The sequence below is a fragment of the Bacillus sp. EU63 genome, from assembly GCF_038592915.1.
GTDB classification, from domain to species: Bacteria; Bacillota; Bacilli; order Bacillales; family Bacillaceae; genus Bacillus; species Bacillus velezensis.
The window spans coordinates 690343-805685 of the sequence record NZ_CP151944.1; the positions used below are offsets into that span (position 1 = coordinate 690343).

Annotated in this window: 106 protein-coding genes and 4 pseudogenes (2 of these 110 only partly in view); 73 read left to right on the top strand and 37 right to left on the bottom strand. The window is 48.4% G+C overall.

The features are described 5' to 3' along the window. The 3 genes from NYE38_RS03555 to NYE38_RS03565 all read right to left on the bottom strand — a co-directional run. A protein-coding gene (locus tag NYE38_RS03555; protein ID WP_339075659.1) for a T7SS effector LXG polymorphic toxin crosses the window boundary here: on the bottom strand, positions 1 to 1865 show its 5' portion. It extends 142 nt beyond the left edge of the window; 1865 of the gene's 2007 nt are visible here — the first part of the coding sequence; its start codon is at positions 1863 to 1865; its stop codon lies beyond the left edge, outside the window. A gap of 91 nt (positions 1866 to 1956) precedes the next feature. Beyond that, a complete protein-coding gene (locus tag NYE38_RS03560; protein WP_017419055.1) occupies positions 1957 to 2256 on the bottom strand; it encodes a contact-dependent growth inhibition system immunity protein in 300 nt (99 codons plus the stop codon). 5 nt (positions 2257 to 2261) lie between these two features. Next, positions 2262 to 4142, bottom strand: a complete 1881-nt coding sequence (locus tag NYE38_RS03565; RefSeq protein WP_340803122.1) for a T7SS effector LXG polymorphic toxin — start codon at positions 4140 to 4142, stop codon at positions 2262 to 2264. 298 nt (positions 4143 to 4440) lie between these two features. On the opposite strand from NYE38_RS03565, the gene NYE38_RS03570 reads away from it, so the two are divergent. The 9 genes and pseudogenes from NYE38_RS03570 to NYE38_RS03610 all read left to right on the top strand — a co-directional run bounded on the left by NYE38_RS03570 (position 4441) and on the right by NYE38_RS03610 (position 9647). Next, the gene (locus NYE38_RS03570) at positions 4441 to 5160 is read left to right on the top strand and encodes a YebC/PmpR family DNA-binding transcriptional regulator (RefSeq protein ID WP_003155709.1); all 720 of its coding nucleotides are present in this window, start codon (positions 4441 to 4443) and stop codon (positions 5158 to 5160) included. 329 nt (positions 5161 to 5489) lie between these two features. Beyond that, positions 5490 to 5588 (top strand): annotated as a pseudogene (locus tag NYE38_RS03575) (hypothetical protein); the annotation flags it as partial. Positions 5589 to 5830: 242 nt separating this feature from the next. Continuing rightward, the gene (ant(6), locus tag NYE38_RS03580; RefSeq protein WP_017419060.1) at positions 5831 to 6700 is read left to right on the top strand and encodes an aminoglycoside 6-adenylyltransferase; all 870 of its coding nucleotides are present in this window, start codon (positions 5831 to 5833) and stop codon (positions 6698 to 6700) included. Positions 6701 to 6833: 133 nt separating this feature from the next. After that, positions 6834 to 7082 carry a spore coat-associated protein CotJA gene (gene cotJA, locus NYE38_RS03585; protein WP_003155704.1) on the top strand — a complete coding sequence of 83 codons (249 nt, stop codon included), beginning with the start codon at positions 6834 to 6836 and terminating at the stop codon, positions 7080 to 7082. Further along, positions 7066 to 7329, top strand: a complete 264-nt coding sequence (gene cotJB, locus NYE38_RS03590) for a spore coat protein CotJB (RefSeq protein WP_007408934.1) — start codon at positions 7066 to 7068, stop codon at positions 7327 to 7329. Before cotJA ends, cotJB begins: the two co-directional genes overlap by 17 nt. A 14-nt stretch (positions 7330 to 7343) precedes the next feature. Continuing rightward, positions 7344 to 7913 carry a spore coat protein CotJC gene (gene cotJC / locus NYE38_RS03595; protein ID WP_003155700.1) on the top strand — a complete coding sequence of 190 codons (570 nt, stop codon included), beginning with the start codon at positions 7344 to 7346 and terminating at the stop codon, positions 7911 to 7913. A gap of 88 nt (positions 7914 to 8001) precedes the next feature. Beyond that, positions 8002 to 8535 carry a GNAT family N-acetyltransferase gene (locus tag NYE38_RS03600; protein WP_110085671.1) on the top strand — a complete coding sequence of 178 codons (534 nt, stop codon included), beginning with the start codon at positions 8002 to 8004 and terminating at the stop codon, positions 8533 to 8535. Between the two features lie 30 nt (positions 8536 to 8565). After that, positions 8566 to 8844, top strand: a complete 279-nt coding sequence (locus tag NYE38_RS03605) for a YesK-like family protein (protein ID WP_017419062.1) — start codon at positions 8566 to 8568, stop codon at positions 8842 to 8844. A gap of 113 nt (positions 8845 to 8957) precedes the next feature. Next, on the top strand, positions 8958 to 9647 hold the full coding sequence (locus tag NYE38_RS03610; RefSeq protein WP_017419063.1) for a DUF421 domain-containing protein: 690 nt from the start codon (positions 8958 to 8960) through the stop codon (positions 9645 to 9647). Between the two features lie 32 nt (positions 9648 to 9679). Here the strand turns inward: NYE38_RS03610 and hmoA are convergent, their stop codons facing one another. Beyond that, positions 9680 to 10006: a heme-degrading oxygenase HmoA gene (hmoA, locus tag NYE38_RS03615; protein WP_003155696.1), complete on the bottom strand. Its 327-nt coding sequence runs from the start codon at positions 10004 to 10006 to the stop codon at positions 9680 to 9682. An 84-nt stretch (positions 10007 to 10090) separates the two neighbouring features. Beyond that, positions 10091 to 10453 carry a VOC family protein gene (locus NYE38_RS03620; RefSeq protein WP_007408938.1) on the bottom strand — a complete coding sequence of 121 codons (363 nt, stop codon included), beginning with the start codon at positions 10451 to 10453 and terminating at the stop codon, positions 10091 to 10093. A gap of 160 nt (positions 10454 to 10613) precedes the next feature. Here NYE38_RS03620 and NYE38_RS03625 point away from each other — a divergent pair, with 160 nt between their 5' ends. From NYE38_RS03625 to NYE38_RS03660, 8 genes and pseudogenes are all read left to right on the top strand, one after another. After that, positions 10614 to 11480 (top strand): STAS domain-containing protein, encoded by an 867-nt coding sequence (locus NYE38_RS03625; protein WP_014417142.1) that lies wholly within the window; start codon positions 10614 to 10616, stop codon positions 11478 to 11480. A gap of 281 nt (positions 11481 to 11761) precedes the next feature. After that, a pseudogene (locus NYE38_RS03630) lies at positions 11762 to 12779 on the top strand (sulfate ABC transporter substrate-binding protein). A gap of 15 nt (positions 12780 to 12794) precedes the next feature. Continuing rightward, complete coding sequence (gene cysT, locus NYE38_RS03635; protein WP_252053084.1) at positions 12795 to 13631, top strand: sulfate ABC transporter permease subunit CysT; 837 nt, start codon at positions 12795 to 12797, stop codon at positions 13629 to 13631. A gap of 10 nt (positions 13632 to 13641) precedes the next feature. Then, entirely contained in the window at positions 13642 to 14505 is an 864-nt protein-coding gene (gene cysW, locus NYE38_RS03640) for a sulfate ABC transporter permease subunit CysW (RefSeq protein WP_100261635.1), read from the top strand. A 13-nt stretch (positions 14506 to 14518) separates the two neighbouring features. Continuing rightward, positions 14519 to 15589, top strand: a complete 1071-nt coding sequence (locus NYE38_RS03645) for a TOBE-like domain-containing protein (RefSeq protein ID WP_021495152.1) — start codon at positions 14519 to 14521, stop codon at positions 15587 to 15589. A 118-nt stretch (positions 15590 to 15707) separates the two neighbouring features. Next, entirely contained in the window at positions 15708 to 15881 is a 174-nt protein-coding gene (locus tag NYE38_RS03650) for a YezD family protein (protein WP_003155693.1), read from the top strand. A 29-nt stretch (positions 15882 to 15910) separates the two neighbouring features. Beyond that, positions 15911 to 16213: a hypothetical protein gene (locus NYE38_RS03655; protein ID WP_017419069.1), complete on the top strand. Its 303-nt coding sequence runs from the start codon at positions 15911 to 15913 to the stop codon at positions 16211 to 16213. A 90-nt stretch (positions 16214 to 16303) separates the two neighbouring features. Further along, positions 16304 to 16948, top strand: a complete 645-nt coding sequence (locus tag NYE38_RS03660; RefSeq protein ID WP_007408941.1) for a Bax inhibitor-1/YccA family protein — start codon at positions 16304 to 16306, stop codon at positions 16946 to 16948. Positions 16949 to 16986: 38 nt separating this feature from the next. Here the strand turns inward: NYE38_RS03660 and NYE38_RS03665 are convergent, their stop codons facing one another. Then, positions 16987 to 17499 carry a MarR family transcriptional regulator gene (locus NYE38_RS03665; RefSeq protein ID WP_017419070.1) on the bottom strand — a complete coding sequence of 171 codons (513 nt, stop codon included), beginning with the start codon at positions 17497 to 17499 and terminating at the stop codon, positions 16987 to 16989. A gap of 150 nt (positions 17500 to 17649) precedes the next feature. Here NYE38_RS03665 and NYE38_RS03670 point away from each other — a divergent pair, with 150 nt between their 5' ends. Next, a complete protein-coding gene (locus NYE38_RS03670; protein ID WP_017419071.1) occupies positions 17650 to 18771 on the top strand; it encodes an FAD-dependent oxidoreductase in 1122 nt (373 codons plus the stop codon). Between the two features lie 36 nt (positions 18772 to 18807). Here NYE38_RS03670 and NYE38_RS03675 read toward each other — a convergent pair whose 3' ends face one another. Then, a complete protein-coding gene (locus NYE38_RS03675; RefSeq protein WP_017419072.1) occupies positions 18808 to 19878 on the bottom strand; it encodes a DUF3900 domain-containing protein in 1071 nt (356 codons plus the stop codon). A gap of 164 nt (positions 19879 to 20042) precedes the next feature. Here NYE38_RS03675 and NYE38_RS03680 point away from each other — a divergent pair, with 164 nt between their 5' ends. The 7 genes from NYE38_RS03680 to NYE38_RS03710 all read left to right on the top strand — a co-directional run bounded on the left by NYE38_RS03680 (position 20043) and on the right by NYE38_RS03710 (position 30614). Beyond that, positions 20043 to 23225: a bifunctional cytochrome P450/NADPH--P450 reductase gene (locus tag NYE38_RS03680; protein ID WP_340803121.1), complete on the top strand. Its 3183-nt coding sequence runs from the start codon at positions 20043 to 20045 to the stop codon at positions 23223 to 23225. 426 nt (positions 23226 to 23651) lie between these two features. Beyond that, on the top strand, positions 23652 to 25580 hold the full coding sequence (locus NYE38_RS03685) for an LTA synthase family protein (RefSeq protein ID WP_014417149.1): 1929 nt from the start codon (positions 23652 to 23654) through the stop codon (positions 25578 to 25580). Between the two features lie 215 nt (positions 25581 to 25795). Next, positions 25796 to 26560: a glucose-1-phosphate cytidylyltransferase gene (gene rfbF / locus NYE38_RS03690; protein WP_014417150.1), complete on the top strand. Its 765-nt coding sequence runs from the start codon at positions 25796 to 25798 to the stop codon at positions 26558 to 26560. 6 nt (positions 26561 to 26566) lie between these two features. Continuing rightward, positions 26567 to 27535, top strand: coding sequence for a GDP-mannose 4,6-dehydratase (locus NYE38_RS03695; protein ID WP_123117656.1), 969 nt, complete (start codon positions 26567 to 26569; stop codon positions 27533 to 27535). Between the two features lie 24 nt (positions 27536 to 27559). Beyond that, positions 27560 to 28471, top strand: coding sequence for a putative nucleotide-diphospho-sugar transferase (locus NYE38_RS03700; protein ID WP_257988825.1), 912 nt, complete (start codon positions 27560 to 27562; stop codon positions 28469 to 28471). 28 nt (positions 28472 to 28499) lie between these two features. Continuing rightward, positions 28500 to 29660, top strand: a complete 1161-nt coding sequence (locus tag NYE38_RS03705) for a glycosyltransferase family 2 protein (RefSeq protein ID WP_237587060.1) — start codon at positions 28500 to 28502, stop codon at positions 29658 to 29660. A gap of 15 nt (positions 29661 to 29675) precedes the next feature. Next, positions 29676 to 30614 carry a putative nucleotide-diphospho-sugar transferase gene (locus tag NYE38_RS03710; RefSeq protein WP_014417153.1) on the top strand — a complete coding sequence of 313 codons (939 nt, stop codon included), beginning with the start codon at positions 29676 to 29678 and terminating at the stop codon, positions 30612 to 30614. Positions 30615 to 30642: 28 nt separating this feature from the next. Here the strand turns inward: NYE38_RS03710 and NYE38_RS03715 are convergent, their stop codons facing one another. Both NYE38_RS03715 and NYE38_RS03720 read right to left on the bottom strand, forming a co-directional pair. Then, positions 30643 to 31872 (bottom strand): MFS transporter, encoded by a 1230-nt coding sequence (locus NYE38_RS03715; RefSeq protein ID WP_065180693.1) that lies wholly within the window; start codon positions 31870 to 31872, stop codon positions 30643 to 30645. A 117-nt stretch (positions 31873 to 31989) separates the two neighbouring features. Next, entirely contained in the window at positions 31990 to 33375 is a 1386-nt protein-coding gene (locus NYE38_RS03720) for an amino acid permease (RefSeq protein ID WP_025649927.1), read from the bottom strand. 244 nt (positions 33376 to 33619) lie between these two features. On the opposite strand from NYE38_RS03720, the gene NYE38_RS03725 reads away from it, so the two are divergent. From NYE38_RS03725 to NYE38_RS03735, 3 genes are all read left to right on the top strand, one after another. Next, a complete protein-coding gene (locus tag NYE38_RS03725; protein WP_017419080.1) occupies positions 33620 to 35077 on the top strand; it encodes an aldehyde dehydrogenase family protein in 1458 nt (485 codons plus the stop codon). A 15-nt stretch (positions 35078 to 35092) separates the two neighbouring features. Beyond that, on the top strand, positions 35093 to 35947 hold the full coding sequence (locus NYE38_RS03730; protein WP_061861947.1) for a methyl-accepting chemotaxis protein: 855 nt from the start codon (positions 35093 to 35095) through the stop codon (positions 35945 to 35947). Between the two features lie 130 nt (positions 35948 to 36077). Continuing rightward, positions 36078 to 36977: an SDR family oxidoreductase gene (locus tag NYE38_RS03735; protein ID WP_340803120.1), complete on the top strand. Its 900-nt coding sequence runs from the start codon at positions 36078 to 36080 to the stop codon at positions 36975 to 36977. A 46-nt stretch (positions 36978 to 37023) separates the two neighbouring features. Here the strand turns inward: NYE38_RS03735 and NYE38_RS03740 are convergent, their stop codons facing one another. After that, a complete protein-coding gene (locus NYE38_RS03740; protein ID WP_025649929.1) occupies positions 37024 to 38091 on the bottom strand; it encodes a glycosyltransferase family 2 protein in 1068 nt (355 codons plus the stop codon). Between the two features lie 158 nt (positions 38092 to 38249). Here NYE38_RS03740 and NYE38_RS03745 point away from each other — a divergent pair, with 158 nt between their 5' ends. The 3 genes from NYE38_RS03745 to NYE38_RS03755 all read left to right on the top strand — a co-directional run bounded on the left by NYE38_RS03745 (position 38250) and on the right by NYE38_RS03755 (position 42001). After that, positions 38250 to 40139 (top strand): ABC-F family ATP-binding cassette domain-containing protein, encoded by a 1890-nt coding sequence (locus NYE38_RS03745; protein WP_031379284.1) that lies wholly within the window; start codon positions 38250 to 38252, stop codon positions 40137 to 40139. A 191-nt stretch (positions 40140 to 40330) separates the two neighbouring features. Continuing rightward, positions 40331 to 40753 (top strand): MerR family transcriptional regulator, encoded by a 423-nt coding sequence (locus tag NYE38_RS03750; protein ID WP_003155658.1) that lies wholly within the window; start codon positions 40331 to 40333, stop codon positions 40751 to 40753. A 63-nt stretch (positions 40754 to 40816) separates the two neighbouring features. Beyond that, positions 40817 to 42001 carry an MFS transporter gene (locus tag NYE38_RS03755; RefSeq protein WP_181816442.1) on the top strand — a complete coding sequence of 395 codons (1185 nt, stop codon included), beginning with the start codon at positions 40817 to 40819 and terminating at the stop codon, positions 41999 to 42001. Between the two features lie 43 nt (positions 42002 to 42044). Here NYE38_RS03755 and NYE38_RS03760 read toward each other — a convergent pair whose 3' ends face one another. After that, positions 42045 to 43601 carry an ABC-F family ATP-binding cassette domain-containing protein gene (locus NYE38_RS03760; protein ID WP_003155656.1) on the bottom strand — a complete coding sequence of 519 codons (1557 nt, stop codon included), beginning with the start codon at positions 43599 to 43601 and terminating at the stop codon, positions 42045 to 42047. A 171-nt stretch (positions 43602 to 43772) separates the two neighbouring features. On the opposite strand from NYE38_RS03760, the gene NYE38_RS03765 reads away from it, so the two are divergent. Together NYE38_RS03765 and NYE38_RS03770 are read left to right on the top strand one after the other, a co-directional pair. Continuing rightward, the gene (locus NYE38_RS03765) at positions 43773 to 44903 is read left to right on the top strand and encodes a DEAD/DEAH box helicase (RefSeq protein WP_072177526.1); all 1131 of its coding nucleotides are present in this window, start codon (positions 43773 to 43775) and stop codon (positions 44901 to 44903) included. Between the two features lie 71 nt (positions 44904 to 44974). Further along, positions 44975 to 45420 (top strand): annotated as a pseudogene (locus tag NYE38_RS03770) (N-acetyltransferase family protein). A gap of 55 nt (positions 45421 to 45475) precedes the next feature. Here the strand turns inward: NYE38_RS03770 and NYE38_RS03775 are convergent. After that, positions 45476 to 46300, bottom strand: coding sequence for an NADP-dependent oxidoreductase (locus NYE38_RS03775; RefSeq protein ID WP_065180696.1), 825 nt, complete (start codon positions 46298 to 46300; stop codon positions 45476 to 45478). Positions 46301 to 46427: 127 nt separating this feature from the next. After that, positions 46428 to 46778 (bottom strand): DUF3212 family protein, encoded by a 351-nt coding sequence (locus NYE38_RS03780; RefSeq protein WP_017419088.1) that lies wholly within the window; start codon positions 46776 to 46778, stop codon positions 46428 to 46430. Positions 46779 to 46969: 191 nt separating this feature from the next. Here NYE38_RS03780 and NYE38_RS03785 point away from each other — a divergent pair, with 191 nt between their 5' ends. The 5 genes and pseudogenes from NYE38_RS03785 to NYE38_RS03805 form a co-directional block, all read left to right on the top strand. After that, positions 46970 to 47317 (top strand): general stress protein, encoded by a 348-nt coding sequence (locus tag NYE38_RS03785; RefSeq protein ID WP_003155650.1) that lies wholly within the window; start codon positions 46970 to 46972, stop codon positions 47315 to 47317. A gap of 163 nt (positions 47318 to 47480) precedes the next feature. Beyond that, positions 47481 to 48746 carry a pectate lyase gene (locus tag NYE38_RS03790; RefSeq protein WP_017419089.1) on the top strand — a complete coding sequence of 422 codons (1266 nt, stop codon included), beginning with the start codon at positions 47481 to 47483 and terminating at the stop codon, positions 48744 to 48746. 124 nt (positions 48747 to 48870) lie between these two features. Continuing rightward, a complete protein-coding gene (locus NYE38_RS03795) occupies positions 48871 to 50307 on the top strand; it encodes an anion permease (protein ID WP_007408966.1) in 1437 nt (478 codons plus the stop codon). 105 nt (positions 50308 to 50412) lie between these two features. Further along, on the top strand, positions 50413 to 51111 hold the full coding sequence (locus tag NYE38_RS03800; protein WP_104843168.1) for a hypothetical protein: 699 nt from the start codon (positions 50413 to 50415) through the stop codon (positions 51109 to 51111). Positions 51112 to 51225: 114 nt separating this feature from the next. Further along, positions 51226 to 51606 (top strand): annotated as a pseudogene (locus NYE38_RS03805) (NTTRR-F1 domain); the annotation flags it as partial. Here the strand turns inward: NYE38_RS03805 and NYE38_RS03810 are convergent. Then, complete coding sequence (locus tag NYE38_RS03810; protein WP_342400438.1) at positions 51564 to 57719, bottom strand: DUF4573 domain-containing protein; 6156 nt, start codon at positions 57717 to 57719, stop codon at positions 51564 to 51566. The pseudogene NYE38_RS03805 and the gene NYE38_RS03810 overlap by 43 nt on opposite strands. A gap of 692 nt (positions 57720 to 58411) precedes the next feature. Between NYE38_RS03810 and NYE38_RS03815 the strand changes: the two genes are divergently transcribed. From NYE38_RS03815 to nosA, 6 genes are all read left to right on the top strand, one after another. Then, complete coding sequence (locus NYE38_RS03815; RefSeq protein ID WP_025650266.1) at positions 58412 to 60016, top strand: sensor histidine kinase; 1605 nt, start codon at positions 58412 to 58414, stop codon at positions 60014 to 60016. Continuing rightward, complete coding sequence (locus NYE38_RS03820; protein WP_003155619.1) at positions 60013 to 60693, top strand: response regulator; 681 nt, start codon at positions 60013 to 60015, stop codon at positions 60691 to 60693. Before NYE38_RS03815 ends, NYE38_RS03820 begins: the two co-directional genes overlap by 4 nt. A 12-nt stretch (positions 60694 to 60705) precedes the next feature. Further along, the gene (locus tag NYE38_RS03825) at positions 60706 to 61668 is read left to right on the top strand and encodes a tripartite tricarboxylate transporter substrate-binding protein (protein ID WP_063637084.1); all 963 of its coding nucleotides are present in this window, start codon (positions 60706 to 60708) and stop codon (positions 61666 to 61668) included. Between the two features lie 192 nt (positions 61669 to 61860). Next, entirely contained in the window at positions 61861 to 63159 is a 1299-nt protein-coding gene (locus NYE38_RS03830; RefSeq protein WP_014417175.1) for a citrate:proton symporter, read from the top strand. Between the two features lie 51 nt (positions 63160 to 63210). Further along, entirely contained in the window at positions 63211 to 64005 is a 795-nt protein-coding gene (locus NYE38_RS03835) for an MBL fold metallo-hydrolase (protein WP_014417176.1), read from the top strand. A gap of 123 nt (positions 64006 to 64128) precedes the next feature. Next, a complete protein-coding gene (nosA, locus tag NYE38_RS03840; protein WP_289394619.1) occupies positions 64129 to 65220 on the top strand; it encodes a nitric oxide synthase in 1092 nt (363 codons plus the stop codon). Here nosA and NYE38_RS03845 read toward each other — a convergent pair. Then, entirely contained in the window at positions 65214 to 65486 is a 273-nt protein-coding gene (locus tag NYE38_RS03845; RefSeq protein WP_017419098.1) for an acylphosphatase, read from the bottom strand. The two genes, nosA and NYE38_RS03845, sit on opposite strands and share 7 nt — an antisense overlap. A 67-nt stretch (positions 65487 to 65553) precedes the next feature. Here NYE38_RS03845 and NYE38_RS03850 point away from each other — a divergent pair, with 67 nt between their 5' ends. Continuing rightward, positions 65554 to 66213, top strand: a complete 660-nt coding sequence (locus NYE38_RS03850) for an MOSC domain-containing protein (RefSeq protein WP_017419099.1) — start codon at positions 65554 to 65556, stop codon at positions 66211 to 66213. Positions 66214 to 66253: 40 nt separating this feature from the next. Here the strand turns inward: NYE38_RS03850 and NYE38_RS03855 are convergent, their stop codons facing one another. The 4 genes from NYE38_RS03855 to map all read right to left on the bottom strand — a co-directional run bounded on the left by NYE38_RS03855 (position 66254) and on the right by map (position 67923). Beyond that, positions 66254 to 66388 (bottom strand): YflJ family protein, encoded by a 135-nt coding sequence (locus NYE38_RS03855; RefSeq protein ID WP_003155609.1) that lies wholly within the window; start codon positions 66386 to 66388, stop codon positions 66254 to 66256. A 179-nt stretch (positions 66389 to 66567) separates the two neighbouring features. Further along, entirely contained in the window at positions 66568 to 66723 is a 156-nt protein-coding gene (locus NYE38_RS03860; protein WP_003155608.1) for a hypothetical protein, read from the bottom strand. Between the two features lie 82 nt (positions 66724 to 66805). After that, the gene (locus tag NYE38_RS03865; RefSeq protein WP_003155607.1) at positions 66806 to 67117 is read right to left on the bottom strand and encodes a DUF3243 domain-containing protein; all 312 of its coding nucleotides are present in this window, start codon (positions 67115 to 67117) and stop codon (positions 66806 to 66808) included. A 56-nt stretch (positions 67118 to 67173) separates the two neighbouring features. Then, entirely contained in the window at positions 67174 to 67923 is a 750-nt protein-coding gene (gene map, locus NYE38_RS03870; protein WP_014417181.1) for a type I methionyl aminopeptidase, read from the bottom strand. A gap of 164 nt (positions 67924 to 68087) precedes the next feature. On the opposite strand from map, the gene nagE reads away from it, so the two are divergent. Next, positions 68088 to 69470 carry an N-acetylglucosamine-specific PTS transporter subunit IIBC gene (nagE, locus tag NYE38_RS03875; protein WP_017419100.1) on the top strand — a complete coding sequence of 461 codons (1383 nt, stop codon included), beginning with the start codon at positions 68088 to 68090 and terminating at the stop codon, positions 69468 to 69470. Between the two features lie 125 nt (positions 69471 to 69595). Then, the gene (locus tag NYE38_RS03880) at positions 69596 to 70039 is read left to right on the top strand and encodes a YfmQ family protein (RefSeq protein ID WP_017419101.1); all 444 of its coding nucleotides are present in this window, start codon (positions 69596 to 69598) and stop codon (positions 70037 to 70039) included. Between the two features lie 40 nt (positions 70040 to 70079). Here the strand turns inward: NYE38_RS03880 and NYE38_RS03885 are convergent, their stop codons facing one another. Continuing rightward, positions 70080 to 72017, bottom strand: coding sequence for an LTA synthase family protein (locus NYE38_RS03885; protein ID WP_017419102.1), 1938 nt, complete (start codon positions 72015 to 72017; stop codon positions 70080 to 70082). Positions 72018 to 72262: 245 nt separating this feature from the next. Between NYE38_RS03885 and NYE38_RS03890 the strand changes: the two genes are divergently transcribed. Further along, positions 72263 to 72640, top strand: a complete 378-nt coding sequence (locus tag NYE38_RS03890) for a DUF1992 domain-containing protein (RefSeq protein ID WP_014417184.1) — start codon at positions 72263 to 72265, stop codon at positions 72638 to 72640. Between the two features lie 9 nt (positions 72641 to 72649). Here NYE38_RS03890 and NYE38_RS03895 read toward each other — a convergent pair whose 3' ends face one another. From NYE38_RS03895 to NYE38_RS03905, 3 genes are read right to left on the bottom strand one after another with little or no spacing between them, the layout of a single operon-like run. Then, positions 72650 to 73081 (bottom strand): Hsp20/alpha crystallin family protein, encoded by a 432-nt coding sequence (locus NYE38_RS03895; RefSeq protein WP_017419105.1) that lies wholly within the window; start codon positions 73079 to 73081, stop codon positions 72650 to 72652. 15 nt (positions 73082 to 73096) lie between these two features. Continuing rightward, a complete protein-coding gene (locus NYE38_RS03900; RefSeq protein WP_003155595.1) occupies positions 73097 to 73339 on the bottom strand; it encodes a spore germination protein in 243 nt (80 codons plus the stop codon). A gap of 14 nt (positions 73340 to 73353) precedes the next feature. Continuing rightward, positions 73354 to 73614: a spore germination protein gene (locus tag NYE38_RS03905; protein ID WP_007408496.1), complete on the bottom strand. Its 261-nt coding sequence runs from the start codon at positions 73612 to 73614 to the stop codon at positions 73354 to 73356. A gap of 270 nt (positions 73615 to 73884) precedes the next feature. Between NYE38_RS03905 and treP the strand changes: the two genes are divergently transcribed. The 4 genes from treP (at position 73885) to NYE38_RS03925 (ending at position 78598) form a co-directional block, all read left to right on the top strand. Next, entirely contained in the window at positions 73885 to 75300 is a 1416-nt protein-coding gene (gene treP / locus NYE38_RS03910; RefSeq protein WP_340803119.1) for a PTS system trehalose-specific EIIBC component, read from the top strand. Positions 75301 to 75376: 76 nt separating this feature from the next. Next, positions 75377 to 77062 (top strand): alpha,alpha-phosphotrehalase, encoded by a 1686-nt coding sequence (treC, locus tag NYE38_RS03915; protein ID WP_340803118.1) that lies wholly within the window; start codon positions 75377 to 75379, stop codon positions 77060 to 77062. 21 nt (positions 77063 to 77083) lie between these two features. Continuing rightward, positions 77084 to 77800 (top strand): trehalose operon repressor, encoded by a 717-nt coding sequence (treR, locus tag NYE38_RS03920; protein WP_061861963.1) that lies wholly within the window; start codon positions 77084 to 77086, stop codon positions 77798 to 77800. Positions 77801 to 77932: 132 nt separating this feature from the next. Next, the gene (locus NYE38_RS03925; RefSeq protein WP_061861964.1) at positions 77933 to 78598 is read left to right on the top strand and encodes an NAD(P)H-dependent oxidoreductase; all 666 of its coding nucleotides are present in this window, start codon (positions 77933 to 77935) and stop codon (positions 78596 to 78598) included. A gap of 35 nt (positions 78599 to 78633) precedes the next feature. Here NYE38_RS03925 and NYE38_RS03930 read toward each other — a convergent pair whose 3' ends face one another. From NYE38_RS03930 to NYE38_RS03940, 3 genes are all read right to left on the bottom strand, one after another. Further along, positions 78634 to 79395 (bottom strand): YibE/F family protein, encoded by a 762-nt coding sequence (locus NYE38_RS03930; RefSeq protein ID WP_021493875.1) that lies wholly within the window; start codon positions 79393 to 79395, stop codon positions 78634 to 78636. Further along, positions 79392 to 80531: a YibE/F family protein gene (locus NYE38_RS03935; RefSeq protein WP_159353900.1), complete on the bottom strand. Its 1140-nt coding sequence runs from the start codon at positions 80529 to 80531 to the stop codon at positions 79392 to 79394. The genes NYE38_RS03930 and NYE38_RS03935 overlap by 4 nt, the downstream gene beginning before the upstream one ends. Before the next feature lie 209 nt (positions 80532 to 80740). Further along, positions 80741 to 85033: a multifunctional 2',3'-cyclic-nucleotide 2'-phosphodiesterase/3'-nucleotidase/5'-nucleotidase gene (locus NYE38_RS03940; protein WP_340803117.1), complete on the bottom strand. Its 4293-nt coding sequence runs from the start codon at positions 85031 to 85033 to the stop codon at positions 80741 to 80743. A 220-nt stretch (positions 85034 to 85253) separates the two neighbouring features. Here NYE38_RS03940 and NYE38_RS03945 point away from each other — a divergent pair, with 220 nt between their 5' ends. Further along, positions 85254 to 85769, top strand: coding sequence for a type 1 glutamine amidotransferase domain-containing protein (locus tag NYE38_RS03945; RefSeq protein WP_060562234.1), 516 nt, complete (start codon positions 85254 to 85256; stop codon positions 85767 to 85769). A 20-nt stretch (positions 85770 to 85789) separates the two neighbouring features. Here NYE38_RS03945 and NYE38_RS03950 read toward each other — a convergent pair whose 3' ends face one another. The 5 genes from NYE38_RS03950 to NYE38_RS03970 form a co-directional block, all read right to left on the bottom strand. Continuing rightward, on the bottom strand, positions 85790 to 86821 hold the full coding sequence (locus NYE38_RS03950; RefSeq protein WP_340803116.1) for a LacI family DNA-binding transcriptional regulator: 1032 nt from the start codon (positions 86819 to 86821) through the stop codon (positions 85790 to 85792). 135 nt (positions 86822 to 86956) lie between these two features. Next, a complete protein-coding gene (locus tag NYE38_RS03955; RefSeq protein WP_088056278.1) occupies positions 86957 to 87841 on the bottom strand; it encodes a shikimate dehydrogenase in 885 nt (294 codons plus the stop codon). 65 nt (positions 87842 to 87906) lie between these two features. Beyond that, a complete protein-coding gene (gene aroD, locus NYE38_RS03960; protein WP_340803115.1) occupies positions 87907 to 88668 on the bottom strand; it encodes a type I 3-dehydroquinate dehydratase in 762 nt (253 codons plus the stop codon). 26 nt (positions 88669 to 88694) lie between these two features. Then, positions 88695 to 89888, bottom strand: a complete 1194-nt coding sequence (locus NYE38_RS03965; RefSeq protein WP_007408506.1) for an MFS transporter — start codon at positions 89886 to 89888, stop codon at positions 88695 to 88697. A gap of 331 nt (positions 89889 to 90219) precedes the next feature. Then, positions 90220 to 90435 carry a DUF1128 domain-containing protein gene (locus NYE38_RS03970; RefSeq protein ID WP_003155571.1) on the bottom strand — a complete coding sequence of 72 codons (216 nt, stop codon included), beginning with the start codon at positions 90433 to 90435 and terminating at the stop codon, positions 90220 to 90222. A gap of 155 nt (positions 90436 to 90590) precedes the next feature. On the opposite strand from NYE38_RS03970, the gene NYE38_RS03975 reads away from it, so the two are divergent. Genes NYE38_RS03975 through NYE38_RS03990 form a run of 4 tightly spaced genes read left to right on the top strand, consistent with a single transcriptional unit; the run spans position 90591 to position 92407 of the window. Then, the gene (locus NYE38_RS03975; RefSeq protein ID WP_115941313.1) at positions 90591 to 91064 is read left to right on the top strand and encodes a low molecular weight protein-tyrosine-phosphatase; all 474 of its coding nucleotides are present in this window, start codon (positions 90591 to 90593) and stop codon (positions 91062 to 91064) included. Between the two features lie 13 nt (positions 91065 to 91077). Next, entirely contained in the window at positions 91078 to 91404 is a 327-nt protein-coding gene (locus NYE38_RS03980; RefSeq protein WP_095061139.1) for a hypothetical protein, read from the top strand. A gap of 11 nt (positions 91405 to 91415) precedes the next feature. Next, positions 91416 to 92255 carry a YihY family inner membrane protein gene (locus NYE38_RS03985; RefSeq protein WP_340803114.1) on the top strand — a complete coding sequence of 280 codons (840 nt, stop codon included), beginning with the start codon at positions 91416 to 91418 and terminating at the stop codon, positions 92253 to 92255. 8 nt (positions 92256 to 92263) lie between these two features. Further along, a complete protein-coding gene (locus NYE38_RS03990) occupies positions 92264 to 92407 on the top strand; it encodes a hypothetical protein (protein WP_017419116.1) in 144 nt (47 codons plus the stop codon). Between the two features lie 34 nt (positions 92408 to 92441). Here the strand turns inward: NYE38_RS03990 and NYE38_RS03995 are convergent, their stop codons facing one another. Next, entirely contained in the window at positions 92442 to 93620 is a 1179-nt protein-coding gene (locus NYE38_RS03995) for an MFS transporter (protein WP_029974039.1), read from the bottom strand. A 158-nt stretch (positions 93621 to 93778) separates the two neighbouring features. On the opposite strand from NYE38_RS03995, the gene cax reads away from it, so the two are divergent. Continuing rightward, positions 93779 to 94834, top strand: a complete 1056-nt coding sequence (cax, locus tag NYE38_RS04000; RefSeq protein WP_340803113.1) for a calcium/proton exchanger — start codon at positions 93779 to 93781, stop codon at positions 94832 to 94834. A gap of 70 nt (positions 94835 to 94904) precedes the next feature. Further along, complete coding sequence (locus NYE38_RS04005) at positions 94905 to 95699, top strand: YfkD famly protein (protein WP_159353906.1); 795 nt, start codon at positions 94905 to 94907, stop codon at positions 95697 to 95699. A gap of 28 nt (positions 95700 to 95727) precedes the next feature. Here NYE38_RS04005 and NYE38_RS04010 read toward each other — a convergent pair whose 3' ends face one another. Further along, positions 95728 to 96561 (bottom strand): mechanosensitive ion channel family protein, encoded by an 834-nt coding sequence (locus NYE38_RS04010; RefSeq protein ID WP_095061137.1) that lies wholly within the window; start codon positions 96559 to 96561, stop codon positions 95728 to 95730. A 6-nt stretch (positions 96562 to 96567) separates the two neighbouring features. Beyond that, positions 96568 to 97689: a radical SAM/CxCxxxxC motif protein YfkAB gene (yfkAB, locus tag NYE38_RS04015; RefSeq protein WP_014417201.1), complete on the bottom strand. Its 1122-nt coding sequence runs from the start codon at positions 97687 to 97689 to the stop codon at positions 96568 to 96570. A 146-nt stretch (positions 97690 to 97835) separates the two neighbouring features. Between yfkAB and NYE38_RS04020 the strand changes: the two genes are divergently transcribed. Both NYE38_RS04020 and pdaA read left to right on the top strand, forming a co-directional pair. After that, positions 97836 to 98021: an SE1561 family protein gene (locus NYE38_RS04020; RefSeq protein WP_003155558.1), complete on the top strand. Its 186-nt coding sequence runs from the start codon at positions 97836 to 97838 to the stop codon at positions 98019 to 98021. Positions 98022 to 98121: 100 nt separating this feature from the next. Then, positions 98122 to 98913, top strand: a complete 792-nt coding sequence (pdaA, locus tag NYE38_RS04025) for a delta-lactam-biosynthetic de-N-acetylase (RefSeq protein ID WP_160216778.1) — start codon at positions 98122 to 98124, stop codon at positions 98911 to 98913. A 37-nt stretch (positions 98914 to 98950) separates the two neighbouring features. Here pdaA and NYE38_RS04030 read toward each other — a convergent pair whose 3' ends face one another. The 3 genes from NYE38_RS04030 to corA all read right to left on the bottom strand — a co-directional run bounded on the left by NYE38_RS04030 (position 98951) and on the right by corA (position 101532). Beyond that, the gene (locus NYE38_RS04030; RefSeq protein WP_224988625.1) at positions 98951 to 99811 is read right to left on the bottom strand and encodes an NAD(P)-dependent oxidoreductase; all 861 of its coding nucleotides are present in this window, start codon (positions 99809 to 99811) and stop codon (positions 98951 to 98953) included. Between the two features lie 50 nt (positions 99812 to 99861). Next, on the bottom strand, positions 99862 to 100509 hold the full coding sequence (locus NYE38_RS04035) for a hypothetical protein (RefSeq protein ID WP_285002057.1): 648 nt from the start codon (positions 100507 to 100509) through the stop codon (positions 99862 to 99864). A gap of 63 nt (positions 100510 to 100572) precedes the next feature. After that, positions 100573 to 101532, bottom strand: a complete 960-nt coding sequence (gene corA, locus NYE38_RS04040; RefSeq protein ID WP_174747766.1) for a magnesium/cobalt transporter CorA — start codon at positions 101530 to 101532, stop codon at positions 100573 to 100575. Between the two features lie 106 nt (positions 101533 to 101638). Here corA and NYE38_RS04045 point away from each other — a divergent pair, with 106 nt between their 5' ends. The 12 genes from NYE38_RS04045 to glvA all read left to right on the top strand — a co-directional run. Continuing rightward, positions 101639 to 102502: a DNA-3-methyladenine glycosylase gene (locus tag NYE38_RS04045; RefSeq protein ID WP_029974027.1), complete on the top strand. Its 864-nt coding sequence runs from the start codon at positions 101639 to 101641 to the stop codon at positions 102500 to 102502. Positions 102503 to 102630: 128 nt separating this feature from the next. Next, positions 102631 to 104031, top strand: coding sequence for a 23S rRNA (uracil(1939)-C(5))-methyltransferase RlmD (gene rlmD, locus NYE38_RS04050; protein WP_285002056.1), 1401 nt, complete (start codon positions 102631 to 102633; stop codon positions 104029 to 104031). Between the two features lie 392 nt (positions 104032 to 104423). Continuing rightward, positions 104424 to 104723, top strand: a complete 300-nt coding sequence (locus tag NYE38_RS04055; protein ID WP_021493861.1) for a YfzA family protein — start codon at positions 104424 to 104426, stop codon at positions 104721 to 104723. An 839-nt stretch (positions 104724 to 105562) separates the two neighbouring features. Then, positions 105563 to 106546: a tRNA-dihydrouridine synthase gene (locus NYE38_RS04060; RefSeq protein ID WP_057080401.1), complete on the top strand. Its 984-nt coding sequence runs from the start codon at positions 105563 to 105565 to the stop codon at positions 106544 to 106546. A gap of 157 nt (positions 106547 to 106703) precedes the next feature. Continuing rightward, entirely contained in the window at positions 106704 to 107183 is a 480-nt protein-coding gene (locus tag NYE38_RS04065; RefSeq protein ID WP_070081510.1) for a DUF6884 domain-containing protein, read from the top strand. Positions 107184 to 107458: 275 nt separating this feature from the next. Then, positions 107459 to 108460 (top strand): acetoin:2,6-dichlorophenolindophenol oxidoreductase subunit alpha, encoded by a 1002-nt coding sequence (gene acoA, locus NYE38_RS04070; RefSeq protein ID WP_025854017.1) that lies wholly within the window; start codon positions 107459 to 107461, stop codon positions 108458 to 108460. 1 nt (position 108461) lies between these two features. After that, the gene (gene acoB, locus NYE38_RS04075; protein WP_043866923.1) at positions 108462 to 109490 is read left to right on the top strand and encodes an acetoin:2,6-dichlorophenolindophenol oxidoreductase subunit beta; all 1029 of its coding nucleotides are present in this window, start codon (positions 108462 to 108464) and stop codon (positions 109488 to 109490) included. Positions 109491 to 109504: 14 nt separating this feature from the next. Continuing rightward, positions 109505 to 110698, top strand: coding sequence for a dihydrolipoamide acetyltransferase family protein (locus tag NYE38_RS04080; RefSeq protein WP_094296490.1), 1194 nt, complete (start codon positions 109505 to 109507; stop codon positions 110696 to 110698). A 14-nt stretch (positions 110699 to 110712) separates the two neighbouring features. Continuing rightward, entirely contained in the window at positions 110713 to 112092 is a 1380-nt protein-coding gene (gene lpdA / locus NYE38_RS04085) for a dihydrolipoyl dehydrogenase (RefSeq protein WP_285002055.1), read from the top strand. A 106-nt stretch (positions 112093 to 112198) separates the two neighbouring features. Further along, entirely contained in the window at positions 112199 to 114007 is a 1809-nt protein-coding gene (locus NYE38_RS04090; protein ID WP_159353911.1) for a sigma-54-dependent Fis family transcriptional regulator, read from the top strand. Positions 114008 to 114072: 65 nt separating this feature from the next. After that, complete coding sequence (locus NYE38_RS04095; RefSeq protein WP_003155535.1) at positions 114073 to 114255, top strand: H-type small acid-soluble spore protein; 183 nt, start codon at positions 114073 to 114075, stop codon at positions 114253 to 114255. 170 nt (positions 114256 to 114425) lie between these two features. Next, positions 114426 to 115343, top strand: partial view of a maltose-6'-phosphate glucosidase gene (glvA, locus tag NYE38_RS04100; protein WP_053285216.1) — the 5' portion only. The gene runs 432 nt beyond the window's last position; the window shows 918 of its 1350 coding nt (coding positions 1-918); the start codon lies at positions 114426 to 114428; its stop codon lies beyond the right edge, outside the window.

Here is a 115343-nt window from a genome sequence, read left to right on the forward strand (position 1 = left end):
TCTTTAAGCGCTTGCGACCATGCCTGTTCTAACTTATACCATTTCCCGCCGCTCCTATTAATCTGAGAATTCATCGGCACGATGTTGTCGAATTGGCCTGAGCCTTTGAATTGAGTGGCGATTAGGTGGCCTCCGTCGTCATCTGTCAGACGGTCTGGTTTACCTGCTTTTGACTGTGCATATTGGTTGCGTTTTGCTTCTCCCAGCTGCAAGTCTGCTTTGACACTTGTAATTCTACCATAGTTGTCAGTGGTGTACGTGTAGCCTTCTTTTGTTTTATAGATGACATTCGGCTTCAATACTTTCTTTCTGGTCCATTTCGCAAAATGCTCGCCGTATTTGACCGTTACCGGCGGTACATGCGGTGCCGGTGTCCGCCTGCCGCTTGCGGAGGTTCCGTACGGTTTCGGCAGGATGACCTTGGCGAATTTCTGAAGTCCTTCTTTAAGTGTGACCCCGTTGACAGCATTGTAAGGCACGCCCGCCGGCACTAAGTCGTGACGCGGATGATACGGGAGCATATCAGCCAAGGTGAGATCTCCGATTTGATGTAACTTGTTTTTGACACGTTTTTTTGATACTTCCATGCCTGTGTTTACTTTTTGTTTGATGTGATCAACGGTTTGTTTTGAGACTGTTATCGCTTTTTGAGCTGTGGCGGATTTGATTGCTGCTGTTTTGACTTTGGTTGTCACTTTGGCGGCTGTGCCTGTTTTTGAGACGGCGCCGACGCCTTTTGTGCCGACAACTGATGTCACAACGGTGCCCACTGCATATGACACCCATCTTGCTCTGGAGTAGGTGTCGCCATTCACCATGTCTTTTTGGTACGATTCTTCGATTGCCGCTGAAATGGCTTCATACGTTTTGATCGGGTGAGCCATCGCTCCTGTAATGGCTTCAACCGTTCCGCCCGGATCTGTGACCATATCCCACAGGCCTGTGACCGCGTCTTTTCCGGAATCATAAAGGCCGACGGCAACGCCTTTGAAACCGTCTGTAAGTTCACGCGTGTTTTCAATTTGAGTGAAGTAGCGCTGCTGTTCTTTTGTCAGGTTTTTATAGCCGATCGTTTTGGCCATTGAGTAGAATTCATCAGCATTCGCATAATCGTAGTTTTTCAGTCTTTCTTTCAGTTTTTCAATCTCCCGCTCTTTCGCTTCTTCGTTTTTAATCGTCAAATAAGCATCCGAATGTCTTGCAATCTCGCCTTTCTTCTTATGGATGTCGCTTTCTCGATACGCTTTGGCGTTGTAGTGAAGCGGCGTGGCGCTTTTTCCTTTGCCCGTGGCGTTTTGGAGCTGCTGAAAGTCGGCTTGGAGGAACTGTTCGTTTGCTTCGGTTTCTGCGTATTCTTTCGTTAGATCGTGATCAAGTTTGCCGAGTTTATGTATCGTTTTGCTTCTTTTTTTGTCAGCTGAAGAAAGCTTCTGATCTGTGCTTTCGGTTGAAAACAGATCAAGCGAGATGATGTCTTCGATCTCTCCGAGGATGGAGCGCATGTCCTTTTTCTGCTCTTCCATAATCGCCTTTGATTTACTGAGGGCGTGGGTGAGCTCATGCTCCAGAAATGATTCCTCCACATGCGAATTGGAAAGTCCGGCGTCTTCGACCTTGCCGGGAAGGCTTGTGAGAAATGCGATTTTCATATCGATCAGATCAAGCCAGCTGTCTGTGACGCCGGCGTGGTCCTTGAAAAAAGCTTTGATGTTATTTGCGCCCCGGCCTGAGAAATCATTGTCACCGAGATCAGCCATGCCTTGAAACGCTTTTTTCAGATTAACCATCTGGCCGCGCAGTTTTTTGTATTCACCCGCGCGCTGTTTGGCAGCGGCGAGGAGGCTGTTTGCTTCGAAAACTTTCATGACCATATCCTTTCATTCGGGGGTTTATAGAGGGAAAGATTAAGAAACTTATCAGAGACTGTGCAAACATAGGAATAGGGTTTCCCTGAATCTATAAAGCCTCAATATTCTTTTCGATTTTTTGAATGACTTGTCTGAGCCATAGTATTGGGGATAGTCCGTAACTATTGATATCTACACCATCTGCAGATTCTTCTATAAAATCATTTTTTTCTTCATCTGAGTAATCGCTATTTATAAACGTTTTGAGTGCTACTACATCGTTTTCTTGTTCTTTTTTAGGTATCTCTGCTAAGTATTCTCCAAGAGCTGACTCAGGAGTGTCTATATCTTGATGGAAAATCCCTCCCAAAAATTGAAATACAGGTTCAGAAATATTTGTTTCAATCATTGATCTCACCTCGTGGGATAGCCTGTTAATATAAAGCTACCATCATTTTTCTTTTTCAATATAATTTTAGCATTAGTTAAGTCAGAAATTTCGGCTGAACCTTTGGTAATTCCTCGGCCTAACACTTCTGATCCTTTATAGGAGAGTACCAAAGGTTTCTTTACATCATTATTTAACCATTTTTCTATTTTATCTTTATTATCTGATAAGGTAATATTAGCAACCTTTTCTGCAGTTGCTCTATCCTTAAAAGATGATGATCCGGATATTTTCTTGTTACTCATTTTGCTTTTTTCAAGCCTTTCCATGAGTTCTTGGTCGCTCTTACCAACATGTCTTTCTATAAGGTGTCCGCCTTTTGCTTCGTGAGCAGCTAAGCCACCGCCTGGTGCGAGAGGGGTACTATCACCTTGTTTGACATTACCTACGGCCGTACTGTTAGAAGTTTCAGACTTACTGAGCACACTCTCTTTTTTATCTTCAATAATACTTTTCAACAAAGGCGTATTCTTCACATTGTGAGTATTTTCAATATTCTGTGCTATTCCGGCAAGCGCGGGTTCGTACTTGTTTTTCGAAACGGAATTAATATAGTCATTTCCTTTTTCAATCCCGGTTTTTACATGTTTTGCAGCCGCTTTTTCTCCGGCTTCCAAGACGTTATCCACTTTGGCGGCACCTGTTTTCGCGAGTTTGCTTGAGACTTTCACAGCTGAGCCGGAACCTTTGAGTCCGACAATGCTCCCGATGGCGTAGGTGATGTAATGTGATCTTGAATACGCATCCCCGTTAACCATTTTATCATTCCATGAATCCGCCAGGTTTGTCCATATGATTTTTGCGTAGGAGGGCGTGTTCAATACAGCCGATATGGTTTTAGTGACTTTTTGTTCATCAGAGAGATGGTAAAAATCCCATGCGCCGACAGCCAGATCTTTGACGCCTGTTATGGTGTCTTTCCCGACATCATAAAGGCCGACGCCTACTCCTTTAACGATATCCCAAGCCGTTTCTCCGACTTCTTCGAGCTGTTTTGCTTGTTCAAGCTGCATCACATATTGCACCTGAGCGGGTTCAAGGTTTTCATAGCCGATCTTTTTCGCGATTTCCAAATATTCATCCGGATCGGTGACACCATCGGCCAGCTTTTTCTTCAGATCCTTGATCTCCCGCTCTTTCGCTTCTTCCTTTTTAATCGTCAAATAAGCATCTGAATGTCTTGCAATCTCGCCTTTCTTCTTATGGATGTCGCTTTCACGGTACGCTTTGGCGTTGTAGTGAAGCGGCGTGGCGCCTTTTCCTTTGCCTGTAGCGTTTTGGAGCTGCTGAAAGTCGGCTTGGAGGAACTGTTCGTTTGCTTCGGTTTCTGCGTATTCTTTCGTTAGATCGTGATCAAGTTTGCCGAGTTTATGTATCGTTTTGCTTCTTTTTTTGTCAGCTGAAGAAAGCTTCTGATCTGTGCTTTCGGTTGAAAACAGATCAAGCGAGATGATGTCTTCGATCTCTCCGAGGATGGAGCGCATGTCCTTTTTCTGCTCTTCCATAATCGCCTTTGATTTACTGAGGGCGTGGGTGAGCTCATGCTCCAGAAATGATTCCTCCACATGCGAATTGGAAAGTCCGGCGTCTTCGACCTTGCCGGGAAGGCTTGTGAGAAATGCGATTTTCATATCGATCAGATCAAGCCAGCTGTCTGTGACGCCGGCGTGGTCCTTGAAAAAAGCTTTGATGTTATTTGCGCCCCGGCCTGAGAAATCATTGTCACCAAGGTCAGCCATACCTTGAAACGCTTTTTTCAGATTAACCATCTGGCCGCGCAGTTTTTTGTATTCACCCGCGCGCTGTTTGGCAGCGGCGAGGAGGCTGTTTGCTTCGAAAACTTTCATGACCATATCCTTTCTTTTGTTCGATATCAAAATTTTACCACGTGAGTCGGGATATACAGTGTAGGAAATAGGTAATAAGAATAAAATGAATCTTTTGGCTTGCGACTTCCTTCCTGTATGAAGGGAGGCTTTTTATGTTTTGTACAATAACCTTCAAATTCGGCTTACTGCGCTCCGGTGATTTTAAGCGTGCCTGTTTTTTCTAATGTCTTACACTCGAAACAACCTAACCGCTGAGGTATAATAGAAGCAGAGTATTTATCATACAGATTCAATTCGTGAAAGAGAGTGGAACAAAATGGGCCGTAAGTGGAACAATATTAAAGAAAAGAAAGCATCGAAGGACGCAAATACGAGCCGGATTTACGCGAAGTTCGGCCGTGAGATTTATGTGGCGGCAAAACAGGGCGAGCCAGATCCGGAATCGAACCAGGCGTTAAAAGTGGTGCTTGAGCGCGCGAAGACGTACAGTGTGCCGAAAAATATTATTGAGCGTGCGATTGAAAAGGCGAAAGGCGGCGCGGAGGAGAACTTTGACGAGCTGCGTTACGAAGGTTTCGGGCCGAACGGTTCAATGATCATCGTTGATGCGTTAACGAATAATGTAAACCGCACGGCGCCTGAAGTGCGCGCCGCATTCGGGAAAAACGGCGGAAATATGGGTGTGAGCGGGTCTGTCGCTTACATGTTTGATGCGACCGCCGTTATCGGCGTTGAAGGCAAGACGGCGGATGAAGCGCTGGAATTGCTGATGGAAGCTGATGTGGACGTGCGCGATATTTTAGAAGAGGATGACAGTGTTATCGTGTATGCCGAGCCTGACCAATTCCATGCCGTGCAGGAGGCATTCAAAAATGCCGGCGTTGAAGAGTTCACGGTTGCGGAGCTGACGATGCTTGCGCAAAATGAAGTTGAGCTTCCGGAAGATGCGAAAGCTCAATTTGAAAAGCTGATCGATGTGCTGGAAGATCTCGAAGACGTACAGCAGGTTTATCACAATGTAGATTTAGGCGAATAAAGACAAACAGGCCGGGGCGGCATAAGTTCCGGCCTTTTTATTTTGCTTACGCGGTCGGCCTGTATCGTATGTCTCCGTAAGCAATTATTGATTATTTCGCCAAAACTGGGCGGATGCCCATACGTTTCCTTCCGGATGTCATAAACTGGACTGTAACCTATGTGAAGGAGCGATAAGTCATGAATGAAAGAAGACCGATTTACGGCGGAGGCTTTGGCGGCGGCTATGGAGGCTTCGGAGGCTACCCGGGGTACGGTTTTGGCGGCTATGGAGGCTTCGGAGGATATCCGGGATACGGTTTCGGCGGAGGCTACGGCTACCCGGGATACGGTTTTGGCGGTTACGGCGGTTTTGGCGGCTACGGCGGCTACGGAGGCTTCGGGGGATATCCGGGGTACGGTTTTGGCGGCTATGGCGGAGGCTACGGCGGCTACCCGTTCCATCATCATCATCGGGACAGCCAATATATCTGACCATTCGGGAAAAAGCACTCTTGGAACAGCAGGAGTGCTCTTCTCATGTTCTTGCAGCTGTGTTACGATTGGAGCAAAATCATCAAGTACATAAGGCTTTCTGTAAATCATGAGCAAGCTCACAAACCTTTTCTTTCTGTTGTTTATAAACTGAAAAGCATGATCTGTAAAAATCTCTTTATCGGGAGGTTTTACATGTGAGAAGTGAAGACGAAATGATGAAATTGATTCTTGATATTGCGATGAAGGACGAGAGAATCCGTCTTGTCACTTTAGAGGGATCAAGAACCAATAAAAATGTACCGAGAGACAGATTTCAAGACTATGATATTTCTTATTTTGTGACCGATATGGACTCCTTCACATCTGACGACAGCTGGCTGGATCAGTTTGGCGAAAGAATGATGATGCAAAAACCTGAAGATATGGAACTTTTCCCTCCGGAACTCGGAGACTGGTTCTCCTATCTAATGCTATTTAAAGATCATCATAAAATCGACTTAACTTTGATCCCTCTGAGTCAAACAGAGGATTATTTTACACAGAGTGATGGTTTGGCGGAAATAGTATTAGACAAGGATGACCGAATCAACCATAAGATTATTGCGAGTGATGAACAATATCATATAAAGAAACCGACTCCCCGAGAGTTTGATGATTGCTGTAATGAATTTTGGATGGTTTCAACCTATGTGATTAAAGGATTAATGCGTAAAGAAATACTGTTTGCGCTGGATCATATGAATGACATTTTAAGGCCTAATGTTTTGCGTATGATTGCGTGGAATATCGGGATAGAGAATCAGTTTTCATTAAGTGTAGGGAAGAATTATAAGTATATTCAACATTACATGAATGCGAAAGATTGGGAAATCCTGCTGAATACTTATGTCGGCAATACTTATGAAAGCGTGTGGAAGGCATTGTTTGACTGCCAAGGTCTCTTCAGAGCATATTCAAAGTCAGTGGCTGTTTTATTGAGATATGAATATCCTGAATATGATCAACAAATTACGGAATATACATTGAAACATTATCAGCGCTTTCAATCAGATTTTTCATTATGATTTTTTTACTTCAAATTCCAGATGAGTTACATTGAGTCCGTTTTTAACGGGCTTTTTTATTTTCTTACAGGGCATAAATGCCGATACGGATTCATACCTATTAAGGTCATGTGTTTAGGAAAGGAGGATCGTAATGAAAGAAAATCAGCCGTTTACACCGGTCAAATCCTATAAACCCTTCCACAGCCGGTTTGATCCCTGCCCGCCGATCGGGAGAAAATATTACAGAACGCCGCCGCATCTTTATATGCGGTTTCAGCCGTATCACTTGGAGCAGTTTTCCCCGATGGAGGCATTGAGAAAAGGGACCCTTTGGAAGGATCTTTACGATTTCTATGATAATCCTTATCGGGGGGGAATCGAATATGGCGAAAAAGATTGATGATGAATACTATCGGCTGCTGGAACAAATCCAGGCGGCGGACTTTGTCTTGGTGGAGCTGACGCTTTATCTGGATACACATCCCCATGACCGTCTCGCGCTTCAGCAGTTTCATGAATATTCCCGGTACTCAAGACAGCTGAGAAAGCGGTTTGAGCCTGAGTACGGACCGCTTCTGCAATTCGGCGTGAGTCAGGTCGGCGCTCAATGGGACTGGGGCCGCGGTCCTTGGCCATGGCAAGTATAAGGAGGGATCTGTAAATGTGGGTATATGAAAAAAAGCTGCAGTATCCGGTTAAAGTGAGTACATGCAACCCGATGCTGGCTAAGTTTCTCATTGAACAATACGGCGGGGCGGACGGCGAATTGGCCGCAGCGCTCCGGTACTTAAACCAGCGCTACACGATTCCTGACAAGGTGATCGGCCTGCTGACGGATATCGGCACGGAGGAGTTTGCGCATTTAGAAATGATTGCGACGATGATTTATAAGCTGACAAAAGATGCGACCCCGGAGCAGCTGCGTGATGCAGGGCTCAGTGATCATTACGTCAACCATGACAGCGCGCTGTTTTATCACAATGCGGCCGGAGTTCCGTTCACAGCGTCTTACATACAGGCGAAGGGAGATCCGATCGCTGATTTATATGAGGATATTGCGGCTGAAGAAAAGGCGAGAGCGACGTATCAATGGATTATTGATATTTCCGATGATCCTGACCTGAATGATTCACTCCGTTTTCTGCGTGAGCGTGAAATCGTCCACTCTATGCGTTTCAGGGAAGCGGTTGAGATTTTAAAAGAAGAACGTGATAAGAAGAAAATTTTTTAAACGGCCCTCAAACATGACGGCTGTTTTTTTCCTTTCTGCGTTTGGTCTATAATAAAGGTGTCGAATATTCTGATTACAGGAGGCTTTTATGACACCATTTACGATCACGGAGGAGAAGGCGGGGGCATTCCGGGTCACCCCCGCCCGGAAGGATGATGAAAAAGAGGTCATGGATCTGCTCGTGCAAGCGGCAGAATGGCTTCGCGATAAAGGGTCGAACCAGTGGAGCGGCCTTCTGCAAGGGGAAGATACCCACAATATGCGGGAGGCGATCGCCAAAGGGTATGTTTTTTTATTCAGGCAGAATGAAGAGCTGGCCGGCGTCGTCATGCTGCTTCCCGAAGCAAGCGGGTGGGACAGACGTCTTTGGGGCGATGAAGGACATGAGGAGTCCGTATATCTCCACCGGCTGGCGATTAACAGGCGGTTTGCAGGCGAGAGGCTCGGCCGGACAATCATGACTTGGGCGGAGACGGGTGTGTCTTGTCCGGGAAAAACGAAAATCCGGCTCGATTGCGTGTCCGAAAACAAGGCGCTTCAGTCGTTTTACAGCGGAATGGGGTACGAATCAAAAGGACTCGCGCCGGGTTATCATTTGTTTGAAAAAAAGATGAGCAAATAAAAAGCTCCTCATGACGGAGGTGCAAAAGACATGGGGTTTTTTTATCTGATCTGTCTGGCCGCATTTTGTCTTAACTTTGCCGTATCGGCTGTGCTCCGTAAGAAATGGCCGAAAAAGATGTGGCCTGAGTGCCTTTTGGCGGTGCTGGGCCTGACTGCTTTCGGTACGGTTGTTTACAGCATTTTCGGTGTCGGCGGCTGGGAAGGAATGGGCTTGGGGCTTGCCGCGATGTTTGCGGGTTCCGGAGCGGCCGCCGGTTATGCCGCTGAGGTGTGTTTACGGGTCGTCAGATCGAATCAAAAACAGTAAGCAGAAGTGAAAAAACGCGGCCTCGGCTGCGTTTTTTTGTGTGTTGCCGGCCGCTGTATAGAAAACAGGCGAATGTCCATAATGGTAATGACTTTTAAGAAGAAGGTGCGAATATGGGACATTTACTTACAGTGGCTTGGGAGTTAGTATGCGGTTTGGGTATTTTATTTGTGATTTTAAAATTGCTTGGAAAAACTCAATTCTCGCAAATTACGCCGTTTGATTTTATTTCTGCGCTCATCCTCGGCGAACTGGTCGGAAATGCGGTGTATGATAAAAACGTCAGGATTATTGAAATCATTTTTGCTTCTCTGTTATGGGGAGTTTTAATTTATCTCATCGAACTGATTACGCAGAAAGTAAAAAGCACCAGAAAGCTGTTGGAAGGCGAGCCGAGTATTATCATACATAAAGGAAAACTGAAATATGATGTGCTGAAAAAGAATAAGCTGGACATTAATCAATTGCAAAGCCTTCTCAGACAGGCGAATTGCTTTTCCATACAGGAAGCGGAGTACGCGATTTTAGAAACAAACGGGATGGTCAGCGTCCTGCCGAAATTTCAATATGATACGACGAAAAACGGCGACATGCAAATAAAGCCGAAGCAGGTCTCTTTGCCGGTCACGCTGATTATTGACGGCGAAGTGCTGTATGAAAATCTGAAAGAAGCCGGGCTGGAAGAAAAGCAGCTGAATCAGGAGCTGAAAAAGCTGAACATCAAAAAAACGGAGGACGTGCTGTATGCGGAATGGAAGCCCGATAAACCGCTGTTTGTCCTGCCGTATGAGGAGAAAAAATAAAAAGAGCATTGCCCTGGGGCAAATGCTCTTTATTATTTTTCGTGTACGCCTGTTTTAACGGCTCTGACATGATACATACCGACATCCGTCCCAAGCATATAATCAGGTTTCGGCTTGCCTTGGTTTGCTTTGTGGGCCGCGATGTGGTCTTCGCTTTTTTCCCATTGTTTCCAATGATCTTCTGACTCCCAGCGGATTAACACGACGACTTCTTCATCACCGCGGCGGACTTTTTTTTCCAGGACCGTTACGTCTATCAAACCTTCCTGCTTTTCAATCACGCCTTCTGAACTGAAGCGTTCGATTACTTTGTCGGCATGTCCTTCTTTTACGGTCATTTTTCTGATTTGCACGAACATCTGGCATCTCTCCAATCATTTTCACGCTTTATCCAATATTTTAAATGAAAATGATTCTCAAAGTCAATTGAGATGCCTGGCGGATTACGATTTCAGGAGAAAGACATGACCATCCTCATCTTTAAATTGCACGAAGCTGCCCCATTCCATTTGTTTCGGTTCATCTAAAAAGGTGATGCCGTTCTTTTTCATTTGTTCGTATGCGGCAAAGACATCTTCACACTCAAATACGATAGAAGCCTTCATATGCTCGGCGCCTTTCATCATCGATTTCGGATAAATAACCAAATGAGTGGCGGCTCCTTTGGGCGCTACCTCAAGCCAGAAGGCGCCCGGGCCCATCGGATGCTCGGCGACGGTTTCAAACCCCGCTTTTTCCGTCCAGAATGTTTTCGCTTTTTGCTGATCATCAGTGTATACGGCGACTGTCGCGATTTTTTTGATCATCATACTGACCTCCTGTTTCATTTCTTTTATAGTGTATCCTCCTGCCAAAAAAAGCAATCAAAAGCTTTAATGTGCCGGTTTTTTTAATTTCTCTAGTGCGATCGGCGATTCCGATTTATAATTTAGACAAAAGTACATATTCTTGAAAGAGGAGACGGCAGTGAACAAAGACCAGTTACTTCATGATTATATTATTACACATTCGGCAGAGCTGACGGAAAAATGGCTCAAGCTGAGACGGAAGCTGAGAGGGCGTTTTTATTCTGCGGATCAATTAAGTGAGGAAATGAAACGGCTGCTGATCGAGCAGCATACCTTTACAAACACGGTCATCGCAAGCGCTTTTTTGGAAGATCCGGCCGTTTTTCAGCATAACAAAGAAAAATGGGCCGCACAGGTAGCGAAAAGCAGAGTGGAGCAGGACGCGGAGGTTCATGAGGTCGTTGAGGCGATCGGCAATTCAAGAACCGTCTTTTGGGAGGCGGTCACCCGTTTTATGGATGAGCATCAGGACATCGTAACAAACGAGGATGCCCGCCGCTGGAATCACCTTGTCAACAGCTCGTTCGATCAGCTGATGACGGATTTTACTGAACAGTTTCAGACATTAATGATCGCAAGGCTGTCATCTCAGCAGGAGCTTATTTCCGAATTGAGCTGTCCGGTTATTTTGATCGCGGATACGATCGGCACTCTGCCGCTCATCGGATCGATTGATACGAGACGGGCGCGCGTGATTTTGGAGACGGTGCCGGAAAACTGTGTCGCCAAACGGATCACAAACCTTGTGATCGATCTGTCCGGTGTGCCCATTGTCGATACGATGGTGGCGCAGCAATTGTATATGCTGTCGAAAACGTTATTTCTCCTCGGCATCAGAACCGTGTTTTCCGGCATTCGGCCTGATGTGGCACAGACTTCTATCCAATTAGGGCTTGATTTTTCAGAGTATCAAACTTACGGCTCCCTGGAGCAGGCGCTCGCCAGCATGGGTGTCACATGTGTGATCGAGGAAGCAAAAGCATAGAAAAAAGGTGCTCCGGCCAGAGGCGGAGCGCTTTTTTTGTCAGCGGAAAACAATTTAAATAGTCTAAAAATTAGTTGACAGCTAGGGATAGTTTGAATTATTCTTATACACATCGAACCGGCACAAATAGCTGATCGTACACAAACGAAAGCTGGCCGTTCTGCCCAAATCTGATACCGGTATAATTGCCCATCAGTCAACTGAAGGCATATTATTTCCCTTTTTTGAAAGGGGATAATATGCCTTTTTTTATGCGGAAAAAGAGAGGAGAAATCAGGCACATGAAAAAAACAGCGGCATTTTTAGTATTGATCTTATTGGCAGGGGCGCTGTCAGCCTGTCAATCTGAGTCCGGCAGCGCGTCATCAGACGGAAAGACCGTTCAGATGCTGAATGTATCGTATGATCCGACCCGGGAGCTGTATAAAGAGTATAATCAGGCCTTTTCTTCCTATTGGAAAAAGAAAACGGGTCAAGATGTAACCGTTCAGCAGTCGCACGGAGGTTCGGGGAAGCAGGCCAGATCCGTAATAGACGGACTTGACGCTGATGTCGTAACGCTTGCTTTAGGTTATGACATTGATTCGATAGCAGAAAAAGCGCGACTCATTGATCAAAACTGGCAGTCACGTCTGCCGGATCAATCAACTCCTTACACGTCAACCATCGTATTCTTAGTCAGAAAAGGGAATCCGAAGCACATCAATGATTGGGCTGACTTGGTGAAAAAGGACGTTTCGGTCATTACGCCCAACCCGAAAACATCGGGCGGAGCCAGATGGAACTATTTAGCGGCATGGGCATATGCGGATGAAACGTATCATCATGACGACACGAAAATCAAACAGTTTATGAAAGACCTCTACGGCAATGTGGAAGTGCTTGATTCAGGGGCGCGCGGAGCCACGACCAGTTTTACAGAAAGAGGGATGGGGGATGTGCTGATCGCCTGGGAAAATGAGGCCTATCTCACACTGAAGGAATTCGGCAAGGAGAAATTTGAGATTGTCAATCCTTCAATCAGCATTCTGGCTGAGTGTCGTCGACAAAACGGCGGATAAAAAAGGAACAAAAAAAGCGGCTGAAGCATATTTATCCTATCTCTACAGCAAAAAAGGGCAGGAGATCGCCGCGAAGAATTTTTACCGGCCCCGCGATAAAGAGCTTCTGAAAAAGTATAAAAAACAATTCCCGCAGATTAAAACGGTGACGGTCGAAAAGGAATTCGGCGGCTGGAAAAAAGCGCAGGAAACCCATTTCAATGACGGCGGAACCTTTGACAGCATCTATGAGAAATAGAAAGAGGAAACGAGTATGAGAACGTTACTTTTCAAAAAAACAAAACCGTCCGTGATTCCGGGTTTCGGATTAACGATGGGATTTACATTTTTATATATGGCCGTTTTGGTTATCGTGCCGCTGTCCATGGTGTTTTTTCATACGATGTCAATGGGGCCCGGGGACGTCTGGCATATCATTTCTGAGCCGAGGGCCGCGGCTTCCTATCGGCTGAGCTTCTTGACGGCGGGCTGCGCCGCTTTGATCAATGCGGTTTTCGGCGTTGTCATCGCCTGGGTGCTGACGAGATATGACTTTCCGGGGAAAAGGCTGGCTGACGGCCTGGTTGATCTGCCGTTTGCGCTGCCGACCGCCGTCGTAGGCATTACATTAACGGCAATGTATTCACCGGACGGCTGGATCGGACAGCTGTTTCCTTTCCGTATTTCCTTTACGCCGATCGGCATTGTTATCGCATTGACGTTTATCGGGCTGCCTTTTGTCGTCAGGATGGTTCAGCCCGTCTTAGAAAATCTCCAAAAGGAAACGGAAGAAGCATCTGCTTCACTTGGAGCTTCGAAATGGAAAACTTTCCAAAAGGTCATTCTGCCGGAGCTTTTTCCTTCTATTATATCGGGTTTCGCATTATCTTTTGCCCGCGCCCTCGGGGAGTATGGTTCTGTCGTTTTTATCGCGGGCAATATGCCGTTTAAAACCGAGATTTCCCCGCTGATCATTATGACGAAATTAGAGCAATACGATTATGCCGGGGCAACGGCTGTTGCGGCAGTCATGCTTGTCATCACATTCTTTATTTTATTCGTCATCAATGGATTGCAATGGCTCACCGCGAGAAAATACGCAGGAAGGTAGGGGATATGCCATGCAGATGGAAACAGCGAAAACAGCCGTGCCAAAGCGGGAGATGCGGGAATCACCCGTTGTGAAATGGGTGCTGATCTCAGCGGTCCTGCTCTTTTTGTCCATATTTTTAATCATGCCGCTTGCATTCATATTTATTGAAGCTTTTAAAAAGGGAGCGGAAGCATATATCCTCTTTGTCACGCATCCGGATTCCCTTGCCGCGATGAAATTGACGCTCCTCGTCGTTTTCATCACGGTTCCGCTGAATACGCTGTTCGGCGTCGCCGCGGCGTGGGCTGTGACCAAATATGAATTCAGGGGGAAAAGTCTGTTTATGACACTGATTGATCTGCCGTTTGCCGTGTCTCCGGTAATCGCGGGCTTAATCTTTGTCCTTTTGTTCGGGCTTCACGGCTGGCTTGGTCCATTTTTACTTGATCACCAGATAAAAATCGTATTCGCTGTCCCGGGAATCGTGCTTGCATCCTTGTTTGTGACGCTCCCTTTCATCGCCCGGGAATTAATACCGCTTATGCAAAGCTTAGGAAATGCTGAAGAAGAAGCCTCCGTCACGCTAGGCGCGGGAGGCTGGAGAACGTTTTGGCATGTCACTCTTCCTAATATCAAATGGGGGCTGATCTACGGCGTGATTTTGAGCGCGGCCCGGACAATCGGCGAATTCGGCGCCGTATCAGTCGTTTCCGGTCATATCAGGGGTGTTACCAACACGCTCCCGCTTCATATCGAAATTTTGTACAACGAATATCAGTTTACGGCCGCTTTTGCGGCGGCCTCCGTCATGTCGGTTTTTGCGATTGCGACACTGTTTTTGAAAAACATCATTGAATGGAAAGCCGGTTATCGTTCTGTCAAAGCCGGATGAGGAAGGAGTCATTATGGAGATTACGATCGACAGTATTTCTAAGCATTACGGAAACTATCAGGCATTGCGGGATATCAATCTTCACGTCAATAATGGCGAGCTGGTTGCGCTTCTCGGTCCGTCAGGCTCAGGCAAAACATCATTATTGAGAGTCATTGCCGGTCTTGAGCAGGCGGATGGGGGACGTGTCCTGTTCGGAAAACAAGATGTGACGGATACGCATGTGAAAAGCAGACATGTCGGTTTTGTGTTTCAGCACTATGCGTTATTCAGCAAGATGACGATTTTTGAAAATGTCGCCTACGGATTAAAAGTCCGTCCGCGAAAGCAGCGTCCCGCCAAAAAGGAAATTGCCGAAAGAGTGAGAGAGCTTCTGGCGCTTGTGAAACTGGAACCTTATGAAAAGCGCTATCCCTCGCAGCTGTCAGGCGGACAAAGACAAAGAGCCGCCCTCGCACGCGCCTTGGCCGTAGAACCGAACATTCTGCTGTTGGATGAACCGTTCGGCGCGCTTGACGCCAAAGTAAGAAAAGAGTTAAGACAATGGCTCAGACGGCTTCATGATGAATTCGGCATGACAAGTATTTTCGTCACTCACGACCAGGAAGAAGCGCTTGATGTGGCCGACCGCATCGTTATTATGAATGAAGGTGCGATTGAACAGATCGGAACGCCGCAGGAGGTGTATGATCACCCCGCAAATCCGTTTGTGTACGACTTTCTCGGCAGTGTCAACGTATTTGAAGGAAGAGTGGAGGAAGGAAAGCTGATCACCGGAAACGCGGCAATACCTGTCGGGCATGCTGATCAGGATAAGGGGATCGCTTATGTGAGGCCACACCATTTTACCGTAGAAAAAAAACCGTCCGGTCTGCATTCATTTGAAGCAAGGGCGGCTCATATTCGCGCCATCGGACCGTCCGTCAGATTGGAAGCCGTCCGTACCGACACAGGCCAGCACTTGGAGATTGAGCTCTCAAAAGAGCAATATGACGCCTTGGGGGCGGGCGTCGGTGACACGGTTTATGTCAAAGCGAAGGAAGTGAAAGTTTTCGCAAAGAAAACATATCCAAAAATTGTGTAAATGTTATTGATTTCTGAATGAAAACATAATAGTATAATTATATATTTCTTATCAGAATAGTATGAATTAAAACGCTCATTGTCAAAAGACGAACGGCCAGACATAAAGGGGGAGCATGATGACGTCCAAAGGAAACGTAGATCCGCATGTGATCGAAAAGATTATCAGCGCGCTGGAAACGCTCGATTTCGGGACAGTTCAGATTACGGTTCATAATTCCCAAGTGACACAAATTGATAAGGTGGAGAAATATCGATTTTCCCTGAAGAGCAAAGAAGTAAAACAATCTTAAAAAACAGCCAATGACAGGAGGCGGTACATATGAAGCATTCAACTGTTCCTTTCCGGGAGAGCCGGTATCTGCACCTGCCCGAAGTGCGCTTTCTGCATTGGTGCACGAAGCAATACGGCATTAACAAAGGCGTGCTCAATACAATTGACGGCTGGTTTTATGATGCGGGCGTCATTCCGATTCCCGTCAGGCGTCTTTATGTGCTGGCATTCCTCGATTTCGCGAAAACGCCGGGGAAGAAGGGGAAAATCCGATTCGGGCACGGCGGTTTGACGAAAAAACTGCATGATTTCATGGATATGCAGGAGTGCGCAGCAAAACGTCAGGCCTGACATCCTTAAAATCTTCTTAAAATCATACAAATTTCTCCCATTTTATTTATAATAGACCTATCACGATCATTTTTTGGGAGGACTTTTGACATGCAAACTGCTGCTTATGAGAGCAAACAATCTATTATGCAGCGCATTATAACGGTATTTGTGTTTACACTGTTAGTTGCGACAATCGGCCTGTATACGGGCCAGTTCATTCCGCCGGCATTGATGCTGCCGCTGTCGGTCTTAGAGGTCGTCATGATCATCGCCGCGTTTTGGCTGCGCCGAAAAAAAGCCGTCGGATATGTGTTTGTGTTTTCATTCGCTTTCATTTCCGGAATGACGCTGTTTCCGATTATCAGCCATTATGCGTCCGCAGCGGGGGCCTATGTTGTATTGGAGGCATTCGGTTCTTCGTTTGTGATTTTTGCGGTGCTCGGCACGATTGGCGCTAAGACGAAAAAGGACTTGTCGTTTTTATGGTCCTTCTTGCTTGTCGCTGTTATCGCGCTTCTCGCAGTGGGGATCTTTAATATTTTCAGCCCGCTGAATTCCGCCGCCATGATGGCGTATTCCGTCATCGGAACGATTGTGTTTTCAATGTATATCTTATACGATCTGAACCAGATCAAGCACCGGGACATCACGGCTGACCTGATTCCTTTGATGGCATTGACGCTTTATATCGACTTTATTAACCTGTTTATCAACCTGCTTCGGTTTTTCGGGATTTTAAACAGTGATGATTAACCGCGCGAAAAAGGCGCCCTGCTGAGAGGGGCGCCTTTTTATATTCTGCCGCCGGAAAACAGCAGAAGCTTATCAAATAATACTTCAAGCATTTTTGTCAATTCCGCTTTTTGTTCAGCGGTGAAGCTTTCCATGACTCCTGAAATATTGGAGAAGTGGCCGGGAAGAAACAGCATCAGCTTTTCTTTTCCTTCTTTTGTGAGTTCGATGCTGATTTTTCGTCTGTCGCCGGTATGCCGGCTGCGGTTTACAAAGCCGTCCCGTGCGAGTCCGTCGATCAACCCGGTGATGGTCGCTTTGGTGACATTGGATTTTTTCGCCAGTTCCGTCGGGCTCAGGCTGTGGCCGGGTGCGTCAAACAGAAACATTAAAATTTTGAATTTCCCTTCGGACAATCCGTGACTTGAGAAATAATGCTCCATGACCTGATTCATTTTTTTAGACATATCAAATAACGTCAAAAATGTTTTCAAGGATTCAGCATCCATATCGGCGTAAATCTCAGCGCGTCCGGCAATCTGCGAGTAATCCGGCAAATGTCTCAACTCCATTTTTGTAAGCCTCCGTACCATTTTAGTGATTCAAAGTATAAGCTTGCCGGATTCAAAAGGCAACCTATAAAGATTGACAGTTTTTCAGCCTATATAGTAAGGTGGCTAATAGTTAATGAATGATAAATAAATAGAGAAGGCGGTATCGGGATGAACCATGAAGTGAAAAAGATCATCATAGCGGGCGGAGGGATCGGCGGTCTGTCCGCAGCGATTTCTCTCGGCAGAGCGGGTTTTGAAGTGATCCTTTGCGAGGCGGCGTCCGGCATGCGAAAAAGCGGAGCGGGCATTCTCCAGCCTCAAAATGCGCTGCGGGTGCTGCGGGAAATCGGTGTGTATGATGAATGCTGCCAACACGGCTTTCAAACGGAATGGCTGAAGCAGCATGATGAAAACGGAACGCTGCAGTTTAAAGTGAGTGAGGCGTTTTTAGATGATTCATTGCCGGGGCGGAATAATATATTGCGGCAAACGTTAAACGATATCCTCAAAAAGCATGCTGAAGCGGCGGGGGTCACGATTCTTCTCGGTAAAAAAGTCGTGTCTTACGAAGAAACAGCAGATGACATAACGGTGCATTGTGCAGACGGAACCGCGATGACGGCTGACATCCTCGCCGGCTTTGACGGCATCCGCTCCGCTGTCCGCAATCAAATGCTGCAAAGAGAAGTGAAAACAGAGTATCTCGGCATGGGAGCGCACAGATTTTACATTTCTTTTCCCGAGCCGGTTTTTCATGATTCAACACTGATGTATAAAAAGGGGCAGACGCAGGTCGGAGTCGTGCCGCTCTCTGAAAAAACAGGATACGTATTTATCATCCGGCCGTATGACGCTGACTTCAGGGATGACGAGGACACGCGTTTTGAAAGGGTGAAAGACTTGCTGCACGGATTTCCGGGAGTAAAGTTTGTGACAGAGAATATGTCAAAGGAATATCCCGTTTTGTTTCATAAGATTGAGCAGATGGCGGTCAAAGAACCGTGGCACAGAGGCCGCGTCGTTCTGGGCGGGGATGCCGTCCATGCAGGAGCGCCGACATTGGCCCAGGGAGCGGCGATGGCGATTGAAGATGCGATTGTGCTTAGTGAAGAACTGCAAAAACACGAAAACCATGAAACTGCATGTCAAGCATACTTCGAAAGACGGGCGGAGCGGGCATTACAGGTGCAGAATCTCTCATCTGAAATCGTCCGCCGCGAGATAAAGGGAACGCCCGGCGTCCAAGACATCATCAGTGAATGCTATCGATTGCTCAAAGAGCCTTATTAAATAAAGAAAGTCCAGAACATGGCGTCTGGACTTTTGTCAGTCTTGTTCAGATTTATTCCGTATCCGCTCAATCACCTCATGCAGCCCCTCAGGCTTGTGAAACTCCACCGGCGAACTGCCTTTTTCAAACGAGATCGTCTCCGCCTCAATGAGCGCGACATAGCGCCCGTTCACTTTTGCGAGATGGATGGATTCGCCGAAATCAGCCAGTAATCCTTTAATCTCTGTTTCTCCGACTTTCATTTTCAGCTCGGCTTCCGGCGTGTGTTCAATGATCTGCGCGGATGCCTCGATGACTTGATGGGTGTCGAGGCGCTCCTGAATTTCCCGCTTTTCACTCGCTTCCCAAATTTCAATGTCGTGCTCAAACTGCTGAAGCTCTTCGCTGTTTTCTTCAAAAGTTTCATACACGTGCTCCTGCACCATGTTCATGACTTGGCTTTTCATGATTTCCGGCATCGATTCGCCGTATTCGACAAATTTGAGAAAATCTTCGAAATAACGGGCGTGCGAGGCCTGGTGGATTTTCAGCTCATGCTCTTCCGTCATGCCTTCTTCCGGCATATACGGATATTGAATGCTTTTCATGTTTTTTGTCGTGATGGCCATTTCGACCTTTTTAATGAGAGACGAGGCGTCTGAGATGCGGGCGACCTTCGGCTCGAAATCGCATTTCATCATAAAGACGAATTTGTCTTCAAAATACTTGCGCGGAACGGCCGATGCCACGATAAAAACACCGCCGCGCACGGCGCTCGTGTCAAGGTAAGTGCGGACGAACTGCTCGCTTGCTTCGATAAATGCTTCCTTCGTATCCGCAAGTCTGGCGCGGTTGAAAAGGTTGTAATTCGGATTTGAATCAAGCTCATGGCCCGGCTCCGTGATAAAATGGCCGATTTTTGTGGGGACCTGCTCGGATTGCGGATGCCGTTCGGCTTTCCGTTTGACGATTTTCTTCAATTCCCCGTCAAGAAAATCCTTCAGCTCGCTTTTTTCAAATTCTTCCGTGTCAAGGGTCTGGAAATGTTTGAACTGTTTGTTTGCCTGTTCGTCTTTTCCTTCCACTTGAATGACATAAAACGATAAAAACTTGATTTCAAAATCCATATGTGAACTCACCTTATTTCTGTATTTAACAAGCCTCTCCAGTATAGAAAAAACCGTTATCGATCGTCAATCCGATGATTGATCCGTGACGGCGGATAATCGGCCGGTGAAAAGGGCAATGTAGTTGGAAGGAACGCATCAACGTGTTAGAAAGGGTGTTATTCATGAAGGAAACAGGTCCGATTCCGCAGCCGAAGACATTCGGCCCGCTCGGCAATCTTCCTTTGCTTGATAAAGACAAGCCTACAATGTCGCTTATCAAACTGGCAAACGAGCAGGGGCCTATTTTTCAGCTGCATACGCCGGCGGGCGCCATTATCGTCGTGTCCGGCCATGAACTGGTGAAAGAGGTTTGTGATGAAGAGCGGTTCGATAAAAGCATTGAAGGGGCTTTAGAGAAAGTCCGGGCGTTTTCCGGTGACGGGCTGTTTACAAGCTGGACGCATGAGCCTAACTGGCGAAAGGCGCATAATATTCTGATGCCGACCTTCAGCCAGCGCGCGATGAAAGATTATCATTCGATGATGACTGATATCGCGGTGCAGCTGATTCAAAAATGGGCTAGGCTGAACCCGGATGAGGCCGTTGATGTGCCTGCTGATATGACCCGCCTGACGCTCGATACGATCGGGCTTTGCGGCTTTAACTATCGGTTTAACAGCTATTACAGGGAAACGCCTCATCCGTTTATCAACAGCATGGTGCGCGCCCTTGATGAAGCGATGCACCAAATGCAGCGCCTTGATGTTCAGGATAAGCTTATGATCAGGACGAAACGCCAATTTCATCATGACATTCAGGCGATGTTTTCGTTAGTAGACAGTATTATCGCAGAGCGCCGGTCAGGCGGCCGGGATGAAAAGGATCTGCTGGCCAGAATGCTGAATGTGGAAGACCCGGAAACGGGCGAAAAACTTGATGATGAAAATATCCGGTTTCAAATCATTACGTTTTTAATTGCCGGCCATGAAACGACCAGCGGCCTGCTTTCCTTTGCCATCTACTTTCTGCTGAAACATCCCCGTGTTTTGGAAAAAGCCTATGAAGAAGCCGATCGGGTTTTGACCGATCCCGTTCCTTCATATAAACAAGTGCTGGATCTTACTTTTATCCGAATGATTTTGCAGGAGTCATTGCGCTTATGGCCGACCGCGCCTGCGTTCAGCCTTTATGCGAAAGAGGATACGGTGATCGGCGGGAAATATCCGATCACGCCGAAAGACAGAATTTCCGTCTTAATTCCCCAGCTTCACCGTGATAAAGACGCGTGGGGAGACAATGCGGAGGAATTTTATCCGGAGCGGTTTGAACATCCTGATCAAGTGCCTCATCATGCGTACAAGCCGTTCGGAAACGGTCAGAGGGCGTGTATCGGTATGCAGTTCGCCCTGCATGAAGCAACTCTTGTTCTGGGGATGATTCTGCAGCATTTTACCTTTATCGATCACACCGATTATGAGCTCGATATTAAACAGACGCTAACGATCAAGCCCGGCGACTTTCATATCCGGGTGCGGCCGAGAAACAAAGGAGCCGTTGCGGCAGCCCTCCCGGCGGCTGAAAAAGCGGCGGGAGACGTCGAAAAAGAAAAACGGGAAACAAAAGGCGCATCCATTATCGGGCTTGATAACCGACCGCTTCTGATTCTGTACGGCTCAGATACGGGAACCGCAGAAGGCGTGGCGCGGGAGCTTGCCGATACTGCCGGGATGCACGGCGTCCGGACTGAAACGGCGCCTTTAAATGACCGGATCGGAAAACTGCCGAAAGAAGGAGCTCTCTTGATCATTACGTCCTCTTATAACGGAAAGCCTCCGAGCAACGCGGGACAATTCGTTCAATGGCTTGAAGAAGTCAAACCCGGGGAACTGGAAGGCGTCCGATATGCCGTCTTCGGCTGCGGTGATCATAACTGGGCGGCGACATATCAGGCCGTGCCGAGGCTTATTGATGAGAAGCTTGCCGAAAAAGGGGCGGAACGCTTTTCCTCCCGAGGCGAAGGGGACGTCAGCGGCGATTTTGAAGGAAAGCTTGATGAGTGGAAAAAAAGCATGTGGACGGACGCCATGAAGGCATTCGGTCTCAAGCTGAATGAAAATGCTGAAAAAGAGCGGAGTGCGCTGGGCCTTCAATTTGTCAGCGGGCTTGGCGGGTCTCCTTTGGCACAGACGTATGAAGCGGTTTACGCATCCGTTGCGGAAAACAGGGAACTTCAGGCGCCGGAAAGCGGCCGGAGCACAAGGCATATCGAAATCACTCTGCCGAAAGAGGCTGCCTATCATGAAGGGGATCATCTCGGCGTGCTGCCGGTAAACAGTAAAGAGCAGGTCAGCCGTGTTCTCCGCCGGTTCAATCTGAATGGGAATGATCAAGTGCTGCTGACGGCCAGCGGACAGAGCGCGGCTCATCTCCCGCTCGATCGGCCGGTTAGGCTGCATGATCTTCTGAGCAGCTGTGTCGAATTGCAGGAAGCGGCATCAAGGGCTCAAATCCGGGAAATGGCCGCTTATACGGTCTGCCCGCCGCACAAACGGGAATTGGAAGATTTTCTTGAGGAGGGCGTCTATCAGGAGAAAATCTTAACATTGCGCGTCTCGATGCTCGATCTCCTTGAAAAATATGAAGAGTGTGAACTTCCGTTTGAGCGATTTCTGGAGCTTTTGCGCCCGTTGAAGCCGCGGTATTATTCGATTTCAAGTTCGCCTCGGGAACATCCCGGGCAGGCCTCAATTACCGTCGGCGTCGTTCGCGGTCCCGCCCGGAGCGGTTTGGGTGAGTATCGCGGAGTCGCTTCGAATTATTTAGCGGATCGCGGCCCTGAGGATGGTATCGTGATGTTTGTCCGCACTCCGGAAACACGATTCCGGCTGCCAGAAGATCCGGAAAAACCGATTATTATGGTCGGTCCCGGCACAGGAGTCGCCCCGTTCCGCGGATTTCTGCAGGCCCGGGCGGCGTTAAAAAAAGAAGGAAAAGAGCTGGGGGAGGCTCATTTGTATTTCGGATGCAGAAACGATCATGATTTTATTTACCGTGACGAGCTTGAAGCTTATGAAAAAGACGGAATCGTGACGCTTCATACGGCTTTCTCCCGCAAAGAAGGCGTACCGAAAACGTATGTGCAGCACTTAATGGCGAAAGACGCCGGCGCTTTAATTTCCATCCTCGGCCGGGGAGGGCACCTCTACGTATGCGGCGACGGCAGCAAAATGGCGCCCGATGTAGAGGCAACGCTGCAAAAAGCGTATCAGTCGGTCCACGAAACAGACGAACGGCAAGCGCAAGAATGGCTTTTGGACCTCCAGACAAAAGGCATTTACGCAAAAGATGTTTGGGCCGGGATTTGACCGATTTGATGAAAAGGACTGGATGACTCCAGTCCTTTTTTTACATCAGCCAAAAAAACCTTCAAGTTTTTCAACCCCTTTGCATACAATAACTTCAGCCCGCCTGTTGGGCGGCTGTCTTTGATATTCATTTTTCGTTTTTAGAAGTTTGTGTTATTCTTATATTTGGTATCTCCTATTTTCAGACCGGGTCTGATACGGTACCTTTTAATGCCAGAAAAAAATGTGAAACGAAGAACGGATATCCTGCGTCTAATGGCTGGCGGGATAAGATGTTCAATGGGCATGACACGAATGATAAATATATCGTTTTTAAAAATGGTGTGTTTATGGGGCTGTGTGATGCTTTCGTTTTGCTCGGAAAGCAGGAATTGAAGCAAAAAGTAAGAATACAGATTTAAAGTGTTTAGGAAAGTAGAGGTTGCCATGAAGAAATTATTTTCTTACAGACTTAGTTTTTTTGTACTGGCTATTATTTTGTTTTGGGCCAAAACGTATTTAGCCTATCATGCTGAATTCAACCTTGGGGTGAAGGGTCCGACGCAGCAGTTTCTGCTTGTGATCAATCCGTTCTCAAGCGCCATTTTCTTTTTAGGACTGGCATTGTTTGCGAAAGGCCGCAAATCAGCGATTATCATGGTGATTATTGATTTCATCATGACGTTTATTTTGTATGCAAATATCCTATTCTATCGATTCTTCGATGATTTCTTGACATTCCCGAACTTAAAGCAATCCGGTAATGTCGGAAATATGGGAGACGGCATCTTCAGCATTATGTCCGGCCATGATATTTTATACTTTGTTGATATTATTATTTTAATCGCGCTTCTGGTGTGGAGACGTGAGCTGAAGGAATTCAAGCTGAAAAAACGGTATACGTCATTAATTATCGTGACGGGTATTGTTTTGTTCTTCGTGAACCTGGCGATTGCCGAAGAGGACCGCCCGGAGCTGCTGACAAGAACGTTTGACCGCAATTACATTGTAAAATACTTAGGCCTTTATAATTACACGATTTATGACGGCGTGCAGACGGCGCAGACGGAATCACAGCGGGCATATGCCAGCAGCGATGACCTGACGAGCGTTGAAAACTACACATCCTCGCATTATGCGAAGCCGAACGCCGAGTATTTCGGCAAGGCCAAAGGCAAAAACATTATTAAGATTCACTTGGAAAGTTTCCAAACGTTTTTGATCAACTACAAACTTGACGGAAAAGAAGTCACGCCGTTCCTGAATAAACTCGCCCGCGGCGGAGAGGACATGACGTACTTTGATAACTTTTTCCACCAAACAGGCCAAGGTAAAACATCTGACGCCGAGCTGATGATGGATAACAGCCTGTTCGGACTGCCTGAAGGGTCAGCCTTCGTGACAAAAGGGGAAAACACGTATCAATCGCTTCCTGCCATCCTTAACCAAAGTGAGGGCTATACAAGCGCCGTTTTACACGGTGACTACAAATCATTCTGGAACCGTGACCAGATATACAAACATATCGGCTACGATAAATTCTTTGACGCCAGCACATACGATATGTCTGATGACAACCTTGTCAATTTGGGGCTGAAGGATAAACCATTCTTCAAAGAATCCATTCCGAAGCTTCAATCGCTGAAACAGCCGTTCTATGCGCATTTGCTCACGCTGACGAACCATTATCCGTTTACGCTTGATGAAAAAGACGCAACGATCGAAAAAGCGAAAACGGGCGACGCGACTGTGGATGACTATTTCCAGACGGCGCGTTATCTCGACGAGGCGCTTGAACAGTTCTTTAAAGATCTGAAGTCATCCGGTTTATATGACAACTCGGTGATTATGCTTTACGGAGACCACTACGGAATCTCTGAAAACCATAACCGCGCGATGAAAGAAATTCTCGGCAAAGAAATTACGCCTTATCAAAACGCGCAGAATCAGCGTGTGCCGCTTATGATTCGCATCCCCGGCAAAAAAGGCGGGGTGAACCATACGTACGGCGGTGAAATGGACGTTGTGCCGACGATCCTTCACTTGGAAGGCATCGATTCTAGGAAATATATTAATTTCGGCACCGATCTCTTCTCGAAAGACCATGATGATACGGTGGCGTTCCGTAACGGAGATTACGTCACGCCGAAATATACTTCCATCTCCAATGTCGTATACGATACGAAGACAGGAAAAGAACTGAAAGGCAATCAGGAAACGAAAAACCTGAAAGCCAGAGTCACAGAGCAGCTGAAGCTGTCTGACAGCGTGATGTACAAAGACCTGCTCAGATTCCACAAATTGAGCGACTTTACGCCGGTTGATCCGTCTAAATATCATTACGGCAAAGAAAAGCTGAATCAGGATAATAAATAATAGAAAGAGCCTTACGGAATTTCCGTAAGGCTCTTTTTTTGTGTGTATCTTCACCAATCTGAAAAAAGAGAGAGCTTTTGGTCACAAAGGGCGCCAATCTCTCATATCTTACAGTAGATTTTGAAACCGGTGATAGAGAATCGGACAAATTATCGGGTTGGTTTCTCTTATACGGGCGGTTTCGAATCCAATATTCACAGAGAAGAGGGGTAGAGATGAAAGCAGTCATTCTCTGCGGCGGAAAAGGAACGAGAATGAGCGAAATCACCAATGAACGTCCCAAACCGCTCGCCATGATAGGCGGCAAACCGATTCTATGGCATATTATGAAACTCTATCAATACTATGGCGTGAACGAATTTATCCTGCTTCTTGGTTTCAAAGGAGAGATGATTAAGGAATATTTCTTAGATTATGACTGGAAGAATCACAGCATGACGCTGGACAGCTCTACCGGAGAAGTGCGGATATTGGGAAAATCCGAGCCGTGGAAAATCACTTTTTTAGACACGGGGGAACACACGCAGACAGCGGGGCGGCTTTTACAGGCGAAGGACATCATCGGTGATGAAACCTTTCTTATGACGTACGGGGACGGACTGGCCAACATCAACCTGTTTCATCTGATCAGCTATCATCAATCAAAAGGGGCTGCGGCAACCGTCACCGGTATAGAAAAGACCTCGCAATTCGGAACGCTGACGGTTGAAGACGGTATGGCGAAAAGCTTTTCTGAAAAAACCTCAAGTGAAGGCATCATCAACGGCGGATTTTTCGTGCTCAGCCCGAAGGTATTTGATTATCTGCCGAAAGACAGGGACGTCATGTTTGAAGAAGAACCGCTGAAGGAGCTGGCGAAGGACGGCGAATTGGCGGTATACCGGCATTACGGTTTCTGGACGGCGATCGATACGTATAAAAACCTGCTGGAAATCAACAAGATGTGGGACCGGGGACAACATGTATGGAAGGTATGGTGATCAAGTTTGAGTTTCTGGAAAAATAAAAATGTGTTTGTGACGGGATGTACAGGTCTTTTAGGAAGCTGCCTGGTGAAGGAACTGATCGATCAGGGGGCTAATGTGACGGGACTTGTCCGTGACACTGTGCCCAAGTCGAACCTGTATCAGGGAGAACAAGTGAAGCAAATGAATATCGTGCAGGGCGCGCTTGAAGATCTGGATGTGATTGAGCGGGCGCTGGGCGAATATGAAATTGACACGGTCTTTCATTTAGCCGCTCAGGCGATCGTCGGCGTGGCAAACCGCAATCCGATTTCCACATTTGAAGCCAATATTCTCGGCACATGGAACATCCTTGAAGCGTGCCGCAGGCATCCGCTCATCAAGCGGGTGATCGTCGCGTCCAGTGATAAAGCGTACGGCGACCAGCCGGTACTGCCGTACGATGAAAACATGCCTCTTCAGGGCAAACATCCGTATGACGTATCAAAAAGCTGTGCCGATTTGTTAAGCCACACATATTTTAATACGTACGGACTTCCGGTCTGTATTACGCGCTGCGGCAACTTGTACGGCGGCGGAGATTTGAACTTCAACCGGATTATTCCGCAGACGATTCAGCTCGTGCTGAACGGTGAAGCGCCGGAAATCCGCAGCGACGGCACATTTATCCGTGATTATTTTTACATCGAGGATGCGGTCGAGGCATACCTTTTGCTGGCGGAAAAGATGGAGGAGCTCAATCTTGCGGGAGAAGCGTTCAACTTCAGCAATGAGATTCAGCTGACGGTGCTGGAGCTTGTAGAAAAAATTCTTAAGGCCATGGACAGTGACCTCAAGCCGAAAGTGCTCAACCAGGGAAGCCATGAAATCAAGCACCAATATTTATCGGCGGAAAAGGCGAGGAAGCTTCTGAATTGGACGCCCGCGCATACCATTGATGAAGGATTGGAAAAAACGATCGAATGGTATAAAGCCTTTTTTCAAAAGTAACAGAAACAGAGGTGAGAGAAAGACGTGACAAGCGCATATTGCACAGTTTTATCAAAAGGAAGGCTGTATCAGGCCATCGCTTTGTTCGGCTCATTGAAAGCGGTTCAGGCGGACGCCCCCATTTTTACTTTGTGTATGGATCAAGACACCTATGACGTGCTTCAGGCAATGCGGCCGGATAATGTCACCTTGATTCAGGTGTCCGCACTGGAAAATGAGGAGCTCCTTGAACTGAAGCGGACGAGGGATCAGAGCGAATACTGCTGGACGGTGAAGCCGGTATTTCTCGAATTCGTGCTGGACGGACATCCGGAATTAGAACGTGTCACGTACATTGATGCCGATTTGTTTTTCTTCGCTGATCCGCGCGCGATTTTTGACAATCAGCCGGATTGTTCGGTGCTTCTGTCACGGGGCGATATCGTCATTCCCTCATTTGAAAAACAGGAAATCGACATGCTGCAGCGTCTTTTAGGCCGGTATAATTCCGGTTTTCTCAGCTTCAAAACCGACAGTGCCGGCACAGATTGTCTCAGAGGGTGGAAAGAACGCTGCCTGGAAGAATGCAAAAATGCGCCGGGCGAAGGAAAATTCGGAGATCAAGGCTACTTGGATTACATGTCCGGCCTGTTCCCGAATGTGTGTGACATCACCACGCCCGGCGTGAATATCGGCCATTGGAATTACGGCCGCCACACGTTTTCATGGAAGGACGGGCGTCTTGTGCTCGAAGACGGAAGTCCGCTGATTTTCTATCATTTCAGCGGATACCGGATCGTCACAGCCGGCGACATTCGGCAGATTCATGAGACGGACCGGTCCGACCTGCCGTTTGTCCATCAGCTTTATCAGGACATTCTGAAGCGGGTGATCGGGACGGTCAGCGCCGTCTGCCCGGAGTTCAGCGGCTTTGCATCTGAGGATGATAACAAATAAATGATCATATACAGGAAGTGAACGAAAAGTGAAGGCAAGCGTCATTGTTCCCGCATATAATTCCAAGGAGAGGCTTTATAACAGCCTGCTGTCTTTGAATGAACAGGAATGCACAGAGCCGTTCGAAGTGATTGTGGCTGACAACGGTTCGGAAGACGGAACCTTATCCATGCTTGAATCATTCAGCGCGAATTTTCCGCTGATTTTTGTAAGAATTAAAGAAAACAGAGGGATCGCTTACGGCCGGAATCAGGCGGTCCGCAATGCCAGAGGCGATATTTTGATTTTCCATGACAGCGACATGCTTGCCGAAAAGGATTTGGTGGCGAAGCATATCAAGGCTCATGAGAACCGGGACGATCTTGTCGTATGCGGTATGTTCTGGAAGCGGATTTACAGCTTTTATTATGACCGTTTTGAAAAAGAGCATAAGGAAAAACTAGCCGAACTGTATGAAGAGCTGCCGGGCGATAAAGAGGCGCTCCTTGATGAAAGTGACATCAGAGACGGAAGTTTTCTCGACCAATGCTTTGATTTAGATACCGACTTTATCCGTGTGCTGAAAAGCATTTTGGAAAAATACGGAGATGATTTGAACGGCTACCGTCTGCCGTGGCGTTTTTTCATTACGAACAATTCGTCAGTTAAGAGACAGCACGTGGCAGATCTCGGCCTGTTTGATGAAGGCATTGTCAGATACGGCTTTGAAGATTATGATCTCGGCATCAGGCTTCATCAGTCGGGGATGAGATTTCAGCTGCGGCGCGATATCATGAGCGTCCATCAGGAGCATCCGAGCAACTGCGCTTCCGTTGATGACATCAGGGCGAACATCGCGTACATGTGCGACAAGTACAATGACATTCATTCGCTTGACGTGCACCTCGCGTTTAACGGCCCGTTTGACGCGGAGTTAACCAACAGCATGATGGCAGACATCGAAGTGCTGCTTGATTATGAGAAATATGAAAGCCTGCTGCACATTTTTCTCGAACTGCTGCACGCGGTTAAAGACCGCAACCTCGACCCGGACTGGAAGACGAAAAGCCCGCGGATCACGGCGAACAGCTTCAATCTGCCGGAGGTCGGAAAGCTTTTGGCAAAAGCGGAAAAAAAGCTGGGCGTCACGCACTTTGCAAGGGCGTTCAAAGCGCTGGCTGCTGATTTACTGCATGTGGATCTTAAATAAATTGGATGTGATATGATGAGTAAATATCATTTTTCAACCATTGTTTCCAGAACGCATATCTTTAAACTGATGCCGATGATTCATTCTCTCCATGAGCATTGCCGGGATTTTCATCTGTATGTGCTGTGTGTCGATCAGAAAGCGTATGAACTGCTTCAGCAGGTGCCGTGGGAACATGTCACGGCGGTTCAGCTCCATGAAATGGAGGACCCGGAGCTGCTTGAAGCAAAGGGCGGCCGGACGTTTCATGAATATTGCTGGACGCTGAAGCCGGCATTTCTGTTCCATGTGATGACAGAGTATGATGAAGCTGAATATTTTGCCCACTTGGACACCGATCTCTTTTTCTTCTCAGATGCGGGCGAGCTGTTTGCGGAAAAGCCGGATGCTTCCCTTTTTCTGACGGATCACCGCAATTCAGAACGGTTTGCGTCTTATTACAAGCTGACGGGGCAGTACAACACCGGGTTTGTCGGCGCGCGGAATACCGGGGAAGCGTATCGGGCGGTCTGGCAGTGGAGACAGGATTGCATCTCCTATTGTACGGTGGAGATGAATGAAGAAAAAAAGACATACGGTGACCAAAGGTATGTTGAAAAGTGGCCCGCGCAGTTTGAACACGTTCATGTCACGGAGTCGATCGGCGCGAATGCGGCGCTTTGGAATATTGAGCAATATGACGTCAGCCTGCGTGACGGGGCTGTGTATGTCAATGACACCCCGCTGATATTTTATCATTTTTCAGGCTTTACGCTCGTCACGGAGAACGAATTCAATCTGTGCTGGTACTATCACATTGATGACGAGGCGACAGTCAATATGATTTACGTGCCGTACATCAAAAACGTGAAAAAATGGATTGATGAAATTCAAAAAGCATTTCCCGATTTCAGAGACGGGTTTATTCCGAAATATGCGGTTCCTGACACTCATTTTTATACGGTTGAAACATAAAATCCCTGCCTTTTCGGCAGGGATGTTTTTATGAATGCCATTCTTTTAATGTTTTGTCGCTCGGCAGGACAAAGGCGAGCAGACCTAAAACGGGCAGAAAGGCGACGGCTGTCATGGTCGGCGTCAATCCCGCTGAATCAATAAGAGCTCCGAGCGCAACGGCTCCGATCGCGCCCATTCCGAAGGCGAGCCCGACCGTAAGCCCTGACATCGTTCCGATTTTGCCGGGAACAAGCTCCTGCGCGTAGACAACCGTCACGGAGAAGCTGGACATCAGAACAACGCCGATCAGCGCCAGTACGCCATAGGCGATGACAGGTCCCGCAAACGGAAGGAAAATCGTCAAGGGAGCCGATGCCGTCATGGAAACGATGATGACGTTCCGCTTTCCGAAACGGTCTGCAAGCGGCCCGCCGAGAAACGTTCCGACAGCTCCGAAAAATAAAAAGACGAAGATGTAGCTCTGTGCCTGCTGAATGCTGACATGATAGGCATTCATCGCATAGAACGTATAAAAGTTGCCGATCGCGCTCACATACCAGGAGCGCGCGAAAATTAAGAAGATAATCATGATAAGGGCGAGAATAATCGGTTTTGTAATCACGGTCTGCACAGCGGCGGCCGGTGATTTTTTACTTACGGCGCGCAAATGAATCAGGCGGCCTTTATACCATTTGGCGATATAAATGAGAAACAGCACAGCGATTGCGGCGACAAGCGTAAACCAGACAGAGCCGAATTGACCGAGCGGAACGAGAATCAGCGCGGTAATCAAGGGCGCCATCGCCTGGCCGGTATTCCCTCCGACTTGGTAAATCGATTGCGCCAAGCCGCGCTTTTCGCCGGCGGCCATGTAGGCGACACGCGATCCTTCAGGATGAAAGACGGCGGAGCCAAGGCCGATAAAAAAGACACAGCATAAAATCGTCAGAAAAGACGGGGCGAACGCGAGACCTAAAATGCCGAGCATGCTTGCAGTGAGCCCGAGCGGCAAAGCATACGGCATCGGGCGTTTATCCGTATACCAGCCGATGACGGGCTGCATCACGGAAGACACCATATTCAGCGTAAAGGCGATAATTCCGAGCTGCGTAAATGTAAGATTCATGGAACGTTCCAAAATCGGAAACATCGCCGGAATCACCGCTTGCAGTGAATCGTTCAGCAGATGACAGATCCCGATAATGAACAAAATAGAATACATGGTTGTCTCGGGACGATGGACAGGTTTTTCTTTAAGCGGGGCGGCAATTGCCAAAGTGATTCTCCTCCTTTTTATGTAAACGAAGCATACACCATATTATTCATAAGGTGAATGAATTATCAAGTGCAAAAAAGGCTCTTCTTTCTCAAACAGAAAAAAGAGCCTCCCTTTTTATTTATTTAACAAACTGTGTTTTCTCGAATACATCATATAAACGACGATCCCGGCGGCGATCCAGATGACAAAGGCGAGCCATGTCACGCCCGGCAGGCTGCTTGCGAGATACAGGCATAAGCATGCGCTGATGATCGGCACAAAAGGCACGAAAGGAACACGGAAGGAAGATTTGATCTCCGGATGTTTCTTTCTTAAAACGATGACGGCGATCGCAATGACCGTAAAGGCCGCCAAGGTTCCCATATTGACGAGATGCGCCAAGGTTCCCAGATCAATAAAACCTGCGATCCCGGCGGCAACGATCCCCGTCACCCATGTGTTTTGAAACGGTGTTTTAAAACGCGGGTGAACCTTGGAAAACATGCGGGGCAAAAGGCCGTCTCTGCTCATCGCAAATGTAAGGCGCACCTGAGCGTAAAGCAGAGCGAGCATGACCGTTGTAATCCCGATAATCGCGCCGACGGAAATAATGCCTGCTATCTTGTTCTGGCCGACAAATTGGAGCGCGAACGATACAGGGTCTCCGACATTCAGCTTGGTGTACGAAAGCATTCCCGTCAGGACAAGCGATACCGTAATGTAAAGGACGGTGCAGATGGCAAGCGCGCCGATGATTCCGACCGGCATTGATTTCTGCGGGTTTTTCACTTCTTCCGACGCGTTTGACACGGCATCAAATCCGAGATACGCGAAGAAAACGGTCGCGGCGCTCGTGATGACGCCTTTCATCCCGAACGGCATAAACGGCGACCAGTTTTCCGGTTTCACGTAGCCGAAACCGACGACGATAAACAGCAGAATGATCGCAATTTTCATCAATACAATGACATTGTTAAAGCGGGTGCTTTCTTTCACGCCCCTTGAAACAATCGCGGTAATGACCAAAATAATGATAACGGCCGGCAGGTTGAACACGGCACCCGTTTTGCTGCCGGGTGCGGCGGTCAGCGCCTCCGGAAGATGCAGCCCGAAGCCTGCAAGAAGCGACTGGAAATAAGATGACCAGCCGGTTGCGACGGCGGCGAGCGCGATAACATATTCAAGCATTAAGTCCCATCCGATTAAAAACGCGAGACACTCCCCGAGAGTGACATATGAATACGTATATACGCTGCCTGAAATCGGAATGGATGAAGAAAATTCCGCATAACAAAACGCGGCGAGCGCGCAGGCAAGGCCCGCGAGCACAAACGACAGAATCAAAGCCGGTCCTGCGCCTGTCGCGGCCACAGTCCCGGTAATCACAAAAATCCCCGTGCCGACAACACAGCCGATTCCGAGCAAAACCAAGTCAAAAGCGCTTAACGAGCGGGACAGGCTGGTCTGTTTGCTCTGGGCCTTTAAGTCGGCCAGCGGCTTTTTCCGAAATAGTAAAGACATATGGGTCCTCCTGAAAATTCATAATATTCTTATCATTATATACACTGACGTTTGTATTATATTGTCGAAATTTCTCGCAGTCAATTAAAGAATTTTCCACTTTAAAAGGACAAAGCTAAAAAGCGTCGATGCACGGAAGGAAAGGGAATTTTATTGTGAAATAGTTCAATTTTCTCACCTTAAGACCGATACAAAAGATGACTCATCAACTAATTTCAAGTTTCGGTGAAAGGGAGATGTTTACATGTTTCAATATGAAGAACTAAATAAGCAGTTTATCGGCGGCCGATGGAGGGATGGAAGCAGCCGGAACGTATTGGAAAACAGAAATCCTTATACTCAAAAAGTCATCACCTCATTCCGAAAAGCGACGCCTGATGACGTGGATGCGGCATATTGCGCCGCGGCTCTTGCGAAACAAGAATGGGACAAAGTAAACCCTTTTAAAAAGCGGGCCATTTTGGAAAAAGCCGTTTCTTTCATTGAAGAGCACGAAGAAGCGATTATTTACTTAATCATGGAGGAGCTTGGCGGAACACGGCTGAAGGCTGAGTTTGAAATCGGACTTGTCAAAAATATGATAAAAGAAGCCGCAACATTTCCGGTGCGGATGGAAGGGAAAATTCTCCCGTCCACGATTGACGGAAAAGAAAACAGGCTGTACAGAATACCCGCCGGAGTCGTGGGGGTGATCAGCCCGTTTAATTTCCCGTTTTTCCTTTCGATGAAATCTGTTGCGCCGGCACTCGGCGCGGGGAACGGCGTCGTGCTGAAGCCTCATGAAGAAACGCCGATCTGCGGCGGAACGCTTATCGCGAAAATTTTTGAAGCGGCCGGCGTACCGGACGGGCTGCTGAATGTCATCGTGACGGATATCGGGGAGATCGGCGACAGCTTTGTTGAGCATCCCGTGCCGCGGATAATCTCATTTACAGGTTCAACCGGAGTGGGCAGCTATATCGGACAGCTTGCGGTCAAACACTTTAAAAAACCGCTGTTGGAGCTTGGCGGAAACAGCGCGCTGATCGTGCTTGAGGATGCTGATCTTGAATACGCCGTCAATGCGGCCGTATTCAGCCGGTTTACGCATCAAGGCCAGATCTGTATGTCGGCGAACCGCGTGCTCGTTCACACATCTGTATATGACAAATTTACAGAGCTTTACGAAGCGAAAGTGTCATCGCTGAAAGTCGGCGATCCGATGGACCCTGATACGGTTATCGGTCCTTTAATCAATGAGAGACAGGCGGAAGGTCTGAGACGGTCTGTCGAAAAAGCGATAGAAGAGGGAGCGGTTCCGATGCTGTCCGGCCGATTCAGCGGAACGGTCGCTGAGCCCGTCATTTTAAAAGATGTGAAACCTGAGATGAGCATCGCGAAGGAGGAGCTGTTCGGACCGGCCGTCTGCATCATGCCGTTTGAAACGGAGGATGAAGCGGTAAGCATCGCAAACGCGACACCGTTCGGTTTAAGCGGAGCCGTGCATACGGCAAACGTGGAGCGGGGCGTTGAGTTTGCTAAGCGGATCGAAACCGGCATGATTCACGTCAACGATACGACCATTAATGATGAACCGAATGTCGCGTTCGGCGGCGAGAAACAATCAGGTCTCGGCAGGCTGAACGGAGAATGGAGCCTTGAAGAATTCACCACGCTGAAATGGATTTCGGTTCAGCATGAAAAACGTCAATTCCCATATTAAGAAGGAGTGAAAGAAATGAGTATACAGACGGAGCAGCAAACGCACAGCCTGCTTGACGCTTTTGTCAAAGTTGCGCCTTTTTTAAACAGCCTGATCCAAGATGACATCACCATCGGAATTTATGATACAGAAAAATTAATCGTGAATATTCCGGCTAAAACGTTTTCTCTTAATGTAAAGCCGGGAGATCCGCTGCAAAAAGGGGACATCATTACAGACGCGATCCGCATGAATCAGAAGAAGACAAGCATGGTGCCGAAAGAGCTGTTCGGATTTCCGCTGATCGCCAGAGCGATTCCGCTTCATGATGAAAACGGAAAAGTCATCGGCGGCGTCGGTCTCGGCACGAGCCTTGAAAAATCAGCCAAGCTTCATGATGTCGCTGAAAGCCTGTCCGCCGTCGTGGAACAGACCGCTTCGGCGATCGCGGATATCTCAGAATCCATCAGCGGTTTCTCAGCACAGATGAACGGGATTTCCGCTCAGGCGAAACAAGTCAGTGAAAGCGCGGGAGAAATCGCCGACATTTCCGTCACTGTCAAGGGCATCTCGGATCAAAGCAATCTGCTCGGTTTGAATGCGGCCATTGAAGCCGCGAGAGCAGGAGAATCCGGCAAGGGCTTTTCCGTGGTGGCGGATGAGATCCGCAAGCTTGCCACTCATTCAAAAGACAATGTCGGCCAAATTGACCAAATTACGAAAAAAATCCACAGCCTGCTGAAAGGGCTGGAGGACTCAATTGAATCCATCAACCAGAACACGGACGGCCAAGCGGCGGCGGTTGAACAAATTTCTGCCACGATGCAGGAAATTTCGGGAAGCGCCCAGCATTTAGCGAAAATGGCTGAAAACGTGCTCGGAGAATCATAAAAAAAGGGGAGCTTACGGGCTCCTTTTTTGTTTTCCCTTTATCAAGCGGAAACTGCACTTACACGTTTGATCCGTCATGCTAAAGGGGTACACATACGAATACATCACCAATGATAAAGGAGAGTCTTGTATGTCTGATGCAAATCTGCACAACCCGCTGACGAAATATGATCATGATGAATTTCCAAAACAATATCAAGAACCGCCCGGTTTGCAGAAAGAGATGAAGCCTGTGCCGGACTGCGGTGAAACAAGCTATAAAGGAGCCGGCAAGCTGAAGGGAAGAAAAGCCCTCGTCACCGGCGGCGATTCAGGTATCGGCCGGGCCGCCGCAATTGCTTATGCCCGGGAAGGGGCGGATGTGGCCATTAACTATCTGCCTGAGGAACAGCCGGATGCAGAAGAAGTGAAAGCGTTAATTGAAAAAGAGGGAAGAAAAGCCGTTCTGCTGCCGGGAGATTTAAGCGATGAAACGTTTTGCGGAGAATTGGCGGAAAAAGCGTATCAAGAGCTTGGCGGTCTTGACACGCTCGCTCTTGTCGCCGGCAAACAGCAGGCAGTGGATGATATCAGCGATCTTGCCACAGAACAAATCTATCAAACATTTGAAGTCAACGTATTCTCGCTGTATTGGCTCGTCAAAGCCGCGCTTCCGTATCTGCCGGAATGCGCGTCTATTATTACGACAACGTCCGTAGAAGGGTATAATCCAAGCCCGATGCTGTTGGATTATGCCGCGACGAAACATGCCATTATCGGTTTTACCGTCGGCTTAGGAAAGCAGCTGGCGAATAAAGGAATCAGAGTCAACTCGGTAGCGCCGGGGCCGATCTGGACGCCGCTGCAGATTTCGGGAGGACAGCCCGGTGAAAACATTCCGAAATTCGGCAAGGAAACACCGGCCGTCCCATTAAAGCGTGCCGGACAGCCGGCGGAGCTAGCAGGGATTTATGTCTTTTTGGCCTCAGAAGAATCGAGTTATGTGACATCCCAAATTTACAGTGTAAGCGGAGGAATTCCGACAGCGTAATCAAAAAGGAGCTGCCCTTCATACGGGGCAGCTCTTATTTTCGTTGTTATGTGCCGAGCACGTTTTGATTATACAGGACACTCGGATGTGACGGATGATAGGAGGCGGCTTTGTCGTTATGAATCTTCGCTTTTTCTCTGTCGCCGAGCTGCCAGTGGCAGACGCAGAGCTGCAGATGGGGGTACCAGGTGGAATATTCGAGCTGGGTAAAGCCTGCATCGCTGCTTTTGGCGGATAGGGCGAGCTCATACCAAAACACGCCCTGCCGGTATTGCCGTTTCTCCGCAAAATAGTCGCCGAGCCTGCAGCAGAACTCCGGCCGCGGACAATCGATCAGAAATGATTTTAAGAGAGACGTCATGGCGGCCTCTTCATGGCCGACCGCCCTGTAGCAATCGGATAGATATTGGCACGTTCTGATCTCGTCTTCGATCCAGCACTGTTTTGTGGAAAGAAAATGGTGATAATACGTGATGGCGCGCTGATACTGGCCGTGATCCTTTAATTCATTCGCGAAGTAAAACAAATCGCGCGGTGTCATCGTTTCACTGTTTTCCGCCATTTTCTCATAAATCTTCAAGTTGCGGTCTGAGGGAGGCGAGTGCTTTTTCTCGGATTTCCGGTGTGTGACGGCAATATCGGTTTCTATGATGTTTCCGTATACTTCAAGATACTCATGCACGGCTCCGATCCAGCGGAATCCTTTTTCACGCTTGACGAGTCGGTTGCGGCGGTATCTGAAGCTGACCTCTCCCCGATCATCAAAGCCGACGTGATAATACATGGATACCGCGTCCACCTCTTTTGAAAGCGACGCCTTCAGTTCAATCAGCTTTTCACGGTCCTTTTCCGTCAGCATATCGTCGGCGTCCAGCCACAGAATATAATCCATTTCCGCTTTCGAAAACACAAAATTACGGGCGGCCGCAAAGTGATCGATCCATTCAAAATCATAAATCTTATCCGTATAACGGGCCGCGATTTCTTTCGTCCGGTCGGTCGAGCCCGTATCAGCAATCACAATTTCATCCGCAATGTCTTTGACGGAATCAAGACAGCCCGCAAGCACTTCCTCTTCATTTTTCACGATAACGCACAAACTGACGCTGATCATGTCATCACCTCTTCCCCTCCAGTGTATAAAAGGAGAGGCGGAAACATTCTTCGGACAAAATGATCTCTTCCAAGAAATTTGTCTGTCCTTTTACTAGTTTTATTCCAGCGCCTGATTTAAAATGAACACATGAACTTACGTGAGGATTGATAGGAACCATGAGCATCATAAAAGCGGAAAACCTTTATAAAACATACGGAGATAAGACATTATTCGACCATATCTCCTTTCATATTGAAGAGAATGAAAGAATCGGTTTAATCGGCCCGAACGGAACGGGGAAGTCTACGCTTCTGAAAACCATTGCCGGCCTTGAATCAACGGAGGAAGGCGAGATTACGGCCTCAGGAAACGTGCATATTGAGTTTTTGCATCAGGACCCTGAGCTTCCGGCCGGACAAACCGTACTTGAGCATATTTATTCCGGCGGATCAGCCGTCATGAGAACGATGAGAGAGTACGAAAAAGCGCTTCAGGCGCTGAATGAAGAACCGGAAAATGACCAGCGCCAGAAACAGCTGCTTGATGCGCAGGCCCGAATGGACGCGAATGATGCGTGGGAGGCGAATACGTTAGCCAAAACGGTTTTAACCAAACTTGGCGTCACCGATCTGATGAAGGATGTCAGCGAGCTGTCCGGCGGCCAGAGAAAGCGCGTCGCGATTGCGAAAAACGTCATCCAGCCGGCTGACCTGCTCATTTTGGATGAACCGACAAACCACTTGGACAATGAAACGATTGAATGGCTGGAAGGCTACTTATCGCAATATCCGGGCGCCGTTATGCTTGTCACGCACGACAGATATTTTCTGAACAGGGTGACGAATAGAATTTACGAGCTTGAGAGAGGCAGCCTTTATACGTATAAAGGAAACTATGAAGTATTCTTGGAAAAACGGGCCGAACGGGAAGCGCTGGCGGAGCAGAAAGAAACAAAACGTCAAAACCTCCTGCGCCGCGAATTGGCGTGGCTCAGAAGAGGGGCGAAAGCGCGCTCGACGAAACAAAAAGCGAGAGTGGACAGAGCGGAGGCGCTCAAAGAGCAAAAAGGGCCGGCAGTCTCCGGATCACTCGATTTCGCGATCGGCTCCCACCGTCTCGGAAAACAGGTGATCGAAGCCGATAACGTCTCCGTTACCTATAACGGCCAAGCGCTGATCAGCCAGTTTAATGAGCTTGTCATCCCGGGGGAACGAATCGGCATCATCGGGCCGAACGGAATCGGGAAAACGACACTTTTAAACAGCCTCGCCGGCAGAATTCAGCCTGACAGCGGCAATATCACCATCGGGCAGACGGTCCGGATCGGCTACTACACCCAGGATCACAGCGAAATGAACGGTGATATGAAAGTCATTGAATATATAAAAGAGACGGCTGAAATCGTCAAAACGGCGGAAGGCGATGTCATCACCGCGGAACAAATGCTTGAGCGTTTTCTGTTCCCGCGTCCGATGCAGCAGACGTATATCAGAAAGCTGTCGGGCGGGGAAAAGCGCCGTCTGTACTTGCTGAATGTACTGATGCAGGAACCGAATGTGCTGTTTTTAGATGAGCCGACCAATGATCTGGACACGGAAACATTAAGCGTGCTCGAAGATTATATCGAACAGTTCCCAGGCGTCGTCATCACCGTATCCCATGACCGCTATTTCCTTGACCGCGTCATTGACCGCCTGATCGTATTTGAAGGACAAGGTGTCATTTCCCGTTTCCAAGGTTCGTACAGTGAATACATGGAACACGCAAAAGCGAAGAAGACGGCGGTAAAACAGCCGGCCGAAGAGAAAAAGGCGGAAGAAGAGCCGAAGAAAAAGCGCAAAAAGCTTTCATATAAGGATCAGATCGAATGGGACGGCATCGAAGACAAAATCGCCGGCCTTGAAGAAAAGCATCAGCGTCTGGAGGCGGAAATCGCTGAAGCGGGAAGTGATTTCGGAAAGATTCAAGAACTGATGGCCGAACAGGCAAAAACGGCTGAAGAGCTCGAAGCGGCGATGGAGCGCTGGACCGAATTGTCACTGATGATTGAAGAACTTGAGAATTAAGAAAAGCCGGTACGGCCCCCGAGAAGATGGCGGGTCATACCGGCTTTTTTTATCTTACACAGATGTCTCCCGGCGCTTTAAAGACAAACGTTTTGTCCAAGCAAAGTTTATCAGGCGTAAAAAAGTTTACGTTTACGTTAAGGTTCAAATGGTGTATAATAGAAACAGATACGACAAGAGGGGGATTCACCTTGGAATGGATGAAGATTGATCAAGTTGCCAAGCGAAGCGGATTGACAAAACGAACCATTCGTTTTTACGAGGAGATTGGTTTGATTCCTGCTCCTAAACGGACAGAAGGCGGCGTCCGGCTTTACTCTGAAGATGATATGGAGGAGCTCGAAAAAGTAACCAGCACAAAAGAAGTGCTCGGTTTTTCCCTTCAGGAGCTTCAGCAGTTTATGGAGATGAGCCGTCAGCTGGAATTAAACAAAGAGGGGTACTTGTTGTCACTGGATCCGAAGGAACGGAAAGAAAAGCTGGAAGAGATTCAGCACGCTTTGAACCACCAGCTTGAGATGATTGATGAGAAGATCAGCACATTTCAGCATTTTAAAACGCGCCTTAACGGAATGAAAGAAAAAGCTGACCGCGCCATTCAATCAATCGAATGATTTTGCTGTAAACGCTATGGATATAGCGTTTCTTTTAATGGATGAAACAGGAGGTTTGGTCAAATGGATACATCATCACAACAGAAAACAGGCCTATTCAGCCAGCCGAAAGCCGTTTGGGCGGTTGCGTTTGCCTGTGTGATTTCCTTTATGGGAATCGGTCTTGTCGATCCGATTCTTCCGGCGATCGCCGCACAATTACATGCTTCACCTAGTGAAGTATCTCTGCTATTTACAAGTTATTTGCTCGTTACCGGTTTTATGATGTTTTTCTCCGGCGCGATTTCAAGCCGGATCGGCGCAAAATGGACGCTGCTTCTCGGACTTATTTTTATCATCGTGTTTGCCGCTCTCGGCGGAAGCTCAAGTTCAATTGCTCAGCTTGTCGGCTATCGCGGCGGCTGGGGGCTTGGGAATGCTCTCTTTATTTCAACCGCGCTTGCCGTCATTGTCGGGGTATCTGTCGGCGGCAGCGCCAAAGCCATTATTTTGTATGAGGCCGCGCTCGGACTGGGAATTTCCGTCGGGCCGCTTGCAGGCGGAGAGCTTGGCAGCATTTCATGGCGCGCTCCGTTCTTCGGAGTGTCTGTCCTCATGTTCATAGCGCTTTGCGCGATTTCACTCATGCTGCCGAAGCTGCCGAAACCGGCAAAACGCGTCGGTGTGTTTGATGCGATGAAGGCGCTCAAATATAAAGGCCTTTTGACAATGGCAGTATCTGCATTCTTATACAACTTTGGATTTTTTATTTTGCTTGCTTATTCTCCGTTCGTGCTGGATTTAGATGAACACGGCCTTGGATACGTCTTCTTCGGCTGGGGGTTATTGCTGGCAATTACGTCAGTCTTTACGGCGCCGCTCGTGCACAAAGTGCTGGGAACAGTGGGTTCGCTCGTCGTTCTCTTTATCGCCTTTGCGGTCATTCTCATCATCATGGGGATCTGGACTGACCATCAGAAGTTGATCATTACATGTATCGTTGTCGCCGGTGCTGTTCTCGGTATGGTGAATACGATCATGACAACCGCTGTAATGGGTTCTGCGCCGGTTGAACGTTCAATCGCGTCTTCAGCCTACAGCTCAGTCCGTTTTATCGGCGGTGCGCTCGCTCCGTGGATTGCGGGAATGCTGTCAGAACATTTCACCGCAAGCACTCCATATACAGTAGGCGGGATCGTCGTTTTTGTCGGCATGCTTGTCCTTCTCATGGGACGCAAACATCTCGCCGGAATAAAAGCCGGACATTAAGAAAAAAAGGAACTTCCGCACAGGCGGGAGTTCCTTTTTGTGTTTACAGCACTTTCGTCGTCCAAGATTCACAATTCCATGTTTCCGTCGCGATATCCATGTAGAACTCGGGTTCGTGGGAAATCAGCAGAATGGAGCCTTTGTATTCTTTCAGCGCGCGTTTCAGCTCTTCTTTCGCATCGACATCCAGGTGGTTTGTCGGTTCGTCAAGCACGAGCAGGTTTGTTTCTGAATTGATCAGCTTGCACAGTCTGACCTTCGCTTTTTCTCCTCCGCTGAGAACGGAGACGCGGCTTTCAATGTGTTTGGTCGTCAGGCCGCATTTGGCGAGGGCGGCGCGGATTTCGTACTGGGTAAAGGAAGGAAATTCGCTCCACACTTCTTCGATGCACGTATTGTTATTGGTTTCTTTCACTTCCTGCTCGAAATAGCCCGTGTATTGATGCTCGCCCCGTTCCACCGTGCCTTCCAGCGGCTGGATTTCACCGAGCAGGCTTTTTAACAGCGTCGTTTTCCCGATGCCGTTTGCGCCGTACAGGGCGACTTTCTGTCCGCGCTCCATTCTGAGATTGAGCGGGCGTGACAGCGGAGTATCGTAGCCGATGACTAAGTCCTTCGTTTCAAAAATGAGCTTGCCTGACGTTCTCGCAGGCTTGAAATGGAATTCCGGTTTCGGTTTTTCGGCCGCCAGTTCGATCATATCCATCTTATCAAGCTTTTTCTGGCGGGACATCGCCATATTTCTCGTGCTGACGCGCGCTTTGTTGCGGGCGACGAAATCTTTCAGCTCAGCCACTTCCTGCTGCTGTTTTTTGTAGGCGGCTTCGAGCTGCTGTTTTTTCACTTCGTATACTTCCATGAATTGATGATAATCACCGACATAACGCGTCAGCTCCTGGTTTTCCACATGGTAAATCAAATTGATCACGCTGTTTAAAAACGGAATGTCGTGAGAAATTAAGATGAACGCATTTTCATATTCCTGCAAATAGCGTTTCAGCCATTCAATATGCTGTTCATCAAGGTAGTTCGTCGGTTCGTCCAACAGAAGTATTTCCGGCTTTTCCAAAAGCAGTTTGGCGAGCAGCACTTTCGTCCGCTGTCCGCCGCTTAAGTCAGTGACGTCGCGGTCTAGGCCGACTTCCTGCAGGCCGAGGCCGCGGGCGATTTCTTCAACTTTGCTGTCAATCACGTAGAAATCATTGTTTGTCAGGGCGTCCTGAATGACACCGACATCTTCAAGCAGCTGCTCAAGCTCATCAGGGTCCGCTTCGCCCATTTTGTTGTAAATCTCGTTCATTTCTTCTTCCATCGCAAATAAGTAATGGAACGCATCCTTCAGCACGTCGCGGATCGTTTTTCCTTTTTCAAGCACGGTATGCTGATCGAGATAGCCGACACGCACGTTTTTCGCCCATTCAACCTTACCCTCATCAGGCTCAAGCTTTCCGGTAATAATATTCATAAACGTTGATTTACCTTCGCCGTTTGCTCCGATTAAGCCGACGTGTTCCCCTTTTAAAAGACGGAACGATACATTGTTAAAAAGCGCACGGTCACCGAAGCCGTGGCTTAAATCTTTTACGGATAAAATACTCATCATTACACCTCTATCGTTATCAGACACGCTTTTTTTATCATGTGTCTTTCTCATTTATGATTATAAAGGAGGAGACCGTTTGTTAAAAGGCTTGGAAGGAAAAAGAAAATTGCGTTTGCCGCGTGCATTTGAGATACTATGGAGTAGATTTTAAGAATTGAGGAGAACGACATGACCCAAACATGGCCATTTTTACAGCATACACAACCATTTATCGCCGAAAACTGGGAGGCGTCAGGCTTTCAGGAGCCGACCGTTATTCAGGAAAAAGCCGCTCAGGTGATCATGGAAGGGAAAGACGTCATTGCCGAATCCCCGACGGGAACGGGAAAAACATTGGCGTACACGCTTCCGGTTCTGGAGCGGATCAACCCGGAACAGAAACATCCGCAAGTGATCATTTTAGCGCCGTCCCGCGAGCTTGTGATGCAGATTTTTCAAGTGATTCAGGAGTGGAAAAAAGGCTCCGATCTTCGCGCTTTGTCTTTGATCGGCGGGGCAAACGTGAAAAAGCAGGTGGAGAAGCTCAAAAATAAACCGCATATCATTGCGGGCACACCGGGCAGGGTGCTCGAATTGATTCAGGCGAAAAAGCTGAAAATGCATGAAGTCAAGACGATCGTTCTTGATGAAGCGGATCAGCTCGTGACAAAGGAACACCGCGAAACGATGAAAAAAATCATTAAAACGACGCTGAAAGACCGACAGCTTTTAAGCTTTTCCGCTACGCTGCAGCCGGAAACAGAACAGGTGCTGAATACCATCGCACACGAACCGGCCGTTTTGAAAGTGGAGCGGAATACGGCGGAAAAAGCACGGGTCACGCATCAATATCTCGTCTGCGATCAGCGGGATAAAGTAAAGCTATTGCAAAAGCTGTCACGGCTGAACGGCATGCAGGCGCTCGTGTTCGTCAGAGATATCGGAAATTTAAGCGTCTATGCGGAAAAACTCGCCTATCATCACGTGGATCTCGGCATCCTGCACGGAGAAGCGAAAAAAATGGAGCGGGCAAAGATATTATCAGCGTTTGAACGGGGAGAATTTCCGCTGCTTCTGGCGACTGACATTGCGGCGCGCGGACTTGATATCGATGATCTTCCGTACGTCATTCACGCGGACATACCGAATGAAGACGGATATATCCACAGATCCGGCCGGACGGGCCGGGCCGGTAAAGAAGGAACCGTACTCAGCCTTGTCACGCCGATGGAAGAATCCAAACTGAAAAAAATGGCCAAATCACTCGGAATTGAGCTGAAAGAGGCCGTTTATTCAGGCGGAAAACTATCTGAGAAATAAGAAACGGAGGGCGGGAAGCCCTTCTTTTTTTGTTGTAAAATAATAGAAAAGGTTCAGGCGGGGGCGGGAAGATGGTTTCAATAGACAGATTTCAAATATTGAAGGAACCCGAGCTGAAAATACTTGAACACTGGTTTAAGAACGATAATATCAAACGGAGAATGGATGCGATGCTGCCATTAGACGCGTGGTATGCACGATTGAATAAAGATGAAGACGATACTGTCATTATGGCATATGACGGGGAGTGTCCGGCAGGCATGGACTCTATAGAGTTTGTGGATGAGCGGGCGTATATCGGGTTGATCGTCAATCCTTTATACCAGCTTCAAGGGTACGGAAAACAGATCTTGCAAAAACTGCTGACTGATCCTGGGTTTACCAGCGTGGGGAATGGGCGGCAAGCATCGAAAAAGACAATCAAATCAGTTTAGCCTGCTTTCAAGCAGCGTGATTCACTTTGGAAGATACGGAGCCGGATGAAGACGGCTTTCTTACTTTGATTCTTCGCGGCTGATCCCAAATAAACAGAAAAGGAGGGGACAAAGCCCTCCTTTTTTTTCATCATCATGTTAACTTAGATCACTGACTTTGATGATCTGTTTGCCTTTATTTTCTCCTTTAAACAGGCCGAGGAACGCGTCAGGAATATTGCTGAATCCTTCCGTAATCGTTTCTTCATAATGAAGCTTTCCGTCCTTGAGCCATTCGGCCAATTGTTTCGCGCCTTCAGAAAAGCGGTCAGCATAATCACTGACGATGAATCCCTGCATCAGCGCTTTTTGAATATCATCCGCCGTTTTGTAATTAATGGCTTCATCAAATTGAAGCTCCTCTTTCAAATACGCGATTTTTTCATCAGATCCGGCGATGCCGACAACCCGCGCGCCTTTGATTTTGGCAATCTGTCCGACTGTTGAGCCGACGGCGCCCGCCGCGCCTGAAACGACGACGGTTTCGCCTTTTTTCGGACGGCCGATGTCGAGCAGCCCGAAGTAAGCGGTCAGTCCGGTCATCCCTAAAATGCCGAGATACGCCTGGGCGGGTGCGATATCCGTATCCAACTTGCGGAGGGCGGACTCATTAACGGCTGAATATTCCTGCCACGCGAGATTTCCGATCACAACATCTCCTTTTTTCAGCTGATCGCCGTCTGTCAGAACCTCGGCAATCACTCCGCCTGTTATGGCTTCATCTAAAGCGAAGGGCTCTACATATGATTTTGTATCCTGCATCCGTCCGCGCATGTACGGATCAACGGACACATAACTCGTTTTCACTAGCACTTCGCCGTCTTTCGGTTCGGGCACGGCAATCGTTTCAAAGCGGAAATCGTCATGGGCGGGAACGCCTTTGGGGCGTCTTGCCAATTGAATTTGCTGCTGATTATTCGGCATACTGAATCCTCCTTCAAGATAAGTGGTTGTTCCAAATGTAACACGAACCATTTCCCGATTACAAAATCAAACCGTCAGCGGCCATAAAAAAAGAAGGGCCAGGGCCCTTCTTTCCTTATATGCATATTTAATAGAATAACCGGTACACATCGGTGTTTTTCTCATGTTCCAAATATTCATAGGCATTCGTTTTTGAAGAATGAAGCATGTCAGCGGTAACGACGGGCTGAAGCGCGGTCAGATAAGAACCCAGCCTATTTTCAATTTCTTTCGGCAGAACGGATTCGATATCACCGATATTGATAATGATAGAGAAAACGAAATCGATATTAATATGAAAAGTATCTTCAGCAAAGGCCGTAAGCTCTTTTATTCCATCCGGGCAGCGGGTATGCCGGCGGAATACCTGCTTCACTAAATCACTGACAATCCAAGCGTTAAATCGCTGTTCCGGTGAAAAGTAATGAATAGGAACCACCTCCCTGCTTAATCGGCTCATGAAGATTTTTATTTTTCTGATAAAAGTAGCTTTCCCTACTGTAACATGTCCCGCCAGAAAATATCCACCGACAATCTGCCCGTTTTTTCACGGAACTCTCTTTCTTTTGTTTGACCTTTGGTTGAGCGGGTAAACATCCAATATACAAAAACAAAAGGGAGGACTTATCAATGAAACCGGTAGTAAGAGAATATACAAATGATCAAAAACTGATGCAGGACGTAAAAGAGCTTCAGCAATTGGGTGTCGCAAAAGAAGACGTATATGTGCTTTCTCATGATGACGACAGAACGGACCGCCTGGCAGATAATACTGATGTCAATACCATCGGAGCGAAAGAAACGGGCATTAAACACGCAGTCGGCAATATGTTTAATAAAAAAGGCGACGAGCTCCGCAACAAAATTCACGAAATCGGCTTTTCAGAAGAGGAAGCATCACAATTTGAAAAGCGCTTAGATGAAGGAAAAGTTCTTCTGTTTGTCACGGATAACGAAAAAGTGAAATCATGGGCGTAAGCTGAACAGATCCCAAGGGGTTTTCGGTCCCTTGGGATTTTTTTGCGGTTTCCGCAATAAAACCGAAAGGCACATTCTGTACATTTTCGGTGCTGTTTCTCAACTGATTTGATACAATTCAATTGTAATAAATTGGAATACGGAATCAGGAGGAGCACAATTCATGAAAAAAATGTTACTTATGCTGGCGATTTGTTTATGTATGATCCCTGCGGACGTCTATGCCGCTGATCTGGGACGGCAGACGTTAGGAACAAATGACGGCTGGGGAGCCGCTTCCGGCGGGACAACCGGCGGCGCGAAAGCCTCATCATCGAATGTATACACCGTATCAAACAGACAGCAGCTCGTTTCCGCATTAGGGGGAAGCGCCAACAGCACGCCGAAGATTATTTACATACAAGGCACAATCAATATGAATACGGACGACCGCAATAAAACGCTCGGCTTTAATGATTATAAAGATCCGGCATATGATCTCAATGCCTATCTCAAGGCGTACGACCCGGACAAATGGGGAAAAAAAGCGCCGTCAGGCACCCAGGAAGACGCCAGACAGCGATCGCAAAAAAACCAGAAGGCACGGGTCGTGGTTGACATTCCTTCAAATACGACGATCATCGGCTCGGGTTCAAATGCCAAAGTGACAGGCGGAAGTTTTAATATAAAGAACGGCGTCGACAATGTCATCATCCGCAACATTGAATTTCAAGACGCTTACGACTATTTTCCGCAATGGGACCCGACGGACGGCAGCAGCGGCAACTGGAACTCGGAATATGACAATATCACCATTAACGGCGCGACGCACATCTGGATCGATCATTGCACCTTTAATGACGGATCGAATCCCGACAGCGGTTTTCCCTACTATTACGGGAGAAAATATCAGCACCATGACGGCCAGACGGATATAGCCAACGGGGCGAATTATATTACATTGTCCTATAATAAATATCATGACCATGACAAAGGCTCCGTCATCGGAAACAGCGACAGCAAGACGTCGGATGAAGGAAAACTGAAGGTGACCATTCACCATAACTATTACCAGAACATCGTCCAGCGCGCACCGCGGGTCCGGTACGGGCAGGTTCATATTTATAATAATTTTTACGCAGGCTCGAAAAGCGCCGCATACCCGTTCAGCTATGCGTGGGGCGCGGGCCACGCGTCAAAAATGTATGCCCAGAATAATGTCTTTGAAGTGCCGGGACTGGCTGCTGATAAAGTCATCAGCATCTTCAGCGGCGGAAAAGCGCTTCATGAAGACGGCACTCTTTTAAACGGCGCCTCCATTAACGCGTCAGCCGCCAACGGATTAAGTCAGTCCGTCGGCTGGACACCGTCATTGCACGGTTCCATCGGCTCATCATCAAATGTAAAATCAGATGTTATATCTAAAGCCGGGTCGGGCATATTAAAATAAGAAACAAGAGACACAAAGGAAAATATTCCTTTGTGTTTTTTAATTAACAAAAACGTTTATTAACTTAGTTAAGTAGTAAAATGGGATAGGGGATGGAAGACAACAAAATAGGAGGAGACCTGTAATGGCTTCAGAAAAAGACGCAAAAAAACAGCAGGCAGTAAAAATCATTCCTTTGCTTATTACTGTTGCTGTGGGATTAATCATTTGGTTTATTCCCGCGCCGTCCGGACTTGAACCTAAAGCATGGCATTTGTTCGCTATTTTTGTCGCAACAATTATCGGCTTTATCTCCAAGCCCTTGCCAATGGGCGCAATTGCAATTTTTGCATTGGCAGTCACCGCGTTAACGGGAACGCTATCTATTGAAAATACGTTAAGCGGATTTGGAAACAAGACAATCTGGCTGATTGTCATCGCCTTTTTTATTTCTCGGGGGTTCATCAAAACCGGGCTCGGCGCCAGGATTTCTTACGTATTCGTACAACGGTTCGGGAAGAAAACACTCGGCCTTTCTTATTCACTGCTTTTCAGTGATTTAATTTTATCACCTGCCATTCCGAGCAATACGGCACGGGCGGGCGGCATTATTTTTCCTATTATCAGATCATTATCCGAAACTTTCGGATCAACGCCGGCAGACGGAACAGAGCGGAAAATCGGCGCTTTCTTATTAAAAACCGGTTTTCAAGGAAACTTGATTACGTCTGCGATGTTTTTGACGGCAATGGCGGCGAACCCGCTGATCGCCAAGCTGGCCCACGATGTCGCAGGGGTGGACATCACATGGACAAGCTGGGCAATCGCGGCCATTGTACCGGGATTGGCGAGCTTAATCATTACGCCGCTGGTCATTTATAAGCTGTATCCGCCGGAAATTAAAGAAACACCGGATGCGGCTAAAATCGCAACGGAAAAATTGAAAGAAATGGGTCCGTTTAAAAAATCCGAACTCTCCATGGTCATCGTCTTTTTATTGGTGCTTGCGCTGTGGATTTTCGGAGGAAGCTTAAATATCGACGCAACGACGACGGCCCTGATCGGATTATCCGTTTTGCTTTTGTCACAGGTATTAACATGGGAGGACATCAAAAAGGAACAAGGTGCATGGGATACGCTGACTTGGTTCGCGGCGCTTGTGATGCTGGCGAATTTCCTGAATGAGCTCGGCATGGTGTCTTGGTTCAGCAATATGATGAAATCTTCTGTTTCCGGTTTTTCATGGATTGTGGCATTTATGATTCTGATTGTCGTGTATTATTACACGCATTACTTCTTTGCGAGCGCAACCGCGCATATCAGCGCCATGTATGCGGCATTTCTCGCCGTCATCGTGGCGGCAGGCGCTCCGCCGCTGTTGGCGGCGCTCAGCCTGGCGTTTTTCAGCAACCTTTTCGGTTCTACGACGCATTACGGCTCGGGAGCGGCTCCGGTCTTTTTCGGAGCGGGTTATATATCGCAAAGCAAATGGTGGTCCATCGGCTTTATCCTGTCAATCGTCCATATTGTGACATGGCTTGTGATCGGCGGATTATGGTGGAAAGTATTAGGGTTATGGTAGAAGAAAAAAGGCAGACTCAGGTCTGCCTTTTTTATTTCTGTAGGGAATGGGAAGGGCCTGCACATGATGACTTCAGTGCGAATAGAATATTGCCGGGGTGATAATATGAGCAGCGGCCGTGATCAATACATGATATTGAAACAGAAACCTTACAAATATATGAGCAGACATATGAAACGCCGGTATGAACAATTACCATGTGAACTTGAAAGACCTGAAACAGAGACGGAAAAACAGTTTCCGTCTTCAGATGAAAATCGATCTGCCTTGTGCGTACCCGGGCTGCGAGGTCCCGAAGGCAAAAGAGGACCCGCCGGCTCCCGCGGTCCGCAAGGGGAGGCGGGTCCGCCCGGTCCCCCGGGGCCTGAGGGGCCGCCCGGAGCGGTTCCTGCGGTAGCTTTTCAAAATACAGCAGACCAGATGATGATTCCGTTAGAAGGAACACCGATAAACGTGTTAAGCACAGTGATAGCCGCGCCGACAGATCAATTGGTGAAAACGGATGCCGTCATACAAGTAAATGTGGAATTAGACCCGCTCGCGTCTCATTTCTCATTGGTCTTAGCTGTCGATCTGCAAAGAAATGGCGTATCGATACAAACACAGAGACAAGAGCTGAACCTCTTTTCTTCAGGCGGACAAATCATAGGAATTCCTTTTACGTACATCGACGAAATGAAGGCGGATGAAACAGCCGCGTACCAGCTCTATTTATCCGTCCTTTCTTCGAATCTCGTAACACAAGTCGCAGCGGCAAACCGCTCCCTCATTGCGACGGGATTCCCCATTCAAGGATCGGATTAAGGTGATGAAAAGAAATCACCTTTTTTATTTAGGTTGTCAAAACACAGCCCGTATTAATATGCTGTCTTAATAGGTAAGACGGTCAACAACGGGAAGGAGAGGGAAAAAGATTGAATGAATAATCCGATTATAAACGGGAGCTTTGAAACCGGCACATTAGCGGGCTGGAGTTCGGCAAATACCCAGATTAACAGTTTGTTTGCACATTCAGGGAGATATTCCGCGCAATTTATTGGAGTTCAGCCATATGCTTACCTCAGTCAAATCGTTCCCATTTCAGCCAAGTCAGTGACTCTATTCGTATCACTCGCAACGCTCGGAAATGAGCCAAGTCCCCAAGTCACTCTCCAGATCATCTATGTCAGCGCAGCAGGTGAACAAATCAGTTCCATTCAAGAAAATATCACACCCGGAAATTTGCCGAACGTGCTCTTTCACACATGGTCTGAAATCTATAAAACAAGCAGTGTGCCTTCTGGCGCGGCCTCTGCCGTCATTGTATTAAGTAAAGTTTCTTCCGGCACGGTTTTAATAGACGATGTTTCATTGGCGCAAACCGGGGGTGAACCTGGCGTAACAGGAATTACAGGTCCCACAGGAGTGACGGGTCCCACAGGAGTAACCGGAGCAAGAGGAGCGACCGGAGTAACTGGTGTAACGGGATTAACTGGAGAAACAGGCTCGACCGGGGCAACCGGAGCTACTGGAGTAACCGGCCCAGCAGGAGTAACGGGCTCAACCGGCTCGACTGGAGCAACAGGAGTTACTGGCGCAACCGGAGCAACCGGCTCAACTGGTGTAACTGGTTCAACAGGAGCAATAGGATCCACTGGAGCAACCGGAGAAACCGGCACGACCGGGGATACCGGAGCTACTGGAGCAACCGGCCCAATGGGGATAACAGGAGCGACTGGCGCAACAGGAGTAACCGGTGCAACGGGATCGACAGGAGCGACCGGGCCAACGGGAGAGGCCGGTCCAACCGGCTCAACCGGCTCAACCGGCTCAACCGGAATAACAGGGGCAACAGGATCGACCGGAGCAATTGGTTCAACCGGACCGACAGGCTCAACGGGAGCAACCGGCCCCACCGGAGTAACGGGTCTAACTGGTGTAACGGGATCGACAGGAGCGACTGGTGTAACGGGAGTAACCGGCGCAACTGGTGCGACGGGATTAACTGGAGAAACAGGCGCCACAGGATCGATAGGCCCAACCGGCGCAACAGGCCCAACCGGATCGACTGGCGCGACTGGCTCAACGGGATCAACTGGTGTAACAGGAGCAACGGGATCGACTGGCTCAACCGGCCCAACCGGTGTAGCGGGAGTGACTGGGGCAACGGGGATAACCGGAGAAACTGGCTCGACCGGGGAAACCGGAGCTACTGGAGAAACCGGATCGACTGGCATAACGGGTTCAACCGGCCCAACTGGTGAAACAGGAGCGACGGGAGTAACAGGAGGAACCGGTTCAACTGGTTCAACAGGAGCAACGGGACCAACCGGAGTGACTGGAACAACAGGAGAAACCGGGGAAACGGGCGCCACTGGAATAACAGGATCGACTGGTGCAACCGGAGTGACTGGTGTAACAGGGGCGACAGGAGAAACCGGTCCAACCGGAGCAACAGGTGTAACAGGAGAAACCGGAACCACGGGATCAACCGGAGTAACTGGGACAATGGGAGAAACCGGTGCAACTGGAGTGACTGGAGCAACGGGGATAACAGGAGCAACAGGCGCAACTGGTGTAACCGGGCTAACTGGAATAACAGGCGCGACGGGCCCAACCGGTGTGACTGGCTCAACAGGAGAAACCGGTGCAACTGGAGCGACTGGCGCAACCGGTGCAACCGGCCCAACCGGAGAAACTGGCGCGACTGGCTCAACGGGATCAATTGGAGTAACAGGAGCAACAGGTCCAACAGGGTCAACTGGTTCAACCGGCCCAACTGGGGTCACGGGCTCAACTGGTGTAACAGGAGCAACGGGCTCAACCGGCGCAACAGGTGTGACTGGCCCGATTGGGGTCACGGGAGCGACAGGAGCATCCGGGGCGACGGGGATAACCGGCTCAACCGGAGTAACAGGTCCAACGGGGGAAACAGGCGCGACTGGCTCAACCGGTCCAACAGGCTCAACCGGTCCAACAGGAGTTACTGGCGCAACCGGAGAAACTGGCCCAACAGGAGTGACTGGTGCAACAGGATCAACCGGCCTAACTGGGGTCACGGGCTCAACTGGAGCAACAGGTTCAACCGGAGAAACCGGCTCAACTGGTGTAACTGGTTCAACCGGAGAAACTGGTGCGACGGGAGTAACCGGATCGACTGGCGCAACGGGATCAACTGGAGTAACAGGAGCAACTGGAGTAACAGGTTCAACTGGAGAAACCGGCGCAACGGGAATAACTGGAGAAACCGGCGCAACAGGCTCAACTGGTTCAACGGGAGTGACAGGTTCAACCGGAGAAACTGGCGCGACTGGCTCAACAGGAGCAACCGGCCCAACCGGCACTACCGGTGTAACGGGAGTGACTGGTTCAACGGGAGAAACCGGTGCAACCGGAGTAACGGGTCTAACTGGTGTAACGGGATCGACAGGAGCGACTGGGGTAACGGGAGAAACCGGCTCAACTGGTGCGACGGGATTAACTGGAGAAACAGGCGCCACAGGATCGACAGGCCCAACCGGCTCAACAGGTCCAACGGGTGTAACAGGAGCAACCGGGGCGACGGGGATAACCGGCTCAACCGGATCAACCGGATCGACAGGATCAACAGGAGAAACCGGTGCAACCGGTCCAACGGGATCGACAGGCCCAACTGGCTCAACCGGTGCAACTGGAGAAACTGGCTCAACTGGCTCAACCGGCGCAACCGGAGTAACGGGTCCAACTGGCGCGACTGGCTCAACAGGAGCAACCGGGTCAACTGGAGTAACAGGTACAACAGGCCTAACGGGTGTAACGGGTCCAACAGGAGTAACTGGGACAACGGGGACAACCGGATCGACTGGGGTAACGGGAACAACCGGACCGACAGGATCAACCGGCTCAACCGGCTCAACTGGTGCAACGGGAGTAACAGGAGCAACGGGATCAACCGGTCCAACCGGGCCAACAGGGTCGACAGGTTCAACTGGAGTTACTGGTGCAGCAGGATCAACTGGACCCACGGGAGAGATCGGTCCAACTGGATCGCCAGGCTCAACCGGAGAAACCGGTGCAACGGGAGTGACTGGAGCAACAGGTCCAACAGGGTCAACTGGTTCAACCGGCCCAACAGGTGTAACAGGAGAAACCGGAACCACGGGATCAACCGGAGTAACTGGGACAACGGGAGAAACCGGTTCAACTGGAGTGACTGGAGCAACGGGGATAACAGGAGCAACAGGCTCAACCGGTGCAACAGGAGCGACCGGAATAACGGGATCAACCGGAGCAACAGGCGCAACTGGTGTAACCGGGCTAACTGGGATAACAGGCGCGACGGGCCCAACCGGTGTGACTGGCCCAACCGGTGTGACTGGCCCAACCGGTGTAACAGGCCCAACCGGTCCAACGGGTGTGACTGGAGCAACGGGAGTAACTGGGGCGACCGGAGAAACCGGCCCAACCGGAATCACGGGTCCAACAGGGCCAACAGGAGCAACCGGAGAAACCGGAGCGACCGGTGTAACTGGGTCAACAGGAGCAACCGGAACCACGGGCTCAACTGGTGTAACGGGAGCAACCGGCGCAACCGGAATAACAGGGGCAACGGGTTTAACGGGAGTGACTGGTTCAACCGGAGAAACCGGCCCAACCGGAGCAACAGGTTCAATCGGAGAAACCGGCCCAACCGGAGCAACAGGTTCAATCGGAGAAACCGGTCCAACCGGGGTAACAGGTTCAACGGGAGTAACTGGAGCAACAGGAGTAACCGGGGCAACAGGAGCAACCGGAACCACGGGTTCAACCGGAATAACTGGAGTAACAGGAACAACCGGTTCGACTGGTGTAACCGGAGCAACTGGCCCAACAGGCCCAACTGGTATAACCGGAGCAACGGGAGAAACGGGTCCAATTGGTGTAACGGGATCAACAGGGGTAACAGGTTCAACCGGAGCAACTGGGGCAGCAGGAGAAACCGGTGCAACGGGAGTAACTGGAGCAACCGGTCCAACTGGAGTTACTGGGGCAACCGGTGTAACTGGAGAAACCGGCCCATCAGGGGCAACGGGGGTAACTGGAGAAATCGGCCCAACGGGAGAGACTGGTCCAACCGGAGTAACAGGAGCAACAGGATTGACTGGCATAACGGGTTCAACCGGCCCAACAGGAGTAACAGGAGCAACCGGTTCGACTGGTGTAACTGGTGCAACAGGAGTGACTGGGTCAACAGGAGAAACCGGCTCGACCGGTGTAACAGGGTCAACAGGAATAACCGGAGCAACTGGAGTGACTGGAGCAACGGGGCTGACCGGAGCAACAGGGCTGACTGGAGCAACGGGGTTCACTGGAGCAACAGGGCTGACCGGAGCAACGGGGTTTACCGGAGCAACGGGCTCGACCGGGAATACCGGCGCGACTGGTGTAACCGGTGCCACGGGAGCAACCGGGGTCACTGGAGATCCCGGCACGACTGGAGCAACTGGCGCCACGGGAGCCACGGGAGTAACGGGAGCAACCGGGGTAACCGGAGTAACGGGAGCAACCGGGGTAACCGGAGTTACTGGAGTAACGGGCTTGACCGGAGTAACCGGGATCACCGGAGTAACAGGCGCTACCGGAGTAACAGGCGCTACCGGAGTAACAGGAGCGACAGGAATAACGGGAGCCACCGGGGTAACAGGCGCTACCGGAGTAACAGGCGCCACCGGAGTAACAGGCGCCACCGGAGTAACAGGCGCTACCGGAGTAACAGGGGCTATCGGAGTAACAGGGGCTACCGGAGCGACCGGGGTAACCGGAGCTACCGGAGTAACAGGTGCTACCGGAGTAACGGGAGCCACCGGAGTAACAGGCGCCACCGGAGTAACAGGCGCTACCGGAGTAACAGGAGCGACAGGAATAACGGGAGCCACCGGGGTAACAGGCGCTACCGGAGTAACAGGCGCTACCGGAGTAACAGGCGCCACCGGAGTAACAGGCGCCACCGGAGTAACAGGCGCTACCGGAGTAACAGGGGCTATCGGAGTAACAGGGGCTACCGGAGCGACCGGGGTAACCGGAGCTACCGGAGTAACAGGCGCCACCGGAGTAACAGGCGCCACCGGAGTAACGGGAGTAACGGGAGTAACGGGATCAACTGGAGTAACCGGAGAAACGGGAGCAACCGGAGCTACTGGATCTACCGGAATAACGGGAGCCACCGGAGTAACAGGAGCTACAGGAATAACGGGATCAACCGGGGTAACCGGAGCCACTGGAGTAACGGGCTTGACCGGAGCAACCGGAGCTACTGGATCTACCGGAATAACGGGAGCAACCGGAGTAACAGGAGCAACCGGAGTAACAGGAGCAACCGGAGATACTGGATCTACCGGAATAACAGGAGCCACCGGGGTAACAGGAGCAACCGGAGTAACAGGTGCTACCGGAGTAACAGGTGCTACCGGAGTAACAGGGGCTATCGGAGTAACAGGTGCTACCGGAGTAACAGGCGCCACCGGGATAACGGGAGCCACTGGGATCACCGGAGCTACTGGAGTAACGGGCTTGACCGGAGCAACCGGGATAACGGGAGTAACAGGAGCTACAGGAGCTACAGGATTAACGGGAGCAACCGGGGTAACAGGTGCTACCGGAGTAACGGGAGCAACCGGGATCACCGGAGCTACTGGAGTAACAGGCGCCACCGGGGTAACGGGAGTAACAGGAGCGACAGGAATAACGGGAGCCACCGGAGCAACAGGCGCCACCGGAGTAACAGGTGCTACCGGAGTAACCGGGGATACTGGGATAACGGGAGCCACCGGAGTAACGGGAGCAACCGGGATCACCGGAGTAACGGGAGCAACTGGAGTAACCGGAGTAACAGGCGCCACCGGAGTAACAGGCGCCACCGGAGTAACGGGAGTAACCGGAGTAACGGGAGTAACCGGAGTAACGGGAGTAACCGGAGTAACGGGATCAACTGGAGTAACCGGAGTAACAGGAGCGACAGGAATAACGGGAGCCACCGGAGTAACGGGAGTAACCGGAGTAACGGGATCAACTGGAGTAACCGGAGAAACGGGAGCAACCGGGATCACCGGAGTAACGGGAGTAACCGGAGAAACGGGAGCAACCGGAGCTACTGGATCTACCGGAATAACGGGAGCCACCGGAGTAACAGGAGCTACAGGAATAACGGGAGCCACCGGGATAACGGGAGCCACCGGAGTAACCGGAGTAACCGGGATCACCGGAGTAACAGGAGCAACCGGGGATACTGGAGCGACAGGAGTAACAGGCGCCACCGGAGTAACAGGGGCTACCGGAGTAACCGGGGATACTGGGATAACGGGAGCCACCGGAGTAACGGGAGCAACTGGAGTAACCGGAGTAACAGGCGCCACCGGAGTAACAGGCGCAACTGGGATAACCGGAGCCACTGGGATCACCGGAGCAGGCGCGATCATTCCTTATGCTTCAGGTCTTCCCACTGCCGTGACGACCATTGCCGGCGGATTAATCGGAACGGTGAGCCTTGTCGGGTTCGGCAATTCTGTGACGGGCGTCAATGTCGGAGGGGGAGGCGCAATTGATCTTACCGGGGCTGGAGGAACTCTGCTGAACTTTGCTTTTTCTGCTCCGAGAAGCGGAACCATTACATCAATTGCCGCCTATTTCAGTACAACCGCAGCACTGTCGCTTGTCGGCTCGACTGTTACGATAACCGCACAACTATACAGTTCTACTGTGCCGAACAATACGTTCACGCCGATCCCCGGAGCATCCGTCACTTTAGCTCCTCCCCTCACCGGCGTATTGTCAATCGGCAGCATCAGCAACGGAATCACGACAGGGCTGAACATTGCGGTAACTCCTCAAACCCGGCTGTTAATGGTATTCTCCGCCACTGCGACAGGCCTTTCGCTTATTAATACAGTGGCGGGATATGCAAGCGCGGGAGTTACAATTTCCTGATAGATTACAGACTGACTTCGGTCAGTCTTTTTTATGTGTTATATCAATTGTGTAAAAGTAAATATATACCTATCATCACCTTTTTGGTAAGCCGCAAGAGAAAAAGATCACGAAAATTCTCAAAAATGAGAAATAAAGATTTAAAAAAATGGTATGATTTTAGGAGGAAAGGACGGCTGGTGCTGTGTTGGAAGCGAAGCGGTTTTATGTCTCTCTGCAAATGAAAATCGCCGGATTAATTACGGCTTTATTAATACTTGTTATCGGAACGCTCACGGTTATATTTGCCTTTCAGCAATTAAAGGAAGGGCAGAAGCAGGCTGAACAGCTGGCGGTGCAAACGGCAAAAACCATTTCATACATGCCTCCCGTAAAAGAGGCGTTCCGGCTTGCGGATCAAGAGGCTTTTACAAAGTTAGACGTCATTGAACAAATGAAAGAACAGGCAGGCGCGCACGCCGTCTACATCACTGATCAAAAAGGGCATGTTGCATTTCATTCGGCCCGAAGCAGTATTCCGAAAGAAAATCAAAATCTGCAAAACAAAACCGTCATGTTCGGCGGGTCTCCGGTTTCCGACGGAATGAAGGCCGTCCGGGGAAGCGCCCCGGTTATTTTGGAGGAAAAAAATCATAACGAAGTCGTCGGAACGGTGACAGTCGAGTTTCTACAAGATGAGATAGAAAAAGATATGAAAGCGCATCTGCGGCATTTAGGCTATTTTGCATGTTTGGTGTTTCTTATCGGCATCGGGGGAGCGGCGGCGCTCGCAAAAAGCATCCGTAAAGATACACTCGGCCTTGAACCGCATGAAATTGCAGCGCTGTACAGGGAACGCAATGCGATGCTCCTTGCGATTAAAGAAGGGATTATCGCCGTAAACAAAGAAGGCGCGGTAACCATGATGAATTTATCTGCGGCTGATATGCTGAATCTTCCGGAACCGATGATCGGAAGGCATATAAAAGAAATCATGCCGGGCGCAAAGCTCATGCCGGTGTTGGCAGGGGGAGAAATACCGCCGAACGTGGAGGTGCGTGCCGGAGATAAAGTATTTATCTTAAATGTGAAAGAAATGAAACAGACCGGACAAGTATACGGAGCGGTGATCAGCTTCCGCGAAAAAACGGAGCTCAAGAAACTGATCAACAAGCTGACTGAAATGAAAAAATACTCGGAGGATCTCCGGGCGCAAACGCATGAATTCTCGAATAAGCTTTACGCGATACTCGGTCTGTTAGAGCTGGGAGAATATAATGAAGCCATTGAACTGATAAAAGAAGAGTACGCCATCCAGAATGAACAGCATGAAATCCTCTTTCAAAACATTCATTCACAGCGGGTTCAGGCCATACTATTAGGAAAAATGGGAAAGGCGTCTGAGAAGAAAGTGAAGCTTTCAATAGATGAAAACAGCTTTTTAGAATCGCTGCCGGAGCATGTGGGTTCATCCCAGCTCATTACGATCATCGGAAATCTTATTGATAACGCTTTCGAAGCCGTCGCCGAAAAAGAGAAAAAAGAGGTATCCTTTTTCATGACCGATATCGGCAGGGATATCGTCATCGAAGTGGCGGACTCAGGAGACGGCGTGCCTCAGGAAAAAACAGAAACGATATTTGAAAAGGGCTACTCTTCAAAGGGGACTAGGAGAGGATACGGCTTAGCCAATCTGAAAGAAGCCGTCAGTGAATTGCAGGGATCGATAGAGATTTCGCAGCAAAAGAGCGGCGGTGCTGTATTTACGGTGTTTATACCGAAAGAAAGGCCAAAGGGGGAATCGGTGTGATTAACATCGCGATTGCAGAGGACGACTTTCGAATAGCGCAAATTCACGAAAAATTTATCGAACATCTTGATGGATTCAATGTCATCGGCAAAGCAATCAATGCCAAAGACACCATATCGCTGCTTGAGAAACGGCAGCCTGATCTGCTGCTTTTGGATATTTATATGCCGGATGAGCTGGGAACAGATCTGCTCCCGCTTATCCGCGGCCGTTTTCCTTCCGTTGATATCATCATTATTACGGCTTCTGCCGAAACAAGGCTGCTGCAGGAAGCGCTCAGATCAGGCGTTTCCCATTATGTCATAAAACCGGTGTCGGCACATAAATTTACAGAAGTGCTTTTGAAGTACCGTGAAAAAAGAGAATGGCTGCACTCACAGCCGGAGCTGAGCCAGTCCGTGATCGACATGTTTTTCGGAAGCGGTCAGAAAGAACAAAAACAGCACAATGATCTGCCGACAGGCATTAATTCGATTACGCTTCAAAAAATCAAAAACGCGCTCAGGGCGGCCCAAAAAGGGATGACGGCTGAAGAACTGGGCGAAAAAATGGGCGCCTCCAGAACAACGGCGCGGCGCTATGCCGAGTTTCTCGTTTCTCGGGAAGAAGCGCTCGCTGAATTAGAGTACGGCATTATCGGCAGGCCGGAACGGAAATATTATTTAGCACATGAATAAGGGATGGGAGAAATGAAGCGGTTGGGAGTGCTTCTTGTCATGCTGGCGGCGCTGGTTTCTTTTGACGGACGGCAGATGGAGGGCTTCCGCTCAGCTGAAGGGCCGGTTGAAATTGTCGTCCCGGCAGCGCCTCAAGGGGGCTGGGACGTAACGGCAAAAGCTTTGCAATCGGTAATAGAGCGGAAGCAAATATTAGGCCGGCCCGTAAAGATCATCTATAAACCCGGCGGAGGCGGAGACAGCGGCTGGAAATATGTAAACGAACGAAAAACGGATGTCATCAGTATGAATTCAAGCCTGCTGTTAAGCAATGAAATTTTGGGACAAAGCCGGCTGAAGGCAGCTGATTTTACGCCTTTGGCCATTATCGCAAAAGAGTGGCAGACCGTCGCTCTTCCGAAGGATTCAAAGATAAAAAGCGGAAGTCGGCTGCTCGGCGATATTAAAGCAAATCCGGGCGGCATAAAAATCGGATTTGCGCCCGGCCTCGGAAATGATGACCAGCTCTCCTTTGCGAGAGCGGCGGAAATGGCCGGAATTTCTCCGTTTGATATCCGCTTTTTTCAATACGGGAGCAGCAATGAAGTCATTGAAGCTCTTATCAGCCGCGAGATAGACGCCGCCTCAATGACCATTTCAGAAGCGAGAGACGCCTATCGGAAAGGGAAAATCACATTGGCGGCCGTTACGTCTGACAAAAGGCTCTCCGGCTTCAGCGATGTGCCGACATGGAAAGAGCAGGGGGTGCCGTTTGTCTTTGCGCACTGGAGAGGCATCATGGGGCCGAAAGACATGACCGAAGGCGAGATCGTCTATTGGGATCAGGCTTTGAAACAGATTACCTCATCCGCGGAGTGGAAGCAAATGCTGAAAAAACGGGATTGGGAGAGCTTTTATAAAAACAGCAGCGGCGCAAAACGCTTTTTAGAAGAGCAGACCGAGTTTTATAAAGAGATGATGAGCAGCGAAAAATAAGCCTTCCGCATATTTGCGGAAGGCTTTTGATTTATAAATGAACAAAATGAACGAAAAGGTTATAAAAAATTAAAAATCTTTAAAATCCAAAATATTTACTTCAATATCCAATTCTCATAAGATAGCAAAAAGGCGGATAAAGGGGATCGGGCCTTTAAAATGTAAGCGTACTCATGATAAGGGGGACATACTGTGTTAGCAATCTTAGGCTTTCTTATGATGCTTGTTTTTATGGTGCTGATTATGACAAAACGGCTTTCAGTGTTAACGGCGCTCGTATTAACGCCGATCGTGTTTGCGCTGTTTGCCGGGTTTTCTTTTAACCGGGTCGGCGAGATGATGATCTCCGGTATTGAACAGGTGGCGCCGATCGCAGTCATGATTATGTTTGCGATTCTTTATTTCGGCATTATGATTGATACCGGTTTATTTGATCCGATGGTGTCGCGTATTTTAAAGCTGGTTAAAGGCGATCCGCTCAAAATTGTAGTCGGAACAGCCGTTTTGACCATGCTTGTCGCACTGGACGGAGACGGCTCGACGACGTATATGATTACGACAAGCGCAATGCTGCCTTTGTATATCATGCTCGGAATCCGTCCGATTATTTTAGCGGGAATCGCCGGTGTCGGCATGGGTATCATGAACACGATACCATGGGGCGGCGCGACGCCGCGTGCGGCGAGTGCGCTCGGCGTTGACCCGGCAGAGCTGACGGGGCCGATGCTGCCTGTCATTGCGAGCGGAATGGTGTGTATGATTGTGGTCGCTTATGTACTCGGAAGGATGGAAAGGAAACGGCTCGGGGTGATCGAATTAAAGCAGCCGTCCCATACAAATGAAACGGCTGCGGCTGCGGAAGATGAATGGAAGCGGCCGAAACTGTGGTGGTTCAATTTAATGTTAACGCTTTCTTTAGTGGGATTTTTAGTGTCAGGAAAAGTGAATTTAACCGTGCTGTTCATCATTGCGTTTTGTATCGCGCTGATTGTCAACTATCCGAAGCTTAACGATCAAAGGGAGCGTATTTCAGCCCATTCGAGCAATGTGCTTGCGATCGGTTCGATGATTTTTGCCGCAGGCGTGTTTACCGGAATTCTAACGGGGACGAAGATGGTCGATGAGATGGCCATTTCCCTCGTATCGCTTATTCCGGAACAGATGGGGGGATTTATTCCGGCGATTGTTGCCTTAACGAGCGGTATCTTTACGTTTCTGATGCCTAATGACGCCTATTTTTACGGCGTGCTGCCCATTTTATCCGAGACCGCCGTGGCGTACGGTGTAGATAAGGTGGAAATCGCCCGCGCTTCGATTATCGGCCAGCCGATTCATATGTTAAGCCCGCTCGTGCCGTCGACGCATTTATTAGTCGGGCTTGCCGGGGTCACCATTGATGAACACCAGAAATTTGCGATGAAATGGGCGGTTCTTGCCGTTATCGTCATGACGGCTTTTGCGCTCATCATCGGCGCAATCACGATTTTTTAACATAAAACACCCGGTTCGTCGCACACTAAAGGCATCAGAGGAGGTGCCATGATGAGTGATCCGTTTATGCCGCTTTTTTCAGTGAGAAGCGGCGCCGGTTTTAAAGCGGCGGACGGCGTTTACGGACTGACCGTGCAGATTGCGAATGTTTACTTTATCGAAAATCCCTCAGCTCCGCGGGAAATCATTCTGGTTGACGCGGGAATGCCGCAATCGGCGGAGATGATAACAGAAGAAATGAAACGCCGGTTCAAAGAGGGGTATCAGCTGAAGGCGGTCATTTTGACACACGGCCATTTTGATCATGTCGGTGCGATTGAAGAGCTGCTTGAGCTTTGGAATGTGCCGGTTTACATTCATGAAAAGGAGCTCCCGTACGTCACGGGGAAAGCGGATTATCCGCCTGCCAGGCCCGATGCGAAAAAAGGGCTTGTCGCAAAGCTGTCACCGCTGTTTCCGCGCCATACGATCCGCATTCCGTCCGTTCAGGCACTGCCTTCAGACGGTACCGTTCCGTTTCTTGAAGAATGGAAATGGGTGCATACGCCCGGCCACACACCCGGCCATATTTCATTATTCCGGGATAAAGACCGCGTTCTGCTTGCCGGTGATGCCGTGATCACTGTTGAACAGGAATCGCTTGCGGACGTTGTCATTCAAAAGCAAGAGCTTCACGGGCCGCCCGCCTATTTTACAGCGGATACACAGACGGCGGCCGCATCCGTTCAGAAACTGGCCGAACTGGAGCCGGAAGCGCTTTTGACGGGTCACGGAATTCCTATGACGGGAAAAAACTACCGTGAGGATTTGCTTACACTGGCTGAAAAATTGCATTCCGTTTTGTAAAACACCTGCGAAAATCACAGGTGTTTTTTCTTTGCAGTTTCCAGTATGATACAAAAAAACCATTGTGTTCACTCCTAAAAACGATACAATGGGAAACAGATGTAAATTGAAGGAGAGAGTTTTTTGAAACATACGGAAATACTTTGGGATGAGGCGAAGGATTTTATTGATGTCTGCTATCAGGAACTCGGAATGGAATCGCAAATCAACGCGCGACTACACGCGATAAAAGATGAGATAGAGCGGACGGGAAGTTACGTTCATACGGCGGAAGAGCTTGAACACGGGGCGAAAATGGCGTGGCGCAACAGCAACCGCTGTATCGGGCGTCTGTTCTGGCAATCGCTGAACGTCATTGACCGGCGCGGTGTGAACACGAAAGAAGAGGTGCGCGACGCATTATTTGAACATATTGAAATCGCCACGAACGGCGGAAAAATTAAACCGACGATTACGATTTTCCCTCCTGAGAAGAATGGGGAGAAACAAGTGGAGATCTGGAATCACCAGCTCATCCGCTATGCGGGATATGAGACTGAAAAAGGAAGAGTCGGTGATCCGGCATCATATGAGCTGACGGCTGTCTGCGAAAAACTCGGCTGGCGCGGGAAGCGGACCGATTTTGATATTCTGCCGCTGCTTTTTCGGATGAAAGGGGACGGGCAGCCGGTCTGGTATGACCTGCCTCAGGCGCTCGTGAAAGAAGTGCCGATCACCCATCCGGATATTGAAGAGTTTGCCGATTTAAATCTCAGATGGTACGGGGTTCCGATTATCGCCGATATGAGGCTTGAAATCGGCGGACTGTCGTACAACGCGGCGCCTTTTAACGGATGGTATATGGGAACCGAAATCGGCGCAAGGAACCTTGCTGACGAAAAACGGTATGATATGCTCAAAAAAGCCGCTGCGGTCATGGGGATTTCCGCCGGCCTGAATACCGACCTGTGGAAAGATCAGGTGCTGGTGGAACTGAATAAGGCAGTGCTCTATTCATACAAAAAACACGGTGTCAGCATTGTCGATCACCATACGGCGGCGAATCAATTTAAACGCTTTGAAGAACAGGAACAAGACGCGGGCAGAAAGCTGACGGGCGACTGGACTTGGCTGATTCCGCCGATCTCGCCGGCTTCCACCCACATTTTCCATAAATCATATGACAATACGATTGTGAAGCCGAATTATTATTATCAGGACAAGCCTTATCAGTAACTGATGGAAAAGGTGCGGTACCCTTTCAGACGGTGTGATTCTTCGATGGTTACCCCTGTGACATTTGAGAAGGGGCTGCCTTTTCTGACCGCTTCGGCAAATTGTTTTAACGACTCTTCAGGGCCTTCGGCAAGGATTTCCACCCGGCCGTCACCACGGTTTTTTACCCAGCCGGCTATCTTATGTCTGTCGGCTTCCATCTGGACGAAGTAGCGAAAACCTACGCCCTGAACCCGGCCGTCTGCCATCATATGATATTGAAGCATGGAAAAACCACCTTTTTCTTACTATGATAAAGGAAAGATATGAGATTTCGCAAAGGATGTGAACGAGGTGACGCAAGACTATTCTGTCTTATCTATCAATCTCGGAAAGCCCGCAATTCATGAATTTGCCGGCAGACAAATCAATTCCGGCATCATAAAGCGGCCCGCAGATTCTCCCGTCATGCTGTATAAAACCCATTTTGACGGGGACGGGCAGGCTGATCTGAAGAATCACGGAGGCCCCGATAAAGCGGTGTGCGTGTATCCCGCCGAGCATTATTCATATTGGGAAACAACGCTCGCGAGAAAACTTCCCGCCGCCGCGTTCGGAGAGAATGTAACGGTCAAAGGACTGGCCGAACAAGACGTATGGATCGGAGACGTCTTTCAGCTGGGGGAAGCCGTCGTTCAAGTAAGCCAGCCGCGCCAGCCCTGCGTCAAACTCGCGCTCAAATATGGCATCAAAGATATGGTGCTCCGTGTACAGCAGACGGGATTTACCGGCTTTTATTTCAGGGTGCTTGAAGAAGGATATGTCGATCCGCGTCCCGTCCTCAAGCGTCTGTCGAGAGGCAAAGAAAGCATTTCCGTCTGGTATGCGAATGAAGTGAAATACCGTGATTCCGGCAATCTGTCAGCGATTGAAGAAATACTGCGGGAAGAAGCGCTGTCAGAAAGCTGGAGGGAGTCCTTCCTTAAAAAAAGGGACAGGCTCACTAATGTATAGAAAAAAAGCCGTGCTGCACTGACAGCACGGCTGATTTACGTTATGCTTGTTTCTTTGTTTCCAGCAGATTGGCAAGGAAGTACTTTTTGAAGCTTTGAAGCTTTCTTCCTTCATAGTGGGTAATTCCTTTTTTCTTTAACTCTTCTACATACCAGCCTTTACTGCCATAATGCATGTCAGAAAACTCCTTTCTCCGTTCTCCCGCTGGGGAGAGTTTCTTCAGTTTTTGCCAAACTTTTGGCATTGTAACATCTATAAAAAGACGCTGAAAAGGGATAACGCAAAAACTGAGACTTTCGATTCAGAGATGTAAAGCTTTCTTACATATATATGTAAAGGGCGGTCTTTTCATGCTTAATGGCCGGTTAATTTTAACAGCACCGTTCCGAGTGTCATGATTCCGAAAACGACGCCGAAATAAATCAGCATCCCCTTCTTTTTCTTCACTCCGTAAACGGTGAGAATGATGCTTTCAATAAAGAAAATAAACCCGAAGATAATAAACCACATGTTGAAAAATGGCTCCTTTCACAGACATAAGTCCAGTGTAGCACAACTCTTATAACGGGGCATAAAAAAGCCGGGCACTGTATCAGTGTCCGGCAAGTTTGACGAGAAGCTGGGCCAAATGCTGTTTTTCATTGTCATCCGCAATGTCCCACAGTTCTTGTAAGAGTTTTTCTTCCGCATTGCGGGGCTCCTCGTGTTTGGCGAGATAGTCCCCGAGGATGGCGGCGCTTTTGATGATTTTGCTGTCATCCAGACCCAGTTTTTTTCCGGCGGAAATTTTCTGATGAAGGTACGCCTTAAATTCCTCGAAATCCTCTAAAATCTGCTGTTTCGTTACGCCGTGCATGGCGTGTATTTCGTTTTCGATTTTGATTTTTTCTTTATCTTTTTTCATGCGTCTCCCTCCTTCGGGTTAGTTGTTGTATACCTGTTTGGGCGGGAGATGAAACATTACAATGCAGTTAAAATAATCGGTTTGTCTTTTGTGATCACGATGGTGTGTTCCACTTGGGCGACAAGGCTTTTATCCGGCGTTTTATACGTCCAGCCGTCTCCCGTTTCAACAATCGTTTCCGCTTTCGTGGAAATAAACGGCTCAAGCGCGATCACGGTTCCGTTTTTAAGAAGCGCGTTATCAAACGGATCGTAGTAATTCATGATGTGGTTCGGCGCTTCATGGAGGTTTCTGCCGATTCCGTGGCCCGTCAGCGTTTTAATGACGGTAAATCCGTTGGAGCGGGCTTCATGGTAGACGGCTCTGCCGATCTGATTTTGGCGTTTGCCGGCTTTTGCCTGATCCAATCCTTTCTGAAATGCGGATGCTGCGCAGTTACAAAGCTTTTGCAGACGTTCATCGCCTTCTCCGAGCACAAATGAAATGCCCGTATCGGAATAAAAACCGCCGAACTCCGCCGAAATATCGATATTTACAAGATCCCCGGCTTTTAAGATTTTAGAGGCGCTCGGAATGCCGTGAGCGACTTCGTCATTTACACTGATGCATGTCACGCCCGGGAAATCGTATTCCTTCTCCGGAGCGGAAGCGGCTCCGTGCTCGTCAAGCACCGCCTTTCCGATCAGGTCAAGATCTTTCGTACTCATGCCGGGCTCGGCTTTTTTCTTCATTTCTTCACGCGCCAGCGCGACGATTCTGCCGATTTTTTTAAGCCCTTCTAATTCTTGATCGTTCGTTACAATCATTGTCATTCCCGCTTTCTATTTTTAATCATCTGATTCAAGCTTACCACAACTGGTTTATAAATAGAAAACCAACAAGCCTTATGTGAATAAATGAAGGAAAATTGGTATAGATCACTAGATAACTTATGTGGTATATTTAAGAAAAAAGAAGGGGGATGGGTAAAATGCTTCAATTTTTGCAAAAACTCGGAAAATCATTTATGCTTCCGATTGCCGTTCTGCCCGCCGTTGGTATTATTTTGGCCATCGGCAGAGAGGACTTATTAAATATTCCGTTCATTTACGCGGCGGGGACCGCGGTATTTGATCATCTGCCGCTCATTTTCGCGATCGGAATCGCGATCGGGATTTCCAAAGACAGCAACGGGGCCGCCGCTCTGTCGGGAGCAATTTCTTATATCATGCTGGACGCGGCTGTAAAATCAATCAATTCGACAAATAATATGGCCGTTTTCGGAGGGATTATCGCGGGGTTAATTGCGGGATACACGTATAATCGCTTTAAGGATACAAAGCTGCCCGAATATCTCGGGTTTTTCAGCGGGCGCAGGCTCGTTCCGATTGTAACGGCGCTGATTACCATTATTTTGGCGGGGATCTTCGGATTTGTGTGGCCGCCGATTCAGTCGGTGATTACGTCCTTCGGGGAATGGATGATCGGGCTTGGCGGGATCGGCGCCGGGATTTACGGGATTTTTAACCGGCTTTTGATTCCATTCGGTCTTCATCATGTGCTGAATAATATTTTTTGGTTTCAGTTTGGCGATTTTCACGGAAAAACGGGAGATCTGGCCCGCTTCTTTGCGAAGGATCCGACGGCGGGAACTTATATGACGGGATTCTTTCCGATTATGATGTTCGGGCTTCCGGCCGCATGTCTGGCAATGATTGCCGCGGCTAAGCCAAGTAAGCGCAAAGCGACGGCCGGAATGATGATCGGTCTCGCGCTGACGGCATTTATTACCGGAATTACAGAGCCGATTGAATTTGCATTTATGTTTTTATCACCGCTTTTGTACGGGGTTCATGCTATATTAACCGGGTTCTCTTTATTTATCGTAAATGTTCTCGGAATCAGGTCAGGTTTTTCATTCTCGGCGGGGGCGATCGATTATCTCCTCAGCTACGGCATTGCCGAAAAACCGCTTTTGCTGCTCGTTGTCGGGCTTTGTTATGCGGTGATCTATTTTGTCGTATTCTATATGCTCATCAAAACGTTAAACTTGAAAACGCCGGGACGGGAAGATGATGAGGAAGAGGAAGAAGTGCTTAGTGAAGATACGGCCGGTTCCGTCGAAGAACATGCCATGCTCAAGGGGCTCGGCGGCAGGCAAAACCTCGAAACGATTGATCACTGTGCGACCCGCCTCAGGCTGACCGTGCAGGATACGTCTCTCATTAATGAGGCGGCGCTTAAAAAAGCGGGAGCAAAAGGGGTTATCAAAACGGGGAATAAAACGGCGCAGGTCATTATCGGGCCGAACGTCGAATTTGTCGCGGAAGAGCTGAGAGAAGCCGTCAGCCGTGACGACCAGAAGCAGACTTGAAAAATCCGGATCACCTATGTGATCCGGATTTTTTTGAACATATATCAAGTTTCACATAATGTACAAAAAACAATGTTTTCTTCTATGTTAAGATTCATGTAGAACAAGTATGGAGATGATGTAAGGTGACATGGATTGCAGTTGTTTCAATTGTTGTCATAAGCCTGATTAAGATTTTGCTGACATGCCTTCCTACCGGAGCGGTGGAATGGATTCTCCGCAAGTTTGAAACCCATTCAAAGCTCAGTGACGCGTCCGCTGCCGTTTCCCTCGGCGGAAAACGTCTGGAAGGCGAAGACAAACGCCGGGTGATTGATGATTTTAACGATGCCGTGTTTATCGAACGGCATTATATATACCCAGGGGATGAAGAGCGTTATCTTCATCCGCAAAACGGAGCCGATCCGCTTGTCATTAAGACGAGAAAAGGAAAAAAAGATGTGACGGTGTTTGTATACAGCTACGAAGATCATGTAGATGTCGTCAAACAGCAGAAAAAGAAAGTCGTCGCTTATTCAGTTCTTTCCGACAGCCTGCAAAAGCGCTCTATGGCCGCCGCCGGGAGCTGAACATAAAAAAGCCAGATCATTGATATGATCTGGCTTTTGTTTATTCTTTTTGATCATCTGCTGAGGAATCTTCACGCTTCGTATAATCGAATTGTGAAGGGTCCACTTTCTTAAAGCCTTTCGGCTGATAGAAACGAAGCAGATCGCCGTTGATGATCTTATCAGACATTTCAAGCTCAGTCTTGACGAGAGAGTCTTCTTTTTTGTCGACTTCTGAATCATCTAAAAGTCTTCCGGTTTTCGTATCGTAATACTTGCCGGACACTTTCGTATAGTTTGGTGAGATGAAGTCTCCGTTACGGAACGGAATGACTTCTCTGTGCTCTTTCGATAAGATATCTGAACCTGACATGAGATAATCTTTCGTATCGACGCCGAGCAGGTGAAGAACGGTCGGCGCAACATCGACTTCACCGGCAAATTTATGATTGCGGCCGCCTTTCACGCCGGGAGCGTGGATAAAGAGCGGCACCCGCTGAAGCTGGGCATTGTCGTATTCAGTGATCTCATCTTTGCCGAGCACTTTCGCCATCGCTTTATTATGGTTTTCGGAGATGCCGTAGTGGTCTCCGTACATCACGATAATCGACTTATCGTACAGGCCGTCTTTTTTCAGGTCATTAAAGAACTGTTCGATTGATTCATCCAGATAGTTCGCGGACTGGAAGTAGTTATTGACGACTGAATCGCCAAAGTCTCCCGCCGGGAAGTCCGTGTCTTCTTTATCCATTCCGAACGGGAAGTGGTTGGACAGCGTAATGAACTTCGTATAGAACGGCTGCGGCAGGCTCTTTAAGAGCGGCATGGATTCTTTGAAATACGGTTTATCTTTCATGCCGTAGTTTTTCGTGTTTTCTTCGCTCATGTCATAATAAGCGGAATCGAAAAACTTATCGATGCCTTCCGCTTTGTACATTTCGTTACGGTTCCAGAAAGTCTGCGTATTTCCGTGGAAAGCGGCAGACGTGTACTTTTTGCCTTTTAGGATCGCAGGAACGGACTGCAGCGTGTTTTGCGCTTTATTGACGAAAACCGAACCTTGCGAAAGCGGGTACAGAGAGTTCTCCATCATAAATTCCGCATCAGATGTTTTACCTTGTCCCGTTTGGTGGAAAAAGTTATCAAAGTAGAATGTTTGATTATCGTGCGCCAGTTTGTTTAAAAACGGCGTCACTTCCTTGCCGTTAATTTTATAGTCAATGATAAAGGATTGCAGAGACTCTAATGAGACGTAGATGACGTTTTTTCCTTCGGCTTTTCCGAAGTAGACGTTGTTCGGCACGTCATAGTTGGCCTTCATATAGTTTTCTACATCCGTTACATCGCTTGAATCGGCAAGCGCGCGCTGGCTGTTTGATTTCACATTCTGCACGGCATCGTAAATCGTAAAGTTGTACGTGCCCAAGTATTTCACCAGATAGTTTCGGTCAAATGAGCGTGTCAAAAGCTCAGGACGATCGGATTCCGCGACGGCGAGGTTGATCAGGAACACAAGCACGGCGGAAGCCAAAACGATTCTGAATGATTTCTTCGCCGGTTTTTCAGCCGGTTTTTTCATCTTAAGGGCCAAAATAATCAAAATGACGGTATCCAGGAAGTAGAAGGCGTCTGTCCATCTCATTAACGAGAACGCGCTGTCTCCGAGCTGGCCGCCGTTTGTCTTTGCCTGCATCATGACCGGGATGGTAATGAAATCATTAAAGAATCTATAATAGACGATGTTTGCAAAAAGCAAAAAAGACAATAAAAAATGAATCACAATAATGGCTGTCTGCTGTAATTTTTTCTTGAAAAGAAGCCCAAATCCAAGAAAGAACAAGCTGGAGCTCAGCGGATTCACAAAAAGCAATATTTTCTGGATCGTGTTGTCTATGCCGAGGTTAAAGTTTAAAATATAAGCGACATATGTTTTCACCCACAATAACACGACCGCTATCAAGAAGAAGGCAAGTCCTCTTTCTTTTATAAATGTTTTCATTGTTACACTCCTTTTTTCCGATCACGGTTTACACGGAACGATAGAAAAAACGAACGTAATCAATATACCATGAAACCAGCAAATAGAAAAGGTGGAAAAGGCTCATCGGAAAAAGGGCGAAAAACGCTGTCGCAACGGGGGTTGATCTGTTGAATGACAGCTTTAAAAAACGCAAATGGAACAAACTGGGATTTGTGTTTCCGTATGATCACACCCGGTTCTATTGAAAAAAGAGGTGAACAGTGATGGATATTGCCCATATCGTGGCTGAAGATAAAATCAAGCGCGCCATTAAGGATGGAGAGTTCGCCGGCATCAAAGGAATGGGAAAGCCCCTGCCCAAAGACGATGCCGCACATCTTCCGGAATCGCTCAGAATGGGCTACCGCATATTAAAAAACGCCGGGATCGCCGAGGATGAGGGCGCGCTGAAGAAAGAGCTGATGACGCTCGATTATTTGATCTCCAAGTGCCGCAATGAACAGGAGCGGGATCACCTGCGGAACAAACGGACGGAAAAACAAGTCAGACTCGATAAACTGACGGAGGAGAAAGCCATGTTCTCAAAACCCGCATCTTCTCATTATAAGGAGAAAGTGTACAGACGGCTGGGCCGCCCGTAAGCCGGCTCTTTAGATTTTTTTCTGAAAAGGAATGTGCTCCATAAGGCGCGGGTAGGAAATGTGGAGCAGGCCGTTTACGCACTGCGCCTGTAACAGGCGGGGCTCAGCCGGTTCAGGAAGCTCAATCGTCTCATCGATTTCCCCGTAATACCGGTTTTGGCAGACGCCCATGTTCTTTGGAAAAAGGGGTGTGATGTTTCCTCTTATATGCAGCCGTGTTCTTGACAGCAGCCTCAATGTCAATTCTTCTTCGTAAACGCCGGGCATTTCCACAATGACAAATGTGTGCTGTTCATCCTGATAAATATCATAAGTCAGGGTGTTTTTTTGTAAGGAGAAAAAATCTTCGGGAGATTTCCGTTTCAGGACATTGGTCCAAAAGTCGCTGGGCTTGTGCTCGTTCGTAATCTCAAGCCACTTTCTCATTTTTTCGATATCCACTTCGGCAGAACCTCCCTATATTTGATTTGCGATCGGCATTGACGGGTTGGCGATCTGATCCTGATCGCTCACGTCAGGGTCAAGATGGCCCGAATTCAAACATCCGGCGGCCGGCGAAAAATCCCCTAAAGAAAAGTTCGCTCCGACAAATTTGCTGTTGGCGGTGTGGCTGTTTTGTACGGTCTGACCGATATCGACGTTTCCGTTTTGCGTTGCTCCGTTTACTTTTATATTGACGACGTTAATTTGGTAAGGCATTCATAAAAACCCCTTTAATCTATAATGGGCGGCACCGGCGTAATATTTGCGGTATCTGCGGTTCCGATGGCTGTCTGGTCGTTGACATCAGGATCATTTAACAAGTTCTCCATCATCGATTCTATAGGTGACGTATCGCCGAATGAAGAGTTCAGTCCTTGTGATTTGTTATTTGTGGTGGGACTGTTGTATGCCGCTTCCCCAATCGTAATAGATCCGTTGCCAGAAATACTGTTAATCTTCAAATAGTACAGGTTGATAACAGTGGATGGCATCTCTTCACACCTCTTTAACTTAGTTGTACAGTACTGTATGCTTTTTGTGCTCCTGTTGTGAATTCCGCCCGGACATGTTCCCGATAAAACAAGAAGTCAAGGCCCGGTTCCGGCGGGGCTTTTTTTGTTTCAGGGTCTTCCGCAGTATATTTGTGATGAAAGCGCTATAAAAATAGATTGACGACATGTATATACATCATTACAATAGAGTCATAAACATGTATATACAAGTTTGTGAGGCAAAATGAAAACGGTTACGGAGGGGTTGGCATGGGTGAGTTTAACCGGGCTGCGCGGCAGATCGCTGAAGCTGTCGGCGGAATCGAAAATATTGAGGCGGCGACTCATTGTGTGACGCGTTTGCGGTTTGCGTTAATAGATGAAACCAAAGTAAACCAAAAAATGCTTGATGCAATAGACATTGTCAAAGGATCTTTTGCGGTAAACGGGCAGTTTCAAGTCGTGATCGGGCAGGGGACGGTCAACAAAGTATATGCGGAATTAGTGAAGGAAACGGGGATGGGTGAAGCGTCCAAGGATGACGTGAAGAAGGCGGCAACGCAAAAAATGAATCCTTTACAGCGTGCTGTGAAAACGCTTGCGGACATCTTTATTCCGATCTTGCCGGCGATCGTCACGGCCGGGCTGTTAATGGGTCTGAACAACATTTTAACGGCGGAAGGCATTTTCTACAGCGCCAAATCGATTGTCCAAGTATATCCGCAATGGGCGGATCTCGCCAATATGATTAATCTGATCGCGGGGACGGCTTTCGCTTTTCTGCCGGCTTTAATCGGCTGGTCGGCAGTGAAGCGGTTCGGAGGAAGCCCGCTTTTGGGCATCGTGCTCGGGCTGATGCTGGTGCATCCTGATCTGTTAAACGCATGGGGCTACGGGGCTGCCGAGCAGAGCGGCGATATTCCGGTGTGGAACCTGTTCGGCCTTGAGGTGCAGAAAGTCGGGTATCAAGGTCAGGTGCTCCCGATTCTGCTGGCGTCTTATTTACTTGCCAGGCTTGAGATCTTTTTGACGAAACGGACGCCGGAGGGCATTCAGCTGTTGGTCGTCGCGCCGGTGACGCTTTTGGTCATCGGTTTTCTATCCTTTGTCATCATCGGTCCGATTACCTTTGCGATCGGTAACGCGCTGACGGCGGGATTGATTGCCGTTTTCGGCCAATTCTCCGCCATCGGAGGCCTTCTGTACGGAGGGCTGTATTCGGCGCTTGTGATCACGGGGATGCACCATACGTTTCTCGCGGTCGATCTTCAATTAATCGGCTCAAAGCTCGGCGGCACATTTTTATGGCCGATGCTCGCATTGTCAAATATCGCTCAAGGATCGGCGGCTTTGGCCATGATGCTGATTACAAAAGATAAAAAACAGCGGGGGCTTTCACTGACGGCCGGCATTTCCGCATATTTGGGCATTACTGAACCGGCGATTTTCGGCGTGAATCTGCGTTACAAATTTCCGTTTGTGATCGCCATGATCAGCTCGGGAATCGCGGGGATGTTCATCTCCGTCAAAGGCGTTCTCGCAAGCTCGGTCGGAGTCGGCGGCGTGCCGGGGATCTTCTCCATTATGAGTCAGTACTGGGGTCCGTTTGCGATCGGAATGCTGATCGTGCTGATTCTCCCGTTTGCGGGAACATACGGGTATGCGCGGCTGAAACGGCAAAAATAGAAAACCTGCGGGGCGCCTTTTTATCAGGCTGTCCCTTTTCCCTTTCAATTCAAAACATTACAGGCGGTGAAGAAAAATGAAAACAGACAGCACACCATGGTGGAAAAAGGCAGCGGTATATCAAATTTATCCGAAGAGCTTTAATGATACGACGGGAAACGGGGTCGGTGATCTGAACGGTATTATCGAGAAGCTTGATTATTTGCAGAAGCTTTTGATTGATGTCATTTGGCTTACGCCGATTTACGATTCGCCGCAGAATGACAACGGTTATGACATTCGCGATTATTGCACCATTTATGAAGAATACGGAACGATGGAGGATTTTGAACGCCTTCTCGATGAAGCGCACAAAAGAGGAATCAAGGTCGTCATGGATCTTGTCGTAAACCATACATCAGTCGAGCATCGGTGGTTCAAAGAAGCGGTCTCGTCACCCGACAGTCCGTATCGGGATTTTTACATTTGGAAAGACGGAAAGGAAGACGGCCGGGCGCCGAACAACTGGGAATCAAAATTCGGCGGTTCCGCTTGGGAGCTCGACCCGGCGTCAGGCCAGCACTATCTGCATTTATTTGATGTGTCGCAGGCCGATTTGAACTGGGAAAATGAAGAGATGAGAAAACAGGTTTACGACATGATGCATTTTTGGTTCCGAAAAGGGATCGACGGCTTCCGGCTGGATGTGATCAACCTCATTTCTAAAGACCAATCGTTTCCTGATGCCGAGGATGGGCGTGACGGGCGCCCTTATTATACGGACGGGCCGCGCGTGCACGAATTTCTCCATGAGATGAACCGGGAAGTGTTTTCGAAATATGACAGCATGACGGTCGGTGAAATGTCCTCGACAACGGCTGACCACTGCATCCGGTACACAAACCCTGAGAATAAAGAACTCGATATGACTTTTAACTTTCATCATTTAAAAGTGGATTATCCGAATGGTGAAAAATGGGCGCTCGCTCCGTTTGATTTTCTGAAGCTGAAACGGATTTTAGCGTTTTGGCAGACGGAGATGAAAAAAGGCGGAGGCTGGAACGCATTATTCTGGTGCAACCATGACCAGCCGCGGGCCGTATCCAGATACGGAGACGACGGCGTATACCGGACGAAATCAGCCAAAATGCTGGCGGCGGCCATTCATATGATGCAGGGCACGCCTTACATTTATCAAGGTGAAGAGATCGGCATGGGCAATCCGAAATTCGATGACATCGGCTCATACCGCGATGTCGAATCATTGAATATTTACAAAAAGATGAAGGAAGAAGGCGTGCCCGAAAAAGACATTATCGCCATTTTAAAAGAGAAATCAAGAGACAATGCAAGAACCCCCATTCAGTGGAACAGCGGGCCGCACGGCGGTTTCACGACGGGAACGTCTTGGATTCCGGCGGCGGATGATTATAGGGACATTAACGCGGAAGCGGCTTTGCGGGACCCGGATTCAATTTTCTACCATTATCAGAAGCTCATCAAGCTCAGAAAGGAATATGACATCGTGACTGAAGGAACGTTTGAGCTGCTTGCTGAAGACGATCCGGCGGTTCTGGCGTACGTCAGACACGGCAAGGATGAAAAACTGCTGTGCATCAACAACTTCTACGGGAAAGAAGCTGACTTTACGGTTCCGCTTAAAGACACGGACGGCTGGCGGTTTACGGTGCTGCTGACGAATGATGAACCGAGGGAAGGGCGGCCGGAACGATTGACGCTCCGTCCGTATGAATCGATCGTTTATCATCTGACAAAAGCGTGATACACTAATCTGGGTGGTCAAATGAAAGTGAATAAATACATCACAATCTATAAAGATATGGTGCGGCAGATCGAAAGCGGCCAGCGGAAGGCTGAAGACGTTCTTCCGTCTGAAAATGATTTGTGCGATCAATACGGCACATCACGAGAAACCGTCCGCAAAGCGCTCAATATGCTGGCGCAAAACGGCTACATCCAGAAAATCAAAGGCAAAGGCTCCGTCATATTAGATAGAGAAAAAATGCGTTTTCCCGTCTCAGGCCTGATCAGCTTCAAAGAGCTTTCGAAAACGCTCGGAAAAGAGACGAGAACGGCGGTTCACCGTCTCGGGCTGATCCTGCCTCCCACAGAAGCCGCAAAAGAGCTTGGTGCAGAAGCGGATGAAAAGGTGTGGGAAGTCGTCAGATCAAGACGGATTGACGGAGAACATATTATTTTGGACAAGGATTACTTTGTAAAAAAACATGTGCCTCTATTGACGAAGGCGATTTGCGAAGATTCGATCTATGAGTATCTCGAAGGAGAGCTCGGCTTGTCCATCAGCTACGCGCAAAAGGAAATTGTCGTGGAGCCGGCGGGGGAAGAGGACCGGAAGTATTTGGATCTCGGCGGATTCAGCCATATGGCGGTCGTGAAAAACCGCGTCTTTTTGGAGGATACCAGCCTCTTTCAGTACACGGAAAGCCGGCACAGGCTCGATAAATTCCGTTTCGTCGACTTTGCGAGAAGAGAAAAATAAAAACGGACTGCCGCGGCAGCCCGTTTTTTTGTCAGTATCAAAATGAATACTATCCAACAAAAATGTGCGTACTGGTACTTTCAAAAATAATGGCTACAATAGTACATAACGATTGAAAAGGAGAGATCATGAATGTCAGATAAAAAACAGCAGATCATCGAAGCGTATCAATTCAGACACGCCACAAAGGAATTTGATCCTGAGAAAAAAATTTCAGAAAGCGATTTTGAATTCATTTTAGAAACGGGAAGATTATCCCCAAGCTCACTCGGTTTGGAGCCTTGGAAATTTGTCGTCGTTCAAAATCCGGAGCTTCGTGAAAAACTCCGCGAGTTCACATGGGGCGCGCAAAAGCAGCTGCCGACCGCAAGCCATTTCGTACTTCTGCTTGCCCGGACGGCAAAGGATATCCGTTTTGACGCCGACTATGTCAAAAATCACTTGCGGGAAGTCAAAAAAATGCCGGAAGATATGTATGAAGGCTATATCAGCAAAACGGAAGATTTCCAGAAAAATGATTTCAATCTGCTTGAATCAGATCGCGCACTGTTTGACTGGGCATCCAAACAGACTTACATCGCCCTCGGCAATATGATGACAGCCGCTGCGCAGATCGGAATCGACTCCTGCCCTGTAGAAGGCTTCAACTACAAAGAAATTCACCGGATTCTTGAAGAAGAAGGGCTTCTGGAAAACGGAAGTTTCGACATCTCTGTTATGGCCGCATTCGGCTACCGTGTCAGAGAACCGCGCCCGAAAACAAGATCTGCCTCAAAAGACATTGTAAAGTGGGTATAAGATAAAAAAAGCTGCCGGGCGTGTCCCGGCAGCTTTTAACGTTTATTTGGTTTTGCTAAAAAACAGGCGGTGATCCAGGATGTAACGGGAATGATGATGCCGATCCCGATTCCGGCACAAAGAATGGTGACGGCTTCCGCACTGAATACTTTTGAGTTCACAATTTTTTCAGCTGAGTATGATAAGTCTTTAAACCAGATAATTAAAGCCAAATAGCTGCCGAAAAAAGCAAAGAATAACGTATTCGTATTCGTTCCTAAAATATCTCTCCCGATGCTTAATCCGAATGTGTACAGATCTTTTCTGCTCATGGACGGATTATGACTGTAAATTTCCCGCATGGGTGAAGTAATGGAAATCGCGACATCGGTAATCGCCCCAATCGTGCCCATGATGATCATGGCTGCGGTAACCTTCACAAAATCCACCCCGACAAACAGTGTGAATATGCCGATATCACCCAATTCTTCTTCACCGAATCCCTGAATCGAAGTATGTTTTGTTACAGACATAATAAAAAACAGCAGCAATGCAATCGTCAGCATTGCGGAAATAAAGGCGGTTACGGTTTTGACGTTTCCTCCATTAATATAAAAAAGAGTAATGCTGCAAATCACGGCGGAAGAGAGCAATGTTAAAACAATCGGATTGATATGCGGGTCTGTCATGAAAATGATGGTGAGAAAGAGAACACCGAAATTTAAGAATAACGCAATAAAAGACCTCGCTCCTTTTTTTCCGCCGATGATGACCATTAATAGAAATAAAATCGCCGCGAGAATTACGATGACATTCATGAGCTTGCCTTCTTTCGTTTAATAAAAAAGATAGAAGCATACAGACTGGCGGGTATGGCTAATACGATTCCGATCCCTCCGGCCAATGCTCTGGCTATTTCCAAGGAAATGTTCATAGAAAGAGTGAATCCTATCGGGGAATCATTTTTCAAATATAACAGCATCATCGGAATAGAGCCGCTTATATAAGCAAAAAACAGAATGTTGGTCATCGCCCCCATGATGTCTTTTCCGATCTCCATCCCGGAACGTCTGAGAGCTTGTAATGAGATATCCTTGTTTTCTTCATATAATCCGAAGACAGATGACGTCATGGTAATGGCTACATCCATGACCGCTCCCAGTGATCCGATAAATACCCCGGCCATGAACACCGTGTGATAAGGGCGGGTTAAATACTGCATTTCCTCATATCTGAGACCTTTCTCTCCGGTTGCCAGCATTACCAGATACGTAATCAGCAGGGAAACGAAAGTGCCTGCGAGCGTCGCGGCAATGGCGGCGTATGTTTTCGCGTGAAAACCGCTGACAAGCAGCAATGAGATGACAGTAAAGATGAGAATACAGACACCGCAGATGAAAATTAATCCTATATTAGGATGCTTCCTGTACAAATCTAATGCAAACGACAGTAAAACGGCGTTGAACATCAGGCTGACGATCGAAAAGAAGCCTTGTTTTTTGCCGACGATAAGCAAGGTGAAGATGAAAACCCAAGCGATCAGCAAAAGCTGTTTATCCCGTTTTTTATCTATAATGCTTCCCGATATATCCTTGTTTGATGGTTTCCCTTTATCAATAGAAACGAATACTTCATCGCCAATCGAATATTTCTGATCGTTCGCTCCGGATGATGAATACTGATTGGACAAATGAATGAGCTGTCCTTTCTGACTGCCGTTTTCAAGTCTGGCAGTGATCGTCTGACTGAAAATCTTATCTTTGTTTTTATGCATGTCCTGTACGTCAGACTGGTGTTCCAATGTTGTTTTCGTCACTTTGGCAATCGGGCGCTCATAAAAAGAAGCGTTGTGAGTGACGAAAATGAGCGAGCTGATAAAACAGAGCGCTGTTATCACGTAAAACAGCTTTTTCTTGTAAGACATGCGGTTTCGTTTGTTTCCTGTTATCTTCAAAAAAAGTCCTCCAAACAGGCGGCGCCGTGTGAAAGAGAGGCCCTGCCGTGAAGTGTTAAACGATGCGGATACAGTCTTTCGCGAATAACGTTCATATTTTATCACTCGGCCGTACGGCTGTCGACTCAGAGGGGGACCGAGATAAAAAGCTCCCCTGAAATCAGATCAGGAGAGCTCTTGGGATGAACCGCCCGATAAAAGCGGTCTTTTTATGCTTCGTTCACTTTTTTTGCTTTTCTTCTTTGATACAGATACAGTGCGGTTCCGAGCGCGCTGATGAGTAACCCGGCAAGAAGGATGGAATACATCGTTGTGGCCGTATCAGGAAGCAGGCCGCCCGGCGATACTCCGTCCTGCGCAGGGCCGGATGACGGTTTTTGTCCGCTTGGCTGCTTTCCGGAGCCGTGATCTCCGCTTGTCGGCGGCGCGCTCTTCGTGTTTGCGTTTAATATGGTGTATTCACTGAAATGATTTGTATAGCCCGTGACGAGATCGTGTGAAACCGAACCGTTGTCTGTTTTTGTATAGACGTTCTTTTTCCGGTCTACATGGTAAATGCCCGGCTGTTTCGCCTTTTTCGTATTCTCAATGCGCAGGGTGAGCTTTACCGGCGCTTTGAATGTTTTGATGTCTTTGTTTTTCTGCTTCATTGTAAAGTCGTATACATTTGAAAGCGCCCCGCTTACTTTTCCTTTCGGCGTCACGCCGAATCGTGTATCAGCTGAAGCAGCGTTTGCCATCGGCATTTTCATGCTGAACTTGTCATGCAGGATCGTAAGGGAAGAATCCGATGTTCTGTCCTTTAACAGGCCGATTTGTTTTTTGGTCACGCTGAGATCAATCGGCTTTTTGGCGCCGTCATTTTTATCGTAATACACGATCGGCGTGTTGGCGTTTTTGGCATAGACGGCAAATGCGCTGTCATCTTCAAGCGTCCACGAATCGTTTTTTTGTCTCGTCGGCAGGTACACTTCCTGCGCGCGGCCGTCAACTTTCGGTTCCACCGCTTTTCCCGCTTTTTCAAGCTGCTCAACGAAGACCTCATAGTCGGCAAAGCCAAGGTCTTCTTTATGGGACGCTTCGTTAAAGACGGAATATCCGTCTCCGCCTTCACCGACAAAGTTACTGGTGGCGACTCTGTATGTCTTCTTATCAGAAATCGGCTTTACACTGCCGTCATCCTGTACGGCCGCAGCTTGAAGAACGCGGTGTCCCGGCTTTTTATTCAGTGTAAACGTGTATGTTAAACCGGCAACTTGAGGGAAGGCGCCGCCTTGAGCTTCAATTCCGCTTAACCCTTGTTCCAGGGCTTGTTTGATCTGTTTTCCGGTTAAATCCGCGACGTAAAGCGTGTTGCCGAACGGCATCACATTCAGCACGTCGCCGAGGGTGATGTCTCCTTTATCAATGCCCGCGCGGATGCCGCCCCCGTTTGTGATCGCGATTTGGGCGCCGGCCGCTTCCTTCGCTTTTTGCAGCATGCCGTCCGCGATGAAGTTTCCGAGATTGGTTTCTTTGGAGCGGACATGCTCGCGCCGGCCGTCAAGTGCGACCTTCGTTGAACCGACTTTTTCATTTTTAACTGAGACGAGCTCTTTTTTAAACGGATCAAGCTCTTTTTTCAGATCCGGGTCTTCTTTCGTCTGCTCATTCACCGGCAGCGCTTGAAGAGAGGATTGTTCCGGCAGAACGACGCCGTTTTTGTCAAATGCGACATCGACACGGCCTAAATATTCGCCGTATTCTTTTGCTTGGGCGACGATGGTCGGCTCTTCGTTTTTGACAATTTCCATTTTATCTACAAGCGTATGCGTATGTCCGCCGACGATTAAGTCGATGCCTTTTACCTTTTTGGCAAGATCGAGATCACGCTGATGCCCGATATGGGTCAGGGCGATAATTTTATTGACATGTTCCTTGTTCTGTATTTCTTTTACTGTATCTTGTGCGGATTGGAAGGCATCATGAAAGACAATGCTTTTTCCCGGGCTTGATGTGACGGACGTATCTTCTGTCGTCAAGCCGAACACGGCGACTTTTTCTCCGTTTACATCAAGCAGAATATATGGATAGATGCCTGCTTTTTTCTTTTTCCCTGCCGTAAATGTGTCTGCTTTTTTCATGAATGGTCTGAGTTTTGACTCTTTGGACACATCGACATTTGAGCTGACGAGCGGAAAGTCAGGCGCTTGAAAATTGTATTTCCCGGATGGGTCAGACGCGCTACCGTTACCGCTCAGGAAGCTGGCGAGAGCACCCGGACCTTTATCAAACTCATGATTTCCGAAGGTCATTGCGTCGTAGCCCATGCTGTTCATCAATTTTAAATCAGCCAGCCCCTGCCACTTTGTGAAATAGAGATCGCCTGAGAAAACGTCTCCCGCATCCAGCAAAATACTGCGGTCGGTTTCGCTTCTGATTTCTTTGATTTTCGTCATCCGCCTCGCCGCGTTATCAAGGTGGGCGTGCGTGTCATTTGTATGCATAACGGTGAGTTTCCATGCGTCATCTTTCGGCGGATCTGTGCCCGGTCCATCATCTTTGAATTGGAGCTTGTACTGTCCGTAGCCCGCGTTTTGTGATTCACCGATATAGGCGACGTCATCTGCGCGGTCGGCAAACGGCTTTGCGGCCAAGGAAGATTCAAATGTCAGGTTTGTCCCTTTGACCGGAAGAAAGGACCAGTTATGATCAGCCTGCGGATTAATCGTTTTCTGCTGGATGATGTAATCCATTAAGACCTGCCTGTTCTCATCGGCAGAAGAGTATACGATTTTGTCATTGCTTAAGTGAGGGAATCCTCCGCCGCCTGAAGCGCGGTAATTATTTGTGACGATCAGAAATTTCTGCTTGGCGCTGACGGGCTTTCCTTGATAAGAAAGGTTGACGATCCGGCTTGCATCGGGATGAATGACTGTTCCGTTTTCGTTGTATTTCGCCGGTTTTGTGACATCGACCTGATAGGTGACACCGTCAATGACATCAAAATTGTATGAACGGTAGGCGTCATTTAAAAGCGCTTGGCTGCCGCCTTTTGCCTGATCGATCTGATTAAATTGCCCCGCGGACATTTCGAGCCAGTCTTTCACTTCGCTTCCGTTCAGCTTGACGATCTGAACCGTGTTGTCATACAGGTACAAATCGCCGATGTTTTTGATGGCGAGGTCGCCAGCGGAAATGTTTGTATAGTAGTTTGAGCCGTTCCGCCCGCCGGCTTTAAACGGGGCGCCCGCCGAGAGGATAGGCAGATCTTTGTACTCCGTATCCTTCATCTTATTTTCGGCGTACCATTTTTGCGCATCCGTTACGATTTGAATGGACGGATCATCTTTGACTTGGGCGAAAAAACTGTTGATATCGGCTTTTGTCTGGCCGACGGGTTCTCTGATGTATTTCAAAGTGCCTTCGTGCGCTTTTTTGACGGTATTGACGACGGTTTCGTTTTCCGACGTCACATTGCCGGCAATCGGCTTGATGCTGCCTTTTGCATCTTCCACATGCCACGCGCTGTCTGTTTTTTCAAGCCGGAGGTCGATGACGCCCGCATATTTGCCCCAGCTGCTTGACATAACAACGGGGATGCCGTTAATCGTGCCTTTATCGACGTCGAATTGAGCAGCGCCTTTGTATTCGGCATCAGGGAAAAGCCCGTGCTGATGGCCGGATACGATCGCGTCAATTCCGCTGACTTTCGTTGCCAGGTCAAAAACGGCGTTTTCCGCTCCGGAAGACTGCGCTTTTTTTTCGATACCGCTGTGGGCGAGGGCGATGACGATATCGGCTCCTTCAGCTTTCATTTTCGGAACGGTTTTCTTTGCGGATTCCACAATGTCCTCGACCTGAACGCGGCCTTCGAGATTTTTCTTATCCCACGTCATGATCTGAGGAGGAACAAAGCCGATGTAGCCGACTTTTAGCTGATGCTTGCCGCCGTTTTCATCCGTGACGGTTTTGTCTTTTATGACATAAGGCGTATAACGGTTTTCGCCGCTTACTGTTTTCACATTAGCATTAACGATCGGATAATCAGCGCCTTTGATTGTCCCGTCCAGGAATTCAAGCCCGTAATTAAATTCATGATTGCCGAGTGTTCCTGCGTCATAATGCAGACTGTTCATCACTTCAATGATCGGATGGGTCTTTGCGCCTGAAATGATATCATTTTTCTCATATTTTACGGCGTATTCTCCGAGGGGATTGCCCTGAATCAGATCTCCGTTATCGACAAGCAGCGTATTCGGGTTTTCGCGCCTGTGCTTCTCAATAAGCTGAGCCGTTCGGGCCAGCCCGAATTCCGTTGTCGGTTTGTCGCTGTAGTAATCGTAGTCCATCATGTTAGCGTGAACGTCAGTTGTGGCTAAAATGCTGAGATTCACACTGGAGGATTTGTTTTCTTCTGCTTTAATGGGTGTGATTGGGAGGATTAGACTAAGTATCATAACTAGGGGCAGCAGAATACGGAGTGTCTTATTGACGCTGCATCGTCTTTTCTGTATTCTCACCTGTTCTCCACCTTTCAACAAATTTTGTCATGTAGTACCATTGTAAGAATATTTTGTGAAAGTTTATATAGATTTCATGATGATTCTTGTAAAAAGATAAAAAATGAGGATAATGACCTATGTAAAACAGGCGGGCGGTAAACGCGTTACCTATGTTTGATGTTAGTGTGGCTGGGGTACATGGATTTATGTAGACTTCATCAAGCAGGAGGTAGTAACTATGGGTAAAAAAATTGCAGTTGTATTAACGGATTACTTTGAGGATGTCGAGTATACTGAACCTGCGAAAGCTTTTAAAGATGCGGGTCATGAATTAACCGTAATTGAACAGGAGAAAGGAAAAACAGTCAAAGGCAAACAAGGGGAAGCGGAAGTGAAAGTGGACGCGTCCATCGATGATGTGAATCCGAAAGACTTTGACGCATTGCTGATCCCGGGCGGATTCTCTCCTGACATGCTGCGTGCGGATGACCGTTTCGTCCAATTTGCCAAAGCGTTTATGGATGATAAAAAACCGGTGTTCGCTATCTGCCACGGACCGCAGCTTCTCATCAACGCGAGAGCATTGGACGGGCGCAAAGCGACAGGGTTTACATCAATCCGAATCGACATGGAAAACGCGGGCGCGAATGTTGTGGATGAAGAAGTCGTCGTCTGCCAGAACCAGCTGGTCACAAGCCGCACACCGGATGACATTCCGGCATTCAACCGCGAATCATTAAAACTGCTTGCGTAATATAAAAGCGGAGCGCCGTATCAGGCGTTCCGCTTTTTTTGTGAAGATTCCCGGATGACCAGCTCAGGCGCCAGAATAATGCGTTGTTTTTTGTGCTGGGCATTGGTGATTTTATGATGCAGCAATTGAGCCGCTTCTTTTCCCGACTGCCGCGGAAAGGAAGAAACGGTTGTAAGCGGGGGATAAGAAATTTCAGCTTCCGGCACGTTATCAAAGCCGACAATGTCAATATCTTCGCCCGGAACGAGCCCGGCTTTTCTGATCCCTTGCATGACGCCGAACGCGACCAAATCACTGAAGCAGAAAATCGCGGTCGGGCGCTCAGACCGGCGGAGGAGCTCCGTCACGGCCTCACAGCCTGCTTCGCGGGTCGGCATGCTGTCAATGACATATTCATTTTTCACTTCCAGATCCGCTTCACGGAGCGCTTTTTTAAACCCTTTCATACGCTTCGTCCATGTTGATGAGTGCTTCACGCCGCCCAGAAACGCAATCTCCTGATGGCCTTTCTCAATGAAATGACGCACTGCCTTATAGGTGCCTTCCTCATAATCGGCTCCGACAAAATCACAATCTGCATCGGCAATCTCCCTGACGGCGAGCACGACCGGAATGTCAAGCTGCTCGAGGCGGGAAAGGGTTTCCTCAGCTGTACCTGAAACCGGACACAAAATCAATCCGCCGATCCTGTGCTCCAGCATGGTCGAGATCAGCTGCTCCTGCTTGGCGACGGAATCAAATGTCGTGCCTAACAGCACCGTTAATCCGACTTCCTCAAGCGTATTCTGAACGCCGATCAGAAACTCTGAGAAAAACGTATTGGAAATGTCAGTAATAATCAATCCTACCGTTGTGGACGTCTGTGATCGTAAATTCGCGGCGACCCGATCATATACGTACCCCAGCTCCCGCATGGATTGCAGCACTTTCTCACGGGTCGCTTCGGAAATTCGCGGATTGTTGCGGACGATTAATGAAGCGGTGGATGTTGAGACGCCGGCATGCTCAGCGACCTGCTGCAATGTCACCCGGCGTTTTTTTTGCTGTTTCATACGTCGCATTCCTCACTTGGTTTTTATTCGTTACATCCATTATAAGCGTTTTGGCGCATGAGAAGAAAGAGAGAGGGGAGAAAATGACAAAGCGCCGGAAGACGGAGTGTCCTTCGGCGCTTCTATTACAATAGGTTATTCAAACATTTGCTCTTTAATATACTGAACCGGCATTTCACGGCCTGTCCAATATTCAAACGCCATGGCGCCCTGCCAAAGCATCATGCCGAGGCCGTTAATGGTGCTGCAGCCGGCCGCTTGAGCTTGTTCAAGCAATTTCGACGTAACGGGGTTGTAAACGACGTCTGTCACAAGCAAATCAGGACGGAGCATGGATGTATCTTCAATGACGCTCAAGCCTTCAAGCGGTTTCATGCCGACACCTGTTCCGTTTGTGAAAATATCGCTTGAAGCGATTTCAGCACGCAGCGCATCTTGATCTTCGAGCGGGAAGACTTTCGCTTTGCAAGAAGATCCCTTCATTTCTTCATTGATGATGCGGACGTTTTCTTCCGCTTTTTCGAAAAACGCGTCATTACGGGCGAAAATAGAGATTTCTCCGAGGCCTTCCAATGCGGATTGAATCGCTATCGGAGTGGCGGCCCCGCCGGAACCGACCAGCGTCATTTTTTTGCCTGTGATATCGATGCCGTGTTCTTTTAAGTTGCGGACGTATCCCATACCGTCAGTCGAGTGTCCGATCAGTCTGCCGTTTTCATTAACGACTGTATTCACCGCGCCGGTGAATTTCGCTGAATCCGCGAGTTCATCGAGGTAAGGGAGAATGTTCATCTTGTTCGGCATCGAGACATTGAAGCCTCTGACGTTTAAGGCGCGCATTCCCGTTACCACATCTTCCAGCTGTTCATTGCCGACTTCAAACGCGAGGTAAGCGTAGTTCAATCCTAATTTTTTAAACGCCAGGTTGTGCATCGCCGGAGATAAAGAGTGTCCGATCGGTGTCGCGAATAATCCGATAAGCTGAGTTTTTCCGTTAATCCGTCCTAAATCTTTCTTCATGATGTATTCCTCCGTTAGTCCATTCATTTGTTTTTCATCCCGCTTTGAGGGCAGAAAAACGCTGATTACATATGTTTATTAAAAATGCTGAGTACGCTGCGCAATTCTTCAACGGGAATCTGTCCGGGCGCTGATGCTTCTTTGCCCGCTCCGAACGTGCACGCTGAGCCGAAGACTTCGCCGGCCAGGCGGCTGATCAGGCCTGTTCCCGCCATTGACATCGTGATGATCGGCCGGTCTGCGTATTGTGTTTTCATCGTGTGAGTGGCATCCAATAAGACGAAAACATCTTCAGTGCTTTGCGGCATCACCGCGATTTTCGGAATGTGCGCGCCGTACGCCTGCATGTTCCGCAGCCGGGAAATGATTTCTTCTTTTTTCGGTGTCTGATGAAAATCATGATTGGACATGACGACATATACGCCGTTATCTTCAGCGGTTTTCACAATTGATTTGACTTCCGCTTCTCCCGTAAACAACTCAACGTCTGCAAGGTCAATATGTTTTGTTTCGATGGCGGTTTTAAGCAATTCAATGTAAAAGCGGTCATCAATAACTTTATTTCCGCCTTCTTTATGGGTTCTGAATGTGAAAAGCAGCGGTGTTGCGCCTGCGGCTTTCCGCAGCTTTTCAAGCATGCCTTTTACGGCGTCCAGGCTGTCAACGTGCTCGTATACATCCGCCCGCCACTCAATGATATCCGGGCGAAGCCTGTTGACGGCTTCCGTTTCTTCGAGCAGTTCTTTCTCTCCGGCCGCCATCAGCGGCACAATGATCTTCGGAAGCCCTTCGCCGATGACCGTGTTTCTGATCGTGATAGATTGCATGATAAATCCTCTCCCTTAAAAAATAGTCAGGCTTTCATCACTTGCTTAAAGCGGATTCCGATAAACAATGCGAGAAGGGCGCTGACGGCCGCAATTCCGATATCAAGCAGAAAAACAGGCGTCAGGCCGGCCGCTTTGGATATCGCTCCCGTTACAAGCGGAATGACAATAAAAGATAAGCTTGATGCTATATTAACAAAAGATGTGATCGTACCTTTATTTTTAGGGAATAAAACAGCCATAACCGTCATCGCCAATTGCAGAATGCCCGCAGTTGAAAGTCCGATGACAAAGGAGCTGATGACTGATACGGCCGGCTGATGAATGAAAATCAGAGCAAGCAGCGCGATTGCCGCGATCACAGGGTACAGCACCATTACCGTAATCGGCTGAATCACTCTGTTTAACAGCACAGCCAGCAATAATACGGATACAAGCGCCCCGATGCTGTAATAGCTCAACAATTTGACGGCCTGCACCTCAGGCATGCCCAAAACGGTTTGCCCGAACTTAGGAAGCCATACTTGAACGAGCATAAACAGCGCCGTAGATGAAAAGCCTAACAGAATGATCGCAAGGCCTTCGCGCCATATCGACGGCTGTGATGTGAACGCGTCATCAGACGGAGAGGCTTCCGTCCGGCCGCCGTCTTCTTTTTGCTTATGATTCGGAAACGGAACTTTTAACAGGAAAAAGCCGTTCAGGAAGAAAATAATGCCTGGTACGAAAAACGTCCAGCCGTAAAACAAATGCCTGTCCGCAATAAACGCGATAAAAAACGGAAGCACCGTCGCGCCGATGGATACAAACGCTTTGATTAACACGGTTGCAGAGCTTGCGTTTTTCGGAAATCCTTCAATAAGCGCCGGATATGTCCCGGAATCCAAAAAGGAATTGGCGATCCCGGCGAAAATGGCGAAGATAAACGCGGCTGTATAGTTTGTCGAAAGCGGAATTCCGATTAGGAAAATCAGATACAGAAAGGCGCCCGATACGATAAACGGCCGTCTCCCGAATGTATCCGAAAGCTTCCCGGCAAACAGAAGCGAAATCAGCTTCCCGATTCCGATGGCGGAGACCAAATAGCTGACCCCGGCTGCGGATGTATGAAGCTGTTTTGATAATGCCTCCATATTGGATGCGATAATAATATTGATCATGCCCAGCAGGAAATAGTTAATATAAAGACCCGCTGCCATTTTGGTGTATATGTTTTTCATGATGACATCCCCTAATGCGGTTAATAAAGAATTAAATTATTTTTTAAATTGATAAAAGAACAGCACGATTCCCCTTTATTGAACCACTGCCTTTCTTTGAAAACTGTTTGATAAAACGGTTGCAAAACAAACTTGAATAACGCTGAGATCACAATGAGTATATCGTTCTACTAAATAAAAAAAGAGAAGCGGCCCGCTCATTTAGTATATCGTTCTACCAAGTTCACAGTTACTATACTCCTTCTTTTTATATGTGTCAAACCGATGAACTTTTTTTACTTTTTTTAAATCAAAAAAAGACCTGCCGTTTTTCGGCAGGTCTGACATGGGTTTATTTTCTGAGAGAGGCGAGCTCCTCGGCAATGGCCTGCATTTCACTCGGGCTGAATGATGCTTTTTTCATGACCATTTGATGAAGGTATGTAAGATCTTCTATTTTTTCATCACTGAAATCTTCCGCTCTGATGACGCCGACATTGAGCATGTTGAGCTTTTGCGAAATGTCTTCAATCATTTTGTTTAACGTTTCTGTTTGTTGGCTCGGCAAATTCATGCATCCTTTCATGACCTTTTTCGTACCCTTTATTCTAACAGAATTCATTTAGAATAAAAGCTTATTTCCACAGCCGCAGAAAAGTTGCTAAGATGATGATAAGGTTTTTGATCCTCAAAATGCGGGGAAAGAATAGGGAGGTTATCGATATGATACATGTGCTGTTTGTCTGTCTGGGAAATATTTGCCGGTCGCCTATGGCAGAGGCGGTATTTTCTGATATGGTGAAGAAAAACGGGCTGAACGGGCAGATTAACATTGATTCAGCGGGAATCGGCGCCTGGCATGCGGGAAATCCGCCGCATGAAGGGACAAAGGAGATCCTGGAGAAGAAAGGGATCAGCGCAAGCGGCATCACGGCGAGGCAGGTCCGTGAGTCTGATCTGACCGATTTTGATTACGTCATTGCGATGGATGCAGAAAATATCGGACATCTGCGCAGCATGGCCGGTTATAAAAAAGCGGCGCCGCGTATTGCAAGGCTGCTTGATTATGTACCGGAGTCGGACCTTGCGGACGTGCCCGATCCGTATTATACCGGGAATTTCAGCGAGGTGTACGCTTTGGTCGAATCCGGGTGCCGTCATTTGCTGGAGACAATAAAGAAAGACCATCATTTATAAGGGGGATTGACCGATGAAGCAGACACGCATCATGGCAAAAGCGATTCTGATCGGCGCTGCCGCCGGAGGAGCACTGTCCTTATTACATAAGCCGACGAGAGAGGCCTGTTTCCGGAACATGGACGCGTGCAGGCGCCGTGCGGCATTTTACCGGAAACATCCTGAAGCCCTGAAACAGCAGGCTTCTGCAAAACTGGATCAAGTGAAAATCATCGCCAATACCGTATCGGAAGATCTGGGTTTTTTAAACGGGCAGATCACCAAGCTGAAGCAGACGACGCCGCAGGTCATTGACCTGTTAAAAGAAACGAAGGAGCATTTTTCGAAAAACGATCATTGAGGTGGGATGTCATGCGTTTTATAAAGGAGCTGTTTGCAAGGTTTTCTCTGCATGAAGGACAAAGTAAATCGGCGGAGCTGGCGTATTTTTTCCTGCTGTCATTGTTTCCGTTGATGATTTTCATGCTGACGCTCACCGCCTATCTTCCCATATCGGCAGAAGACGTGCTCGGGGCGGTCGATCAATACGCGCCCGACAGCGCCATGTCCATGGTGAAATCCATTACGGAGCAAACGCTGAACAAGCGCAGCGGCGGACTTTTGTCATTCGGGATTATCGCCGTCATCTGGTCGGCTTCGAATGGTATGAACGCGATTGTCAGAGCATTTAACCATGCCTACGAAGTCGAGGAAAACCGCTCATTTATCATCATTCGCCTGACCTCATTTTTTTTAACCATCGCGATGGTGGTTACGATTTTAATCGCATTGCTTCTGCCGGTGTTCGGCAGAGAAATCGGAATGCTGGCCGCAGATTTCATCAGCGCCTCCGGCCTGTTTTTGCAGGTATGGTCGGTTGTCCGCTGGGGTATCAGTCCGCTTATCCTTTTAATCGTGTTTACCGCGCTTTACATTTTCGCGCCGAATAAAAGGCTTTCTCTCCGTTTTGTGCTGCCGGGAGCCGTATTCGCGGCAGCCGGCTGGATTATCGTCAGTATGCTGTTCTCATTTTACGTCGGCACCTTTGCCAACTACAGCGCCACATACGGGAGCATCGGGGGAATTATCGTCCTTATGATCTGGTTTTATCTTACGGGAACACTGCTGATTTTAGGAGGAGAAATCAACGCGCTTTTACATAAACGTAAAAAGCTTCCTGATGAAAATCCGTACCGCGGGAGCAAGCTATAGAGGAACGGATGACGTTCAAGCTGAAAAACGGAGGGGAATCGATTATGACCAAGCATACGAAAAAAGGCGGAAGCCATAATAAACAAAACTCAAAAAACGGCCCGAAGAATAAAACAAGCGGAAGCGCTAACGGGCAGAACGGATACCACTAGAAAGAAGCCGCCTGACTCAGATCAGGCGGCTTTTTTATGAGGCCGGAAAAGAATGGGATTCGGATGCGGGACTGTGCTTTGTTTTCCCGAAGACGAGCGCAAGCCAAATACAGACCAGAATCACCGTAATAAAGTAAAACAAGTTGGCGCTTTCAAACCGCTGCATATACCAGCCGCCCGCCACCGGGCCGATCATGCTGCCGAGGCTGAAGGAAATGCCGCAGAGCAGATTGCCCGCCGGCAGCAGATGGGACGGCAGCAGGTCGCTCATATAGCTGATGCCGAGGGAAAACATACTGCCGACCGCCATTCCCGCCGTGAAAAAGCAGCAGCCGATGACAGAAGGCGACGGAAACAGTCCGGCCGTCAAAAAGCAAAGGGCACCCGTTAATAAGATGACGAGCAGGACACGTTTTCTCCCGAATCGATCGCTTAATAAACCGAGAGGGAACTGGAATACAATACTTCCGATAGCAAAAGCGGGCAATATCAGCGCGACGGCATCAACGGATATGCCTAAACGCAGGGCGTACACGGGAAAGCTTCCGTTCAGCGCCGTTTCTAAAAAACCGTACCCGAAAGCCGGGAGAAAAGCGACCCAGCCGAAAAGAAGAGCGCGGTAAAACCGTTTTGCGCTGTTATCCCCGGATGTTTCATCCGGACCTTGCGCCGGGTACTCGTTACGTAAGGCAAACACAAACAGCCAGGCGGCAAGACTGATACAGCCGGATACGATAAACGGAAGGGACGGACTTGTTTTCACAAGAGGGACCATGAACGGGCCGACAGCGAATCCAAGCCCGAAGGACAGTCCGTACAGCGAAATGTTTCTTCCTCTGTTTCGGGGCGTTGACTTTGACGTCACCCACGTTTGGGTTGAAAAATGCAGCATATGATCCCCGATTCCGATAAGCAGCCGCAGAAAAAACCATAACCATATGGATTGAAGCCAAATAAAACTGAATAAGCTGATGATAACAAGAAATCCGCCCATGACCATCAGAGGTTTGAATCCGAGCTTGCGCAGCGGGGCCTCCATAAACGGCGACGCCAGAAGCACACCGATATAAAGGCCGGTTGCGTGAAGTCCGTTTATGGCTGCGGATTCTCCGTTCGTTTCAAAAATGACGGAGATCACCGGCAGAAGCATGCCTTGGGAAAATCCGGAGATGGAAACAAGCAGAACCAAAATAAAGAAGTACAGTCGTGACATCGCGTATTTCTCCTTCTTCAGTCTCTTTCTTGATCGTACACGGATTTGCTGCGTCCGGCAACCTGAAAATGCCAATTCGGGCTGCCGCGGAAGTGTAATTGAGGGAGTTTTTGAGAAGGATATAAAAAGACTCATTCGAAAAAAGGAGCCAGGCAGATATGAATCGGATTTTTTTCTTTACGGCTGCGGCGGGAGTGCCGCTTTCAGTCATCGGCGGCCTGATGCACTGGCCGTCAGCGGTTTTGTTTATTATTTATTGCTTGACGATTATTGCGCTTGCAAGTTATATGGGGAGAGCGACCGAATCTCTTGCCATTATCGCGGGACCGCGGATCGGCGGTCTGCTGAATGCCACGTTCGGCAATGCGGTAGAGCTGATTATATCGCTTTTTGCCCTAAAAGAAGGGCTGACGGGCATCGTGCTTGCTTCACTGACCGGTTCGGTGCTCGGCAATCTTCTGCTCGTCGCGGGATTGTCGTTTTTTATCGGCGGTTTGAAATACAAGCGGCAGGAATTCAATATTCATGATGCCCGGCATAATTCTGGCCTGCTGATTTTTGCCATTATCGTAGCTTTTGTCATTCCCGAAGTGTTTTCCATGGATATGGGGGAAAAAAACAAGCTTGATTTGAGTGTCGGCATCAGCATCATCATGATCCTTTTGTACGTGGCAGCTCTTTATTTCAAGCTCGTCACCCACCGCGGTGTTTATCAGCCGAATCAGCCGGAGGCAAAGGAAGAAGAGGAGCAGCCTGAGTGGTCGGGGAAAAGAGCGACAGCCGTCTTATTTATTTCAACCATTATCGTCGCCTACATATCTGAAAACCTTGTCCATACGTTTCATGCGGTGGCTGAACAGTTCGGCTGGAGCGAGCTGTTTATCGGAGTGATTATCGTCGCAATCGTCGGAAATGCCGCAGAGCATGCGTCGGCGATTACTATGGCGTACAAAGACAAAATGGATGTCGCCGTTGAAATCGCGGTAGGCTCGACTTTGCAGATCGCCATGTTTGTGGCTCCGGTTCTTGTGATCTGTTCCATCTTTTTTCCGGTCAATATGCTGCTTGTATTCACATTGCCCGAGCTTGTCGCGATGATCTCATCCGTCCTTTTGATGACGATGATTTCAAATGACGGTGATTCGAACTGGTTTGAAGGGGCTACACTCCTTGCCGCCTATGTCATCATGGCGATCGGTTTTTTCCTGCTTTAACCTGTAAAAAATGCGGATAACAACGATTGCGGAGGAAAAGACTAAAGGAAAATGCTATAGAAAGAGTGATATGATGAGAAAGCTGTTTCATGCCACACTGATTCTGCTGTTATCCTTTAGTTTTTTCGCAACGCCGTCTGCCGGTGCAAAAAAACCGTTTAAAGTTCCCAACTCTGTCGTAAGCATTTCAAAGGAAAATACGTATCCGAATGCCTCACAGGACCAGCCGATGCTTCAGCCGAGCAAACTGGCAAAGGAATTGTTAGATACATCAGAGATCAACATCGAAAATCCGCATCTGATTAAAATGCTGAATGAATCCTTGGTTTCCGGTTCACCGCTTGCCATCGGATACCGGGCGACAATATTTCTCGGGAAATGGGCGCTCGGCTATCAATCGAACGAAACGGTCGCCAACTGGGAATATAAAAAAATCAACACAAACAGAGCGGATAACCGGGGCGGGCAGCAAACCGCGGTTATCTCATACGCCCAAGAACAGCAATACAAAATCAAAGGCGGGCTCACAGCGAAGGTGCCGAACGCAGAAGACGTAAAAAGCATGATGATGCAAAAAGCGATGAAGAAAACAAAACTGCCGCTCGCGTTTGAAACGGTTATCGGCGCAGGCACAAAACGCGATCAAACCTACAAAATTTCTCCGCAGCGGCTCGGCTACCTGCACGCCTACGCTCCGGCCGTTAATGAAAAAGGAAAAGTAACATACGGTGAAGTGTATTTGGTGCTGAAAGGCAGCAAGCGGAAACTTGTCGTCAAAAATGTGACTTCGCAAGGAATCGGGGCTTGGATTCCGGTGCAGGATCATGTCACATTCGGTTTTCAAACGACAGCGCAGCCGAGATAAATAAAAAAAGCTGATTCCGGTTCGGGAATCAGCTTTTTTGTGTGTGATACATTTCCTCAAGCAATTGCACATTGTTGTTGTACAGCTCCCGGGCAAGAACGCGTCTCACCGCAAGGCTCGCCGAGAAGTATTCTGTGTCTTGAACCATGCCTTTGACGGTAAATTCTATGCCTCTGGTTAATTTGTTCAGACTCATAATTCCATGCACTTGAAACGGTTCCGCCGCATTGAGAAATTCATCCCGTTTCAATGAATCGCGAAGCTCATCATTGAGCATGTCACACGCTTTTTCTAAGATGGCATATACCCGTTCAGGATCTTCCTTGTAACTGATCACGACGGACTCGGTAATCCGCATATAATCAATGTTATAGTTTTGAAGCTGTCTGACCTCACCGTTAGATATGGTAAGCAGCTTGCCGGTCCACTCACGGATCTGGAGGGAACGGAGTCCGATTTCTTCCACTGTGCCGTTGAACAGATTGTTAATCGTCACGTAATCGCCTTTATGCAGCTGGCGTTCATATATTAAAAAGATACCGGCCAAAATGTCCTTGATTAACGACTGGGCGCCGAAACCGATGACGATACCGGCAACGCCCGCCCCGGCTAAAATTCGGCCGAAATCATGAACAAATAAAGAAATGACGTAAAAGATAAAACCGATCGTCGCCGTATACTGGGTGATGGACCGGACGAGGCTCTCAATCGTCTTCCCTTTCCGTTCCTCTAAGAAATCTGTGCGTTTAAATAACACCTGAACAAAGCGGTTGATCAGAAAAACACCGGCGTAAAGCACGAGAGCGACGATGATGATCTCAACCACTTTGCTTTTCAAAATGTCCGTAATTGTCGTTTCCATCTTTTGTTAACCTCTGGCTTTTCGTAATGAAAAATCCGTGTCCTGATAATAACTGTTTTTGACAAGGACGTTCGGGCCGAGGCACCGGACGTTTGTGCAGCGGCAGTTCAGCTCTTTGCTCAGCTTTGTCTGTCTCCACTTGTCATATGCTTCAGGAAGGCTGTCTGTTTTAATATTGCCGAGCGGCGGTGTATCGCCGAAATCCGTGACAATGATATTTCCGTCAAAAATGTTGACATTCAGGCGGGAGCGGCCGTCAGGGTCGTTTCGCACCGTAACGTTTTTCGCTTCCCGCAGGCGGCGGAGAAGCTTCTGGTCTTCTTCATCAGGACTGCATGCGTAAAACGGGAGCGTACCGAACAGCATCCATGTCTCTTCATCTCGAATGTCGAGCAGATGATGGATGGCCTGTCTCATGTCTTTCAGGCTGAGTGATTCAAGCGCGCTGGCGAAATCACTCGGATACATCGGATGGACTTCGTGCCGCTGGCATTTCATTTCTTCGGTAATTTGCCGGTGAATATGTTCGATATGCGGCAGTGTCCGTTTGTTGAGCATCGTTTCCGCTGAAACCATTACACCTGCTTCGACCAGCGTGCGGCTGTTTTCAATCATTTTGTCAAAATAGCGCGCCCGCTGTTCAAATGTCGGTTTCTTCTCCATCATCGCAAATCCGATGTCGGCAAAGTCCTCGACCGTTCCCCAGTTGTGAGAAATGTGAAGAACGTCCAAATAGGGAATAATCCGTTCGTAGCGCCCGATATCAAGCGTCAGGTTTGAATTGATCTGTGTGCGCACGCCGCGTTCATGCGCATATTTTAAAAGCGGGACGACGTATTCCTTTACCGATTTCAGCGAAAGCATCGGTTCGCCGCCCGTAATGCTGATAGAGCGTAACAGAGGAATTTCATCAAGCCGCTTTAATAAAAGGTCGATCGGCAGCGCATTCGGGTCTTTCGGCTGGAGCGTGTACCCGACGGCGCAGTGCTCGCATCTCATATTGCACAAAGTCGTCGTTGTGAATTCAACGTTCGTCAGTTTCATATCTCCATACTGGTCGACATCCATGTACGCTTCCCAAGGATCGTACTCCGGTGTGATCGGACGCAGTGTTGTGTTTTGTGTCATGACTATCTAACTCCTTTATAAATGGGGCATACTAACGTCTGCCAACTGTTAATTTTAGACCTGATCAGCCAAGATCGCAAGTAGCGGAACCATTGAAAAACGGCAAAAAATACGCTACCATTATAAAAAATGAATGGAGTGGAAGTATGGGGAATGCAGTAAACAGCAAAGATCAGCAGCTCGATTACCTAAAGAACAGACTCGATATGTTTATGAATGTCATTGATTCATTAGACCCTGAATCAACGGACGTTGAAGATATAGACCGGCTCATCGGCATGCTTGATGATCTGGAAGCAAAATACGAACGCTTTAAAAAGGATTGGGAATAAACCCCGGCGGATGCCGGGGTTTTTCTTTTTCCATAATGCGGCTGTATAAAAGGGCAGGGCCTACTGCAAAATAAGGAAAAATGCAGAAGGAGTGCTGGTCATGAAATGGTTTTGTTCAATTTGCTGCATGGCCGTTTTACTTGCGGGAGGCATCAACAGCGCAGAAGCCGTGCCGAATGAACGGATAAACTGGGGCTTTAAACGCAGCGTCAATCATCAGCCGCCGGATGCCGGCAGACAGCTGGACAATCTGGTCAAAAAATATGATGCCTTTTATTTGGGCAATACGAAAGAAAAGACCATCTATTTAACGTTTGATAACGGATATGAAAATGGGTACACCCCGAAAGTGCTTGATGTGTTAAAAAAACATCACGTCACGGGCACTTTTTTTGTCACAGGTCATTTTGTGAAAGAGCAGCCTGATTTGATTAAACGGATGTCAAAGGAAGGCCATATCATCGGCAATCATTCTTTTCATCATCCTGATCTGACGACAAAAACGGGCGATCAGATTCAAGACGAACTCGATTCGGTCACGGAAGCTGTGTACAACATTACCGGAAAGCGGGACAACCTGTATCTCCGTCCGCCGCGCGGCGTATTCAGCGAATATGTCCTCAAAGAAACGAAGCGCCTCGGCTACCAAACCGTTTTCTGGTCCGTCGCATTTGTCGACTGGAAGGTTAACGAGCAAAAAGGGAAACAATATGCCTATAATCACATGATAAAGCAGGCGCATCCCGGCGCGATCTACCTTCTTCACACCGTTTCAAAGGACAATTCAGAAGCTCTGGACGATGCCATTACCGATTTGAAAAAAGAAGGCTACACGTTTAAAAGCATTGATGACCTGATGTTTGAGAAAGAAATGAAGCTGCCGCGCCTGTAGAAAACACCTCTCCTGGTAATGGAGAGGTGTTATTTTGTTATTTTAAGCTTTTAATCAGTGCAGCCCAATCCAGATCCCCGAAGCCTTGTGCGATCCCGCTTTCAAAATGGCTCTTGGCCAGCTCGGCAAGAGGGAGTTTTGCGGAAACCTGTTCAGCGGCGGCGAGCGCCAGATTGGTATCCTTGAGCCCTAAAGACATTTTGAAACCGGCCGGCTCAAATTTCTCATCAGCCATGATCGTGCCGTAATTTTGATAGACGGGAGAGCCAAAGAGCGCGCCGGCGATTTCTAAAAATTGTTTCCGTTCTAACCCGTATTTCTCCATCATTAAGAATGATTCAGATAACGCCTCCAGCATAGAAACGAGCAAGAAATTGACGCTGATTTTCGCGGCATTGGCCGTTTTTGTTTCTTCACCAGTGTCCAATACTTGCTGACTCAGGATGTTAAGCAGCGGTTCGGCCTTTTTCTTCGCTTCTGCCGGTCCGGCTGTGATGATGCGGAGTTCGGCCTTCTCAGCGGCATCGGGGCGGCCGAGGACGGGAGCGGCGATAAAGGACTGCCCTCTGCCCGAATGTGCGGCGGAAAGCTGTTCTGACAGCGCTGTACTGATCGTGCTCATCGAAATATGAATGCCGTTTTCAGATAACCCGGCAATAATGCCGCAAGCTCCGAAAGTCACGTCTGTTACGGCTTCATCGTCTGACAGCATTGACAGCACGATGTCGGCATGTTCAGCTGCCTGTCGGGGCGTTTCGGCATATTCTGCCCCTTTATCCAGCAGGTCAGCCGCTTTTTCTTTCGTCCGGTTATATACAGTCAGGCTGTATCCGGCTTTCATGATATTTTCGGCGATGGGGCGGCCCATATTGCCGAGTCCGACGATGGCGATCTTCATTTCACAGTCCCTCCAATGAAAAGTTTTCCACCATTATACATGCAAAATGGTTAATCTGCTGTGTACAGGATTGCCACTTTCAGTTCAGGTTCTGAAGACCATCCGGAGTCTGAGGCGGCTTTCCCCTTATAAAATCCGGTAAATCGGGTTTTGATGATTGTTTTTGAACGGGGTTTTACAATGAATGTTTTTGATTTGAATGTGACGTCCTTTATGTTTTCTGATAAATCCGGGGTGACAGAAATGGTTTGTTCCCCTTTTCCGTAATGATTGATATAAAGCGTGCAGCTCATGCCCGCTCTTTTTCGCTCAACCAGATAACTGCATTCGCTGCGGTGCTTCAAATATTCGACAGCCTCTTTTTCGGGCGCGAACTGTTTTAAGGAAAAAGCAGCATATTCAGTGGCGGGACTGATACCGGAAGCGGCCCCCATACTGAGAAAGATCAGAAACAGCCCCGCTGCGGGAAGCGTCCGCCTGAACGCGGCGGCACACCAGATTAACGCCGCAAAGTAAAGCAGGACCCCGGGGATGACGGAGATATGGGCTCCATCTTCCGGCCAAGAGGAATAGCCGAGCGACTCAAAGATGTAATCAGACACCGTACGGCCGTTATACAGCGGGGCAATGGACATGACACTGAAAAGCAGGAGGACAGAAGAAATGATTTTGTGAGAAAGGATGGTAACGGCGCACACCTCTTTACGTTTTTTTCCAGACTATCATGTTTTCTCAAAAAAAAGAACAGCCGGCAGCCGTTCTTACTTGAAAATATTAAACCAGCCTTTGCGGGCGAACCAAAACAGCATGGCGCCCACAAGGACGGCCATTACGCCCAAAACGATAAAATAGCCGTATTTCCAATGAAGCTCAGGCATGTTATCGAAATTCATGCCGTAAACCCCCGCGATGAACGTCAGCGGGATAAAAATGGTCGAGACGATAGTTAATGTCATCATAATGGCGTTCATCCGGTTTGAATTCAGCGTCACATAGCTGTCCCGCAAATCTGACGTCATATCACGGTTTGACTCGATCAGCTCAGCCAGTTTTAATAGGTGGTCATAAATATCGCTGAAATACGCCTTTGTTTCACGGCTTTCTTTTACATGGTCAAGGCTCAAAATCCGGTACATTAAATCGCGCATCGGAATGATCGTCCGCCTCAGGTTCAAAAGATCAGTCCGCAATTCAAACACTTCATTCATTAAAGTGCCGTAAGATTTATGGGTTCTGCTGTCTTCAATTTCATTCAGCCGGTCTTCAATTTTGTACAGCACAGGGAAATATTCATCGACAAGCTGATCCATAATCATATAAGTGATGTGCCCGGGCCCTTTTTTGGCTAATCCCGGAGAAGCGAAAAACCGTTCTCTCACCTTTGAGACGCCGGGCGATTCGTGCAAATGGAAGCTGACGATGAAACGGTCGGACTGAAAAATGTCCACCTCTTCCATTTCCAGTGTGTCCGGGTTCAAGGCGTGGAGCACATAAAAACGGTAGCCGTCATAATGGTCGATTTTCGGCCGCTGCATGTGCTGAAAGCAATCCTCGATCGCAAGCGGATGAAAGTGAAAATAATCCCGCAGCAGCTCGATTTCATGCATCTCAGCGCCGAAAAAATCAACCCAGTACCATGCGATGTCCGGTTGTTCTGTACGTGATAGGGGGATATTATTTAATATCTCATTATGTGTTGTGATTGCGGTTATATGTATCATAAACAACCCTCCGCCTGCCATTATATCATGCGGCGTTATGAAGAAAAGTATACGAATTGCCGCCCGGCCGCTTCATGATATACTTGGACAAAAAGGGGTGGAGCATATGTGGAAGGAAACGGTTTCGGTCACGCCGCCGTATCATTTTGATAAAGTACTTGAAAGGCTGTCGCTCGATCCGCTGAATGCGGTCGATCTTCATGCAAGATCAATCAAAGTGCCGCTCAGAACACGGGACGGCAAACTGTCTGTCATCACGGTTCAAGGGGAAGGCACCGCCGCAGACCCGGTCTTCCTCGTCAGCGGAGAAACGGACCGCGAGGAGATGATTGAACGGATCAAACACATTTTTCAGTGGGAACAGCCGCTTCAGCCTGTGCTTGATCATTTCTCAAAAACAAATCTGTCGGCGCTTTTTGAGGAACATGCGGGAACCCCGCTCGTCTTGGAGTATGACGTCTACAACTGTCTCATGAAATGCATCATCCACCAGCAGCTCAACCTGTCCTTCGCTTTTACCTTAACGGAACGGTTCGTCCATGCCTTCGGTGAACAAAAAGACGGCGTCTGGTGCTATCCCGAGCCGAAAACGATCGCGGCGCTCGAGTATCAGGACTTGCGGGATCTCCAGTTCAGCATGAGAAAAGCGGAATATGCGATTGACATTTCACGGATGATTGCAGACGGGGCGCTCAATCTGGCGGAACTTACCCATTTATCGGATGAAGACATTATGAAAAAGCTGATCGCCATCAGAGGCATCGGCCCGTGGACCGTCCAAAACGTCCTCATGTTCGGTCTCGGCCGCCCGAATCTGTTTCCTTTGGCGGACATCGGCCTGCAAAACGCCGTCAAACGCCGCTTCGCCCTAGAGGATAAACCGTCAAAAGACTTGATGCTTCAGGTAAGCAGCGAATGGGCGCCGTATTTAAGCTATGCGTCCTTGTACTTGTGGAGAAGCATTGAATGAAAAAAGGAAACTTCCAGTGAAAAACATGAAGGAACCGCCGGCTGCATGTTATACTGAAAAGATGTGATATTTCAAATCAGCCGTTTTCCCATGAGGAAGGCTTTATATAGAAACGGAGAGAAAAAAACGTGAATCAACATCAAAAAAAGGCGCCTGCCGAATTGAAAATCGGACAGACATTTCCGCTGACCATCAAACGTCTCGGCATTAACGGAGAGGGCGTCGGCTATTTTAAGAAAAAAGTTGTCTTCGTTCCCGGCGCTCTGCCCGGTGAAGAAGTCGTTGCCGAAGCGACAAATGTGCAGCCGAAATTTTCAGAAGCACGCGTCAAAAAAATCCGCAAGCCGTCTGAACACCGTGTCACGCCGCCATGCCCGGTCTACGACCAGTGCGGCGGCTGTCAGCTTCAGCATCTGGCATACACCCAGCAGCTTCGCGAAAAACGCGACATCGTCATTCAGTCTCTGGAACGTCATACGAGATTCAATGTCGAAGAAATGAACATTAAAGATACGATCGGAATGGACAACCCTTGGAATTACCGGAACAAAAGCCAGTTCCAAGTCGGACGCTCGCAAAGCGGCAGCATCATTGCCGGCTTATACGGACTTGATTCCCATAAAATCGTCCCGATTAAGGAATGCATTGTCCAGCATCCGGCAACAAACAAAACAACGGGTATCGTCCGCCGTATTTTGGAAAAACACAACGTGTCCGTTTATAACGAACGGACCAAAAAAGGCGATGTCCGCACCATCGTGACGAGAGTCGGTTTTGAAACAGGCGAAGTGCAGGTCGTGCTTGTCACCGCGAAAGAGACACTGCCGAATAAAGACGAGATCGTCAAAGCCATTCAGAACCGTCTGCCGGAAGTGAAATCGATTATTCAAAACGTCAACGGCGCGCGCACATCCGTCATTTTCGGTGACAAAACAAAAGCGCTGGCCGGAAGCCATGCCATTCAAGAAGTGCTCGGTGACGTGTCCTTTGAACTGAGCGCCCGCGCCTTCTTCCAGCTCAACCCTGAGCAGACGGTCAAGCTGTATGACGAAGTGAAACAAGCGGCTCAGCTGACAGGAAAAGAAAAAGTCGTAGACGCGTATTGCGGCGTCGGTACGATCGGCATGTGGGTTTCAAACGGCGCAAAAGAGATCCGCGGCATGGACGTCATTAAAGAATCAATTGACGATGCGAAGAAAAACGCCAAAAAACACGGCATCAAAAACGCGGCATATGTCACAGGAACAGCCGAACACTGGCTCCCGAAATGGACGAAAGAAGGCTTCCGCCCTGACGTGGTCATCGTCGACCCGCCGAGAACCGGCTGTGACAGAACATTTTTAGATACCATCAAAAAAGTAAAACCGAAACGCTTCGTGTACGTATCCTGCAATCCTTCCACACTGGCGAAAGACTTGCAGACGCTGTCGAAGGACTATCGCGTCGAATATATTCAGCCTGTTGATATGTTTCCGCAGACGGCTCATGTGGAAGCCGTGGCGAAGATTGTATTAAAATCGTCTAACTAAAATAAACAATTCGTAATCAGACCTGGATTTCGGTATAAACATTTCCGATTTCCGGGTCTTTTTCATGTTTTGCCCTTGTCCTGACTGTTTTTTGTCTTTATTTAACTGATAAAAAGAGTTGAAAAAACGGCGGGGAAATCGAGTGGAAAACAACCAAGCAGGCTGCTTTCTATTAACACTTTCTTTTTTCCGTTTGGAAACGGCATTACAGATAAAATATGAAGATCTTGTTGTAAATCAGAAGCAATAACAAGTCGTTCAAGTTCTGTGAATACTTGTAATTTAAGTTAATATTTTGTAAACTTCTTTAATAAGTAATTATCGCGACAATCATGCTTCATCATATAATGATGTTAGATTGTCACTTGCTAAAAAGTATTGGAGAAAAGGAAATGGATAAAGTAAACAAAAAACGACCGTTATTTAAAAGAAGTTGGTTTCAAACGTTGTTGGCATTTTTAGTTTCACAGCTTTATTTTAATTTTGCAGTATTAACGGGATGGGGTCCTAATTATAGAGAAATGAATGGATTCCCAGCAAACATAGTTGAACTGGATTTCTTTCAAACATATCTTTCATTCTATGATAATCCATGGTTTAATATTGTCACTGTTTTCTTGGGGGTTTTCACTGTTATACACATAATCACAGGTATAACAAAGGATATTCGAAATGAAAGCCATAACTTCTGATGCCTTATTTAATGATGAAAGAAACTTTCTTATTAATCTTATGAATGAAGACTGCGGCAATTAGTCAGCAGTCTATTTTATTGGTTCTGGATCAGGATTACCGAATCGTAATCTTATACAAACATATATAGGTGATTGTATAAAGATATTAACATAAGGGGTTTGAAAGCCAATCGACCCTTAGTACATATACTGTATAGAGCCAGAAGCCACTTGTTGCGTTGGTTATATTTCTAAACCATGAGCAAATCTCAAATGGTCCAGATTGAAGTTTTGAATTCTTTTAAGTTCGAGTTTATTTTCTCTTCCCATCCCCTTACTCCATACCATCCCCAACTCATTTTGCTTAATCATATTATTTCTTGAAATTCGTTTTCCGCAAATGATATTGAGATACGGATATGGTGCAGCGTTAAATATTTTATCTTCGATAACAGGACAAATATTTTGCATTGGTAATAGGGAGAACTCATATGATATTCTATTTAGGTTGGAATCCTTTTTGTCCAAAAAGAGCAAAAGTAAGGCCGCTAAGAAAGATGAAGGTCAGCGCTACTACTAATAAACCACAATATAAAAAAATAGGTGTAGATAATCATCACACTTTTTTCTCTTTCGAACCGATTATATGGTTAAGGAGTTGTAAGGTGTTCTATCATATCTATTCTACTTCAGTTTGCTTTTCACTTTTTAACGAGTAAAAAGTGAAATGTTCAAAATTTACTATCGTTTGATAAGAAGTGCTGACACATGCTATAAGTGTAAAAGAAGCATGGTCAGTTTTTAATTTTGGGATAAAGGTTTGGCTGTATCCCATCATGAAAGGATTTGGATTTGTTATGACAGATAATTTCTGGCGTGAATTACCGCGGCCATTTTTTGTACTGGCACCAATGGAAGATGTGACGGATGTCGTTTTTCGCCATGTTGTGAGTGAAGCAGGCAGACCTGATGTGTTTTTCACAGAGTTTACAAACTCAGAAAGCTATTGTCACCCGGATGGGAAGGATAGTGTGCGCGGCCGTTTGACTTTCACGGAGGATGAACAGCCGATGGTTGCCCACATATGGGGAGATAAGCCTGAAAACTTTCGCCAAATGAGTATTGGGATGGCGGAATTAGGGTTTAAGGGCCTGGATATCAATATGGGCTGTCCTGTCCCTAATGTGGCGGGGAATGGAAAGGGAAGCGGCCTGATTTGCCGTCCTGAAGTTGCGGCAGAATTAATACAGGCGGCGAAAGCAGGAGGTCTGCCGGTAAGTGTGAAGACGAGACTTGGCTACACGGATGTTGACGAATGGCGCGGCTGGCTGACACACATACTGAAACAAGACATTGCGAATCTTTCCATTCATCTGCGTACAAGAGCGGAAATGAGTAAAGTAGATGCGCATTGGGAGTTGATTCCGGAAATTAAGAAACTTCGTGACGAGATTGCGCCAGATACCCTTTTGACGATCAATGGGGATATTCCTGACCGGGAGACCGGCTTGAAACTCGCTGAACAATACGGTGTTGACGGGATTATGATTGGACGAGGCATTTTTACTAATCCGTTCGCCTTTGAAAAGGAGCCGAGAGAGCATAGCAGTAAGGAATTGCTTGATCTTTTGAGATTGCACCTGGATCTCCATGATGAGTATTCAAAAGAAGAAGCTAGAGCATATAAACCGCTCCCTCGCTTTTTCAAGATATATCTCCGCGGGTTCCGGGGAGCAAGTGAATTAAGAAATCAATGCATGAATACAAAGTCAACAGATGAAGTGCGTGCATTGCTCGATGACTTTGAGAGAAAGTATCTTGATGGGATGGAGCAAGAGTGACATAAACAACTCTTCATCCGGCCCGGAGTTCGGTTTGAATTCCGGGTCTTTTTGTGTGCAGCTTTTACCCAGACAGATCCATGGCCGGTTTCGTCATGCAGAAATAAACGAATAATGGTACATTGATAGGACATACATCATAAAGGGGGAGAGAAAAATGAAACGACTGTGCATCATCCCCTGCGGCAAGAAAAAAATTTGGGATGTCCATTCAGATACAGGGCCGGTAAGGGCGGAAGACGCTTATCTCAGCCCGTTTCATCAGGCGTGCGAGCGATATGCGAAAGCATTTTTCGATGAGTGGGTGATTTTGTCGGCGAAGCACGGATTCCTTCGTCCGGATGATACTGTTCCCGGAAATTACGATGTCACTTTTGGAACCGGTCATCCGGAGATCATGGCAGCGGACGAGCTGCGCCGTCAATTTCATGAAAAAGGCTTTTCCGACGTCGAAGAGCTTGTCATGCTTGGCGGGAAAAAATACCGAAGCGTCCTAAACGCCGTCATCGGAGAGCATCAGCATATCACCTGGCCTCTGTCATCGTATAAAGGCATTGGTTACATGCTTCAAGCACTGAATCAGGCTGTTGAAGAAAAGGATGAACTGCAGCACGTGGATATGAAAAAAAGAGTGTAACCATTCAAACGCCGCGATAGACTGTATGCGGAAGAATGAAGCAATAAAAGATTTCCGAGGAAATAAATACGTCGATCATTGTCAAAGACAGGGTGATGCCCGGTCTTTTTTGTATGCCATAAAACGAGACAAAGGGAACAGTTCGAGACAAAATGAGACACCTGTCTCAAACTGTCTCCATTGTAAAAATAAAAACATTCATTTTACGGGCTTCAAAGGCTGGCATGCTTCTTGCATTTATAAGTGTGAACCCTAAATAGAAGGAGGCGCACAAAATGGAATTGTTAAAACGAGAAGGCTTGTCATTAACTGAGGAAAAAGCGCTGTGGATGTACCAAAAGATGCTGGAAATCAGGGGCTTTGAAGACAAAGTGCATGAACTGTTCGCGCAAGGAGTGCTTCCCGGATTCGTCCATTTGTATGCCGGTGAAGAAGCGGTAGCCGCAGGGGTGTGCGCTCATTTACATGATGGCGACAGCATTACAAGCACACACAGGGGGCATGGCCATTGTATCGCCAAAGGCTGTGATCTGGACGGCATGATGGCGGAAATATTCGGAAAAGCGACCGGACTGTGTAAAGGCAAAGGCGGTTCTATGCACATTGCGGATCTTGATAAAGGCATGTTAGGCGCAAATGGAATCGTCGGGGGCGGATTCACGCTCGCATGCGGATCAGCGCTCACGGCTAAATATAAACAAACTAAAAATGTAAGCGTTTGCTTTTTCGGGGACGGAGCCAATAACCAAGGCACCTTCCATGAAGGGCTGAACTTAGCGGCAGTATGGAACCTTCCTGTCGTGTTCATCGCCGAAAACAACGGCTACGGCGAAGCCACGACATTTGAGTACGCGTCAGCCTGTGATTCAATCGCCGATCGGGCGGCTGCCTACAACATGCCTGGGGTCACGGTGGACGGAAAAGATATTTTAGCAGTTTATCAGGCAGCCGGGGAAGCGATAGAAAGAGCAAGAAACGGCGGAGGCCCGTCTTTGATTGAATGTATGACTTACAGAAACTACGGCCATTTCGAAGGAGATGCCCAAACTTATAAAACAAAGGATGAAAAGACTGAGCATCTTGAAGAAAAGGATGCTATCCAAGGCTTTAAAAACTATCTTCTAAAAGAAACAGATGCAAATAAATTGTCAGACATCGAACAGCGAGTCAGCGAATCGATTGAAAAAGCCGTCTCGTTCAGCGAAAAGAGTCCGTATCCGAAAGAGTCAGAGCTGTTGACAGACGTCTACGTGTCATATGAAAAAGGGGGAATGTGAGATGGCGAGAGTCATAAGCATGTCGGACGCGATCAATGAAGCAATGAAGCTTGCGATGAGAAGAGACGACAATGTGCTTGTAATCGGTGAAGATGTCGCCGGGGGAGCGGCGGTCGATCATTTGCAAGATGATGAGGCATGGGGCGGTGTACTGGGGGTCACAAAGGGTCTCGTACAGGAATTCGGGCGCAGCCGAGTGCTGGATACACCGATTTCTGAGGCGGGCTACATGGGTGCGGCCATGGCTGCGGCATCCACGGGGCTGAGACCGATTGCCGAGCTGATGTTTAATGATTTTATCGGAACATGCTTTGACCAAGTGATCAACCAAGGGGCGAAATTCCGCTATATGTTCGGCGGTAAAGCGCAAGTGCCGATCACCGTCCGCACCACATACGGAGCCGGGTTCCGGGCAGCGGCTCAGCATTCGCAGGCGCTGTATGGCCTGTTCACCAGCATCCCGGGTCTGAAGACAGTTGTGCCGTCCAATCCGTATGACGCCAAAGGTTTGCTGCTGGCGGCAATAGAAGACAATGATCCGGTATTCTTTTTTGAAGACAAAACGTCCTACAACATGAAGGGCGAGGTGCCGGAAGATTATTATACAATTCCGCTCGGAAAAGCGGATATCAAACGCGAAGGCAGCGACATCACGCTGTTTGCGGTCGGCAAGCAGGTTAATACCGCGCTTGAAGCGGCTGCACAGCTTTCTGAGAAAGGCATCGACGCCGAGGTGCTTGACCCCCGGAGTCTGTCTCCTTTAGATGAGGAAGCGATTTTCACATCGTTAGAAAAAACAAATCGGCTGATCATCATTGACGAAGCCAATCCGCGCTGCAGCATCGCCACGGATATTGCTGCGATTGTCGCCGATAAGGGCTTTGATCTGCTTGATGCGCCGATTAAGCGGATTACAGCGCCGCATACACCGGTGCCGTTTTCGCCGGTGCTTGAAGATCAATATTTGCCGACACCAGACCAAATTGTCAGCGTCACGCTTGAATTGCTTGGCGAGCCGGCAATGAATTAAAGGAGGGATATAGAATGGCTGTAAAAGTAGTAATGCCGAAGCTGGGAATGGCGATGAAGAAAGGTGAAGTATCCGTCTGGAATAAAAAAGTCGGCGACCCGGTTGAAAAGGGAGAAAGCATCGCCAGCATCAACTCGGAAAAAATAGAAATGGAAATAGAAGCGCCTGAAAGCGGCACGCTTCTTCATATTAAAGTCAAAGAGGGAGAAGGAGTCCCGCCGGGAACGCCCATCTGTTATATCGGGGAAAACGGCGAAGAAGTGCGGGAGAAGGAGGCGCCGGCTCCTGAAAAAGCCGGGAAACCGCAATCTGAACCTGAACATATTCCCGCTCCCAAAGCCGGGCAAAAGCGTAAACACCGCGTGAAAATATCTCCCGTTGCCCGAAAAATGGCGGAGAAAGCCGGGTTGAAAGTTGATACGCTGAACGGGACGGGGCCCGGAGGCAGAATCGTAAAAGCTGACGTCATCAAGGCCATGAAGACGGAATCTGAACCGCAGTCTTCGGTTCAGACGGCACAGCCGGAGGGAAAACCGGCTTCAGCGATGAGAAAAGTGATTGCAGACCGAATGCACAAAAGCCTGCAAAACAGCGCCCAGCTGACGCTGACTATGAAAGCGGACATTACGGAGCTTGTAAAATGGCAGCGGCAGCTCGCCGACAGCGCGAAAAAGCGGAGCGGTGTTAAACTGACGGTCACACATTTCGTATCCCGGGCCGCGGTGCTTGCGCTGAAACAGCATCCTGAGCTGAACAGCTCTTATCAAGAGGAGCGGATCATCACCTATCCATATGTCCACCTCGGGATGGCGGTTTCTCTTGAAAACGGTCTCGTCGTGCCGGTGATCCGGGATGCGGAAAAGCTTTCATTCCTTGAGCTTGCGGATCACATCAGCACATCGGCACGCCGGGCGCGGGAAGGCAATGCTTCCGGAGATGATCTGCACGGATCGACATTTTCTATTACAAATCTCGGGGGTTACGGAATTGAGCATTTCACTCCGATTCTTAATCCGCCTGAAGCCGGTATTCTCGGAGTAGGCGCAAGCTATGAAACGCCGGCGTTTAAAGGAGATGAGCTTGTCAAAAGCACCATGCTGCCGCTGAGCCTTACCTTTGATCACAGAGTATGTGACGGCGCACCGGCTGCGGACTTCCTGAAAACGGTCAAAGCGCTGCTTGAAGAGCCGGCCGGATTGATTTTATAGAGAGGGTGAAGAGATTGACACTAGCCATTATCGGCGGCGGGCCTGCCGGATATGCAGCTGCCGTGACTGCCGCGCGGAGGGGAGAAGAAGTCGTTCTGATCGACAAAGGGCCGCTCGGAGGCACTTGTCTCAATGAGGGATGCATCCCGACAAAGTCGCTTTTGGAAAGCGCGAATGTGCTCGATAAAATCAGGCATGCAAATACATTCGGCATCGAACTGCCGCAAAACATTACACTCAATTGGGCCCGCATGCAGGGGCGCAAACGGCAAATCGTCAGCCGGCTCGTGCAGGGAATTCAATACTTAATGAAAGCAAATCAGATTAAAGTCATCAGCGGGACAGCTTCATTTCTCACAGAGCAGACATTGCTTGTTGAAGGAGAAGGAGGCGCAAAAGACATTCTGGAAGCGGATCGGATATTGATTGCATCCGGATCTGAACCGGCGGAGCTGCCGTTTGCCCCATTTGACGGCGATTGGGTGATCGACAGCAAAGATGCGCTTTCTTTACAGAAAATCCCTTCTTCTCTGCTTATTGTCGGGGGAGGTGTGATCGGCTGTGAATTTGCCTCTTTATTCAGCCGGTTTAAAACGAAAGTGACGGTGATTGAATCGGCTGACCGGCTGCTCCCGGCAGAAGACGGGGAAATCGCCGCCGTTTTCGAAGACTCTTTAAGAGACAGCGGGGCTGATATTCAGACAAAAGCCGCCCTTCAACGGATTGATAAAGAAAGGAAAACTGCCGTGTGGACAAAAGACGGCAAAGAATTTGAGGCGCAGGCTGATCACGTTTTGGTTGCAATCGGGAGAAAGCCGCGTTTGCATGGCTTGAATCTGGAGCAGGCCGGCATCCGGTATTCTCCGCGCGGTATTGAAGTCAATGACCATATGCAGACCAATGTGCCTCATATATACGCATGCGGCGATGCGGCCGGAGGAATGCAGCTCGCGCATGCCGCCATTCATGAAGGAATCACAGCCGCCGCGCATGCCACGGGAAAGGACAGCAAAGTCGATATGCGGGCGGTGCCCCGCTGTATTTATACATCGCCGGAAATGGCCGCTGTCGGGCTGACGGAAACACAGGCGAGAGAAACATACGGAGATGTGAAAATCGGAGAATGTTCATTTTCTGCTAACGGAAAAGCGTTAATTAAACATCAGCATGGCGGCAAAATGAAAATCATTGCCGAACCGGAATTCGGAGAAATCGTCGGCGTGTCAATGATCGGGCCGGACGTGACGGAATTGATCGGTCAGGCGGTCATGATGATGAACGGTGAAATGACGGCGGATATGTCGGAGCACTTTATCGCGGCGCATCCGACTCTGTCAGAAACGCTTCAGGAAGCCCTGCTGAATGTCACCGGACTTGCGGTGCATTCTGTATAACCGGAATACCCTTTCTCAGATGAGAAGGGGTATTTTTCGTTGAAAGCGCTTTATTTTTCCCCTACAATATATGAAAAGATGGTCTGAACAGGGGGGAGCGAATACAATGAATGTCATTCGGAATGATTTTAAAACCTGGAAGCGCTTTGTGAAAGAAGGCGTGCTTGATGAATCCCGTATTCAGAAGCGGGTGGCCGCCTCATGGCACCGCTGCAAAAAAGCCGACGTCAATCCTTATCTCGAAAAGGGGCCGAATGTAATGCCGGCAGATCATTTAGAAAGGCAGGCCGAAAAGCATGCGTTATTTTTAGCGGCCTCAACGCCGTATGCAGAAAGAATGAAAACGGCAATGCGGGAAATGGAAATGATGGTTCTCCTGATTGATTCAGACGGCGTTGTCCATTCAGTTGACGGCCACCCGCGCACCATTCATGAAGCGAACCGCATCAATTTCTTAAAAGGCGCCCGCTGGACGGAAACGGCCGTCGGCACGAATGCGATCGGGACGGCTCTTTATACAAATGAGCCGGTCATGATACACGGCTCTGAACATTATTCGCTCGCTTCTCATCAATGGAGCTGTTCCGCCGCGCCGATCCGTTATGAAGACGGACGGCTGGCGGGTGTCATTGATATTTCCTGCCCCGCCGCCCGCGCTCAGCCTTTTATGCTCGGAATTGCCTCCTCCATCGCTTATACGGCGGAACGGGAGCTTGCCCTAAAGATCAAAATGACAGAACTTGACATGATCAGCAAATTCGCCGGGCTGACCCGGTCTCACGATCCGATCGTGCTTTGCAATGAAATGAGCCGGGTTATCGCTGCAAGCCGTCCCGTTCAGCATTTTACCGGACATACGCTGCGCGAGCTTGAGGAACAGGGCTTTCACATCAAGCAGGCGAAGCGGGAGGAGAACGGCTACACGTGCATTTACTTATCCAAACGAGAAGAAAAGCCTTCTTTTTTATTCCATGGTGCGGCAGGCAAAAGCCCGTCATCCCGACATATGCTCCAGCAGCTGGAGCTTGTCGCCCGAACGGACGCAACCGTCTGTCTTACGGGAGAAACCGGGACGGGAAAGGAGGTTGCCGCCCGGGCGATTCATAACAACAGCTCCAGGAAAAACGGCCCGTTTATCGCCGTCAATTGCGGAGCGGTCCCCGAAAAGCTGATTGAGAGCGAACTGTTCGGCTACTCGGAAGGCGCCTTCACCGGGGCCAAACGGAAAGGACATAACGGCGCTTTGCAAAAAGCCGATAAAGGCACGCTTTTCCTCGATGAAATCGGAGAAATATCACACTCCATGCAGGTCGCTCTGTTACGGGTGCTGCAGGAACGGAAAGTCACCCCGGTCGGCGGGACAAAAGAGATTCCCGTCGACATCAGAATCATCACTGCCACCCACACTGATCTGAGACAGCTTGTCGAATGCAAAAAGCTGAGAGAAGATTTATTTTACCGGCTTCACGTCTGTCCGATCCATCTCCCTCCATTAAGAGAACGCACCGAAGACATTCCCGGACTCTTCCTTGAATTTCAGCGAAATCGCGGCTGGCGGGGGGAGCTTCCTGATGACTTTTTAGACCTATTAAAGAGCCGGAAATGGCCGGGGAATATCAGGGAATTGTTTAATGTATTTGAACGTCTTTCCGTCATGTTCCCGGACGGACGGCTGTCAGAACGCCCCATCGCAGCCCTGCTTGAAGCGTCAGGTCTTAAAGAGGCGGCCGAGTCTTATGAACAGGAAGAAGCGTCCCCCGTCTCCATCCGGGAGCACATTCAGAAAAACATCATCGTAAACGCGCTTGAATCGGCGAAGGGAAATGTCACGCTGGCCGCCAAAATGGCCGGAATCCCGCGGAGCACGTTTTACAAACGCCTCAAAAAATTCAAACTCACCGCCGGACAATTGTAAGAAACAAGCATACTTCTCTTGGCTGCCGGACACGTTATGTGTGAGGCCTAAAGGAGGTTTGAAACGTGAATACACAGCGTGCGAAAGACATTTCGGAATCCGCCGCCATGGCGTATGTGACGTATGAAGGAGTCCCGATTTATATTCAGCATGTCAACGAAGACAAGGAAACAGCCAGAATTTTTCCGATCGGAAATCCGCAATTTGAGCAGGAAGTGCTGCTTTCTGATTTACAAGAGCATTTTTGAGAATGGGTCTGCTGATGACAGCAGGCCTCTTTCGTACCTGTGGGAACTTTCCCGCTTTTTGAGAAAAATAACTAAAAATGATTAAATGATCTAACTCCTCCAAACCTGGTACAGATCGGACCTTCTCATGATATAAATAAAATGTAAACGTTATCAGAGGAGGGCTTCACATGACAGACAAATCATTCTCAATCGTTATTGCAGGCGGCGGCAGCACATTTACCCCCGGAATTGTATTAATGCTTTTGAATCACCTGGAAGAGTTTCCGATCAGAAAGCTGAAACTTTATGACAATGATAAAGAAAGGCAGGAGCGGATTGCGGGTGCGTGTGAGGTATTCATAAAAGAAAAAGCGCCGGACATTGAATTTTTGGCGACTGATGACCCAGAGACGGCTTTTACGGATGTTGACTTCGTCATGGCGCATATCCGCGTCGGAAAATATGCGATGCGCGCACTCGATGAACAAATCCCGCTGAAGTACGGCGTGGTCGGCCAGGAAACATGCGGGCCGGGCGGAATCGCATACGGCATGCGCTCTATCGGCGGTGTTCTGGAGATTCTTGATTATATGGAAACGTACTCGCCTGACGCATGGATGCTGAATTACTCCAATCCGGCGGCGATTGTGGCTGAAGCTACACGGCGCCTCAGACCGAATTCAAAAATATTGAACATCTGCGACATGCCGGTCGGAATTGAGGATCGCATGGCGAACATCCTCGGATTATCTTCACGGAAAGAAATGAACGTCCGTTACTACGGCTTGAACCACTTTGGCTGGTGGACGTCCATCACAGACCGGCATGGCAATGATTTAATGCCGAAGCTGAAAGAGCATGTCCGTGAATACGGCTACGTTCCGAAGACGGAGGTTGAACAGACTGAAGCAAGCTGGAATGACACATTCAAAAAAGCGCGCGACGTTCAGGCGGCTGACCCGGATACGCTTCCGAACACATATCTGCAATATTACTTATTCCCGGATGATATGGTGAAAAAATCAAACCCGAACCATACGAGAGCCAACGAAGTCATGGAAGGGCGCGAAGCTTTCATTTTCAGCCAATGCGATATGATTACGCGC

What these genes read in the sequence shown, in the direction of transcription:
- NYE38_RS03570 (WP_003155709.1), top strand. Translation starts at nt 4,441, where the DNA reads ATGGGCCGTAAGTGGAACAATATTAAAGAAAAGAAAGCATCGAAGGAC.
- hmoA (WP_003155696.1), bottom strand. Translation starts at nt 10,006, where the DNA reads ATGTTCGTGCAAATCAGAAAAATGACCGTAAAAGAAGGACATGCCGAC.
- cotJB (WP_007408934.1), top strand. Translation starts at nt 7,066, where the DNA reads ATGGCGAAAAAGATTGATGATGAATACTATCGGCTGCTGGAACAAATC.
- NYE38_RS03740 (WP_025649929.1), bottom strand. Translation starts at nt 38,091, where the DNA reads ATGATCAGCGTCAGTTTGTGCGTTATCGTGAAAAATGAAGAGGAAGTG.
- nagE (WP_017419100.1), top strand. Translation starts at nt 68,088, where the DNA reads ATGCTTCAATTTTTGCAAAAACTCGGAAAATCATTTATGCTTCCGATT.
- NYE38_RS03665 (WP_017419070.1), bottom strand. Translation starts at nt 17,499, where the DNA reads ATGGAGTTGAGACATTTGCCGGATTACTCGCAGATTGCCGGACGCGCT.
- NYE38_RS04005 (WP_159353906.1), top strand. Translation starts at nt 94,905, where the DNA reads ATGATGAGAAAGCTGTTTCATGCCACACTGATTCTGCTGTTATCCTTT.
- cax (WP_340803113.1), top strand. Translation starts at nt 93,779, where the DNA reads ATGAATCGGATTTTTTTCTTTACGGCTGCGGCGGGAGTGCCGCTTTCA.
- pdaA (WP_160216778.1), top strand. Translation starts at nt 98,122, where the DNA reads ATGAAATGGTTTTGTTCAATTTGCTGCATGGCCGTTTTACTTGCGGGA.
- NYE38_RS03885 (WP_017419102.1), bottom strand. Translation starts at nt 72,017, where the DNA reads ATGAAAACATTTATAAAAGAAAGAGGACTTGCCTTCTTCTTGATAGCG.
- NYE38_RS03675 (WP_017419072.1), bottom strand. Translation starts at nt 19,878, where the DNA reads ATGGATTTTGAAATCAAGTTTTTATCGTTTTATGTCATTCAAGTGGAA.
- NYE38_RS03945 (WP_060562234.1), top strand. Translation starts at nt 85,254, where the DNA reads ATGGGTAAAAAAATTGCAGTTGTATTAACGGATTACTTTGAGGATGTC.
- NYE38_RS03855 (WP_003155609.1), bottom strand. Translation starts at nt 66,388, where the DNA reads ATGCATTATGGCAGTAAAGGCTGGTATGTAGAAGAGTTAAAGAAAAAA.
- NYE38_RS03685 (WP_014417149.1), top strand. Translation starts at nt 23,652, where the DNA reads ATGAAGAAATTATTTTCTTACAGACTTAGTTTTTTTGTACTGGCTATT.
- NYE38_RS03900 (WP_003155595.1), bottom strand. Translation starts at nt 73,339, where the DNA reads ATGCCTTACCAAATTAACGTCGTCAATATAAAAGTAAACGGAGCAACG.
- map (WP_014417181.1), bottom strand. Translation starts at nt 67,923, where the DNA reads ATGATTGTAACGAACGATCAAGAATTAGAAGGGCTTAAAAAAATCGGC.
- NYE38_RS03760 (WP_003155656.1), bottom strand. Translation starts at nt 43,601, where the DNA reads ATGAGTATTTTATCCGTAAAAGATTTAAGCCACGGCTTCGGTGACCGT.
- NYE38_RS03765 (WP_072177526.1), top strand. Translation starts at nt 43,773, where the DNA reads ATGACCCAAACATGGCCATTTTTACAGCATACACAACCATTTATCGCC.
- NYE38_RS03785 (WP_003155650.1), top strand. Translation starts at nt 46,970, where the DNA reads ATGAAACCGGTAGTAAGAGAATATACAAATGATCAAAAACTGATGCAG.
- NYE38_RS03800 (WP_104843168.1), top strand. Translation starts at nt 50,413, where the DNA reads ATGAGCAGCGGCCGTGATCAATACATGATATTGAAACAGAAACCTTAC.
- NYE38_RS03860 (WP_003155608.1), bottom strand. Translation starts at nt 66,723, where the DNA reads ATGTGGTTTATTATCTTCGGGTTTATTTTCTTTATTGAAAGCATCATT.
- NYE38_RS03565 (WP_340803122.1), bottom strand. Translation starts at nt 4,142, where the DNA reads ATGAAAGTTTTCGAAGCAAACAGCCTCCTCGCCGCTGCCAAACAGCGC.
- NYE38_RS03650 (WP_003155693.1), top strand. Translation starts at nt 15,708, where the DNA reads ATGACGTCCAAAGGAAACGTAGATCCGCATGTGATCGAAAAGATTATC.
- NYE38_RS03730 (WP_061861947.1), top strand. Translation starts at nt 35,093, where the DNA reads ATGAGTATACAGACGGAGCAGCAAACGCACAGCCTGCTTGACGCTTTT.
- NYE38_RS03985 (WP_340803114.1), top strand. Translation starts at nt 91,416, where the DNA reads ATGCGTTTTATAAAGGAGCTGTTTGCAAGGTTTTCTCTGCATGAAGGA.
- NYE38_RS04080 (WP_094296490.1), top strand. Translation starts at nt 109,505, where the DNA reads ATGGCTGTAAAAGTAGTAATGCCGAAGCTGGGAATGGCGATGAAGAAA.
- NYE38_RS03980 (WP_095061139.1), top strand. Translation starts at nt 91,078, where the DNA reads ATGAAGCAGACACGCATCATGGCAAAAGCGATTCTGATCGGCGCTGCC.
- rfbF (WP_014417150.1), top strand. Translation starts at nt 25,796, where the DNA reads ATGAAAGCAGTCATTCTCTGCGGCGGAAAAGGAACGAGAATGAGCGAA.
- NYE38_RS04020 (WP_003155558.1), top strand. Translation starts at nt 97,836, where the DNA reads ATGGGGAATGCAGTAAACAGCAAAGATCAGCAGCTCGATTACCTAAAG.
- NYE38_RS03725 (WP_017419080.1), top strand. Translation starts at nt 33,620, where the DNA reads ATGTTTCAATATGAAGAACTAAATAAGCAGTTTATCGGCGGCCGATGG.
- NYE38_RS03680 (WP_340803121.1), top strand. Translation starts at nt 20,043, where the DNA reads ATGAAGGAAACAGGTCCGATTCCGCAGCCGAAGACATTCGGCCCGCTC.
- NYE38_RS04065 (WP_070081510.1), top strand. Translation starts at nt 106,704, where the DNA reads ATGAAACGACTGTGCATCATCCCCTGCGGCAAGAAAAAAATTTGGGAT.
- acoA (WP_025854017.1), top strand. Translation starts at nt 107,459, where the DNA reads ATGGAATTGTTAAAACGAGAAGGCTTGTCATTAACTGAGGAAAAAGCG.
- NYE38_RS04045 (WP_029974027.1), top strand. Translation starts at nt 101,639, where the DNA reads ATGTGGAAGGAAACGGTTTCGGTCACGCCGCCGTATCATTTTGATAAA.
- NYE38_RS03845 (WP_017419098.1), bottom strand. Translation starts at nt 65,486, where the DNA reads ATGCTTCAATATCATATGATGGCAGACGGCCGGGTTCAGGGCGTAGGT.
- treR (WP_061861963.1), top strand. Translation starts at nt 77,084, where the DNA reads ATGAAAGTGAATAAATACATCACAATCTATAAAGATATGGTGCGGCAG.
- NYE38_RS03560 (WP_017419055.1), bottom strand. Translation starts at nt 2,256, where the DNA reads ATGATTGAAACAAATATTTCTGAACCTGTATTTCAATTTTTGGGAGGG.
- NYE38_RS03930 (WP_021493875.1), bottom strand. Translation starts at nt 79,395, where the DNA reads ATGAATGTCATCGTAATTCTCGCGGCGATTTTATTTCTATTAATGGTC.
- cotJA (WP_003155704.1), top strand. Translation starts at nt 6,834, where the DNA reads ATGAAAGAAAATCAGCCGTTTACACCGGTCAAATCCTATAAACCCTTC.
- NYE38_RS04090 (WP_159353911.1), top strand. Translation starts at nt 112,199, where the DNA reads ATGAATGTCATTCGGAATGATTTTAAAACCTGGAAGCGCTTTGTGAAA.
- NYE38_RS04055 (WP_021493861.1), top strand. Translation starts at nt 104,424, where the DNA reads ATGGATAAAGTAAACAAAAAACGACCGTTATTTAAAAGAAGTTGGTTT.
- treP (WP_340803119.1), top strand. Translation starts at nt 73,885, where the DNA reads ATGGGTGAGTTTAACCGGGCTGCGCGGCAGATCGCTGAAGCTGTCGGC.
- NYE38_RS03655 (WP_017419069.1), top strand. Translation starts at nt 15,911, where the DNA reads ATGAAGCATTCAACTGTTCCTTTCCGGGAGAGCCGGTATCTGCACCTG.
- NYE38_RS03735 (WP_340803120.1), top strand. Translation starts at nt 36,078, where the DNA reads ATGTCTGATGCAAATCTGCACAACCCGCTGACGAAATATGATCATGAT.
- cotJC (WP_003155700.1), top strand. Translation starts at nt 7,344, where the DNA reads ATGTGGGTATATGAAAAAAAGCTGCAGTATCCGGTTAAAGTGAGTACA.
- NYE38_RS03645 (WP_021495152.1), top strand. Translation starts at nt 14,519, where the DNA reads ATGGAGATTACGATCGACAGTATTTCTAAGCATTACGGAAACTATCAG.
- NYE38_RS03825 (WP_063637084.1), top strand. Translation starts at nt 60,706, where the DNA reads ATGAAGCGGTTGGGAGTGCTTCTTGTCATGCTGGCGGCGCTGGTTTCT.
- NYE38_RS03790 (WP_017419089.1), top strand. Translation starts at nt 47,481, where the DNA reads ATGAAAAAAATGTTACTTATGCTGGCGATTTGTTTATGTATGATCCCT.
- aroD (WP_340803115.1), bottom strand. Translation starts at nt 88,668, where the DNA reads ATGCAATCTATCACGATCAGAAACACGGTCATCGGCGAAGGGCTTCCG.
- cysT (WP_252053084.1), top strand. Translation starts at nt 12,795, where the DNA reads ATGAGAACGTTACTTTTCAAAAAAACAAAACCGTCCGTGATTCCGGGT.
- NYE38_RS03865 (WP_003155607.1), bottom strand. Translation starts at nt 67,117, where the DNA reads ATGAAAAAAGATAAAGAAAAAATCAAAATCGAAAACGAAATACACGCC.
- NYE38_RS03925 (WP_061861964.1), top strand. Translation starts at nt 77,933, where the DNA reads ATGTCAGATAAAAAACAGCAGATCATCGAAGCGTATCAATTCAGACAC.
- NYE38_RS03710 (WP_014417153.1), top strand. Translation starts at nt 29,676, where the DNA reads ATGAGTAAATATCATTTTTCAACCATTGTTTCCAGAACGCATATCTTT.
- NYE38_RS04030 (WP_224988625.1), bottom strand. Translation starts at nt 99,811, where the DNA reads ATGAAGATCGCCATCGTCGGACTCGGCAATATGGGCCGCCCCATCGCC.
- NYE38_RS03660 (WP_007408941.1), top strand. Translation starts at nt 16,304, where the DNA reads ATGCAAACTGCTGCTTATGAGAGCAAACAATCTATTATGCAGCGCATT.
- NYE38_RS04060 (WP_057080401.1), top strand. Translation starts at nt 105,563, where the DNA reads ATGACAGATAATTTCTGGCGTGAATTACCGCGGCCATTTTTTGTACTG.
- NYE38_RS03795 (WP_007408966.1), top strand. Translation starts at nt 48,871, where the DNA reads ATGGCTTCAGAAAAAGACGCAAAAAAACAGCAGGCAGTAAAAATCATT.
- NYE38_RS03950 (WP_340803116.1), bottom strand. Translation starts at nt 86,821, where the DNA reads ATGAAACAGCAAAAAAAACGCCGGGTGACATTGCAGCAGGTCGCTGAG.
- corA (WP_174747766.1), bottom strand. Translation starts at nt 101,532, where the DNA reads ATGATACATATAACCGCAATCACAACACATAATGAGATATTAAATAAT.
- NYE38_RS03835 (WP_014417176.1), top strand. Translation starts at nt 63,211, where the DNA reads ATGAGTGATCCGTTTATGCCGCTTTTTTCAGTGAGAAGCGGCGCCGGT.
- NYE38_RS03990 (WP_017419116.1), top strand. Translation starts at nt 92,264, where the DNA reads ATGACGTTCAAGCTGAAAAACGGAGGGGAATCGATTATGACCAAGCAT.
- NYE38_RS03965 (WP_007408506.1), bottom strand. Translation starts at nt 89,888, where the DNA reads ATGAAAAACATATACACCAAAATGGCAGCGGGTCTTTATATTAACTAT.
- NYE38_RS03995 (WP_029974039.1), bottom strand. Translation starts at nt 93,620, where the DNA reads ATGTCACGACTGTACTTCTTTATTTTGGTTCTGCTTGTTTCCATCTCC.
- NYE38_RS03605 (WP_017419062.1), top strand. Translation starts at nt 8,566, where the DNA reads ATGGGGTTTTTTTATCTGATCTGTCTGGCCGCATTTTGTCTTAACTTT.
- NYE38_RS03890 (WP_014417184.1), top strand. Translation starts at nt 72,263, where the DNA reads ATGGATATTGCCCATATCGTGGCTGAAGATAAAATCAAGCGCGCCATT.
- NYE38_RS04010 (WP_095061137.1), bottom strand. Translation starts at nt 96,561, where the DNA reads ATGGAAACGACAATTACGGACATTTTGAAAAGCAAAGTGGTTGAGATC.
- NYE38_RS03755 (WP_181816442.1), top strand. Translation starts at nt 40,817, where the DNA reads ATGGATACATCATCACAACAGAAAACAGGCCTATTCAGCCAGCCGAAA.
- NYE38_RS03670 (WP_017419071.1), top strand. Translation starts at nt 17,650, where the DNA reads ATGAACCATGAAGTGAAAAAGATCATCATAGCGGGCGGAGGGATCGGC.
- treC (WP_340803118.1), top strand. Translation starts at nt 75,377, where the DNA reads ATGAAAACAGACAGCACACCATGGTGGAAAAAGGCAGCGGTATATCAA.
- NYE38_RS03600 (WP_110085671.1), top strand. Translation starts at nt 8,002, where the DNA reads ATGACACCATTTACGATCACGGAGGAGAAGGCGGGGGCATTCCGGGTC.
- NYE38_RS03905 (WP_007408496.1), bottom strand. Translation starts at nt 73,614, where the DNA reads ATGCCATCCACTGTTATCAACCTGTACTATTTGAAGATTAACAGTATT.
- NYE38_RS03955 (WP_088056278.1), bottom strand. Translation starts at nt 87,841, where the DNA reads ATGAAGAAAGATTTAGGACGGATTAACGGAAAAACTCAGCTTATCGGA.
- acoB (WP_043866923.1), top strand. Translation starts at nt 108,462, where the DNA reads ATGGCGAGAGTCATAAGCATGTCGGACGCGATCAATGAAGCAATGAAG.
- NYE38_RS03975 (WP_115941313.1), top strand. Translation starts at nt 90,591, where the DNA reads ATGATACATGTGCTGTTTGTCTGTCTGGGAAATATTTGCCGGTCGCCT.
- NYE38_RS03620 (WP_007408938.1), bottom strand. Translation starts at nt 10,453, where the DNA reads ATGATCAAAAAAATCGCGACAGTCGCCGTATACACTGATGATCAGCAA.
- NYE38_RS03610 (WP_017419063.1), top strand. Translation starts at nt 8,958, where the DNA reads ATGGGACATTTACTTACAGTGGCTTGGGAGTTAGTATGCGGTTTGGGT.
- cysW (WP_100261635.1), top strand. Translation starts at nt 13,642, where the DNA reads ATGCAGATGGAAACAGCGAAAACAGCCGTGCCAAAGCGGGAGATGCGG.
- NYE38_RS03810 (WP_342400438.1), bottom strand. Translation starts at nt 57,719, where the DNA reads ATGATCGCGCCTGCTCCGGTGATCCCAGTGGCTCCGGTTATCCCAGTT.
- NYE38_RS03775 (WP_065180696.1), bottom strand. Translation starts at nt 46,300, where the DNA reads ATGCCGAATAATCAGCAGCAAATTCAATTGGCAAGACGCCCCAAAGGC.
- yfkAB (WP_014417201.1), bottom strand. Translation starts at nt 97,689, where the DNA reads ATGACACAAAACACAACACTGCGTCCGATCACACCGGAGTACGATCCT.
- NYE38_RS03720 (WP_025649927.1), bottom strand. Translation starts at nt 33,375, where the DNA reads ATGTCTTTACTATTTCGGAAAAAGCCGCTGGCCGACTTAAAGGCCCAG.
- NYE38_RS03745 (WP_031379284.1), top strand. Translation starts at nt 38,250, where the DNA reads ATGAGCATCATAAAAGCGGAAAACCTTTATAAAACATACGGAGATAAG.